Origin of the sequence: Geomonas silvestris, assembly GCF_014193515.1 — a bacterium.
GTDB classification, from domain to species: Bacteria; Desulfobacterota; Desulfuromonadia; order Geobacterales; family Geobacteraceae; genus Geomonas; species Geomonas silvestris.
On record NZ_BLXX01000002.1, the window covers coordinates 1 to 115,343 of the forward strand.

94 protein-coding genes, 1 tRNA gene and 1 other RNA gene (1 of these 96 running past the window's edge) are annotated in these 115,343 nt (G+C 62.6%); 37 read left to right on the forward strand and 59 right to left on the reverse strand.

Annotated elements, in window-relative coordinates:
- Nucleotides 1-348: 348 nt before the first annotated feature.
- The 6 genes from GMST_RS03650 to GMST_RS03675 form a co-directional block, all read right to left on the reverse strand.
- Complete coding sequence (locus GMST_RS03650) at nucleotides 349-783, reverse strand: DUF4431 domain-containing protein (protein WP_183353274.1); 435 nt, start codon at nucleotides 781-783, stop codon at nucleotides 349-351.
- Nucleotides 784-929: 146 nt separating this feature from the next.
- The gene (locus tag GMST_RS03655) at nucleotides 930-1,832 is read right to left on the reverse strand and encodes a replicative DNA helicase (protein WP_183353275.1); all 903 of its coding nucleotides are present in this window, start codon (nucleotides 1,830-1,832) and stop codon (nucleotides 930-932) included.
- Nucleotides 1,833-2,288: 456 nt separating this feature from the next.
- Entirely contained in the window at nucleotides 2,289-3,806 is a 1,518-nt protein-coding gene (locus GMST_RS03660) for a hypothetical protein (RefSeq protein ID WP_183353276.1), read from the reverse strand.
- 157 nt (nucleotides 3,807-3,963) lie between these two features.
- Nucleotides 3,964-4,182 carry an Ada metal-binding domain-containing protein gene (locus GMST_RS03665; RefSeq protein ID WP_183353277.1) on the reverse strand — a complete coding sequence of 73 codons (219 nt, stop codon included), beginning with the start codon at nucleotides 4,180-4,182 and terminating at the stop codon, nucleotides 3,964-3,966.
- 50 nt (nucleotides 4,183-4,232) lie between these two features.
- Nucleotides 4,233-4,925 carry a hypothetical protein gene (locus tag GMST_RS03670; protein ID WP_183353278.1) on the reverse strand — a complete coding sequence of 231 codons (693 nt, stop codon included), beginning with the start codon at nucleotides 4,923-4,925 and terminating at the stop codon, nucleotides 4,233-4,235.
- Nucleotides 4,926-5,107: 182 nt separating this feature from the next.
- A complete protein-coding gene (locus tag GMST_RS03675) occupies nucleotides 5,108-6,208 on the reverse strand; it encodes a dipeptide epimerase (RefSeq protein WP_183353279.1) in 1,101 nt (366 codons plus the stop codon).
- Between the two features lie 805 nt (nucleotides 6,209-7,013).
- Here GMST_RS03675 and GMST_RS03680 point away from each other — a divergent pair.
- The 6 genes from GMST_RS03680 (at nucleotide 7,014) to GMST_RS03705 (ending at nucleotide 11,764) form a co-directional block, all read left to right on the forward strand.
- Nucleotides 7,014-7,775 (forward strand): substrate-binding domain-containing protein, encoded by a 762-nt coding sequence (locus tag GMST_RS03680; RefSeq protein ID WP_183353280.1) that lies wholly within the window; start codon nucleotides 7,014-7,016, stop codon nucleotides 7,773-7,775.
- Between the two features lie 274 nt (nucleotides 7,776-8,049).
- On the forward strand, nucleotides 8,050-8,406 hold the full coding sequence (locus tag GMST_RS03685; protein ID WP_183353281.1) for a PAAR domain-containing protein: 357 nt from the start codon (nucleotides 8,050-8,052) through the stop codon (nucleotides 8,404-8,406).
- A 3-nt stretch (nucleotides 8,407-8,409) separates the two neighbouring features.
- Nucleotides 8,410-8,991 (forward strand): DUF4123 domain-containing protein, encoded by a 582-nt coding sequence (locus tag GMST_RS03690; RefSeq protein WP_183353282.1) that lies wholly within the window; start codon nucleotides 8,410-8,412, stop codon nucleotides 8,989-8,991.
- 67 nt (nucleotides 8,992-9,058) lie between these two features.
- Nucleotides 9,059-9,442 carry a hypothetical protein gene (locus GMST_RS03695; protein WP_183353283.1) on the forward strand — a complete coding sequence of 128 codons (384 nt, stop codon included), beginning with the start codon at nucleotides 9,059-9,061 and terminating at the stop codon, nucleotides 9,440-9,442.
- Nucleotides 9,439-10,743, forward strand: a complete 1,305-nt coding sequence (locus GMST_RS03700) for a phospholipase effector Tle1 domain-containing protein (protein WP_183353284.1) — start codon at nucleotides 9,439-9,441, stop codon at nucleotides 10,741-10,743. The genes GMST_RS03695 and GMST_RS03700 overlap by 4 nt, the downstream gene beginning before the upstream one ends.
- A 73-nt stretch (nucleotides 10,744-10,816) precedes the next feature.
- On the forward strand, nucleotides 10,817-11,764 hold the full coding sequence (locus GMST_RS03705) for a DUF2931 family protein (protein ID WP_281379880.1): 948 nt from the start codon (nucleotides 10,817-10,819) through the stop codon (nucleotides 11,762-11,764).
- A gap of 343 nt (nucleotides 11,765-12,107) precedes the next feature.
- Here GMST_RS03705 and GMST_RS03710 read toward each other — a convergent pair whose 3' ends face one another.
- Nucleotides 12,108-12,509 carry a response regulator gene (locus GMST_RS03710; protein ID WP_183353286.1) on the reverse strand — a complete coding sequence of 134 codons (402 nt, stop codon included), beginning with the start codon at nucleotides 12,507-12,509 and terminating at the stop codon, nucleotides 12,108-12,110.
- A 310-nt stretch (nucleotides 12,510-12,819) separates the two neighbouring features.
- Here GMST_RS03710 and GMST_RS03715 point away from each other — a divergent pair, with 310 nt between their 5' ends.
- Both GMST_RS03715 and GMST_RS03720 read left to right on the forward strand, forming a co-directional pair.
- A complete protein-coding gene (locus tag GMST_RS03715; RefSeq protein WP_198424535.1) occupies nucleotides 12,820-13,596 on the forward strand; it encodes an AzlC family ABC transporter permease in 777 nt (258 codons plus the stop codon).
- On the forward strand, nucleotides 13,583-13,879 hold the full coding sequence (locus GMST_RS03720) for an AzlD family protein (protein WP_183353287.1): 297 nt from the start codon (nucleotides 13,583-13,585) through the stop codon (nucleotides 13,877-13,879). Before GMST_RS03715 ends, GMST_RS03720 begins: the two co-directional genes overlap by 14 nt.
- Before the next feature lie 371 nt (nucleotides 13,880-14,250).
- Here the strand turns inward: GMST_RS03720 and GMST_RS03725 are convergent, their stop codons facing one another.
- From GMST_RS03725 to GMST_RS03780, 12 genes are all read right to left on the reverse strand, one after another.
- Entirely contained in the window at nucleotides 14,251-14,835 is a 585-nt protein-coding gene (locus GMST_RS03725; RefSeq protein ID WP_183353288.1) for a hypothetical protein, read from the reverse strand.
- Between the two features lie 15 nt (nucleotides 14,836-14,850).
- Nucleotides 14,851-15,186 carry a P-II family nitrogen regulator gene (locus tag GMST_RS03730; RefSeq protein WP_183353289.1) on the reverse strand — a complete coding sequence of 112 codons (336 nt, stop codon included), beginning with the start codon at nucleotides 15,184-15,186 and terminating at the stop codon, nucleotides 14,851-14,853.
- A gap of 30 nt (nucleotides 15,187-15,216) precedes the next feature.
- The gene (locus GMST_RS03735; protein WP_183353290.1) at nucleotides 15,217-18,321 is read right to left on the reverse strand and encodes an efflux RND transporter permease subunit; all 3,105 of its coding nucleotides are present in this window, start codon (nucleotides 18,319-18,321) and stop codon (nucleotides 15,217-15,219) included.
- A gap of 10 nt (nucleotides 18,322-18,331) precedes the next feature.
- The gene (locus tag GMST_RS03740) at nucleotides 18,332-19,606 is read right to left on the reverse strand and encodes an efflux RND transporter periplasmic adaptor subunit (protein ID WP_183353291.1); all 1,275 of its coding nucleotides are present in this window, start codon (nucleotides 19,604-19,606) and stop codon (nucleotides 18,332-18,334) included.
- Complete coding sequence (locus GMST_RS03745; RefSeq protein ID WP_183353292.1) at nucleotides 19,603-20,874, reverse strand: TolC family protein; 1,272 nt, start codon at nucleotides 20,872-20,874, stop codon at nucleotides 19,603-19,605. The genes GMST_RS03740 and GMST_RS03745 overlap by 4 nt, the downstream gene beginning before the upstream one ends.
- Nucleotides 20,875-21,040: 166 nt before the next feature.
- A complete protein-coding gene (locus GMST_RS03750) occupies nucleotides 21,041-21,415 on the reverse strand; it encodes a hypothetical protein (RefSeq protein ID WP_183353293.1) in 375 nt (124 codons plus the stop codon).
- Between the two features lie 85 nt (nucleotides 21,416-21,500).
- Complete coding sequence (locus tag GMST_RS03755; RefSeq protein WP_183353294.1) at nucleotides 21,501-22,781, reverse strand: S1C family serine protease; 1,281 nt, start codon at nucleotides 22,779-22,781, stop codon at nucleotides 21,501-21,503.
- Nucleotides 22,782-22,835: 54 nt separating this feature from the next.
- Nucleotides 22,836-24,074 (reverse strand): tetratricopeptide repeat protein, encoded by a 1,239-nt coding sequence (locus tag GMST_RS03760; RefSeq protein ID WP_183353295.1) that lies wholly within the window; start codon nucleotides 24,072-24,074, stop codon nucleotides 22,836-22,838.
- 204 nt (nucleotides 24,075-24,278) lie between these two features.
- On the reverse strand, nucleotides 24,279-25,145 hold the full coding sequence (locus tag GMST_RS03765; protein WP_183353296.1) for a cyclic di-GMP-binding domain-containing protein, MshE-related: 867 nt from the start codon (nucleotides 25,143-25,145) through the stop codon (nucleotides 24,279-24,281).
- A gap of 29 nt (nucleotides 25,146-25,174) precedes the next feature.
- Nucleotides 25,175-25,537 (reverse strand): response regulator, encoded by a 363-nt coding sequence (locus GMST_RS03770; RefSeq protein ID WP_183353297.1) that lies wholly within the window; start codon nucleotides 25,535-25,537, stop codon nucleotides 25,175-25,177.
- A gap of 316 nt (nucleotides 25,538-25,853) precedes the next feature.
- Nucleotides 25,854-26,381 carry a peptide deformylase gene (gene def / locus GMST_RS03775; RefSeq protein ID WP_183353298.1) on the reverse strand — a complete coding sequence of 176 codons (528 nt, stop codon included), beginning with the start codon at nucleotides 26,379-26,381 and terminating at the stop codon, nucleotides 25,854-25,856.
- 104 nt (nucleotides 26,382-26,485) lie between these two features.
- Nucleotides 26,486-29,473: a PAS domain S-box protein gene (locus GMST_RS03780; protein ID WP_183353299.1), complete on the reverse strand. Its 2,988-nt coding sequence runs from the start codon at nucleotides 29,471-29,473 to the stop codon at nucleotides 26,486-26,488.
- A gap of 741 nt (nucleotides 29,474-30,214) precedes the next feature.
- Here GMST_RS03780 and GMST_RS03785 point away from each other — a divergent pair.
- Complete coding sequence (locus GMST_RS03785) at nucleotides 30,215-30,481, forward strand: hypothetical protein (protein ID WP_183353300.1); 267 nt, start codon at nucleotides 30,215-30,217, stop codon at nucleotides 30,479-30,481.
- 377 nt (nucleotides 30,482-30,858) lie between these two features.
- Here GMST_RS03785 and GMST_RS03790 read toward each other — a convergent pair whose 3' ends face one another.
- Nucleotides 30,859-31,593: a response regulator gene (locus GMST_RS03790; protein WP_183353301.1), complete on the reverse strand. Its 735-nt coding sequence runs from the start codon at nucleotides 31,591-31,593 to the stop codon at nucleotides 30,859-30,861.
- 145 nt (nucleotides 31,594-31,738) lie between these two features.
- On the opposite strand from GMST_RS03790, the gene GMST_RS03795 reads away from it, so the two are divergent.
- Nucleotides 31,739-32,845, forward strand: coding sequence for a DUF362 domain-containing protein (locus GMST_RS03795; RefSeq protein ID WP_183353302.1), 1,107 nt, complete (start codon nucleotides 31,739-31,741; stop codon nucleotides 32,843-32,845).
- A gap of 230 nt (nucleotides 32,846-33,075) precedes the next feature.
- Here GMST_RS03795 and GMST_RS03800 read toward each other — a convergent pair whose 3' ends face one another.
- The 10 genes from GMST_RS03800 to GMST_RS03845 form a co-directional block, all read right to left on the reverse strand.
- Nucleotides 33,076-34,449 carry a sigma-54-dependent transcriptional regulator gene (locus GMST_RS03800; RefSeq protein WP_183353303.1) on the reverse strand — a complete coding sequence of 458 codons (1,374 nt, stop codon included), beginning with the start codon at nucleotides 34,447-34,449 and terminating at the stop codon, nucleotides 33,076-33,078.
- Between the two features lie 69 nt (nucleotides 34,450-34,518).
- Nucleotides 34,519-36,018 (reverse strand): two-component system sensor histidine kinase NtrB, encoded by a 1,500-nt coding sequence (locus GMST_RS03805; protein ID WP_183353782.1) that lies wholly within the window; start codon nucleotides 36,016-36,018, stop codon nucleotides 34,519-34,521.
- 119 nt (nucleotides 36,019-36,137) lie between these two features.
- Nucleotides 36,138-36,803, reverse strand: coding sequence for a type II secretion system protein (locus GMST_RS03810; protein ID WP_183353304.1), 666 nt, complete (start codon nucleotides 36,801-36,803; stop codon nucleotides 36,138-36,140).
- Nucleotides 36,800-37,732, reverse strand: coding sequence for a transketolase family protein (locus GMST_RS03815; RefSeq protein WP_183353305.1), 933 nt, complete (start codon nucleotides 37,730-37,732; stop codon nucleotides 36,800-36,802). Before GMST_RS03815 ends, GMST_RS03810 begins: the two co-directional genes overlap by 4 nt.
- A gap of 18 nt (nucleotides 37,733-37,750) precedes the next feature.
- Complete coding sequence (locus GMST_RS03820) at nucleotides 37,751-38,575, reverse strand: transketolase (protein ID WP_183353306.1); 825 nt, start codon at nucleotides 38,573-38,575, stop codon at nucleotides 37,751-37,753.
- 22 nt (nucleotides 38,576-38,597) lie between these two features.
- A complete protein-coding gene (locus GMST_RS03825; RefSeq protein WP_183353307.1) occupies nucleotides 38,598-38,981 on the reverse strand; it encodes a RomY N-terminal domain-containing regulatory protein in 384 nt (127 codons plus the stop codon).
- A gap of 111 nt (nucleotides 38,982-39,092) precedes the next feature.
- Nucleotides 39,093-41,504: a homocysteine S-methyltransferase family protein gene (locus GMST_RS03830; RefSeq protein ID WP_183353308.1), complete on the reverse strand. Its 2,412-nt coding sequence runs from the start codon at nucleotides 41,502-41,504 to the stop codon at nucleotides 39,093-39,095.
- A 305-nt stretch (nucleotides 41,505-41,809) separates the two neighbouring features.
- Entirely contained in the window at nucleotides 41,810-42,487 is a 678-nt protein-coding gene (locus GMST_RS03835) for a GerMN domain-containing protein (RefSeq protein ID WP_183353309.1), read from the reverse strand.
- Nucleotides 42,471-43,310, reverse strand: coding sequence for a glutamate racemase (gene murI / locus GMST_RS03840; protein WP_183353310.1), 840 nt, complete (start codon nucleotides 43,308-43,310; stop codon nucleotides 42,471-42,473). Before murI ends, GMST_RS03835 begins: the two co-directional genes overlap by 17 nt.
- A 363-nt stretch (nucleotides 43,311-43,673) precedes the next feature.
- Nucleotides 43,674-44,348 carry a DUF554 domain-containing protein gene (locus tag GMST_RS03845; protein WP_246399184.1) on the reverse strand — a complete coding sequence of 225 codons (675 nt, stop codon included), beginning with the start codon at nucleotides 44,346-44,348 and terminating at the stop codon, nucleotides 43,674-43,676.
- 260 nt (nucleotides 44,349-44,608) lie between these two features.
- Here GMST_RS03845 and GMST_RS03850 point away from each other — a divergent pair, with 260 nt between their 5' ends.
- Nucleotides 44,609-48,055 (forward strand): pyruvate carboxylase, encoded by a 3,447-nt coding sequence (locus GMST_RS03850; protein WP_183353312.1) that lies wholly within the window; start codon nucleotides 44,609-44,611, stop codon nucleotides 48,053-48,055.
- Nucleotides 48,056-48,605: 550 nt separating this feature from the next.
- On the opposite strand, the gene GMST_RS03855 is transcribed toward GMST_RS03850, so the two are convergent.
- Together GMST_RS03855 and GMST_RS03860 are read right to left on the reverse strand one after the other, a co-directional pair.
- Nucleotides 48,606-48,681: transfer RNA gene (locus GMST_RS03855), tRNA-Lys, on the reverse strand.
- Between the two features lie 126 nt (nucleotides 48,682-48,807).
- The gene (locus GMST_RS03860) at nucleotides 48,808-49,242 is read right to left on the reverse strand and encodes a rhodanese-like domain-containing protein (protein WP_183353313.1); all 435 of its coding nucleotides are present in this window, start codon (nucleotides 49,240-49,242) and stop codon (nucleotides 48,808-48,810) included.
- A 247-nt stretch (nucleotides 49,243-49,489) separates the two neighbouring features.
- On the opposite strand from GMST_RS03860, the gene GMST_RS03865 reads away from it, so the two are divergent.
- Entirely contained in the window at nucleotides 49,490-50,389 is a 900-nt protein-coding gene (locus GMST_RS03865; protein ID WP_183353314.1) for a YceI family protein, read from the forward strand.
- Between the two features lie 150 nt (nucleotides 50,390-50,539).
- Here the strand turns inward: GMST_RS03865 and GMST_RS03870 are convergent, their stop codons facing one another.
- The 3 genes from GMST_RS03870 to GMST_RS03880 form a co-directional block, all read right to left on the reverse strand.
- Nucleotides 50,540-51,841, reverse strand: coding sequence for a nitrite/sulfite reductase (locus GMST_RS03870; RefSeq protein ID WP_183353315.1), 1,302 nt, complete (start codon nucleotides 51,839-51,841; stop codon nucleotides 50,540-50,542).
- A 62-nt stretch (nucleotides 51,842-51,903) separates the two neighbouring features.
- Complete coding sequence (locus GMST_RS03875) at nucleotides 51,904-52,929, reverse strand: alpha/beta fold hydrolase (protein ID WP_183353316.1); 1,026 nt, start codon at nucleotides 52,927-52,929, stop codon at nucleotides 51,904-51,906.
- Nucleotides 52,930-52,938: 9 nt separating this feature from the next.
- Complete coding sequence (locus GMST_RS03880) at nucleotides 52,939-53,817, reverse strand: CopD family protein (protein WP_281379881.1); 879 nt, start codon at nucleotides 53,815-53,817, stop codon at nucleotides 52,939-52,941.
- A gap of 294 nt (nucleotides 53,818-54,111) precedes the next feature.
- On the opposite strand from GMST_RS03880, the gene pepN reads away from it, so the two are divergent.
- A complete protein-coding gene (pepN, locus tag GMST_RS03885) occupies nucleotides 54,112-56,754 on the forward strand; it encodes an aminopeptidase N (protein WP_183353318.1) in 2,643 nt (880 codons plus the stop codon).
- Between the two features lie 42 nt (nucleotides 56,755-56,796).
- The gene (locus tag GMST_RS03890; RefSeq protein ID WP_183353319.1) at nucleotides 56,797-57,705 is read left to right on the forward strand and encodes an AEC family transporter; all 909 of its coding nucleotides are present in this window, start codon (nucleotides 56,797-56,799) and stop codon (nucleotides 57,703-57,705) included.
- Nucleotides 57,706-57,804: 99 nt separating this feature from the next.
- Here the strand turns inward: GMST_RS03890 and corA are convergent, their stop codons facing one another.
- The 3 genes from corA to polX all read right to left on the reverse strand — a co-directional run bounded on the left by corA (nucleotide 57,805) and on the right by polX (nucleotide 61,207).
- Nucleotides 57,805-58,872, reverse strand: coding sequence for a magnesium/cobalt transporter CorA (gene corA / locus GMST_RS03895; RefSeq protein ID WP_183353320.1), 1,068 nt, complete (start codon nucleotides 58,870-58,872; stop codon nucleotides 57,805-57,807).
- Nucleotides 58,873-58,909: 37 nt separating this feature from the next.
- Nucleotides 58,910-59,386, reverse strand: a complete 477-nt coding sequence (locus GMST_RS03900) for an EVE domain-containing protein (protein ID WP_183353321.1) — start codon at nucleotides 59,384-59,386, stop codon at nucleotides 58,910-58,912.
- A gap of 93 nt (nucleotides 59,387-59,479) precedes the next feature.
- On the reverse strand, nucleotides 59,480-61,207 hold the full coding sequence (gene polX / locus GMST_RS03905; RefSeq protein WP_183353322.1) for a DNA polymerase/3'-5' exonuclease PolX: 1,728 nt from the start codon (nucleotides 61,205-61,207) through the stop codon (nucleotides 59,480-59,482).
- Between the two features lie 247 nt (nucleotides 61,208-61,454).
- Here polX and GMST_RS03910 point away from each other — a divergent pair, with 247 nt between their 5' ends.
- On the forward strand, nucleotides 61,455-61,835 hold the full coding sequence (locus GMST_RS03910) for a PilZ domain-containing protein (RefSeq protein ID WP_183353323.1): 381 nt from the start codon (nucleotides 61,455-61,457) through the stop codon (nucleotides 61,833-61,835).
- Between the two features lie 224 nt (nucleotides 61,836-62,059).
- On the opposite strand, the gene msrA is transcribed toward GMST_RS03910, so the two are convergent.
- Nucleotides 62,060-62,689 carry a peptide-methionine (S)-S-oxide reductase MsrA gene (gene msrA / locus GMST_RS03915; RefSeq protein ID WP_183353324.1) on the reverse strand — a complete coding sequence of 210 codons (630 nt, stop codon included), beginning with the start codon at nucleotides 62,687-62,689 and terminating at the stop codon, nucleotides 62,060-62,062.
- 52 nt (nucleotides 62,690-62,741) lie between these two features.
- A complete protein-coding gene (gene msrB, locus GMST_RS03920; RefSeq protein WP_183353325.1) occupies nucleotides 62,742-63,290 on the reverse strand; it encodes a peptide-methionine (R)-S-oxide reductase MsrB in 549 nt (182 codons plus the stop codon).
- 341 nt (nucleotides 63,291-63,631) lie between these two features.
- On the opposite strand from msrB, the gene GMST_RS03925 reads away from it, so the two are divergent.
- From GMST_RS03925 to GMST_RS03940, 4 genes are all read left to right on the forward strand, one after another.
- On the forward strand, nucleotides 63,632-64,669 hold the full coding sequence (locus tag GMST_RS03925) for a GGDEF domain-containing protein (RefSeq protein ID WP_183353326.1): 1,038 nt from the start codon (nucleotides 63,632-63,634) through the stop codon (nucleotides 64,667-64,669).
- Nucleotides 64,670-64,800: 131 nt separating this feature from the next.
- The gene (locus GMST_RS03930) at nucleotides 64,801-65,280 is read left to right on the forward strand and encodes a DUF4124 domain-containing protein (RefSeq protein WP_246399235.1); all 480 of its coding nucleotides are present in this window, start codon (nucleotides 64,801-64,803) and stop codon (nucleotides 65,278-65,280) included.
- A gap of 22 nt (nucleotides 65,281-65,302) precedes the next feature.
- The gene (locus tag GMST_RS03935; protein ID WP_183353328.1) at nucleotides 65,303-65,644 is read left to right on the forward strand and encodes a hypothetical protein; all 342 of its coding nucleotides are present in this window, start codon (nucleotides 65,303-65,305) and stop codon (nucleotides 65,642-65,644) included.
- A 174-nt stretch (nucleotides 65,645-65,818) separates the two neighbouring features.
- On the forward strand, nucleotides 65,819-66,049 hold the full coding sequence (locus GMST_RS03940; RefSeq protein WP_183353329.1) for a hypothetical protein: 231 nt from the start codon (nucleotides 65,819-65,821) through the stop codon (nucleotides 66,047-66,049).
- Between the two features lie 11 nt (nucleotides 66,050-66,060).
- Here GMST_RS03940 and GMST_RS03945 read toward each other — a convergent pair whose 3' ends face one another.
- Nucleotides 66,061-66,495, reverse strand: coding sequence for a hypothetical protein (locus tag GMST_RS03945; RefSeq protein WP_183353330.1), 435 nt, complete (start codon nucleotides 66,493-66,495; stop codon nucleotides 66,061-66,063).
- A 224-nt stretch (nucleotides 66,496-66,719) separates the two neighbouring features.
- On the opposite strand from GMST_RS03945, the gene GMST_RS03950 reads away from it, so the two are divergent.
- From GMST_RS03950 to GMST_RS03995, 10 genes are all read left to right on the forward strand, one after another.
- A complete protein-coding gene (locus GMST_RS03950; RefSeq protein ID WP_246399185.1) occupies nucleotides 66,720-68,597 on the forward strand; it encodes a transporter substrate-binding domain-containing protein in 1,878 nt (625 codons plus the stop codon).
- Nucleotides 68,598-70,001 (forward strand): sigma-54-dependent transcriptional regulator, encoded by a 1,404-nt coding sequence (locus tag GMST_RS03955; RefSeq protein WP_183353331.1) that lies wholly within the window; start codon nucleotides 68,598-68,600, stop codon nucleotides 69,999-70,001. It abuts the gene before it with no gap.
- Nucleotides 70,002-70,477: 476 nt separating this feature from the next.
- Nucleotides 70,478-71,791, forward strand: coding sequence for a dicarboxylate/amino acid:cation symporter (locus tag GMST_RS03960; RefSeq protein ID WP_183353332.1), 1,314 nt, complete (start codon nucleotides 70,478-70,480; stop codon nucleotides 71,789-71,791).
- Nucleotides 71,792-72,418: 627 nt separating this feature from the next.
- Nucleotides 72,419-73,792, forward strand: coding sequence for a C4-dicarboxylate transporter DctA (gene dctA, locus GMST_RS03965; protein WP_183353333.1), 1,374 nt, complete (start codon nucleotides 72,419-72,421; stop codon nucleotides 73,790-73,792).
- A 697-nt stretch (nucleotides 73,793-74,489) separates the two neighbouring features.
- Nucleotides 74,490-75,647: an ADP-forming succinate--CoA ligase subunit beta gene (gene sucC, locus GMST_RS03970; protein WP_183353334.1), complete on the forward strand. Its 1,158-nt coding sequence runs from the start codon at nucleotides 74,490-74,492 to the stop codon at nucleotides 75,645-75,647.
- 40 nt (nucleotides 75,648-75,687) lie between these two features.
- Nucleotides 75,688-76,584: a succinate--CoA ligase subunit alpha gene (sucD, locus tag GMST_RS03975; protein WP_183353335.1), complete on the forward strand. Its 897-nt coding sequence runs from the start codon at nucleotides 75,688-75,690 to the stop codon at nucleotides 76,582-76,584.
- A 386-nt stretch (nucleotides 76,585-76,970) separates the two neighbouring features.
- Complete coding sequence (locus GMST_RS03980; protein ID WP_183353336.1) at nucleotides 76,971-79,223, forward strand: NADP-dependent malic enzyme; 2,253 nt, start codon at nucleotides 76,971-76,973, stop codon at nucleotides 79,221-79,223.
- Nucleotides 79,224-79,495: 272 nt separating this feature from the next.
- Nucleotides 79,496-79,654 carry a ribbon-helix-helix protein, CopG family gene (locus tag GMST_RS03985; protein WP_183353337.1) on the forward strand — a complete coding sequence of 53 codons (159 nt, stop codon included), beginning with the start codon at nucleotides 79,496-79,498 and terminating at the stop codon, nucleotides 79,652-79,654.
- Between the two features lie 28 nt (nucleotides 79,655-79,682).
- Nucleotides 79,683-83,249: a pyruvate:ferredoxin (flavodoxin) oxidoreductase gene (gene nifJ / locus GMST_RS03990; RefSeq protein ID WP_183353338.1), complete on the forward strand. Its 3,567-nt coding sequence runs from the start codon at nucleotides 79,683-79,685 to the stop codon at nucleotides 83,247-83,249.
- A gap of 681 nt (nucleotides 83,250-83,930) precedes the next feature.
- Entirely contained in the window at nucleotides 83,931-86,006 is a 2,076-nt protein-coding gene (locus GMST_RS03995) for a methyl-accepting chemotaxis protein (protein WP_183353339.1), read from the forward strand.
- 100 nt (nucleotides 86,007-86,106) lie between these two features.
- On the opposite strand, the gene GMST_RS04000 is transcribed toward GMST_RS03995, so the two are convergent.
- Nucleotides 86,107-86,337, reverse strand: coding sequence for a hypothetical protein (locus tag GMST_RS04000; protein ID WP_183353340.1), 231 nt, complete (start codon nucleotides 86,335-86,337; stop codon nucleotides 86,107-86,109).
- Between the two features lie 329 nt (nucleotides 86,338-86,666).
- Here GMST_RS04000 and GMST_RS04005 point away from each other — a divergent pair, with 329 nt between their 5' ends.
- Nucleotides 86,667-87,851, forward strand: a complete 1,185-nt coding sequence (locus GMST_RS04005; protein ID WP_183353341.1) for a methyl-accepting chemotaxis protein — start codon at nucleotides 86,667-86,669, stop codon at nucleotides 87,849-87,851.
- 156 nt (nucleotides 87,852-88,007) lie between these two features.
- Here the strand turns inward: GMST_RS04005 and GMST_RS04010 are convergent, their stop codons facing one another.
- The 4 genes from GMST_RS04010 to GMST_RS04025 all read right to left on the reverse strand — a co-directional run bounded on the left by GMST_RS04010 (nucleotide 88,008) and on the right by GMST_RS04025 (nucleotide 95,780).
- Nucleotides 88,008-90,296 (reverse strand): serine protein kinase PrkA, encoded by a 2,289-nt coding sequence (locus GMST_RS04010; RefSeq protein ID WP_183353342.1) that lies wholly within the window; start codon nucleotides 90,294-90,296, stop codon nucleotides 88,008-88,010.
- Nucleotides 90,297-90,311: 15 nt separating this feature from the next.
- The gene (locus GMST_RS04015) at nucleotides 90,312-91,937 is read right to left on the reverse strand and encodes a SpoVR family protein (RefSeq protein ID WP_183353343.1); all 1,626 of its coding nucleotides are present in this window, start codon (nucleotides 91,935-91,937) and stop codon (nucleotides 90,312-90,314) included.
- 199 nt (nucleotides 91,938-92,136) lie between these two features.
- Nucleotides 92,137-93,504: a DUF444 family protein gene (locus GMST_RS04020; protein WP_183353344.1), complete on the reverse strand. Its 1,368-nt coding sequence runs from the start codon at nucleotides 93,502-93,504 to the stop codon at nucleotides 92,137-92,139.
- A gap of 215 nt (nucleotides 93,505-93,719) precedes the next feature.
- Complete coding sequence (locus GMST_RS04025) at nucleotides 93,720-95,780, reverse strand: serine protein kinase PrkA (RefSeq protein WP_183353345.1); 2,061 nt, start codon at nucleotides 95,778-95,780, stop codon at nucleotides 93,720-93,722.
- A gap of 317 nt (nucleotides 95,781-96,097) precedes the next feature.
- On the opposite strand from GMST_RS04025, the gene GMST_RS04030 reads away from it, so the two are divergent.
- Nucleotides 96,098-96,700 (forward strand): hypothetical protein, encoded by a 603-nt coding sequence (locus GMST_RS04030; protein WP_183353346.1) that lies wholly within the window; start codon nucleotides 96,098-96,100, stop codon nucleotides 96,698-96,700.
- Nucleotides 96,701-96,790: 90 nt separating this feature from the next.
- Here the strand turns inward: GMST_RS04030 and GMST_RS04035 are convergent, their stop codons facing one another.
- From GMST_RS04035 to GMST_RS04060, 6 genes are all read right to left on the reverse strand, one after another.
- A complete protein-coding gene (locus GMST_RS04035) occupies nucleotides 96,791-98,218 on the reverse strand; it encodes an HD-GYP domain-containing protein (protein ID WP_183353347.1) in 1,428 nt (475 codons plus the stop codon).
- A gap of 11 nt (nucleotides 98,219-98,229) precedes the next feature.
- On the reverse strand, nucleotides 98,230-99,939 hold the full coding sequence (locus GMST_RS04040) for a HEAT repeat domain-containing protein (RefSeq protein ID WP_183353348.1): 1,710 nt from the start codon (nucleotides 99,937-99,939) through the stop codon (nucleotides 98,230-98,232).
- Between the two features lie 459 nt (nucleotides 99,940-100,398).
- Nucleotides 100,399-102,051, reverse strand: coding sequence for a chaperonin GroEL (gene groL, locus GMST_RS04045; RefSeq protein ID WP_183353349.1), 1,653 nt, complete (start codon nucleotides 102,049-102,051; stop codon nucleotides 100,399-100,401).
- Between the two features lie 68 nt (nucleotides 102,052-102,119).
- Entirely contained in the window at nucleotides 102,120-102,410 is a 291-nt protein-coding gene (gene groES / locus GMST_RS04050) for a co-chaperone GroES (protein WP_183353350.1), read from the reverse strand.
- 260 nt (nucleotides 102,411-102,670) lie between these two features.
- Nucleotides 102,671-102,943 carry a DUF507 family protein gene (locus tag GMST_RS04055; RefSeq protein WP_183353351.1) on the reverse strand — a complete coding sequence of 91 codons (273 nt, stop codon included), beginning with the start codon at nucleotides 102,941-102,943 and terminating at the stop codon, nucleotides 102,671-102,673.
- 61 nt (nucleotides 102,944-103,004) lie between these two features.
- Nucleotides 103,005-103,289, reverse strand: coding sequence for a DUF507 family protein (locus GMST_RS04060; RefSeq protein WP_183353352.1), 285 nt, complete (start codon nucleotides 103,287-103,289; stop codon nucleotides 103,005-103,007).
- Between the two features lie 256 nt (nucleotides 103,290-103,545).
- Here GMST_RS04060 and ssrS point away from each other — a divergent pair.
- The 3 genes from ssrS to GMST_RS04075 all read left to right on the forward strand — a co-directional run bounded on the left by ssrS (nucleotide 103,546) and on the right by GMST_RS04075 (nucleotide 104,822).
- A non-coding RNA gene (gene ssrS / locus GMST_RS04065) (6S RNA) lies at nucleotides 103,546-103,725 on the forward strand.
- 127 nt (nucleotides 103,726-103,852) lie between these two features.
- Nucleotides 103,853-104,215, forward strand: a complete 363-nt coding sequence (locus GMST_RS04070; RefSeq protein WP_183353353.1) for a hypothetical protein — start codon at nucleotides 103,853-103,855, stop codon at nucleotides 104,213-104,215.
- A 31-nt stretch (nucleotides 104,216-104,246) separates the two neighbouring features.
- Nucleotides 104,247-104,822 carry a flavodoxin family protein gene (locus GMST_RS04075; RefSeq protein WP_183353354.1) on the forward strand — a complete coding sequence of 192 codons (576 nt, stop codon included), beginning with the start codon at nucleotides 104,247-104,249 and terminating at the stop codon, nucleotides 104,820-104,822.
- Between the two features lie 74 nt (nucleotides 104,823-104,896).
- Here GMST_RS04075 and GMST_RS04080 read toward each other — a convergent pair whose 3' ends face one another.
- Nucleotides 104,897-106,198: an NCS2 family permease gene (locus tag GMST_RS04080; protein ID WP_183353355.1), complete on the reverse strand. Its 1,302-nt coding sequence runs from the start codon at nucleotides 106,196-106,198 to the stop codon at nucleotides 104,897-104,899.
- A 322-nt stretch (nucleotides 106,199-106,520) separates the two neighbouring features.
- Between GMST_RS04080 and GMST_RS04085 the strand changes: the two genes are divergently transcribed.
- Nucleotides 106,521-107,543, forward strand: a complete 1,023-nt coding sequence (locus GMST_RS04085) for a ribonuclease Z (RefSeq protein ID WP_183353356.1) — start codon at nucleotides 106,521-106,523, stop codon at nucleotides 107,541-107,543.
- Nucleotides 107,544-107,629: 86 nt separating this feature from the next.
- Here the strand turns inward: GMST_RS04085 and GMST_RS04090 are convergent, their stop codons facing one another.
- The 3 genes from GMST_RS04090 to GMST_RS04100 all read right to left on the reverse strand — a co-directional run bounded on the left by GMST_RS04090 (nucleotide 107,630) and on the right by GMST_RS04100 (nucleotide 110,821).
- Nucleotides 107,630-109,021, reverse strand: a complete 1,392-nt coding sequence (locus GMST_RS04090; RefSeq protein WP_183353357.1) for a DegQ family serine endoprotease — start codon at nucleotides 109,019-109,021, stop codon at nucleotides 107,630-107,632.
- A gap of 275 nt (nucleotides 109,022-109,296) precedes the next feature.
- Nucleotides 109,297-109,971, reverse strand: coding sequence for a response regulator transcription factor (locus GMST_RS04095; RefSeq protein WP_183353358.1), 675 nt, complete (start codon nucleotides 109,969-109,971; stop codon nucleotides 109,297-109,299).
- Nucleotides 109,972-110,005: 34 nt separating this feature from the next.
- Nucleotides 110,006-110,821 (reverse strand): pyruvate, water dikinase regulatory protein, encoded by an 816-nt coding sequence (locus GMST_RS04100; protein ID WP_183353359.1) that lies wholly within the window; start codon nucleotides 110,819-110,821, stop codon nucleotides 110,006-110,008.
- Between the two features lie 269 nt (nucleotides 110,822-111,090).
- On the opposite strand from GMST_RS04100, the gene prmA reads away from it, so the two are divergent.
- Together prmA and GMST_RS04110 are read left to right on the forward strand one after the other, a co-directional pair.
- Complete coding sequence (prmA, locus tag GMST_RS04105; protein ID WP_183353360.1) at nucleotides 111,091-112,008, forward strand: 50S ribosomal protein L11 methyltransferase; 918 nt, start codon at nucleotides 111,091-111,093, stop codon at nucleotides 112,006-112,008.
- 3 nt (nucleotides 112,009-112,011) lie between these two features.
- Nucleotides 112,012-112,752 (forward strand): 16S rRNA (uracil(1498)-N(3))-methyltransferase, encoded by a 741-nt coding sequence (locus GMST_RS04110; protein WP_183353361.1) that lies wholly within the window; start codon nucleotides 112,012-112,014, stop codon nucleotides 112,750-112,752.
- A gap of 90 nt (nucleotides 112,753-112,842) precedes the next feature.
- Here the strand turns inward: GMST_RS04110 and GMST_RS04115 are convergent, their stop codons facing one another.
- The 3 genes from GMST_RS04115 to mqnC all read right to left on the reverse strand — a co-directional run.
- The gene (locus GMST_RS04115) at nucleotides 112,843-113,976 is read right to left on the reverse strand and encodes a ribonuclease D (RefSeq protein ID WP_183353362.1); all 1,134 of its coding nucleotides are present in this window, start codon (nucleotides 113,974-113,976) and stop codon (nucleotides 112,843-112,845) included.
- A gap of 144 nt (nucleotides 113,977-114,120) precedes the next feature.
- A complete protein-coding gene (gene hisC, locus GMST_RS04120) occupies nucleotides 114,121-115,164 on the reverse strand; it encodes a histidinol-phosphate transaminase (RefSeq protein ID WP_183353363.1) in 1,044 nt (347 codons plus the stop codon).
- Between the two features lie 88 nt (nucleotides 115,165-115,252).
- A protein-coding gene (mqnC, locus tag GMST_RS04125) for a cyclic dehypoxanthinyl futalosine synthase (protein ID WP_183353364.1) crosses the window boundary here: on the reverse strand, nucleotides 115,253-115,343 show its end. Its footprint extends 974 nt past the window's final position; the window shows 91 of its 1,065 coding nt (coding positions 975-1,065); its start codon lies off the right edge, out of view — the gene reads right to left on this strand; it ends in the stop codon at nucleotides 115,253-115,255.

Genomic DNA, 115,343 nt, shown 5'->3' on the forward strand with positions numbered 1-115,343 from the left:
CTTGCTGGAACTGAAGACGGTTCATTTTCACGGCACACTCCTATGAGGAAAATTGCCGTGATTATGCATGCTACCAATGGCAGAGAATGTCGCACTAGCCGCAGCAGCGGAAGATTCGCGCTAATCAGGAAACCTTATATTTCAAGACCTGGCACCGAGAGGCCTGGATTACAGGGGCGTCCCCCTTGTCTCCTCCTCAGGAGACTTACCGGCAAAAGCACCGCATCTCGCACACCCACGGCCCGATATCTGCTCAACACGCATGCTCCACCTCCCTCAGAGAAGAAATCACATCACCTGCCCTGCCCCCCATCTGCTCGTTGTGGTGCACACCAACGGGAGCATTGCTCACTGTTGCGATTTTGGCACTGGTTTGATTTCCTTAATTGCGATCAATGCCTTAGTGTGGTGGTGCCCAGTGTGAGCGGCAAAAAGCTCTCCCTTCACAATCGCCGAACTCTCCACCAGCCCTTTTTCCTTTGCATAGACTGATTGATCTTCAAAGGCCAGTTGGAACCTAGTAGTGGACTTTGCGACTTCATAGAGGGAACCGTTTTCCATTGATTCTGCGACAACACAACGTGGCTGCTGGATGGTCAAGACCCAGCACGTTTCAGGCTCGTCGCCATCATCAATGCTCTCATAGTTAGGAGGTCCTGGGAACGTCTCTCGTGAGATCTTGCCCGTAAGCGTGATTGAATCACCATCTTTAAGGCACTCGGCCGACACAACCGGCGACGCCAAAAAAGTCAGTAGGCTTAACAAAGCAGCTAAATACCTCATGTGATTCCTTTGCCGCGATACATTTCGCGTGCGGCTGCTGGGGACAAAGCCCCGCATTTTGCAATTATAAAATTGTGGAGGCGGCCAGAGGGACACCTTTGAAATCTTGAGTCGGCAAGAGGACCGCCCCTGCCCCGGATGGTGAATTAATCTTTTGGTAAATTTACAAACAGGCTTGAATCTGGCAGAAACCCAAGGTTCACTAAGCCAGTGTCCCCCTTACGCTGCTTGGCCACAATAATCTCTGCTCTTGATTCGGTATAGTCATTGCTTGGTTCATATACCTCATCTCGATACACAAAAAGAACTATGTCAGCATCCTCTTCAACGCTTCCCGAATCGCGTAGGTCCATAAGTTTAGGACGCTTGTCATTTCGTAGTTCTAGAGACCGGTTAACCTGGCTTAGCAGGAGGACCGATATCCCAAGCTCTAGCGCAAGCCCTTTCAACGATCTAGAGATGTTGCTTATCCCTTGAGTACGACTTTCCTCAACGCTTGGCATGAGCTGAAGATAATCGACGATCACGAGCCGCACATCTTGGTCATTTTTCATGCCTCGGACAAGGTTTATGAGGTTATCCAAGGCAAGATTCGGCGCGCTCTTAACAAAAATTGGGGAGTCGTGCAGACGGCCGGCAGCCTTGGTCAGCTTAGGCCAATCAACCTCGGTCAATCTACCCGATCGAAGCCTATTGATATTGACTCCAGCAAGGGCGCACAGTAGCTTTTCGGTTACTTGCTCCTCAGTCGATTCAAGGGTGATGATCCCTACTGGCCCTACTCCCTCTGCCTCTATCGCGACCGAATTTGCAATATTCAAGGCCAGAGAGGTTTTACCCATGGAAGGCCGCCCAGCAATAACGACGAGATCTCCTGGTTGAAAACCGCCTGTCATTAAATCAAGATCCACATAACCCGAAGGAGCTCCTGTAATATTCTTTGGCGACTCGTACCGTGATTCTATCTTTCTTATTGATTTCTTGAGAACTTCGCTAACTTTATTATAGGGAGGAGCCTGATCCACGTCTTTGTTTAGTTTTCTTTGCATACCTATAGTCCTTTTGGTGAAGCAGCCGTTGAGGTGTCAGGTATGACTTGGACAAAGTTAAGAAACTTTTCCTGTCTCACGGAATCAAAGCCAATGCGGGTGCCCCAATGCGGGTGCCAGGTCTTGAAAAATCAGTTTTCAAAACCTCACATTTCAAGACCTGGCACCGAGAGGGCGGTCGTCATACCTCGGCCAGAACCGGTACTCAGCCGCGTCAAGTTCGGCATCCGTAACCTCAATCTCGATCAATCCCAGCAGTCCCCTGAGGCACCGGTACCGGTTCGCGTACTTAACGAGAAGACGTTTGAGGTGAGGAGATCCTCCGATTCTGCAAGGCGGGACGGCACTTTGCTGTGAATTGTCGCAAGAATCATGAAAGATCTTCCTTTTGCGGTGTTACGCCATCCGAATCAAGATACGACCTGCCCCTCAAGCCCTTATGGGACCCTGGGATCCCTACTCCTCTGAACTTTCGTCGTCTTCAACATCTTTTTCTACTTTTTTCTTTTCTTTCGGTAGTATATTGAGCCCTTCATTGGCCTTGCGCTGTTTTACCTGAAGTTTTTCCCGAGCCTTATCATCAAGTATTTTAGCTAGCTTTGATAGGCCTGGTACTTCTGCAAGTTTATCAACAGCGTTAGCGAGTCGGAAACTTTTGTCTAATGCGTCCATCAATGGGTGATCAGACTTATTATAATCGGTAATAAGTTTTCCAGGATTCTCAGAGTTAACCTCTAATATGTTGTACAAAAGTTTGGTTCTCAGATCAAAAGATATTTCTTTATTTTCAATATTTTCAATCTGACGGGACAAACCTTCAAATGTTTTACTTAATACTTCTTTATGCGTATACTCCTCAATAAGTCGTTTTGATAATTTAAGACTTTTGTTAGCAGAATACGCCAGCCAGAGTACTGGAATATACAATGGCAATATTGCTATCACAAGTCTAGGCATATCGTACACGACTTTTTCAAGTGGCACTTTTTTTAGCCAAAAACTTAGACTGACAGCAAAAGGTATCAAAGAAACACAAACCATCCCGCCGATCGCCCATGCAAATTTAGTATTTAGCGATTTACTCTCCAAAATTTCAGACTCTTTCTTTACCGAATATGCATAACTTAAACCTGCTGTTAACGCATTTGGCAAAAGAGCTTCAATATCGTTTACAATTTTTGCATGACTACTTTTCCACCCGGTTAATGTGCTTTCAAATTCGGATACTGCGTCAGCTTTGACCTTGTCATAGTTATTGATTGCTCTAAGTTTAAAATTTTCAAGTTCTGCCTGTGTTGAGGACAAACCGGATTTTAATTTTTCATAGGCTCCTTCTAATTCATCTTTCAACCCAGGTACATTTGTTTCCTCACCTGTCTCCTCGTCCTTTTCTGAAAAACCAATAATTCCGTAATATAACTCATCAACCTCTTTCTTACGTGCAGAAATTGATTTATATAACCCTTCACTTCTGAGTTGATAATCCTGATTTTTACCCAGTATACTATCTAGCGCATCAATCTTAGCCTCGTATTCGGAAATACCGGCAAATAAAGCATTTAATTCCGCTATTTTTTGTAAAATTGCAGCATTATTTTCTGTAATACTTTCATGGACAGATTCTATTTCTGTATTTTTATCTATTGAGTCATCATGCAAAGTTATGACAGTATTATGCATACCTTCTACTTCGACCAACAGTTGTTTTGAATCTTCAAGCTTTAATTTCACTTCTTCTAAATATCCGAAAGCTGTATTTTTAGCATCTTCGCATCTATTCCTAAATTCAGACGCCTTCTTCGAGGACTGTTTTGCCGAATCTTCATAATCTGAAGTTTTATTTTTAACCTCGACTTCCAAATTTTGGATATCGTTGTCTGAAACGAATTGTTTTTTCTCGATTGCCAGCACTTTGGCCCACAGCTTTTTACGTTCATCGTCCAAATAGTAGACCTTATCTTCAAGCTTACCCATATCCACCCCACGTCAGATTATTTGGCAGTACAATTATTTAGGTTTACACTCGGAGCTTACATATGGGCAGACCATGTTACCAGGTTGCTCGCAATCTCTATTTCTTCTCGCCCCCTTCGTCTTGCCTCTAAGGTGGGGGGACGTTGCTACTCAGTCATCACCTCGGTGGACGACAGACCTTGCACGGCACATAACCGCTCTTTTGCGCATCGCTGGGGCTGCTGAACTTGATCAGGTTGTGGGAACTTATTTTCTGCGCCCACTTGCAGGACGGGAAGTGGTACTTGTTCGATCGGCTCGATCCCCAGAACTCGGCACCCAGGGCAACCGGAACCAGTACAAACAGAAGCAGGAGTATCGTGATCAGCCTTCTCATGCATCCCTCCTTAATTGCACAACCTGACAAGGCCTAGGCAATTGACACAGCTAGTTTTTGCTTCCGGCCATGGTTACGGTGACGCCACTGACCGTTGCGCTCACTTCCATCCCGAGTACGCTACCATTTGAGTCGAGTGTGAAGGTATCTACTTCTGCACCAATGATCGTTGATCCCGATTTTGTTACGGTGGAAAAGGACAGCCTCGAGTTCCCATTCATACCTGGAGCAAGTGACCACGTTCCGGTTTCGGTAGTGCCATCACTACCTGAATACGTGCCGAGATCACCGAAGTCACCGACATTTGCGGTCGCCGGGATGTTGGCAGCTATGGTGGGGATATAGGTGATGCCGGTACTTGTGACGGACTTGTAAGGAAGCCCTGTCGATGCCAGGAAGTAGGCCGTTGTCGTTTCTGTGACGGGTGTTCCACTACCAAGTCGCACCGTAGTCTGGGTGCGCCGCATGGTTACGTTTTGTGCCTCGAAGGTCGTCGGGCCATCGGCAATCACAGCGAAGGAGCCGGACCAGGAACGTCCCTGCGAGTCTGAACCAACGAGAGCGGGAAACGAGTACTGCGTGCCGGTTGCAGCACCGACATACACGCTTTTGAACGCCGCGAGATTAACGGGAGTCCCTGTCGCGGTGAGAGTTCCGCCCCCTCCCCCACCACCGCCACAGCCAAACAGTCCGAGTACCAAAACAACGAGAAGCACCGCTGCGTACCACGCTCTTTTCGGCATAACTCCCCCCTGTGTACCGCTTAGTTGACGATACGTTTCTTTGTTGCGGGCTTCTTAGGCCCACGGCTAGAGGCGAATCCCCACTGTCCCCCCTTTTCCAAAGTGGGGAACGTGTGAGCTCTTCTGCAGGCTAAAGATCGTACGACAACCTGATCGTGCTCGGCCCAAATTCCGGCTATCAGCTAGAACTTAGGCTCGACTCCAATGCCGGGCCCGGCTCCTTTCAACTCGAACTTGCCGGTGTTATCCAGGTACGGCGAGTGCGACAGCTCACCTTTGATGAAGAAGGTGGTGTCGAGGTCGGCGTAGTCGATGCACCCAAGGCCTGCCGCCATGTGCGCGGAGGCGGTTATCGAGAGGGCGCTTTCCATCATGGCACCCAGCATGAGGGGGATGTTGTTCCGGGCGGCTAACCTGGCTATCTCGGCTCCCTCCAACAAGCCGCTCTTCATGGTCTTGATGTTAATGGCGCTGACGGCTCCGGTGTCGATGGCTCGCTTGGCGTCGCTCAGGGAACTTACGCTTTCGTCGGCACAGACCAGGGTCTCGTTCCCCTCCAGGGCCTTGGTTATGGTGGAGAGCCCTTCCCAGTCGTACTTGGGGACGGGCTGCTCGAGGAGGACCGGGCGGGCGCCGTGCTGGTCGAGCTGGTCCAGGAAGGCGAGCATGCGGGCGGCGTTGAAGCCCATGTTGGCGTCGAGGATGAGTTCGCTCTGGGGCGCGATCTCGCGTACGGCCAGGACGCGCTCGAGGTCGATGGCTTCGTCCTTGCCGACCTTGATCTTGAAGGTGGTGAAACCCTGCGCGCTGTACTGGGCGGTGGCGGTGCGCGCTTCTTCGACGCTGCCGATCACGATGGTGATGTCGGTGTTGAAGGTGAGCTTGTTCCCTTTGTCGGTGGCGGGGGAGAAGTACTGGTAGAGGGGAATCCCCTTAATCCGGCAGGTGATGTCGAGGATGGCCGACTCGAGCGCGGCCAGGGCGGCGTGGTTCCCCTTGAGGCTCGGGGCGAACTCGCGGCAGACGGCTTCGGGATCTGCGACGAACCTTCCCTTTAAGGCCGCGGCGACGCGCTCGAGGTTCGCCAGGGTGCCGGGGATGGTTTCGCCGGTGATGTGGGTGGCGACCGCGGCTTCGCCGTAACCGCAGACGCCGTCGCTGGTGCGGAGACAGATAAAGACGTTCTCCAACTCGTCGTGCTGACCGGTGGCTATCCTGAAGGGGGTTACCAGCGGGGAACTGATGACGGATACGAGTGCATCGGCTATGACAAACTGCGGCATGTAAATCCTCCTGCTATTTATAAATCTAGGCTAGCCACGCAAACGCGGAGAACACGGAGAAAGACAAACGGCAATGGCCTTGAACGCGGATTTGACGGATAAACCTGAAAAGACGGGGAGGGGAAAATCTAAAATGATGCTCGTCGAGCACGGGCGGTGTTCTAGCCGCCGAAATCCGCTTAATCAGCACAATTCGCGTGCAAAGCCTTTCAGGTTTTTTGCTTACTGTCATAAAAAAAGCCGCCTCTCAGCTACGCTGACTCAGGCGGCTATCTTTGCAGTTCTACCATGCCCTCCATCCCCTCAATTCACCACAAAATTTCATGCCTCTGACTTACACCCTTTCTCCGACTGAGTCAACTACAATAAACGTAAACTAAGGTAGGTTTACTCCGACTTATAACTTCCCGGTTCATGGAAGAAAAGCCGTTTCGTCTCATCCCGAAGTGATGTTGCCGGAATCATTATCACAAAGAGATACTCACGACTGATGACGGATTGCCGACCTGCATGCTCTGGCCGCAGGCTTTAGCCTTATGTGCAAGCTTAAGCTAATTGAGGTTGATCTAATTCAACGCAGCCGCACCCTTCCATCTCGAGCCACGCGCCTCAGGGGTCGCCGTCGCTGAGCTATCGGCAAAGCACCTAAATCCGGCTTAAATCAATCCGGTAGTGATTGGGTTAAAGCCTTTCTTTTGCTTGCCGATAAAGAACCTACAGGTTTTCTGTCAGATCGTCCCGGAAGGTTACTCGCTTGCGCGGCCAGTGACAGGAAAGATTCCATGTTTTGTCAGGAGGATCTTTTATGAAGCGTCTCATTGCCACGTTTGCCTTGACCGCCCTATGCACCGCAACCTTCTCGCTCGTCGCCTTCGCCGAAGACGTCAAGATAGGAGCGGGAGCCGCACCGAGTGAGAACGTACTGAAGCCGATCGCACAACCGCTCCTGAAGGAGGGGATTTCGCTGTACGTCTCCTCCTCGGGTCCGAAGAACGCCATGATGGACCTGGAGCGCGGAGTGGTCGATGCAGCGGCAGCGGGGCTCACCTTCCAGGACTGGCTTAACCTTATGAAGAAGGAGGGGCACGAGGTGAAAGATCCCGCTTCTCTTCAGTGGACCATGATCGGCAAGGACAAGATCGTCGCCCTGGTGAACAAGGAAAACCCGGTAGCAAAGCTCTCGAAGGAGCAACTGCAGGGGATCTTCTCCGGAAAGGTCGACAGCTGGAAGGAGGTTGGCGGAGCCGATGTTCCTGTCCTGATCGTGTGGGGGAAATTGACTTCCGGCACCAACAGCATGTTCGCGAACAAGATCATGGACGGCAAGGAGGTAACCAAGGAGGTTATTGAAACCATGACCGCCGAGGACATCCGCCAGAACGTCGCCTCGAACCCGTCCGCCATCGGCATAGGCCCGCTGGCGGTGCTCGACGGAACCGTCAAGCAGGTCGAGAGCCCGGAGATCGGACGCGACATCATCCTGGTGACCAAGGGAAAACCTTCCGCCAAGGTGCAAAAGGTGCTCGACTTCATCAAAGGGGAAGGACAGAAGTACATCAAAAAGTAGACTTACAATTGACTAAAAATACCTTCTGGGGCCAGGGTCCGCTTTTTGGGCTCTGGCCCCTTTGCTTAGATTTTTGCAGGAGGTAAGGCAAATCCCCTCTGTCCCCCCTTTTTCACAGTGACGTAAAGCCACCTGTCGCGCTGCGTGGACGCGACAACCGAGCTGACCCGTTCCCCGCCCCCACTCCTAAACTTGACGTGACCACAAGTTGGACTATATTAATTCGGTCCAATCTCGACGAACAAAGCCTTATCATTTCGCACAGGAGGATCGGATGGGAAAACCGGCCGCCAGAGTTGGTGATGCTCACTCGTGTCCTATGAAGGAAATCACCGTAGCGCATGGAGGTGGGCCGATTTTGGAGGGTTCTCCAAACGTTTTTATCGGCGGGATGCCGGCGGCGCGCGTTGGGGACAAGGTGCACTGCAACGGGCCTGTCGACATGATCGTCGAAGGCGAACCTTCGGTTTTCATCAACGGCAGGCCGGCCGCACGAATGGGTGACAAAACCGCTCACGGCGGGGTCATCGTGGCAGGCTGCCCAACGGTCTTCGTCGGGACGAGCGCTCTGGGGCGCTGTGCCGAAGAGGCAGCTGCCGCAGGTAGTCCGTTCATCGTTTCCGAGAAGTAAGAAATGCCCGGCAACGATCCCCTGGACAACGGCTCAGATCTCTCGATGGGTGTCCAGCGGTTCTTCAGCCGCCTCACAACACCGCTCTATGCCGTCATCGACACGGCCCGGGATCGCAGGGCGCTTTCGTTACTGGAAGACGCCGACTGCGATTACCAAATCCTCCACCCTCCGAGATTATCCTTAGCCATGGATCGCCGAGGTCCGCACCTGATTTTACTGCGCCCGGACTCGTTCTTTTTCAACCGACTCATTCATGCCGGTTGGGGAAACAGCTGGGGGATTTTCCTTGCCGGCCCAAGCGACATTGCCACGGTTCGCCGCCACCTGCGAAGGCTGCTATTTGTAACGCTCCAAGATGGGCAGCGATTTATGTTCAGGTTCTATGACCCGCGGGTTTTGCGAGAATTTTTGCCGAATAGCAGCGAGCGCGAACTCCGTCTGTTCTTTGGCCCTCTGACGGCAATTTACCTGGAGTCGCGAGATGGGCGCGAGGTGGCTTGCTACTCCTTGGAGCGATCCCGCGAGACTGAGGAACATCTAAGCTGCGAAGGTCTGAGGGAATACAAGGTAAAGCTCACCTAGCAAGAGACGCGCGGCTCACACGTTGCTGCCACTTAGGTTCGATGAGGAGGACCGGAGGAGACAGACGATGTTGGTAATAAGCGAGAGGCAAATGGAGGCGATGGGTAAGGCGATGATGGATCGTTTTGTCGCTATAACGCTCGACTTCATCAGGATCAACTTCCCCGAGTGGAGCGGCAGCCAGAGCAACGATGCCCTCACCGCGTTTGTGAGGAGCATGATCAAGTTCGCCCAGGAGCACGAGATCCGCCAGGAGATCAGCATTCAGAAGCTGATCGAGTACAAGATTCTGTTCCAGTTCGACACTCCGCTTTCGCCGCAGTTGGTGTCCATTTTGACGAAGGTGGACTTGGCCGAGGACAGCAGGCTGGAATACTTCAAGCGCCAGATTGAGGATCTGTCGCCGCTGATCAAGTTGACGCTGGAAGGCGTCATGGAGAACTGGCCATGACGGGAACGGCTGCGAAGATCAAACATACCGGCAGTTCTAACGAAGCTGGGTCACCGTGCTACCGGTGCCAGGAACAAAAGTCAGCTGCCGGACGAGCGCCTGTGAGGATACGCATCGCCGTCTTCTTCGATGGAACACTCAATAACAGGACAAATACAGGGCTGGGGGAGAAGGGAATCAACCGAGGGGTAAGCTATGAAAATGCGCTTACCAACGTAGCGATACTTGAGCTGTATTACCAGCAGAACCCTGAGTATGACCATAGTCTTTCTATTTACATTGAAGGCATTGGGACCGAGGATGACGAAGCTGATTCTTCAATAACGGCAGGAACCGGCTGGGGTTCGACGGGGATACTGGATAAAGTTGAAACGGGAATGACCAAAGTAATCGGGGAAATCAGTAAACACCTCAAAAGGGATCAAGAGATCGAGTGTCTGCACCTCGATTGTTTTGGCTTCAGTCGCGGCGCAGCTGCAGCCCGAAATTTTATTTACAGCGTCCTCTTTGGACAGCAGAACACGCTAAAACTCAGACTACAATCCAGCACGCATTACGTCGGCGAAATCAAGGTGAAGTTTGTCGGTTTGTATGACACCGTCGCCTCTTACGGATTAAATCACAGGAATGATACAGAAGAACTCCATCTTGATGCCATAAGGTATGCAGAAAATGTTGTTCAACTGGCTGCCGCGGAGGAGCATAGGAAACACTTTCCACTTACAAACATAAATAGTGCGCCTCACGGGGTACAGTTATTCTTGCCAGGTGCTCATTCAGACATTGGTGGCGGGTATCCGGACAACATGGATGAGGTTGATCATCAGATCATGTTCGTGTGCCGGAGACATGGGCTCAAAGCCGCCGACAAAGCAGCACTGGCCAGGGAAAGGGAATGGTTGCTTGCATCGGGTTGGTACTATGAGGATGAGATCCAGAAGGTTGACCAATGGGATGAGGTGAAAGTGACACGGAAGGGGATCAGCAACCACTTTCACCGTATTCCATTAAAGATGATGGCTGAGCTTGCGACAGAAAATGGAGTTCACTTCTCGGCCGGATTGATGAGCGACTTCAGCATACACCATCATCTTAAAGAGATTGAAGCGTTTATTCGAGAATCACCTTTAGACTCACCTGAATACTGGCTCGCATTGAATACCGATATGATCAAAAAATTTAGGCATGATCATCTTCATTTCTCGGCTTGCTTCGGGTCTACACTTGGCTGTAACCAACCGCAATTTACAGATGATGACATAGTGCATGGTCATAGGAAGAGAGAAATAATATATGGTTAGATATTTGACACTATTATTCCTTGTTGTTATCACTGCGTTGCCAGTGAATCTAGAGGCCAGAGGGATACTGCCCATGATCTCGACAGAAAAGTTCGATTGGTTGCCGACCGAGTGCGCTCACAGACGATATCCCATGAGACTAATAGATGGCCATCTAACGCTCAAAAATGGCTCTTCACTCTATGTCCCCGCCAAAGCAATAATCGATAATGGATGGGGAGAGATTGGTTCTACGCACGTAGTGGGAAAAACCATGAAAGCACTGCCTGTGAAACTTACCGTAACTTGGTTCTCTTTTACTGAAAATAGGTTTTTCTCTGGTGAATTTACACTGCCATATCAAAACATACTGGAGTATTTTAGAACGGTAACAAGCAAGTCGCCCAAAGGTTCACCGGTGTTTAACTCGGTTATTGTGGGTTTTGGTCCGGGTGGAGCGGTATCTGTATGGGTTTCATCAATAGGAAGCTCTGTAGAGGTCGGTAATTACAAGGCCAATGAAGTGGCCCTAAACTGGAAGATGGTCACAGAAAGTGAGATGCTCAGGACTGATTACATTGACATGGTATTGAGAGACTCACTTACGCCCTTAGAACTGAGAACGCTTAAGGAGCGCGGCGTGCCTCCGGGGATATCGGATTATTACAGCAAGCAGTACCGTTGGAGCCTCCAGGTAATTGGACAGAAAAATCGTGAGCTGTGGCTGAAGACGTTGAATGGCGAAGAGGAATATTTTGACTTTGCCAAATCTATCAACGCACGGACTTCTCGCGGACTACCGAAAAGCTTGGTAGTGTACTGGGAAGATAACGTCGGGGAGAAGCTCGGGGCCGATGTTCGGTTCGACGAGGCTGAGATCAACGCAGCGTATAAGAAGCTCTCAGCTGAAAAGACGGATCATGCTATGCAGCTTAAGCTGGAGATCAGCGACAATCCGGAAGTCATCCATACTTCTCTCAATGATGGGAAGTACGTCATCCTGCTGAGTAAAACTGTCGTGAAGGCGTATAGCAGGCGTTGAAAACCAGCATGATGTCCCTGCCCAGCAACAATGAGCGCAAATGCCATCCTCAGCAGTGGCACCTTCCCCCTCACCCCAACCCTCTCCCGCAAGGGGAGAGGGGACTAATTCTGGCGAGTCGCGAAGCGTTAGCAGCCTGATACTGACGGGCGCATTTTGTAACGTCTGCGAAGAGCGAATCCCCCCTGGCCCCCCTTTTCCAAAGTGGGGGACGCGAGGCCACCTGTTGCGCTGGGTGGACGCTGGCCGGCTTGATCTACTGACGCAGGTTCAAAGGCGAATCCCCCCCTGCCTCTCTCCTCGCGCCGCATCTTCTTACGCCGGTCCTGCACCGCGCCCGTCGTCAACTGCGCAAGGAATCCAAAACCTTCGACAGGTCCTTCATGGTATAAGGCTTTGCCAGGCATGCGGTGAACCCGTATTCTTTTGGCCTGGCCAATACGGGTTCTGTCGAATACCCACTGGATACGATCAACTTTGCTTCGGGATCGACCCTGAGGATCTCCTTTGCCGCGTCCACCCCTCCCATCCCATCGACGATGAGCAGGTCCAAAATCACTGCATAAAAGGGCCAGCCTGCTTCCATGGCTCTCTTGTAGCGCACGATGGCTTCCTCGCCGCTGGCGCAGGTGATCACGCTGTAGCCTAGATGCTGGAGCATGTTTTTGACCAAGTCCCGAATGAATTCGTCGTCATCCAGGACCAGGACAAGGTCAGATTGCGCATCGTCGATCTTCTCCGTCATCACCGATGTACCCCTCATTCAAGTTCCTCCCTGATGCAATGTGTTCCCTAAAGGGACAGCTGCCGCGCAGCGTTCCTTATTAAGAGCAGACACAATGCCACAATCATCATCACTGAATTTTCAGACAGTTACGAATTCAGGAAGAACTGAGAGTGTCCCTGCAGGGTACAGTTGGGCTCACTGGGGACAGTCCGAACGGCCCATGGACGACTGGCCTTTAGATTCATCAACTGTTACCGGTCGAAAACATTCAGTCTGCACCTGTACCTGAGTGCAAATCTGGTTTACAGTACCGATTCTGGAGGGGCTTATGAGTGAGGATGCGGGGATGGAAGCCGGGACGCTTGCTGCGGAGTTGGAGACGGCTGCGGTTTCAACTAAGTCCGAGTTCCGGCGCGGGCTTTCTGATACGCTGCCGGTACTGTTGGGGGTCATTCCCATGGCGCTGGTTTTGGGGGCGCAGGCGGCGCAGAAGGGGCTTACGGTCGCGGAGGTGCCGCTCATGACGGGATGCAACTTCGCCGGGGGATCTGAGTTCGCCGCGGTGAAGCTTTGGACCTCGCCTCCGCACCTTTTGCTGATCACCGCCATGACGTTTCTGGTGAACAGCCGGCATCTTCTCATGGGCGCCGCGCTGGCTCCCTTCCTGAAGAACCTCCCCAAACGCAAGGCGTTCCCCGCGCTCTTCTTCATGACCGACGAGAGCTGGGCGCTCGCGCTCGCGGACGCCCGCAAGCGCGCCGCGGACGGCATCTCGCAGTGCTTCAGCCTCCCCTACTACGCGGGAACCTGCGTCGGGATGTACCTCATGTGGATATGCTTCACGACGCTGGGCTCGCTGCTCGGCCCGATCATGGGGAACGCGGAAACCTACGGCTTCGACATGGCGTTTCCCGCGGTCTTCCTGGTGCTCTTGAAGGGGATGTGGACGGGGTTTTACAAGGCGCGCCCCTGGATCGTCAGCCTGGTGGTCGCCGGGCTCACCTCGCTGCTCGTTCCGGGCGCCTGGTACGTGCCGGCGGGCGCGGTGTCGGGGATCGTGGCGGCTTCCTTGTGGGCCAGGGAGGACTACGATGCAGCTCGATAATGTCCTCACCATCTTCGGCATGGCAACGGCCACCTATCTCACCCGGATCCTGGGGTTCATCGCGCTGAGAAACCGGAAGCTGAGCCCGCGCGCCATGGCGGTGCTGGAGGCGGTACCGGGGTGCGTGCTCATCTCGGTCATCGCTCCGGCATTCGTCTCGCCGCACCCGGCGGACCTGATCGCGCTGGGGATCACGGTGGTCGCCGCGCTCAGGCTTTCCATGTTCAGTACCGTGGTTGTGGGGGTGGTGAGCGCCGGGGTGCTTAGGCATCTGCTGGGGTGAACAGGGATTAAGCCTCAAACCTGACATAACAGGGATGAAGGGGATGGGATGCACTGTTTCCACGCCTGGCGGCGCGATGGGCGACCACAAAGACGAATCCCCCCTGCCCCCCCTTTTCCAAAGAGGGGAACGCGGGGCCGACTGCAGCGCTTCGTGGCAAGGCATCTGAGATTCGGGAAATACCGGATTATGGCGTTCGCAAGGTGTGAGACAGGGCGGTAAAAAACCGCCGCGGCTCGAGGAGGGTGATGACACCGCGGCGTTAATTGCATATCAACTGTGTCTGTGTCTACGACTGCGGCCGGCTTCGGGTTTTACTCCGGGCCGGCCTTTTTCTTGTCAGCGGCCTGCGACTTGTCGCGCCACTACCCTCAAACTTCCTTCCCGTTCAATATCACCCGGAAACTGCGGATCCCTTCGGTGAAACTCCTGGCCCGGTCGTTCCTCGGGCGCCCGGCGCCGATCTTCTGGCCGTACACGGGCTCGAGCTCCAGGGTGTTCACCTCCGCTTTCAGGTGCAGGTCTTTTGCCACGGCCACCTGGTCGTCGGGAAGCCCAACTACCAGCCGGTGCACGCCGGGCTTCAAGCGCAGGACCTTGGTGAAACGGTAGCGGGTCCCCTCGCCCGCCTCGGGATCGTAGAGGCGCTCGGATTCCTTGTTCTCCTGCCGCATCCCGCCCGCCAGGGTCAGCGCCTGGCCGTCAATGTTGAGCAAGAGCCGGTAGTCGGAGGTGCCGTGGCTGTCTACGGACGCACTCCTCTCGGCGCTGTGGGTCTTGAGGACGCCGTTTATGCGCAGGTCGGCATAGCTCCCCGGCACGGCGGCCGGGTCGGCAACCTCCTGGAACACGTCGCTGCGCACGCTGGCGCGGTTCTCCTTGATGAGGCCGTAACCGTTGGCGCAGCCGGCCAGGAGCGCCAGGGACAACAGGGACATGAGCTTTATCTTCTTCATGGTGGTATCTCCTCGCTAGATGGCCTGGGGGCCGCGTTCGTTGGTGCGGATCTTCACGGTCTGGTCGACGCTGGAGACGAAGATCTTGCCGTCGCCGGTGTTGCCGGTGTGGGACTGGCGCTGGATCGCGTCGACGACCCTATCCACCAGCTCCTCGTTCACCACCACCTCGAGCTTCACCCGGGGACTCAGCTCGAAGATCTCCGAGCCGCCCCGGCTCCCCTTGTTGAGCCCCTTGCCGATCCCCCGGATGTCGGAGACGGTGAGGCCGGGAAGCCCCTCGATCCCCTGCAGTTCCTGGATCACCGCCCACAGGCGCGAGGGGCGGAAAATCGCCTTGATCTCTTTCATGACAGCTCCTTTTGACATTGCATGGATGAACTACATCTCCGCCTCGTCCTGGCGCTTCTCGAACCAGCCGTACACGGACGGGATGATGAGCAGGGTGAGCAGCGTGGAGGTGATGAGCCCCCCCACCACGACGGTGGCCAAAGGCTTCTGGATCTCGGAGCCGGTTCCGGTGGCTAGCAGCATCGGCATCAGGCTGAAGATGGCGATGGAGGCGGTCATCAGGACCGGACGCAGCCTGTCGAGCGCACCCTGGCGCACCGCCTCCTCGAGGCCGAGCCCCTCGTCGCGCAACTGGGCTATCCGCGAGACGAGCACCAGGCCGTTTAACACCGCCACCCCGAAGAGCACGATGAAACCGACCGAGGCGGGGACGGAGAGGTACTGCCCGGAGAGAAACAGCGCGAAGATCCCCCCGATGAGCGCGAAGGGGAGGTTCGAGATGACCAGGAGCGCCAGGCGCAGGGAGCGGAAGGTGACGTAGAGCAAAAGCAGGATGAGCCCTATCGCCACGGGACCTATGAGCGCCAGTTTCTGCATGGCGCGCTGCTGGTTCTCGAACTGCCCGCCCCAGGTGAGGTAGTAACCGGCCGGGAGCTTTACCTCTTTCTGGATCCGCTCTTTCGCCTCGGCGACGAAGCTCCCCATGTCGCGGCCGCTTACGTTCATCTCGATGCCGATGCGGCGCACCCCGTCCTGGCGGCTGATCTGCACCGGCCCCTCGACCATGCGCACGTCGGCCAGCTGCTCGAGCGGGATGTTCATCCCGGTCTTGGTGGTGATGAGGAGGTTCTTGATGGTCTCCGGCGAGTTGCGCCTCTCCTCGGGGAGCCGCACCGTGATGTCGAAGCTGCGGCTCCCCTCGTAGAAGGTGGAGGCGGCCTTGCCGGCCACCGCTATCTCGATCACGTTCTGCACGTCGCTTATGTTGAGCCCGTAGCGGGCGATCTTGTTCCGGTCCACCGTGATGGTGAGGTAGGGCTGGCCGGTGACCTTCTCGACGTTCAGATCGGTCCCGCCGCGCACCTTGGAGAGCACCCGGGCGATCCGGTCCGACTTCTCCTGCAGGACCGCGAGATCCTCGCCGAAGAGCTTCACGATGAGCTGGGCGCGGGTGCCGGCCACCAGCTCGTCGATGCGGCACTGGATCGGCTGGCTGAAGCCGAAGCTGATGCCGGGGACCGTCTCCAGCGCCTCGCGCATCTCGTTGGTGAGCTGCTCCTTGGTGATGTCGCGCTTCCACTCCCCCTTGGGTTTCAGGACGCCGACGTAGCCGGTCTTGTCCGGGCCGCGGGTGTCGAGCGCCACGCCGGTCTGCCCGGTGCGCCCGACCAGCACCTCGAGCTCCTCGAACTTCTTGAGCTTCGCCGAGGCCTGCTGGTTCACCTCGAGCGCCTTGGCGAGCGACACCCCCGGCAGAAGGGCGATGTCCATGTCGAAGGAGCCCTCGTCCATGATCGGGATGAACTCGGTCCCCAGGCGGCTCACCAGGAAGAGCGAGACCACCAGGAGCACGGCGGCAGTGGCCAATACCGCCTTGCGCGCCTTTAGCGCCCACTCGAGAAGCGGCAGGTACTTGGCCTTCGCCCAGAGCATGATCCGGCTCTCCTTCTCCGCGTGCGGCTTCAAGACCAGCGAGCAGAGGACCGGGATGATGAAGATGGAGAGGAGCAGCGAGGAGAGGAGCGCCACCGCCACGGTGAGCGCCAGGGGTCCGAACATCTTTCCCTCGATCCCCTCGAGGGTCAGGATGGGGATGAAGGTGAGCGCTATGATCAGCTCGCCGAAGATGCTCGGTTTGCGCACCTCCATGACCGCGCGGAGCACCGTGCCGAGCCTGGGGCGCTCGCCCCCCTCTTCGCTTAGGTGCCGCTGCACGTTCTCCACCTGGATGATGGTGGTGTCGATGATCATGCCGATGGAGATGGCGAGCCCCCCGAGAGACATCAGGTTCGCGCCGATGCCGGAGAGCTTCATGACGATGAAGGTGGCCAGAAGCGACAGGGGGAGCGCCAGGAGCACCACGATAGAGCCGCGGATGCTGTTTAACAGGAGGTAGAGGACCACGAGGACCAGGAGCGACCCTTCCAGGAGCGCCTTGTTGACGGTGCCGACGCTCGCCTTGACGATGTCGGTGCGGTCGTAGAAGGGGACGATCTTCACGCCGTCGGGCAAAAGGTTGTTCGCGTTCATCTCGCGCACCTTGTCCGCCACCCGGCGCACCACCTCGCGGCTGTTCTCGCCCCTAAGCATCATGACGATGCCGCCGACCGCCTCGTCCTTGCCGTCCTTGATGGCGGCCCCCATGCGCACCGCCTCGCCGATTTTCACCCGGGCCACGTCGCGCACGAAGATCGGGGTCCCCCCCTGGCTTTTCAGGACGATGTTCTCGATGTCGGCGGTGCTCCCGATGAGCCCCACGCCGCGCACGATGTACTGCTCGGCCTCGCGCTCGAGGATGTTGCCGCCGACGTTGCCGTTGTTGGCGCCGATGGCCGCGTAGACGTCGTCCACGGTCACCGCGTACTTCACGAGCTTCTCGGGCTCGACCTCCACCTGGTACTGCTTGAAGTAGCCGCCGAAGGAGTTGATCTCGTTCACCCCGGCGACGCTTTTCAACTGCGGGGTGACCACCCACTCCTGCAGGGTCCGCAGGCTGGTGAGGTAGGCGCGCTTTTGTTCCGGGTCCTGGGGGATCTTCCCCTCCAGGGTGTACTGGTAGATCTCCCCCATGGCGGTGCCGATCGGCCCCATGGCGACCTCGACCCCCTTGGGGACCTTCTCGCGCGCCTCGGCGAGCCGCTCGAAGACGAGCTGGCGCGCGAAGTAGACGTCGACGTTGTCCTTGAAGACCACGGTGACGATGGAGAGGCCGAACTTGGTGACCGAGCGGAGCTGCTCGAGCCCCGGAAGCCCCCGCATGGCGGTCTCGATGGGGTAGGTGACGTTGCGCTCGATCTCGAGGGCCGAGAGGCCGTCGGCGTGGCTGATCACCTCCACCTGGTTGTTGGTGACGTCCGGGAAGGCGTCGATGGGGAGCTTCACGTAGCACCAGGAGCCGAAGAGGACGATCAGCAACGCAAGGAAGATGACCATCCCCCGCTGTCTCAGGGTATAGGCGATAAGTTTCTCTAGCATTGGCGGTCTCCTAGTGGGCGTGCCCCTCGATCTCCCCTTTTTTCAGTTCGCTCTTGAGGACGAAGCCCCCTTTGGCGGCGTAGCGCTCCCCCTCCTTGAGGCCGGAGAGGATCTCGACGAGCCCCGCCGAGGCGCGTCCGGTCTCCACCTGGCGCGGCTCGAACTCGGCCTCGGAGGCCGCGACGAAGACGAGCTTCTTGCCGTCCACCTCCTGGATGGCCGACTCGGGGACCGCGAGGACCGGCGGGGCGTCCGCGGCGAGGGTCACCTCGACGCTTGCGAACATCTCGGGTTTCAACCTGCGTCCGGGGTTCGCCACCTCGATGCGGGCCTTCACGGTGCGGCTCGCCTCGTTCAGCTGGTCGGAGAGGTAGGTGATGCGCCCGCGGAACTTCTCGCCCGGGAAGGCGGTCACCGCGACGCTCGCCTTCTGGCCGCGGCGCACCTTGGCCAGGTCCTTTTCGTGGATGTCCACCACCACCCAGACCGAGGAGAGGTCGGCGATGGTGTAGAGGCTCTTGGCGGGGTCGGAGAGCTCGCCCACGATGGCGTGCTTCTCGGTGATGGTCCCGGCGATGGGGGCGCGCACCGGCAGATGGGCGCGGCCCGCGCCCGAGGCGAGCTCGGAGGCGGAGAGACCGTAGAGGGAGAGGCGCTCCCGGTCGGTGTGCAGCTCGGCCTTGGCGGTCTCGTACTCGCTTTCCGCCTGCTGCACCTCTTTTCTCGGGGCGATCTTCTTCTCGACCAGCGACTTCACCCGGTCCAGGTTGGACTGGGCCAGGGAGAGGCGGGTCTTCGACTGGCGGAAGCGGTTCAGCGCCTCGCCGAGCTCCACCGAGTCGAGGGTGGCGAGCACCTGGCCGGCGCCGACGCCGTCACCCAGGGACGCCTTGACCGAGACGATCTTCCCGGGGATGCGCGGCGAGACGTGGGCGATGCGGTCGGCATTCGCCTCGACCTTGCCGGTCGCCGCGATGCTCCCGGCGAGCGCCTGCTTCCCGGCGGCCGCCACCTCAACGCCGCTTTGTTTCTGCTGCGCTGCCGCCATCTTCACCCGGCGCGGGGCGTGCTCGTCGTGCCCCTTTTCGCCGTGCTCGTCGTGCCCCTTCTCCTCGCCGTGCCCTTTTTCCTCGCCGTGTTCCTTCTCCTCGGCGTGGCCACCCTTTTCGCCGTTGTGGGCGTCCTCCTGGTGTGCCGCGGTGTTCGCCTGGTTCAGCCGGTAGGCGACGCCGCCCGCCAGCAGCAGGGCGCCCAGCACCCCGACAGCTATTGCCTTCTTGTTCACTTGTCACCTCCGATAAGATCTGCGGCCACTGCGGCTTCCAGGCGCCCGAGTGCAACCTGGCGGGCGTGCTGTGCGGCAAGGTAGCCGTCGTTTACTTCGAAAAATTTCTTCTGCTCCTCGATGACCGCAAGGATCCCCAGCTCCCCCAGCCGGTAGGCCTCGCGGCTTAAGGCGAGGTTCTCCTCGAGTTGCGGGATCAGCTCGCCGCGGTAGAGGGCGAGCACCTCCTCGGCGGCCTTGAGGCTCGCGAAGGCACTCTCCACCTCGCGCTCCGCCTCGACGAGGGCCGCGCTGCGCCGGGTCGTCGCGCTTAAGACCCGGGCGCCCGCCTCGGCGATGCCGGCGCGGTTGCGGTCGAATAAGGGGAGTGGCATGGAGAGCCTGAGCCCCACGGTGTACGAGGTGTCCTTCCCCTCGATGCCGCCCACCTCGATGCTGGTCGCGTCGCGGGAAAGGACGAGCCCCAGGTTCAGGTTGGGGACCGCCTCGGCGCGCGCCAGGGCGAGCTCGGCGTCCCCCTTGTCGAGCTCCACGCCCAACACCTTCAGGTCGGGGCGCTGCGAGCGCGCCAGCTCCTTCAGCTCGGCGAGGCTCTTTTGCGGCGCGCCGCCCGGTTCGAGAGAGCCGGCCAGCCGGGAGGAGTCGCCGGCGGGGAGCCCCACGAGGGTGGAGAGACGGCTGCGGTTAAGGGCCAGGGCGCGCTCCCGCTCGACCCGGGAGGCCTGGGTGCGGGCGAGTTCCACCTTGACCAGGTTGAGCTCCAGTTCCGGGATGTCCCCGGCGTTGAGCCGCTCGCGGGCCACCTCGAGGAGCTGGCGGTTCAAGTCACCCACCCGGTTCCCAAGCTCCAGGCGCTTCTCGGCCAGGAGCGTGTCGTAAAAGGCCGTCTTCAGCTCCTCCTTAAGCGAGCGTTCCCGGTCGGCGAGCTGCCAGCGCTGGGCCTCGCGGGCCTTCTCGGCCACGTCGACCCGTTTGGCGCGCTTGCCGGCGGTCTGGAACTCCTGGGTGAGCCCGAGCGAGAGTCGCGACTCGGCGGGACTGCCGGTGAGGGCGCCGGTCGCAGCCTCCAGGTCGAGGACCGGGTTTATCGGCGTTGCGGCTTTCTCGGCCTGGGCCCGGTAGATCCCCTCCTCCTGGCGCAGGGCGGCAAGCGAGCCGTTGTGGGAAAGGGCGTAGTCGACCAGCTGCGCCAGGGTGAGCGGCGCAGTCTGGGCGCCGGCCGGGACGCAGAGCGCAAGGGACAGGATGCCGGGTGCACAAAGGCGCACGGCTTTTCCTAAGAGTGTTGCTCTCAAGGTAAATCCTCCGTTATTCGATTGTTGCAATGTTACGGTGTGCGGGATTGCGGGTACAGGTCGGCCTTAAGCGCACGCGTGAGAGCGCTTACCCGCGGGGGCGCGGGAGCCGGTGCCGGCGCAGGGGCCGAGCTAGGGGTCAGGCTTGGGGAGGTACGAAGAGGGAAAGGTAGACTTCGGGAAGAAAACGGAACGGTTCGCGCCAGCCGGCGATGGTGAGCCAGGGGATGCGGACCGGTAGAAGGTGGGTGTTGAAGACAGAGGCGTGGCAGCCGCAGCTCGCGCAGTTGTCGCAGGTGTCGCCGTCCCCGTCGCCGTCGTGATCGTGGCCGTGGTCGAGGGGGGCGCAGGGGCAGTCCTGAGCCGAGCCGCTCTGTACCTGGACCAGTTTCGCTGCGCCTTCCGAGACGCCGGTGTCGGCGTGGGCGGGACGGCACAGGGTCCCCAGGGCGAGCGAGAGGACCGCCACCAGGAGCAACCAGGTCAGGGATTTGAGCGGGACGAACTTGAGCATGGCGCAAGGCTAAACGAGATGGAGGATTCTTGTCAAGGGAGAACAGGAATAAATGTCTCTTTGGTATCCGCGTTGCCCCGCGCCGCTAGGGCTTTTTGTCCCCCTGCAGCTCTATACCGAGCTTTTCCAGGGCGTCCTGGATCGGGATGAAGAAGTTCATGCCGGCAAGCCCCTTGGCTCCCAGCCCGGCCACGGTGATGCCGAGCACGGATCCCCTTGGGTCGAGGAGCGGACCGCCGCTGTTGCCGGGGAGGATGGAGACGTCGCTTTGCAGGTAGCGGTGATCCTTGAAGCTGCGGTAACCGCTCAGTATCCCCTTGGTGAGGGTCGTGTTGAACTTCTCGCCCAGGGGGGAACCGAGAACGAAGACGTCCTCGCCGATGTTGGACTCGGTGGAACGCACGGCAAGCGGTGTCACCTCGGTCTGCTCGGCCTTCAGCAGCGCCACGTCGAGGGTCTTGTCGCTGCGCAGCACCTCACCCACCAGTTCGCGCCCGGTGGAGAGCTTCAGCTTGAGGAACTTCTGGGAACCCACCACGTGGTAGTTGGTGAGCAGGTGCCCTTCCTTGCTGATGAAGAAACCGCTGCCGCTTCCGGTTTCTCCCGTCACGGTGACCACAGCCGCTCGCAGGCTGGTGATGTTCTTGGCCAGCGGCTCGTCGAGCGGCTTGATGCGCTCCAGCTTCACGATCTTGGGATCGGCCACCTTAGGTTTGAGCACCTCGGTGCTGGTGATGGTGTCGTAGAGCCCCTGCTGGGCCAAAAGGTTCCGGGTCGCGGCCTTGAAGGCGTTGACGAAGAAGTCGTCGGGTAGGGTTTTCACCAGTTCCCCGGGCTGATAGGTCCCCTCGGTGGTCGCCTGGTACACCACCTTCTGCGCCTGGGGCGAGAACACCTGCCAGAATATCTTCAGGTAGACGCCACCCTCGGTCTCGGCGGACTTCACGCAGAAGTTGGCGTTCACCTCCTTGATGAAGATCCCCACCTGGAGATCCTCGGACGGCTGATCGTCCTCGGCGCTGCTCTCGAAGATCGCCTCGGACTTCACCGGAGTCGGGAAGTGGGCGGACTCCAGCTCGTCGCGAAAGGCCTTCGCCAGCTTGCCGCTGAAAATGCTGTAGACCTTCTTGTTCCACACCATGTCGCTGGACTTGCTGCAGAGCCACCCCTTATGCATCTCGCCCATCTTCTGGTTCTCGAAACGCGTCTTGATGGTCTTCAGAAAGAGCGCCTTGGCCTTGGTGCCATCCTTGAACTCAATGACCGGCTTTTCGGGGACCTGCTTGACCTGCGGCACCTCGGCCCAGGCGGAAGTTGCCAACAGTAGCGTTGAAGAAAGTAGCGGTACCAGCAGTTTTCTCGACATTGCACGCTCCGGTTTCGGGGGATCACATCACAGTGCGCCAGGTGGGGGTTGCAGTCAGCCCACGCCCCCCCCGTCCTTTTCGAGCCCGGCGATCGTCTCGATGACCTGGGCGTCGGCGGGGTTCTTCTCGAGGGCGAGCTTCAGCTGCTGCAGGGCCTCTGCGCGCCTGCCGAGCTGCAGGCAGGCGGCGGCGTAGTCGCGGTGCAGATCCCTGAGGTTCGGGTTCAGGGCGAGCGCCTGCTCGAAGTGCTGCAGCGCCTCGGGGTTCGCGGCGGCGGCGTAGATCGTCCCCAGCGCGTGGTGCGCCTCGGCGATCTGCGGGTTGACGGCAAGCACCTTCTGGTAGAGCTCCTGCACGGTCTCCCGCGGGCTCCCCAGGGCCTGCTCTACCGCGGCCAATCCGAAGTAGGCAGCGGGATGCTCGGGGTTCAGCTCGATGGCCTTTAGGAAGTGCTCCCGCCCCTTATCGGGCTCCCGCATCAGGTAGCGGATGTTCCCCAGGTTGATCTGCACGAAGGGGTTTTCGGGCTCCAGCCCGAAGGCGGCGGTGCACTGCTGCAGGGCCTCCTCGAGGCGGTGGGTGCGCATCAGGGCCGAGCCGTAGTTGTTGCGGCAGTTGACGTGGTCGGGGTTGAAGACGGCGGCCTTCTCGTAGTAGGGGAGGGCCTCCTCGTCGCGCCCGAGCTGCTGCAAGAGGAGTGCATAGCTGTAGAGGGAATCCCAGTGGTTGGGGGCGTGCTTGAGGGCTTCCGTGAGCACCGACTCGGCGTACTCGTAGAGACGCAGGTCGTGCAGGGCGTCGCCCAGCCGGTGCAGGACGTTGGCGCGGTCGGGGAGGAGCGCCACGGCAATCTCGTAGAGGACGGCGGCTTCGTACACGAAACCTGCGGCCTTGACGTTATCTCCGAAGGAGACGATGAGCTCGGCGATGCCGGGAATGCGCCCGTGCTGCGAGCTGTCGGAGAGCTGGGCGGCGAGTTCCTGGATGATGGCCTGGGAGATCCCCTGTTCGGCCTCGGAGCAGCGCTGGCTCAAGGAGCGCACGACCGCAACGGCATCCTCGACGCGGCCGCTCCCCGCCTTGATGGCCGCCGCAAAGAAGGGGGCCAGGTTGTCGTCCGGGAAGCGTTCCGTCATCTCCTGGTAGGCAGCGAGCGCCGCGTCGTTCTCGCCGCGCATCTGCATGAGGACCGCTGAGGTGAAGTCGGCGGGGCCTCCCTCAACCGCGACCGCCTCCTGCGGATCGGCCTGCCGTGGCTCTTTGCTCCCGAAGAACTTGCTGAAAAACCCCATGCCCGCACTCCTTGCTGGTTGATGCGCCGGAACCGGACGCCGCCGGCCGCTTGGCGCTGACAAATTAAGCCAGCTTTTCCGGAATGTCTACCACAAATGTCAGGCGCAAGGGTGGCGGAGGCGCTGCGTGGACGAGGTGGAGGACAAGGGAATGGTGGAAGCTAAGGGGACTGGCACCTTGCGGTGCCAGTCCCCCTCGCGCCCCTATTTCGGGAGCACCAGGTAGAGTTCCATCTGGTGGCCATCTTCGAGGTGGATCGGGAAGCACAGGCCCACCTCTCCCGCCGCGAGCGGCAGGCCGGCAGCGGGCGCAGGGACGGTGACCGGCGGGTTGATGGTCAGGGTAAAGCCGTCCTGGGAGGCCTTGGCCGCCACGTTGCCGCAGACCACGTTTATGAACTCGAGGAGGCAGTCCTCCAGGACCTCGACCGGCTCGTGATCGACCACGGCGGCGTGCAACAGGGCCTGCGCCACCTTCTTCTGCACCGGCTCGGAAACGGCGATCAGGTAGCGGGCGCTGGCGTCGCCGGCGAAATCGAGGGCCGCTGTCTGGTGGGAGGCCGGCAGCTGGGAGACGACCTGGCAGGCCCCGGGACGGAAACGCAGCCCGAGCACCCGGGTCACCAGCTTGTAGGTCAGATCGACCGTCATCTCCCACAGGGGCGCATCGGCCACCTTGACCGGGAGCGCGATGCCGTCGGCCACGTAAGGGGCCTGGTCGAGCTTGAAGGCCTCGAGCTGCCGGGCGAGCTTCTCCTGGTCCAGGGCGCCGACCTTTATGAGCGCCTCGCCGATGTAGAGGTGGGTAGCCTGCTGCCGGGCCACCACGTCGGCCAGCTGCCCCTCGGTGAGCGTGCCGGTCGCCACCAGGAGGTCGCCCAGTTTCATGTCCCGGGAGAGCTGGCTTTGGTGCGCACGCTCGATGTCGGCGGAGGTCACAAGCCCCATGGAGACGGCCATCTCGCCCAGCTTCAGGTTCTGCTTTTCCTGCAGGGCGATGGCCTCGACGATAGCCTCGCGGGACACCACCCCCTTTTCCACCAGGTACTGCCCGAAAAATTTCACTGCCATATCAGTTCCCCTTTTTGAAAGGGCCGCGGCTAGAGTGCGCGCAGGGCCCCCAGAATGTCCTCTGCCACGAAGGGCTTGGAGATGACGCACCGGGCGCCCAGTTTCATCGCCTCGTTGAAGTTGTCGCTGACCCCGCCGAGCGAGGTGACCATGACGACCTTGACCTCCTTGTCGAGGGCCACGATGCTGCGCAGCGCAGTGAGGCCGTCCATTCCCGGCATGTTCATGTCCATGCAGATGATGTCGGGGTTGTCCTGCTGGTTCGCCTTGATGGCTTCCGCGCCGTTTCTCACTGAGCCGATGCAGCAGAAGTCACCGGAGCCGCCGATGATCTGTTCCAGCTGGCGAGCCACTACCAGGCTGTCGTCCACTACCAGTACTTTTTTGGGCATGATGCTCTCCTCTTACGGTTATGGCCAATAAGGATGCGTCGCCTTACCGGGAGGGGACGATCCTGACTGAGTAATCGGCGAGTAATGACAGTAGCTTGAGAGATAAATGCAGGGGGTGGGGACTTGGGGCTGGGGGATAACCGGGAAAGGCGTTAAACCGGTTTGCCACGGAGGCCGGAGTACACGGAGAAAGGCCGAAAATGGGTTCGGCCTGGAAACGTTAGCGCTCAAGGCCGAACCGGTTAGCTAAGTTTTCAACGGATTTGGTTTTGGAAGTTCTCCGTGTGCTCCGTGTCTCCGTGGCGCAATTCGGGTTTTAGCCGGAGACGATCCGGATGTACTCCTTCTCGGTCACCAGTTCCTGCGGGCTCTCCATCCGGTCCAGGAAGACGATCCCCTTGAGGTGGTCGAACTCGTGCTGGAAGATGCGGGCCGTGAAGTTGGAAAACTCTTCCTCGCGCAGCTCGCCGCTGCGGGTCAGGTAGCGCACCCCGATCTTGCGGTGCCGCGGGACGATGCCGCGCAGCCCGGGGATGCTCAGACACCCTTCCCACCCCTTCTCCTTCTCGTCCGAGGCCCAGACGAGCTCGGGATTAACGAGCGCAAAGGGGGGGAGATCGGGCGCCTTGGGGTAGCGCGGGTTGGGCTGCGAGGCGATCACGAAGAGCGAGAGCGATTCGAACACCTGCGGCGCGGCGAGGCCGACGCCGTGGGCATCGTCGACGGTGACCAGCATGTCGTCGATGAGGGCCTGCACCTCGGGATGGGCGGGATCTGCGATGTCCCGGGTTACCTTCCTGAGTACCGGCTGGCCAAGCTGTGCTATCTGGCGGATGATCGGCATGGGTTTCCCCCTGAGAAAAGACTGTTGCTCGCTCAGTCATTCTAACACGACCGATGTGGTCCTGAAAGGGGGTGGCGGTTGCGGCTGTCGGGGGGCGGCAGGCCCTAGCCCAGCACCTCGCGCAGCACGCGGCTTAGGTCGTGGGGACGGTAGGGCTTGGCGAGCACGGCGTTGAAACCGTGCTCCCGGAAGTTCGCCATGACGGGGTCGGTGGAGTAGCCGCTGCAGACGATCGCCTTCACCTGGGGATCGTAGCTGCGCAGCATCTTGATGGCCTCTTTGCCACCGACTCCGCCGGGGACCGTGAGATCGAGGATGACGGCGGAAAACGGCTCGCCACTCTCCCTCTCGCGCCGGTAGAGCTCGGCGGCCTGTGTTCCGTTTTCCACGCACTCGGCCCGATACCCCAACTGCTCGAGGATCGCCTTGGCCAGGGTGCGCACGATCTCCTCGTCGTCCATGACGAGGACCCGGCTCGCCCCCCCGGAAACCTCCGCCACGCTGGAACCCGCCGGCACCACGACCTCCCGGGAAGCCGGAAGCAGTACCCGGAAGGTGCTCCCCTTGCCGAGCAGGGATTGGGCGGTGATGGTCCCCAGGTGCCGCTTGATGATCGAGTAGCAGGAGGCAAGGCCGAGGCCGCTCCCCTGTTTCTTGGTGGTGAAATAGGGGTCGAAGATCCGCTCGAGGTGCTGATCGGAGATGCCGATGCCGGTATCCGAGACGCTGATCTGGACGAAGGGGTCCCCGCCGGGAGTGCGATGGTTTTCCGCCGCTACGGTCACCATCCCCCCTTCGGGCATCGCCTGCACCGCGTTGAGCACCAGGTTGTGCACCACCTGGACCAGCTGCCCCTCGGCAGCCTCCAACGGCCAGAGATCCTCGGCGAGCTGCAGCTGGCAGCCGGCCAGGGAGCCGTGCAGCGCGAAGGCGACCGCCTCCTTGAGCAGGCCGGGGAGCTCGATCATCTTCTTCACCGGCTCGCCGCCACGGGCGAAGGTGAGCAACTGCTGGGTGAGGTCGCGGGCCCGCGCCGCGGCGCTCTCCGCCTCCTCCAGGCGCTGGGCCACCTTCTGGGGATCGTCGAGCTGGAATCCGGCCAGGGAGATGTTCCCCAGGACGGCGGTCAGGATGTTGTTGAAGTCGTGGGCGATGCCGCCGGCCAGGACGCCGATCGATTCGAGCTTCTGGGACTTGAGGATCTCCTGGCGGGCCTGGCGCAGCTCGGTTATGTCCTCGACCGTCCCCACGTACCCCACGATGCCGCCCTGCGGGTCCTTGATCGGGTTCACGAGCACCCGCACCCAGACCACCTTTCCCTGAGAGGTCAGCTTGCGGTGCTCGTGCCAGTACCCCTGCCCCTTGGCGGCCGCCTCGTTGCGCACCCGGAGGAGTTCCTCGCGGTCCTCCGGGTGGATGGCGGTGAGCCAGCCGTTGCCGGCCCCCTGGATGGCGAACATCCCGGTGATCTCCTCCCAGCGCGCGTTGCAGTAGATGTTGTTCCACTGGGCGTCGCAGCGGAAGATGCCGATGGGCGCCGAGTCGCACAGGGTGCGGAAGAGTTCGTTGCCGTCCTGCAGCGCGCGCTCGAGACGCTTGCGCTCGCTTATGTCGCGCACGATGCAGCAGTTGAACTCGAGCCCCTCGAGGTTCAGGTAGTTGGCGAGGACCTCGACCGGATAGCGGCGCCCGTCCCGGGTTTGGTGGGTGGTCTCGAACTGCCGGGTCCCCCGCTCCTTGAGCTCGCTCCAAAGCCGCCGGGGCTCCTCGTGATCGAACTCGGGGTCGATCTCGGTGATCGGCCGCCCCACCAGCTCCTCCCGTGCGTAACCGAGCTTCTCGCAGGCGACCCGGTTCAGGTCCATGATCCGCCCCTCGGAGCTGAGCCAGAATACCTCCGCACCCAGGTTCTCGAGGGTGAAGCTTTTGAAGCTGAGCTCCGCTTCGGTCTTTTTGAGGTGGGTGATGTCGCGGATCAGGGCCTGCTTCGAGATGCTGCCGTCGGCGTGGTACACCGGGGTGTTGATGCAGTGGTACCAGCGCCCGTCCTTGGGGCTCTTCACCTCCCAGGCGACCCGCTCCCCCTGGAAGACCCGTTCGTTGACGCACCAGGGGCAGACCTCTTCCAGGCCGTGCAGCGCCTGGTAGCAGTAGCTTCCCACCGCATCGCCGCGCCGCCCGATCAGCTCGTCGTTCATGTAGGTGATGCGGTAGTCCTCGGAACAGGTGTAGATCGAACCGTCGAAAGCGGAAAGGAGCGCACGGCAGCGCTCGTCGGTGGCAGCAAGGCGCTCCTCGAGAGCCTGGCGCTGGGTGACGTCGATAAAGATGCAGGAGAGTCTGCCGGGCTGGGGTGCGTGGATCTCGATCTGGCAGGTGCGCTCCCCAATGGCCTGGCACTCCTCGAGGAGTACGGTCTGGCCGGAAAGCGCCACCTGCCCGTAGGCATGCGCCCAAAGCCCGGCCGATCCCGGCAACACCTCGGGCACCGAATGTCCCACCAGCGAACTGGCCGGACGGCCGACCAGCTGCTCGAAGGCTGGATTGACCTCGAGGAAACGGCAATCGTAGGGGATTCCGGATTCGCTGCTGATGATCTCCAGGAGCGCGATCCCCTTTTCGGTACCGAGGAAGAGGGTACGGTAGCGGCGCTCGCTCTCCCTCAACCGGTCGCGGGCGCCGCGCAGGCTCAAGTACTCTCCGACCCGGTCCAGGAACTCGATCCCCTGGCAGGGCCGCACCAGGAAAGCGTCGGGGCCGCCGCTGCGCCGGCCGGCCGCGAGGGCTCCGTAGCGCTGGCGCTGGGAGGTCATCAGCACCACGAAGACCCCGGCAAGCTGCGGATCAGACGTGATGCAGGCAACGAGCTCCTCGGCAGAGCCGTCGGCCAGTTCATCGTCCAAAAGCAGGAGGTCAGGGCGGTACAGGGAGGTGAGCGAGAGCGCCTGGGCCGCGCTGTCGCCCAAGAGCACGCTGTAGCCGGCCTCCTCGAGGATCCGGCCGGCAGGCTGCAGGGGATCGGTCGTCTTCTCCACGACCAGAATAGTGGCGGGTACGATTATTTCGTGCATGTCAGCGGGAGTGTACGGCATACGTCAGACTCAGACGGTACAGGATAAGGTTTTCCCTCGAAGGGACGAAGAGTGTGCAAATTGAGGATCTCTAGGACTTTCCGGGTCTGCTGCATCGCGTGGCGTAACCGGCGCGCGACACTGCAGCACTTCTGCCTCCTCTTGGCGGCACTCACCCACGGTCCCTTGCCGAGTTAGCTGCGGTTGCCTCGGCAGGTCGGGAAGGTAGAAATAATCCCTTTACGTCAATTATGTCAAGATTTTTAATAAATTAGTTATAAACAGATGCGGCCATACGCCGACGCTACCTGTCGGCATCTGAGGGACAAATCGTACCGTTCGCGGCGCAGGAGAGGGGACGCTTTCGGGCCGGGAGGCAGAGCGCACCCCGGCCGCCTCAGGCGGGACAACTTGCTGAATTATATACACGGTGCTCCTTGCAGCGATGAAGCCCGCTTCAACGGGGAGAGACTCCGCCTACGGAAGGGGTGCTTGCCCGCCGCGGGGCGCTCCGGCAGCTTTCGGCGGCTTCCCCGCTGCGGACCACAAAATTTTTTCACTATTTCGCCTAAACTTTCTACCCCTGGTGCCGAACTAGTTAGAGAAAGCGCCGCCCCCCTTACCGCTGCGCGGCTTCGAACTCCGAAGCCTTCCCGACCACCCATCCCCGACCGCAGCAGTACCGAATACCTGAACCGGCAGGTTCGCACGAGACTGGATGCCAGGCGGCCGGTTCAGCCCGTTTGCGGACTGGAGAGGCATATGACGACAGAAGAAGAGATCACTCCGATAGCCGTCATGGCAACCCATCACGAGATAACCCGACTCTCGGTGTTCACCGAGGAGCTGGTGAAAGGCTGCCTCATGGGCGAGGACGCCAGTGCCCAGCACAAGCTCTCGGCGGTACTACGGGTATTCAGCGAGTTGGGGATCATCTGGCGCATCCTGTCCGAGATCAACGTGCGTGGCGTCATGACCAAGAACCAGCGCCAGTTCCTGCAGGACTTCTACGCGGGGATCACTTACTAGGAAGGGGCGCGGCGCCCAGACTCGCCCCGGTGCTAGCGGCCGCAGGTAGTCATCTTTAAGAGACGAATCCCCCCTGCCCCCCCTTTTTCAAAGGGGGGAACGTGAGTGCGCCAGCTGCGCTTCGTGGATAAGATATCCGTTTCTTGGATCCCGGGTTAGCAGAGACGAATCCCCCCTGCCCCCCCTTTTTCAAAGGGGGGAACGTGAGTGCGCCAGCTGCGCTTCGTGGGTAAGATATCCGTTTCTTGGATCCCGGGTTAGCAGAGACCAAAGCGCCATAAAAAAAGGTGAAAGGAGCCGGCTGCGGCGACCGTTTCTGGTCGTCCTGCCTGCTTCTTTCACCTTTTTCCGTTTGCTGCCTTGCGCTTGGGTGCGCGTTATGCGGACTTCTTGAAGTAGGAGAGGAACTCGTCCCTGGTGAGGTAGTTCTTGCGCACCAGGTGATCGATCGCATGGCTCATGACGCCGCGCTCCCCTTCCTTCAGGACGTCTTTCAACAGCACGAAGAAGGGGATGTTGCGGGTCTGCGGGTAGAGCCGGAAACGCTCCAGAAGGTCGAAGGCGGTCTGGTCCGGGAGCATCAGCGAGCAGAAGATCATGTAGGGGTGCACGATGGTCCCGAGCGCGATCGCCTCCTTGCCGGTGTAGGCGTTGAGCACCTCGAAGCCGAGCTTCACGATGGCGTGCTCGAGGTGCTCCTCCCCTCTGCGGGTGACCACCATGGCCTGCAGGTCGTAGTCGTCGGACTCGTCGGTGAGCCCGAAGCGCTGCAGCTTCTTGGTGAGGTAGCCGTTCTCGAGAGGGAGGGTAATGAACCCGGCCACCGGGAAGACCTCGCCCACCTGCCCCGTTTCGCTCAGGTAGAGCGGCAGGACCGGGATGTCGCGGGTCGCCGGGTCGGCGTTCAAGATCTGCAGGATCCCCCAGCCGTCGTCCGACCAGGGGGAGATGTCCAGGAGGATGGCAAGCGGCGTGCACTTGGCCAAGTCGGCGATGCCGGCCACCTTGCACCGGTAGCCGCCTTCGGCCAGGTAGCTGCAGACCACTGCCCCTCGTTCTATTTTATCGCCAAGCCCCAGGACCCAGAGCTCGCGGTCTTCGCATTCTTTCATTGGCACCCCCGGTTGCCGAACGATTTTTTTAATAAATAACAGATTTTGACGGCAGAGCAAGCGAAACCTTGAGCTTGTTGAAATCACTCCGGATCTGTGGTACCACCAAGCAGCTGTTCTAACACAGATACGACGGGAGTTTCATATGTCCAGCAAGGTATTTTTCGCCGACATGCGGGCGGGTTCGCGCGAGAACCTGTTTGGGAAGATCGGGAGGCTGATGCAGGAGGCGGGCCTTAAGGGGGTCGTCGCCAAGGGGGACCTGACCGCGGTGAAGGTGCACTTCGGGGAGAAAGGGAACCACACCTTCGTGCGTCCCATCTTCGTGCGCCGGGTGGTGGACGAGATCAAGGGGCAAGGCGGCATCCCCTTTCTCACCGACTCTTCGACGCTGTACCCCGGGGAGCGCAAGGAGGCGGCGAGCGCCCTGGTCTGCGCCATCGAGAACGGCTTCGCCTACGCGGTGGTGGGGGCGCCCCTTATCATGAGCGACGGCCTGCGCGGGCACACCGCGGTGGAGGTCCCCATCGAGGGGGAGCTCCTGAAGAGCGTCTCCATCGGCGCGGAGATCGTCGAGGCCCATGCGCTTATCGCGGTCTCCCACTTCAAGTGCCACGAGCTGACCGGCTTCGGCGGGACCCTGAAGAACCTGGGGATGGGGTGCGCGAGCCGCACCGGCAAGATGCAGCAGCACTCGACCGTGGCGCCCAAGGTGGCCGAGAAGTTCTGCAACGGCTGCTCGGTCTGCCTGAAGTCCTGCGCCCACGCGGCGATCAGCATCATGGAGGGGAAGGCGCAGATCGACGCCGCGGCGTGCGTCGGGTGCAGCCGCTGCATCACCGCCTGCCTGCAGAAGGCGATCAACATCCAGTGGAACGAGAGCGCCTCGCTCGTGATGCGCAAGATGGCCGAGTACGCGCTGGGGTCGGTTGCCGGCAAGAGGGAGAAGACCCTGTACCTCAACTTCATCACCCAGGTGTCGCCGGCCTGCGACTGCTACGGGCACGCCGACGCGCCGATCGTGAACGACATCGGCATCTGCGCCTCGACGGACCCGGTGGCGCTGGACCAGGCCTGCGCGGACCTGGTGAACAACGCGCGCGGCAACGAGAACACGGCGCTCTCAAGCGGCCACGAGCCGGGCGGCGACAAGTTCCGCGGGGTGCACCCGGAGATCGACTGGGAGGTGCAGCTGGAGCACGCGGAGAAGATCGGCCTGGGGGTGAGGGAGTACCAGCTGGTGAAGATTTAACGTCCAAAGCTCCGGACGCGGATGAGGCGGATTGGGTGCTCGTGCCGATTTCCGCGGATTAACTGCAACGTCGTTACCTGAAGCAAAAGAAAAGGCCGACCCGGGTGAGCATCCCGGTGTCGGCCTTTTCTTTGTCAGCGTAAGTATCTGCTTTTGACGTCTGTGGTTTATCCGCGGAAAACCCGCGGCATCCACGCCATCCGCGCTCCAGGGTTTTTGAGGTGTTTTCCTTACTTCAAAAACCCGAACTTCTTCATCCGGTACCGGAAGGCGTCGATCCCCAGGTTCAGCTTCTTGGCGGCCTTCGACTGGTTCCAGTCGGTGATCTCCAGGCTCTGCTTGATCAGCTCGCGCTCGACCTCCTCGATGTCGATCCCCTCGGGGGGGAGCTTGAAGGTGGTCATCGACACCGCACCGGACTGGCTCGCCTTGGCCACGATCTCGAGCGGCAGGTTCTCCAAAAGGAGGTTCTCGTCGGTCCCCAGGATGATGGCGCGCTCGATGACGTTCTTGAGCTCACGGATGTTGCCGGGCCAGCTGTACTCGACCAGGAGCTTCTCCGCCATGTTGGAGATCCCCTTCATCGGCTTGTTGAACTCCTTGGAGAAGTTCTCCATGAAGTAGTTCACCAGGGTGATGATGTCCTCCTTGCGCTCCCTCAAGGGGGGGAGGAAGATCGGGATCACCTGGAGCCGGTAGTAGAGGTCGTTTCTGAAGGTCTTATCCTCGATCGCCTTCAAGAGGTCCTTGTTGGTCGCCGAGACGATGCGCACGTCGACCGGCATCGACTTGGTGCCGCCGATCCTCCTGAAGGTGCGGTCTTCGAGGAAACGCAGGAGCTTCGCCTGCATGCCGATCTCCATGTCCCCGATCTCGTCGAGGAACACGGTGCCGCCGTCGGCCAGCTCGAAGAGACCCTTCTTCGAGGCCTTCGCGTCGGTGAAGGCCCCCTTCTCGTGGCCGAAGAGCTCGCTCTCCAAAAGGGTCGCCGGCACCGCGGCGCAGTTGATCGCCACGAACGGCTTCTCGGCGCGCGCCGACTCGTAGTGGATCCACTTGGCCACCAGCTCCTTGCCGGTCCCGGACTCCCCCTGGATGAGCACGGTCGAGGCGTCGCTCTTGGCCACCTTGGCCATCATCTCCAGCACGTTCTTCATGTGCTTGGAGTTCCCGAGGATCGTGGGCGGACCCTGCTTCTTGTGCTCGCTGCGTAACTGCACCACCTCGCGGCGCAGGTCCGAGGTCTCCAGCGCCTTGCGGATCACGATGGAGAGCTCGTCCAGGTTGAACGGCTTGTTGATGTAGTCGTAAGCCCCGTGCCGCATGGTGTTGACCGCGGTCTCCAGCCCCCCTTGGGCCGTTACCATGATGACCACGACGTCCTCGTCGGTCTCCTTGAGCCGCTGCAGCACTTCCAGGCCGTTGATGCCGGGGAGGTGGTAGTCCAAAAGCACCAGGTCGGGCTGCTCCTCGCGGGCGAGCCTGAGCGCGTCCTCGCCGGTCCCCGCGGTGTAGACCTCATACCCCTGTTTCTTGAGGTTCTGCTCCAGGGACCAACGGATCAGGTGCTCGTCGTCCACCACCATTATCTTCGTTCTGCGCATGGCTGCTCCTTAAAGCTGTGATGTACCGCACCAGCAGAATCTGCCGTGCCGGCGCCCCGCCCTCTGGCTTTAGGCTACCGCGTCTGCCAACTTGCACTCCCCGTCGCTGCCGTAGGCCGGGAGCTCCACCGTGAAGGTGGTCCCCTTGCCGCTTTCGCTCACCACGCTCAGGTGTCCTCCGTGCTGCTCGACCAGCCGGTGGCTGATGGCGAGCCCGAGGCCGGTCCCCTGTGCCTTCGTGGTGAAGAACGGGGTGAATATCTTTTCCAGGATGTTGGGGGGGATCCCCTGGCCGGTGTCGGTGACCTTCACCTGCACCAGGTCCTTTCCATCCGTCACGATGCGCCGGCTCTGCACGGTGAGGGTGCCGCCGTTGGCCATCGCCTGCACGGCGTTCAAAAACAGGTTCAAAAACACCTGCTGGATGTGCTTGGGGTCGACGTAGACCGGCGGGAGGTTCTCCTCGAGGTCGAGCTGCTTCTCGATGTTCTTCCCACCCCGGTGCTGCGAGGCGAAGACCAGGATCTTCTTGAGCGCCTGGTTCATGTCGGTGCAGGCCGGCTCCGAGATGGTCGGCTTGCCGAAGAAGAGCAGGTCGTTCACCGTCTTGTCCAGCCGGGAGATCTGCTCGAGCACCTCGTTGATGATGCTGATGCGCGGGTCCCCCTCGGTGAAGTCGTCCTTGATGACGGTCATCGCTGCGGCGATGCCGGTCAGCGGGTTCTTGATCTCGTGGGCGATGCCGGCCGCCATCTCACCCACCGAGGCGAGCCGGTCGGCACGCTCCATCTGCTGGAAGTGATAGGCCTCGAGTTCCTTCTTGGCCTTGTCCAGCCGGTCCACCATGGAGTCGAAGGAGAGGATCAGCCTGCCGATCTCGTCCTTGCCGTGCGTGGTCATGCGCACCGAGAGGTCCCCCGCCTCGACCTTGGCCATGTTCTCGGCCACCCGGGAGAGCGGCTTCTTGACGAACCTGACCATGACGATGGAGATCGCCGCGGAGAGGAAGAAGATGATGGCAAAGGTGGAGGCGGCGAAGAGCTTGGTGAGCTCGACGATCTTGCTCCTGGTCTCCACGAGCGAATAGTTCACGTTCAAAAGGCCGATGATCCGGCTCTTGGAGCCGTGGCAGAGGTTGCACTGCCTATCGTTGTAGATCGGCTTCACCATACCCAGCACCTCGCCGTGGCCGGGGAGGTTGAAGACGCCTTCGCGCTTGTTGTCCAGGTAGAGCTTGAAGTCGCGCTCGTCGACGGGACGGCCGACTTCGCCGGGCTGGGAGGACTTGAGGATGACGCCGTGCGGGTGGAAGATGCGCACGCCGACCAGCTTCTCGTTCTGGCCGACCATCTCCAGGATGACCTGGACATCCTCGGTGTTGCCGATGCGCATGGAGTTGTAGACGCTGCGCTCGATGGTGTTCAGCAAGAGGTCGCTGCTCTCGCGGGCGGAGTTGATGAGCTGCTGCTGCTCGCGGCGCAGGGTCAGGCCGGCAAAGGTTCCGATGCCGAAGATGAGCAGCGCGATCGTAAGGACGATGACCCTCGTTGTCAGACTCTTGAATATCAGAGTGCCTCCGCGTTAGGCGTTCAGGGGGTCGGGAGCCCGCAAGGCCCCAGGTGACAAGCGTACTGCCGAAAAACGCCCGGCCAAAGCCGGGCGCACAGATCGTTCAGGTACTGCAGCTGCTAGGGAGCGCCCGCCCCCGGCTGGTTGGTGCCGGTAGGAGGTCCGGAACTGCCGGGAGAGGGGGTGGCCGAGCCTTTCCCCCCGTCGGGGCCGGTGGTCGGCAACCCCTTGACCCCGCCGGCGGCGCCGGGTTTCGGGTAGTGGTTGTAGATGAACTGCCACTCGCTGTACTTCTTCTTCCCCTCGAAATCCTGCGGGTCGAGGTCCAGCGGGAAGTTGGCCTGTTTCAAGGGCGGCTTCTCGCTGGTGCTGGCCACCCCGACGATGCGCTGCGAGGCGTCCTTCACCACCGCCCACTCCTTGCCGGTGATGGGATCCACCAGGTTCGAGGGGCGCAGGAGGCGGACCCGCCCCGCCTGGCTCGGGTCGCTCAAGAGTGTCTTCAGGTCCGGCAGCGGGGGGCGCTTTACCGCGCCGGTCAGCGACCCGTCGCTCGCCGGGGTCTGCCTCCCGTTCGAGTCGGTGGAAGGCGGCCTGAAGCCGTACCAGCGCCTCAGGGCGTCGCGTATCTGGGTGCCGCGGAAGATGAGTTCCACCTCGCGCTCGCGCTGCATCCGGGTGCTCCAGTACTGCGCCCCCTGGGAGAGCATGATCCCCAGGATCACCACCATGACGATGGTGGCGAGGTAGGTGAGGCCTGCCTGCGAGCGGAGCGGGTGGCTCATTTCTTCCTCGAGAGGATCTCCCTGGCTTCTTCGATGAGGGTCTCGGCGTTGAGGCCGAAGTACTTCAGGAGCTCGTCGGCCTTGCCCGAGGTGCCGAAGCGGTCGTAGACGCCGACCCGCTTCATGAGGGTCGGGCAGTTCTCCGCGAGGAACTCGGCGACCGCGCCGCCCAGGCCGCCCACCACGGAGTGCTCCTCGGCGGTGATGATGGCGCCGGTCTCCTCGGCTGCCTGCAGAACCAGCTCCTTGTCGAGCGGCTTGATGGTCCCCAGGTGCACCACGCGTGCGGAGATCCCTTCCGCCTTGAGCTTCTCGGCGGCGGTCACGGCGGCGGCGGTCATGAGGCCGGTGGTGATGAAGGTGAGGTCGGTGCCGTCCACTACCTGGTTACCCTTGCCGATCTCGAAGGTGTGCCCGGCCGGGAAGACGTTGGGGACCTTGTTGCGCCCCAGGCGCACGTAGACCGGCCCCTTGTAGGCGGCAACCGCGCGGATGGCGGCCTTGGTCTCCTCGCCGTCGGCCGGGACGATCACGGTCATGTTCGGGATGGCGCGCATGATCGCCACGTCCTCGACGGACTGGTGGGAGCCGCCGTCCTCGCCGACGGTGACCCCGCCGTGGGTGGCGACGATCTTCACGTTGGCCTTGGGGTAGGCGACCGACTGGCGGATCTGCTCCCAGCCGCGGCCTGCGGCGAAGATGGCGAAGGTGGAGAGGAAGGGGATCTTCCCGACGGCTGCAAGGCCGGCGGCGGTACCCACCATGTTGGCCTCGGCGATGCCGCAGTTGAAGAAGCGCTCCGGGAATTTCTTGGCGAACACCCCGGTCTTGGTGGAACCGGACAGGTCGGCGTCCAGGGCCACGATCTTATCGTTTTCGGCGCCCAGCTCAGCCAGGGTCTCGCCGTAGGCGTCTCTCGTTGCAATCATAGTCGGATCCTTTCCTGTCTAGTCAAAGCAGCCCAGGCACTTGAGCGCCTCGGGAAGCTCCTGGTCGTTGGGGGTGACGCCGTGGTAGGCGGCCTTGTTCTCGAAGAGGTGCACGCCCTTCCCTTTCACGGTGGCGGCCACGATGGCGGTCGGCGCACCCTTGTGGGACTCGGCGGCGTCGAGGGCTGCGACGATGGCGCCCATGTCGTGCCCGTCGATCTCGATCACGTTCCAGCCGAAGGCGCGGAACTTGGCAGCGATGTCCCCCACGTTCATGACCTTCTCGACGAAGCCGTCGATCTGCAGGCGGTTCGAGTCGATGAGGGCGCAGAGGTTGTCGCTCTTGTAGTGGGCGGCGGCCATGGCGGCCTCCCATACCTGCCCTTCCTGGAGCTCGCCGTCGCCTAAGACCGCGTAGACCCGGTTCGGCTTACCTTCCAGCTTCAAGCCGAGCGCCATGCCGTTGGCCATGGAGAGACCCTGGCCGAGGCTCCCGGTGCAGACGTCCACCCCCGGGGTCCCCTTGGAGTCCGGGTGACCCTGCAGATGGCTCCCCAGGCGGCGCAGCATCATGAGGTCTTCGGCCGGGAAGTAGCCGGCCTCGGCGAGCGTCACGTAGAGCGCGGGGGCCGCGTGCCCCTTGCTGAGCACGAAACGGTCGCGGCCGTCCCAGGCGGGGTCCTGCGGGTTGTGGCGCATCTTGTGGAAGTACAGCGCACAGACCATGTCGATGGCGGAGAGCGAGCCGCCGGTGTGCCCGGACTGCGACTTGTGCAGCGTCTTCACGATGGCGACGCGCAGCCGCCTCGCCTTTTCCTCAAGCTCTGCAATCTTTTCTTTCACGAAGGTTCCTTTCAGGCTGGCGTTATTTTTCCTCGCCCGTAATCAGGTAATCGAGGATCACCTCATCCAGGCTGCGTGTGGGTTTGGCTGGGGCCGGTTCGGCGGGGGGGCTGGGGGGAGCCGGCGCTTGGTTGGGGGTGGCGTTGGGGAAGATGCGGGCGTCGAATTCGCCCCCCTTGAGGCGGCGCATCATCTCCTTGTGCTGCTCTTTCATGATGGATTCCACCACCTGCTCCAGCTGCTCCGCCTTGATGATGTCGGCGTAGCTGGTCTTTTTGGAGCAGAGGATGGTCCCGCCCAGGTAGAGCAGGGTGATGATGTGGGGATTTGCCAGACCGCTGTCCTCGGTCTGCACGTGGAATAACTCCCCTTTATACCGTATGTTGTGATTGAATCCGAGCACCATGACCGTCATCCTCTACGCCAAATGGCGTACCTGCGCAAATTAGCACAGCGCCGTCGGCGTTGCAAGCTAATTACGCAGGTCTCCCATGAGAAGGCATCCGGGTAAAACCGCTTATTTTGCCAGCAGTTTCTTGATGCGTTCCACAGCCTCCATGGCGTCCTTGGCGTAGAGGTCGGCGCCGATCTCGTCGGCGTACTGCTGGGTGACCACGGCGCCCCCCACCATGGTGAAGGTCTTCACCCCTTCGCGCTTCAAAAGCGCGACCACCTCTTCCATCTGGGCCATGGTGGTGGTCATGAGGGCCGAGAGCCCGACGGCGTCGACCTTGTGGGCCTGCGCCTCGTAGAGGATCCGGTCCGCCGGGACGTTCTTACCCAGGTCGATCACCTCGAAGCCGTGGTTCTCCAGAAGCGTCACCACGATGTTCTTGCCGATGTCGTGGATATCCCCCTCGACGGTCGCCATGAGGATGCACCCGAGGGAGGCGAGCCCGCCGCCGGAGAGTTCCTGCTTCAGGCGGGTGAAGGCGGCCTTCATGGTGTCGGCGGAGAGCATCACCTGCGGCAGGAAAAACGCCCCCTTGTCAAAGCGCCTTCCTACCTCCTCGAGCCCCTTCAAAAGCGCCTCGGAGCTCACCTCCATGGGGGTGAGCCCTTCGGCGAGCGCGATCTCCACCAGGCCGACCACGTTCTCCAGGTCGCCGTCGATGACCGCCTTGGCCAGGCGCCCGCGGATCCCTTCCGGCTCGGCAGCAGGTGCGGTCGGGGCGGCCTCGGCGACCACATTCTTGTAGGCCTCGATGTAGCCGGCGGCGTTGGGGTCGCGCCCCAAAAGCACCATGGCCGAGCGCCAGGCGGCGAGCATCGGGGCCTCCTTCACGTTGACGATGGCGGCGGAAAGCCCCGCTTCCATTGCCATGGCGAAGAAGGTGGAGGAGATGAGCGGCCGCGAGGGGAGGCCGAAGGAGATGTTGCTGACGCCGAGCACGGTGTTGAGCTTGAGCTCGCAGGTCACCTTGCGGATCGCCTCGAGCGCCACCAGGGCACCCTTGGGCTCCGCGCTCACGGTGAGGGTGAGGCAGTCGACCACCAGCTGGTCGCGGGAGATCCCCGCTTTTGCGGCGGCCCGGGCGACCTTCTCGGCGATGGCGACGCGACCGGCGGCCTGCGCCGGGATCCCGGCCTCGTCGAGGGTGAGGCAGACAAGCGCCGCGCCGTACTTCTTGGCGAGCGGCAGCACCGCGGCGAGGCTCTTCTCTTCGCCGTTCACCGAGTTGATGAGGACCTTGCCGTCGGCCGCCTTAAGGCCCGCCTCGAGCGCGGCCGGCGAGGAGGAATCGAGCACCAGCGGGGTCTGCACCGCCCCCTGCACGCAGAAGACCGCGCGCTCCATGGCCGCCGGCTCGTCGATGCCGGGGGTGCCGACGTTCACGTCGAGAAGCGTCGCCCCCAACTCGGTCTGCTCCATCGCCTCGCGGCGGATGTAGCTCACCTTCCCCTCCCTCAACTCCTGGGAGTAGAGCTTCTTGCCGGTCGGGTTGATCCGTTCCCCGATGAGCGCCGTTTTCTGGCCGGCGCCGATGGCTGCGAAGGAGCCGCGGCTGGAGAGCCAGGTGACGCCGGTCTCGGGGGCGCGGCTGAAGGGCTTCTGCTTCCCGGCAAGCGCCGTTTGCATGACGGAGATGTGCGCCGGCGTCGTGCCGCAGCAGCCGCCGATGATGCGCACGCCGAGTTCGATGAGCCGGTCGTGGTAGGCGGCCATCTCGTCGGGGGTGCCGGGGAAGACGGTCTTGCCGTCTTTCAGGACCGGGAGCCCCGCGTTCGCCTGGCAGATGAGCGGCAGACGGGTCACGCGGCGCATGGCGGAGAGGATCTCGTAGATGCCGTCCACCCCCAGGCCGCAGTTGGAGCCGACGATGCTCGCGCCCACCGCTTCGAGGGTGATGGCTGCCGATTCCGGCGGGGTGCCCAGCACGCTTCTCCCCTTCTCCTCGAAGGTGAGCATGGCGATGACCGGGATCTCCTGGGAGATCTCGCGGATGGCGATCACCGCGGCGCGGATCTCCTTGATGTCCAGGAAGGTCTCCAGGGTGAGCAGGTCGCAGCCGGCGTCGATGAGGGCGGCCGCCTGGGCCTTGAACATCTCGCGCATCTCGTCGAAGGAGAGATCCCCCACCGGTTCGACGAAGCGCCCCGTGGGGCCCATGGAGCCGGCCACGTAGGCCTTGTCGCCGGCCACCTGCTTGGCGATCTCCACCGCCTTCTGGTTGATCTCCACCAGCCGGTCGGCAAGCCCGTAGTGGGAGAGCTTTTCGGCGGTACCGCCGAAGGTGTTGGTGACGATGATGTTCGCGCCGGCGTCCAGGTAGGCCTGGTGCACCCCGGCGACGATTTCGGGGGCGGTGAGGTTCAGCTCTTCCGGCGACTGCCCGGGCTTCAGGCCGCGCTCCTGCAGCATGGTCCCCATGGCGCCGTCCAGGATCAGTACCCGCTCTTCGATCGCCTGCATAAACGGCTTCTTCATCGTTACCCCCTCCAAAAGCAAGTTCTACGTTCTAGGTTCTAGGTTGAAAGTTCGGTGTTCAGGAAAAGAAAATGGCGTCGATTACGGCGCCGGGTGGTTCGTGGTTCCTGCTTGTGCCGGGGGACTGGTTCCGCCAGGTGCCTGTCCCCTTAGGTTTAGACCTCATACGGCTTTCCGCCGACTCTCCCTCCCCGAGGGCCAGGGTGAGGGGGAAGCCGAAATAACTGGCCATGCCCCTGCGTGACAGCCTCACCCACCCCCCTGCCCCTCCCGTCAAGGGCGGGGGTGAGGTCGGGTTCCCGGCACTATTTACCCGGCTTTGCAGCCTTCTCGCCCTTTGCTGCTTTCCCGGGCATTCCGCCCTTGTTGGCCTTCTCGCCCTGCGGCTCCACGCCTACCGGCGCGCCCTCCGCTGCCGGCTGCTCCAGCGAGAGGTCCGGGGCGAGCGGGGATCTCAGGTCGAGGTGCCCCTTCAGGGTCTCCGGCGCTACCCCGTTCACCAGGATCTGCACCTTCTTCACCTGCGGGAAGTTCGCGGTCACGGTATCGACGATGGAATAGGCGGCGACCAGCTCGGCGGAACTCCCCTCGGGAAGCCCTTGCTGCAGCTCGGGCCCGAAGTCGATGAGCGCCAGGTCCCCCTTGAGCTGCACCCCCAGGATCCGGGTGTTGGACGGCAGGGTCGGGCCGAGTTCGCCCAACGGGCCGCGCACCAGTTCGTCCACCACGCCCTCTATGTCGGCCTCGGTCTCGTCCTCTATCTCGACCTCGCGCCCCTCGCGCGCCAGGCGGTCGCCATCGGAGGAGGCGAAGAACAGGTTGACCACGCGGGTGGCAGCCGGCGCGGGCTCACTCTGCTGGGGCTGCTCCGCCTTGCGGTGCGCAGTCTGGTACTTCTTCACTACCAGCGCGCCCACCACGAAGGCGAAGACCACGAAGGCCAGTACCAGTATTCCCTTTGCCCTGCTAGGCTTCTTCCTCACCGACCCCTCCGTCTTGCAGTTCCTGCTCCAGGTTCACCTGGTAGACATCGCCCAGCCGCCCGCCCAGGAACCGGTTGCCGACCCGGATGAAGCCGGCGGGGATGTCGGATACGTAGTAGTGGTGGTTCCCCTGCTCCCCGTCGGGACGCAGCAGGTGCGATTCCGAGAGGATCCGGGCCACGGTGATGGCGGTCTGTTCCGCCGAATCGACCAGGGCCACGTCGGGCCCCATCACCTCGGCGATCACATCCTTGAGGATCGGGTAGTGGGTGCAGCCGAGCACCAGGGTGTCCACGTTCTGGTCCTTCAGCTCCTCGAGGTAGATGCGCGCGGCGAGCCTCGCCACCTCGTTGTCCACCCACCCTTCCTCGGCGAGCGGCACGAAGAGCGGGCAGGCCTTGGTGACCACCTCGATATCCGGGTTGATGCGCTTGATCGCCTTGGTGTAGGCGCTGGAGCCGATGGTCCCGGCGGTACCGATAACCCCGACCTTGCCGCTGCGGGTGACCTGGCAGGCGGCGCGGGCCCCCGGCTCGATGACGCCGACCACGGGGATGGGGAGCTCCCTCTGCAGCTGGGAGAGCGCGACCGCCGAGGCGGTGTTGCAGGCCACCACCAGGAGCTTGATGTCCCGGCTCAAGAGGTAATTGGCGATCTGGCGCGAGTAGCGGATCACGGTCTCGGGGGACTTGGTGCCGTAGGGGACGCGCGCGGTATCTCCGAAGTAGATGGTGTCTTCCTGGGGGAGCGAGCGGACCACTTCCTTGAGGACCGTAAGGCCGCCCACACCCGAATCAAATATGCCTATTGCTTTCCACGCCACAAAACTCTCCAAACACGCAAGCTTTAACCACGGAGGGCACAGAGGCACTCAGAGGAAAACCCTTAACCTTTAACTTTCAACCTTTAAACCCTTAAAAGCCGACCACAGAGTAACACAGGGGGAACTGCGAGAGGTACACCGGGTAAACCCTAAAGTCTTTGGGTCTCGACGTCCTGTTTTTGCCTTCCTCTGTGTTCCTCTGTGCGCTCTGTGGTTCATGCTCTGTGGTTCATGCTTTGGGAACAGCGAGAGAATCGCACAGGCTAAACCCTTAAATCTTTAAGTCTTTAAACCCGTTTTTGCCTTTCCCTGTGTTCCTCGGTTTTCCCTCAGTGTCCTCTGTGGTGAGCTTTTCGCCTTTGTTTAACAGAAGAGCTGGACGAGCGGCACAGCCAGGAACACTGCGGGGAGCAGGTTCCCGACCGGCAAGCGCTTCAGCCCCAAGAGGTCGAGCCCGATAGCCACGATCAGGAGCCCCCCCACCGCGTTCATCTCGCGCACCACCGCCGGGGTCAGAAGCTGCTGCGCCGCCGTGGCGCCCAGGGTGATGCTCCCCTGGTAGAGCAGAAGCGGCCCCGCCGAGAAGAGCACCCCCGCCCCCAGGGTAGAGGCGAGCGCCACGGAGGCGACGCCGTCCAGGGCCGCCTTGGCGTAGAGGATCTCGGGGCGCTGCCCCAGCCCGTCCTGCAGGGCTCCCATGATCGCCATGGCACCCACGCAGTAGAGCAGGCTCGCCGTCACGAACCCCTCGGCGATCTTGCCGCTCCCCTTGAAACGGCGCTGCAAAAGCGACCCGAAGTCCTCAAGGCGCGCCTCGATGCCGACCAGCTCGCCCAGAAGACCGCCGCCGATCAGGCTGCCGATCACGATCATCGGCTCCTGGCTTTTGAGCGCAAGCTGCGCCCCGATCAACAGCACCGCAAGGCCCAAGCCCGCCATGATGGTGCCGCGCACCCGCTCAGACAAAAGATGCCCGGCCTTGAGGCCCAGGCAACTTCCCAGCACGATTGCCGACGCATTTACCGTCGTTCCCAGCATAATCATCCAGCAAAGATAGTGAGTTGACCGGGGAAAGGCAAGGAAAAACCGACCCTCGCCGGCACCGCTACGGGTAGGGGGATTTTAACGTCGTATAACAGCATTCCATGTTGACAATTATATGCGAAAATGCTTCTATGGCGGCTCTCCCGTAAAAATGCCTAAGTATTTAATAAACAGTAAGAATTGGTCTTACCAGCTGTTTTATTTGGCCATACTTTGTTCTACTCTATTCAACCAGAACAGCAAAAGGAGAGTCAATGGAAGCACGGAAATTCAAGAAGGTCATGGCTGCCAACCGCGGGGAGATCGCCATCCGCATCTTCCGGGCCTGCACCGAACTGGGCATCAGCACCGTAGCAATCTATTCGGAGGAGGACAAACTCTCGCTCCACCGCTACAAAGCTGACGAGGCCTACCAGGTCGGCAAAGGGAAGAAGCCGATCGACGCCTACCTGGGGATCGACGAGATCATCGCGCTCGCCAAGAAGCGCGAGGTGGACGCCATCCACCCGGGATACGGGTTCTTGGCCGAGAACGCCGAGTTCGCCGAGAAGTGCGAGGCAAACGGCATCGCCTTCATCGGGCCCACCGCCGAAATGCAGCGCGCCCTGGGCGACAAGGTGGCCGCGCGCAAGGTGGCCAAGGCCGCCGGCGTCCCGACCGTGCCGGGGACCGAAGAGCCGATCCAGCACGAGGAAGACGCCCTCATCTTCGCCAAGAACTACGGCTATCCGATCATCATCAAGGCGGCCGCGGGAGGGGGCGGGCGCGGCATGCGCGTTGCGCACGACAAGAAGGAACTCCTCGAGGGGCTGCAATCCGCCTCCAGCGAGGCCAAGGCCGCCTTCGGCGACGCGTCGGTCTTCCTCGAGCGCTACCTGAAAAACCCCAAACACATCGAGGTCCAGGTGCTGGGGGACTCCTTCGGAAACCTGGTGCATTTCTACGAGCGCGACTGCTCCATCCAGCGCCGCCACCAGAAGGTGGTCGAGTTCGCGCCGTCTTTGGCCCTGCACGGCGACACCCGCCGCGCCCTGTGCGCCGATGCGCTCAAGATCGCCAAGCAGGTCGCCTACCGTAACGCCGGCACCGTCGAGTTCCTCTTGGACGAGGAGGGGCGCTACTACTTCATCGAGATGAACCCGCGCATCCAGGTCGAGCACACGGTGACCGAGATGATCACCGGCCGCAACCTGGTGCAGGCCCAGATCCTGATCGCCGAGGGGAAGAGACTCTCCCACCCGGAGATCAACATCCCGAACCAGGGTTCCATCGAGATGCGCGGCTACGCCATCCAGTGCCGCATCACCACCGAGGACCCGGCCAACAATTTCGCCCCGGACTTCGGGACGCTCACCACCTACCGCTCCTCGGCCGGTTGCGGCGTGCGCCTCGACGCCGGGAACGCCTTCACCGGCGCCCAGATCACCCCGCACTACGACTCACTCCTGGTCAAGGTCTCCGCCTGGGGACTCACCTTCCAGGCGGCCTCCCGGGTCATGGACCGCTGCCTGCAGGAGTTCCGGGTGCGCGGCGTGAAGACCAACATCGGCTTTTTGGAGAACGTGATCACCCACCCGGTGTTCCTGGCCGGCGAGTGCAACACCTCGTTCATTGACCAGCACCCCGAACTGCTGCACCTCAAGGAGAAGCAGGACCGCGCCAACAAGGTGCTGCGCTTTTTGGGCGACGTCATCGTAAACGGCTCTCCGGGTGTGGCTGCGCCGCAGCGCTCCGCCGAGATGATCGAACCGGTCGTCCCCGAGGTGGACCTCTTGGCCGCGCCCCCCAAGGGGACCCGCGACATCCTGCGCGAGCGCGGCGCCGAGGGGCTCTCGGCCTGGGTCCTGGAGCAGAAAGGGCTCCTCATCACCGACACCACCATGCGCGACGCGCACCAGTCGCTTTTGGCCACCCGGGTGCGCACCCACGACCTCCTGCAGATCGCACCCGCCACTGCGCGCCTGGGAGGCAACCTCTTCTCCCTGGAGAACTGGGGCGGCGCCACCTTCGACGTCACCATGCGCTTTTTGAGGGAGTGCCCCTGGCATCGGCTGCACGCGCTCTCCGAGGCGATCCCCAACGTGATGTTCCAGATGCTTCTGCGCGGCGCGAACGCGGTCGGCTACACCAACTACCCGGACAACGTGGTGCAGCGCTTCATCGAGGAGGCGGCCGAGGCGGGGATCGACGTCTTCCGGGTCTTCGACTCGCTCAACTGGACGCCGGGGATGGCGGTCGCTATGGAGGCGGTGAGAAAGAGCGGCAAGGTCTGCGAGGCAGCCATCTGCTACACCGGCGACATCTCGGACCCGACCCGCACCAAGTACCCGCTCTCCTACTACGTGAACATGGCGAAAGAGCTGGAGAAGATGGGCGCCCACATCCTCGCCATCAAGGACATGGCGGGGCTCTTGAAGCCCTACGCCGGCTACCAGCTGGTGAAGGCGCTGAAAGAAGAGATCGGCATCCCGATCCACCTGCACACCCACGACACCTCCGGAAACGGCGGCGCGCTGCTCTTGATGGCGGCCCAGGCCGGGGTAGACATCGTGGACGCGGCGCTCTCCTCGATCTCGGGGCTCACCTCGCAGCCCAACCTGAACGCCCTGGTGGCGGCCATGAAGGGGACCGAGCGCGACCCGCAGGTGAACGAGCGCGGCCTGCAGCAGCTCGCCAACTACTGGGAGACGGTGCGCGACTACTACGTGCCGTTTGAGAGCGAACTGAAAAGCTCCACCGCCGAGGTCTACCACCACGAGATCCCCGGCGGGCAGTACTCGAACTACAAGCCGCAGGTGGCGGGCCTGGGTCTCATCGACCGCTGGGAAGAGTGCAAGGAGATGTACCACAAGGTGAACCACATGTTCGGCGACCTGGTGAAGGTGACCCCCTCCTCCAAGATCGTCGGCGACATGGCGATGTTCCTGGTGAAGAACAACCTGCAGCCTGAGGACATCTACGCCGACGGGGCGGACCACGCCTTCCCCGAGTCGGTGGTCGGCTTCTTCAAGGGGATGATCGGCCAGCCCTACCTGGGTTTCCCCAAGGAGCTGCAGAAGATCATCCTGAAGGGACAGGAGCCGATCACCTGCCGCCCGGGCGACCTCCTCGAGCCGATCGACTTCGAGGCCGAGCGCGAGAAGGCGGCTGCCAAGGTCGGGCACCCGGTGAACGACAAGGACCTGATGTCCTTCCTCATGTACCCCAACGTCTACGTGGAGTTCGACCGGCAGCGCCAGGAGTACTCGGACACCTCGGTGATCCCGACCCCGATCTTCTTCTACGGCCTCGAGCCGGGACAGGAGACCTCGATCGAGATCCAGCCGGGCAAGACGCTGATCGTCAAGCTGAACGCGGTAGGGAAGACGCAGGCCGACGGCACCCGGCAGATCTACTTCGAGCTGAACGGCAACGCCCGCAGCGTGATGGTGCGCGACAATTCGGTGCAGAGCGAGGAGGCCTCCCACGAGAAGGCCGACAAGCACAACCCGAAACAGATCGGCGCCCCGATGCCGGGGAAGGTGCTCAAGGTGAACGTGAAGCCCGGCGACGCGATCAAGGCCGGCGACATCCTGGTGGTCACCGAGGCGATGAAGATGGAGACCAACGTGAAGGCCAAGGAGGACGGCATCATCGCCGAGGTGCGCTGCAAGGAAGGTGGCAACGTGGAAAAAGAGGAGCTGATCGTCGTATTGGCCTAGACAGTTTCACCACCACAGACGGGGTTATGACACATACAAAAGGAGGGCTTCGGCCCTCCTATTCTTGTCAGCATCCTCCTACGTCAAGCAGGTGACGCAGAAGATCCTGGAACCGGAGGATTGCCTGTTTCTTGGGCATTTTGCTGGAAATCAGCAAAAGTCGTCAAAATGAGACGTCGGGTGCTCCGTTTGTCCACATAGTTTTCCACAGGTGCGGTGGATAGCGGAGCATTCACTGGCAATCATCTACGCGCAAGGCTGGCTAACCTGCTGAAAGTTGTCCACTTTAAGGCGAACCAGGAGCGACCCGACAGATAATTGACGCCGCAGTAGCAGCTAGGTGACGCTTTTTCGCGCCGGCGGTAAGGATGGACTACAAGATTTCGGCAAAGCGCGCAGGGTCCTACACTGGGTGCTGCAGCGGGATCCGGAGAGGACACGGCGTGGGGATTGGGGCGCAGGCGGAGGAAGCACGGCAGGAAACCGAGGACGCAAGAAAGGCCTTAGAAGGAACACAAAAGGGGCGGCGAAAAATCGCCGCCCCTGGATCTGGTGGGCCGCCGCGGGATCGAACCGCGGACCTGATGATTAAGAGTCACCTGCTCTGCCAACTGAGCTAGCGGCCCAGAACGGAAATCTCAGCAGCCGGACTGCCGGCTGACCTGAACATACCGCAACTCAGGCTCCCTCGCAAGACTTATTTTGACATTTACGATACAGTCAATCGCAAACGCCAATGCAGCCGGATATCTCTACTTCTGCGCGGCAGCACCGGAGACCGTCAGTTCCTGGTGCGGCCACCCCTGCATGCCCCCCTCAAGGATGCGCATCCGCTTTTCGGCGACCCCCTTGCTCTTCAGGTAGTCCCAGGCGTTCTTGGCGCCGCCACCGCCGCGCGGGCAGACGATGACTACCTCGTGCTGGCTGGCGGCAATGACCGGGAGCACCTTGTCCAGCTTGGCGCGCTCGGCATCGCTTTTGGCGGGGAAGGCGTCGGTCTCCAGCGCGTTCTTGAAGTGGCGCTTGGCGAATTCTGCCGGGACCTGGATGTCGACGATGATCATCGGTTTGGCCTTTTCCAGAGACGCCTTGAACTCCTTGGTTCCGGTGTAGGTGTAACCGGAGGCGCAGGCGATGCCCCCCAGGAGCAGGGAGCCCAGCAGGGTAAACAGTAACGACTTCTTCATGGTGAAACTCCTTGTGGTTTGGCGTGCCGAACTCCAGCTCGGACCGCGATAATCCAATAGGACGCAGCGGCTTTTTCAGGCCATTTGATCGTCGAGCCCGATACGAGTGAATCCCCCTGAGGAAGGAGCAGTTGACGCAGCGAACGCGCAAATTGTCCGGCCGCCCGACGAAAGAGAAGGTTACCTCCCCGGCGATGCGGTACAATGTGAGCTGCTGGCAAATTAATTAACACAGGAGGTGTCTCACATGACCTGCACCATCGACCCGGCGGGGTTGATACGCACACTGGAGACGTCCACCGGTACTGTCCTGCTCGACGTGATGCTCCCCGAGCACTACCAGGCTCACCATATCCCCGGCGCCCTGAACGTCTGCGTCTACGAAGTGGTCTTCATGGAGACCGTGCGGCGGCTCATCCCGAATCCGGATACCCCTATCATCGTCTACGACACCAGCAGCCGCTCGCAGGCCTCCGAGTGTGCCGTGCAAAAGTTGACGGCGGGCGGCTACCGCAACGTCTGTGAATTGAGCGGCGGCCTCGAGGCCTGGCTCGCAGCAGGTCGGCCGCTGGAACCCGCGGGGGCCGCGCTGCAGGGAGATCCGGGGATCCAGGAGGGCAGCTACCGGATCGACCCGGAGAAAAGCCAGGTAGTCTGGACCGGGCGCAACCTGAACGGCAGGCACACCGGCACGCTCGCCATCTCGAGCGGCGAGATCACCATCGCCCAAGGGCAACTCACCGGCCGGATCGCCCTCGACATGAAGAGCCTCACCAACTCCGACCTGCAGCAGGCCGACTACCGCGACATGCTGATCAACCACCTGCTCTCCGAGGACTTCTTCGAGGTGGAGAAATACCCCCAGGCCGAGGCGCTGCTGAAGAGCTGGAGCCCGATCCCCGGCGCCACCCCGGGCCGGGCCAACTACCTCATCGAGGCGGATCTCACCATCAAGGGGGTCACCCACCCGGTGCAGCTTCCCGCACTGATCGCCCCCGACGCCGACGGGATCAAGGCCCAGGCGACCCTGGAGATCGACCGCACCCAGTGGAACGTCCGCTACGGCTCGGGAAGGCTCTTCGAAAAACTCGGCATGCACCTGGTGAACGATATGGTGACGCTGGATTTCTTCCTGCTGGCGGTGTAGCAAAGGCGCCTTCAATAGAAGGCGGATGACGCGGATCTTGCGGATCGGCGCGGGTAAAGCAATGATCGGCGTCGAGGCAAAACAAAAGGGCAACCATTAGCTGGTTGCCCTTTTGTTCGTATCTCAGGTTTTTACTGCGGACGAACGCTCTTACCCCAGCTGGCGCACCGCCTCGACCAGCTCCTCTCGGGTGAGCCCCTGCTTGACGGCTTCCGCGAAGGGGCCGCTGTCGGCCTGGTAGAGGTCGTAGCGCGGGGTACGCTCCTCGCTCCCCTCCTCTTTCACCAGGCGGTTCGCCACCACGCCGGCCTTCGAGAGCTGCGGTTGGGCGCAGCAGTTGGGGCAGCCGGAGATGGCCCAGGTCATCCCCTGCGCCGCCGGCCCCATGGCGTCGAGGAGCTCGCCGGAGATCTCGCGGGTCGGCGCGAGCCCCATGATGCACTCGTGGTTCCCCGGGCAGACCCGGAAGGTCACCCGCTCGCGCGGGGATTCGGCGGCAAAACCGGCCTCGCCCAAAAGCTGCAGGGCCAGGGTGCGCTGCTCCGCCGAGACGAGGTGCATCTCGATGTTCTGGTCGCCGGTTACCATGAGCTGGCCGCCGCAGTAGTCGCGCGCGATGCCGGCCAGGGTGGCCAGGGTATGGCAGCTCAGCTCTCCGGCAAATACGCGCGCCACCAGCCGCGCCTCCTCCTGGGGCACCGGGACGAGGCGCGCGGAGAGCGTCGGGGCGATGGGGAGCTCGTCAAACACGCCCGGCTGAGCGAAGACCATCTCCCTGAAGGCCTGCTCGCCGATCTGGCGCACAAAGTACTTAAGGCGTTTGGGCGGCGGGGTGTTCTCCCGGTAGAGCCGCGCGATGGTCTCGATGAGCGGCAAGAGGCTCTCCTCGGCCACGCCTTCGGCCAGGAGGAACCCCGGCTGCGGCTCGCGCCCCAGGCCGCCGGCGCAGTAAACGTCGAAGCGGTTTTTCCCCTCCTCTGATCCGGCGATGACCAGCCCCACGTCCTGGATCAGGTGCCGGCCGCTGGCGGTGTCCGCCTCGATCCCGACCTTGAACTTCTTGGGGAGGTTTTCGAAGCGGGGGTTCCCCGTGAAGTGGCGATGGATGCGCCGCGCCAGTGCCTCGAGCTCGGGCGCCGCTACGTTGGAAAGGGAGCCGCAGACCACGCCGCGCACGGCGCCGCCGCAGGCACCGCGGTTCACCAGGCCGACCGAGGCAAGCTGCGCCGCCACCGGCGCCAGGTCCTCCAGGGTAAGCCAGTGCAGCTCGATGCTGCCGCGGGTGGTGAGGTGCACCAGGCCGCGCGCGTAACGCTCGGAGATCTGCGCCACCTTGAGCGCCTGGTCCGAGCTGATGATGCCGGCGGCAAGCTTCACCCGCTGCATGTGGAATTCCTTTTGGCGCTGAGGGTAGATCCCCTCGAGGCGCAGTTTCTGGATGTCGATGGTCATCTGGTTTGCTATCTCCTGTATGCCGCCGTTTTTTTGTTATGCAGGGGGCGTTGCTGCGTGGGTTATTTCAGGAAGTCGAGGAGCTCCGCGATGAAGCGCTCCTTCGCCTCCAGGTGCGGGATGTGCCCCACGTTGGGGAGCTCGACGAGCTTCGCACCGGGTATCTGGGCGGCGGTCCTGCGGCCGAGTTCGGGGTACTGGCCGGCCTTGGAAAGCAGCTCCTTGGGGAGCCGGGCCTTCCCTACCACGGTCCGGTCCGACTGGCCGATCACCAACAGCGTCCGGGCCTTCACCTGGTTGAACTCGTGGCAGACCGGCTGTTCGTAGATCATCTGGTAGGTGAGCGCCGCCGAGAGCGCCAGGCGCGGGTACTCGCCGCTCAGGCGCTGGCGCAGCGCCGGCATGGCGAAGTACTGCTCGTACTCGGGCTGCCACTTCACGAAGTAGTTCTTGTTGTAGTTGCGGATCCCCTGCTCGGTCGCGCTCAGCTCAGCCTGGTAGGCGGCCTCCAGGGTCTGGTAGGGAACCAGGGCGCGGTAGTCCTCGAGCCCGATCGGGTCCTCCAGCACCAGCCTGGTCGCGGTCTGCGGGTACATGAGGGCGAACCGGGTAGCCAGCATGCCGCCCATCGAGTGCCCCACGACCGTCACCTCGTGCACCCCGAGCTGGTCCAGCACCTTCTTCGTGTTGGCCGCCAGGAGGTGGAAGCTGTAGTGGATGTCGGGCTTGGAGGACTTGCCGAAGCCGATCTGGTCCGGCACCACCACCCGGTAGCCCCGGGCCGAAAGCGCCGCTATGGTGTCCTTCCAGTAGGCCCCGAAGAAGTTCTTGCCGTGCAGAAGCAGCACCGTCTTGCCGTCGTCCTTGCCGGCTGCGGGCTTCACGTCCATGAACGCCATCCTCAAGTCCTGCCCCTCGATGCTGATCGGCAGGAACTGTACCGGGTAAGGGTAGTCGTACCCTTCGAGGGTGATGGAAAGCGGCTGGAGCTCCTCCGCCGCGGCAGGCGCCGGAAGTGCCGCACCGGCTACGGCCAGCGCCGCGGCCAGAAACACGGGGAACACGAGGTTAGCTTTCAAAGAGTTCATACAGTCTCCTTACCACCAGCGCCAAAGCGCCAGCACGAGGACGATCAAAAAGACGATAGTCAGGTTCATGTAGGCCATGAAGAAGAACACCCGCTCGTGCAGCGGGGCCTTGCGCTCCCCCTCGGCGACCAGGGTCCCGACCTCGGGGAGCCCCAGCACCTTGTCCTCTCCGTGCGGCGCCAGGTCCAGGGCCTGGGTCAGATCCATCCCCGCGTTGTGCCGCCCCATGTGCGCCCCCTGCTTCCAGAGCCGGCTCGCGGTGGCGTCGTAGATCTTCCCGTGGTAGGCGAAGTAGGCGGGGCGCCCTTCCTTGCCGTCGTAGCTCGCCAACTGCTCGGCGCTGAGCTCTCCCCCCGCGGGGAGATCCGCATCACCGCTGCGTTTCTTCGCCTTCAGCTTGGGGCCGATCACCGCCACCACGTAGGCCGCGGTGAGCACCATGACCAGGTAGAGGGAGACCTTCACCAGAAGCAGGATCCCGAAGCGGGTGTGCAGGAGGGTGTCCAGGGAATCGACCCGGAACCAGGTGAGCACCGCGCCGGTCAGCGCCATGACCGCCATCGACAGTACGCCGACGCGCACCTCGCCGCGCGGCAGTCCGCCCGCCGCGTAGGCCGGCTTTAAGACCAGGTGCACGTAGAGGATGGTGCCGAACCAGAGGATGGCGGTCAAAAGGTGCAGGTACCCCGCGACGAAGCGGATGCCCTTGGTAACCGGCGACGCCTGGTCCGGTGCGGCCTTGGCGCTGAGCGTCGCGGCAAACTCTTTGCCGGCAGCGGTCAGTTCGCCACCGCCACCCGGGTCGAGGTGGCAGGCGGCGCAGGCCTTGCCGGTCTGTTTGGCGTAGGCTTCGGTGGCGTGAGCGGCCAGGGGGTGGCAGTACAGCACAAGAAGGAATAAAGCACAAGTCCATAGAGTTTTCATGGGGGAAGATATACCGTTTACGGATCCGAAAGTCAAACGTGTCGCGGTCTGGATGGAGCGGCCGCCATTGAGCAAAGAACGGGAGGTTCACTGTCTCCAGGTAGTGCCAGATTCTGTAGCCCTGCAGCCTACACCATTGAAAACAGTATGCATACCCGGTACAATGTCTTTTTTGTCGCATCGGCTGCCTTCCCAGATTGCAGCGACCTGCTGCGCCGATGCGCTTCTCCACACCAGATACCTGACGAGGACCCTGCCATGCACGATATCCAGCACCGGACCATTCACCAGAAAGATTACAGCGTCCCCGATTACCTGATCGACACCGTAGAGCTGGACTTCGACCTGGCGCCCGAGTGCACCCGGGTGGTCTCGCGCCTGACCCTGCACCTGAACCACGACACCTGCGCGGGGCAGCACCCGCTTGTCCTGGACGGCGACGACCTGAAACTCACGAGCCTCAAGCTGGACGGGGTGGAACTCCCCCCGGAGCACTACCGGCTCGGCGAGAAGCAGCTCGTTATCCCCGACCTCCCCGAGCGCTGCACCCTGGAGATCGGTACCGAGATCAACCCGGCGGCCAACAGCGCCCTCTCCGGCCTCTACGCCTCGGGCCCCATGCTCTGCACCCAGTGCGAGGCCGAAGGGTTCCGGCGCATCACCTACTTCCTGGACCGCCCCGACGTGATGGCGGTCTACACCGTGACGCTCAAGGCGGATAAGGCGAGCTGCCCGGTCCTTTTGGCCAACGGCAACCGCACCGCGCACGGGGAGCTCCCCGACGGGCGGCACTTCGCCACCTGGCACGACCCCTTCAAGAAGCCGAGCTACCTCTTCGCGCTGGTGGCGGGGGACCTGGTGCACAAGGCCGGGACCTTCACCACCTGCTCCGGCCGCACCGTGAACCTGGAGATCTACGTCGAGGAGAAGAACCGGGACAAGTGCGACCACGCCCTCATCTCCCTGAAGCGCGCCATGCAGTGGGACGAGGAGGAGTTCGGCCGCGAGTACGACCTGGACACCTACATGGTCGTCGCCGTGGACGACTTCAACATGGGGGCCATGGAGAACAAGGGGCTCAACATCTTCAACTCGCGCTACGTGCTGGCGAGCCCGGAAAGCGCCACCGACCTCGACTACCAGGCTATCGAGGAGGTGATCGGCCACGAGTACTTCCACAACTGGACCGGCAACCGGATCACCTGCCGCGACTGGTTCCAGCTCTCCCTCAAGGAGGGGCTCACCATCTACCGTGACCAGGAGTTCTCCGCCGACATGCAGTCGCGCCCGGTGAAGCGGATCGAGGACGTGAAGCTTCTGAGGAGCTCGCAGTTCGCCGAGGATGCCGGTCCGCTCGCCCACCCGGTGCGCCCGGAGAGTTACGTGGAGATCAACAACTTCTACAGCATGACCGTCTACCACAAGGGGGGCGAGGTGATCCGCATGCTGCGCACCCTTTTGGGGAAGGAGGGGTTCCGCCGCGGGATGGACCTCTACTTCGAGCGCCACGACGGGCAGGCGGTCCGGGTCGACGAGTTCGTCCAGGCGATGGCCGACGCCGGCGGGCGCGACCTCACCCAGTTCATGCGCTGGTACGACCAGGCCGGCACCCCGGTTCTGACCGTCTCCGACAGCTACGACGAGGCGGCCCGAAGCTACACCCTGACCGTCAGCCAGAGCTGCCCCGCCACACCCGGCCAGCCCGAGAAACTCCCCTTCCACCTCCCCTTGGCCCTGGGCCTTTTGGAGCGCGACGGCCGCGAGATCCCGCTGCGCCTTGACGGCGAGGCGGCCCCCGTCGGCACCAGCCGCGTGCTGGAGGTGACCGAGGCTACCCAGAGCTTCCGCTTCCTCGAGGTCCCCTCCCGGCCGGTCCCCTCGCTGTTGCGCAACTTCTCGGCCCCGGTCAAGGTGCAGTACCCCTACGCGGACGAGGACCTGATGCTCCTCATGGCGCAGGACATCGACCCCTTCCAGCGCTGGGAGGCCGGGCAGATCCAGGCGGTGAAGCTCATCTGCGGGCTGGTAGCCGACATCCAGACGGGGCGCCCGCTTGCCGTGAGCGAACCGTTTGTCGCCGCCTTCGGGAAGCTTTTGGCCGACCTGGACCAGGACAGCGCGTTTCTTGCCGAGGCGCTCACCCTTCCGGCGGAGAGCTACCTGGCCGAGCAGCTGGAGGTGATCGATCCCGAGGCGATCCACCAGGCCCGCGAGTTCGTGCGCGTAACCCTGGGCGAGCGGCATTGGGACCTCTTCCTGGCCGCCCGCGCGAAGTGCGCGCCGCGGGAGCCCTACCACCCCGACGACGGACTCTCCGGGTGCCGGAAGCTCAAGAACCTCTGCCTCGCCTACCTGATGGCAACCGGGAAAAAGGAGGCGATCGAACTGGGGATGCAGCAGTTCGAAGGCGCCGACAACATGACCGACAGCCTGGGCGCGCTCTCGCCGCTTACCAACTGCGACTGCCCGGAGCGCGACCAGGCGCTCGCTGCCTTCTACCAGTGCTGGCATGGGGACCGCGGGGTGATCGACAAGTGGTTCACCCTGCAGGCGACCTCCCGGCTCCCCGGCACGCTTTCCGAGGTGCTCGCGCTCCTCGAGCATCCCGATTTCGACCTGCGCAACCCGAACCGGGCCCGCTCGCTGATCGGGGCCTTCAGCCAGTCGAACCAGGTCCGCTTCCACGAGAAAAGCGGGGCGGGCTACCGCTTCCTCGCCGACCAGATCCTCAGGTTGAACAGCATCAACCCGCAGATCGCGGCGCGCCTGCTCACCCCCTTCAGCCGCTGGCGGCGCTTCGACCCGGTCCGGCAGGAGCTCATGAAACAGGAGCTTACGCGCATCCTCGCGGAGCCGGGACTGGCGCGCGACGTGTACGAGCTGGCGGCAAAGAGTCTTTAAACGGTGGCCTTAGGCGTGAGCTAGCGGCGGGAAAGAAGGAGCATGGAGAATTTCGTACTGATCGGCGTGTTTGTCCTGCTGGGGATGCTGTTCCAGCGCCTGGAGGCGTTTCCCAAGGACACCCCGCAGGTCCTGAACATGTTTGCCATCTACGTGTCGATGCCGGCGCTCATCCTGCTCAAGGTGCCGGAGATCGTCCTGAGCCCTGCGGCCTTGGTGCCGCTTCTGGTGCCGTGGGGGATGCTGGCATTCTCGGCGGGGCTCGTGCTCCTGGCGGCGCGCATCTGGGGCTGGCCGCGCGAAATGGTGGGGGTGCTGCTGCTCGCCGTCCCGATGGGGAACACGGCATTTCTCGGGATCCCGATGGTGCAGGCCTTCTTCGGGCCGGCGGGATTGCCGCATCTCATCATCTACGACGAACTGGGGACCATGCTCATCTTCACGAGCTACGGCTCGGTGATCCTCACCCTTTTCGGCAAGGAGGGGAAGCTCGACGTCGGGGGGATCGTGCGCCGCCTGGTGCTGTTCCCGCCCGCCATCGCCCTGGTGCTCGGCTTTGCCGTACGCTGCTGGCCCTACCCGCCGGCGCTCTCCCGGGGGCTGCACAACGTCTCGCTCTCGCTGGTCCCCCTGGTGATGACGGCGATCGGCTTCCAGCTCCGCTTCAGGCTGCGCCCCAAGGTCTTCGCCCCGCTCTGCGCCGGGCTCGCCATCAAGCTCCTCATCGCCCCCCTTACCGCCCTCGCGCTGGGCCGCATCCTGGGTGCCGCCGGGCCGGCCTTCGAGGTCTCGGTGCTGGAGGCGGGGATGCCCCCCATGGTTACCGCCGCGGCGCTGGCCGTCGTTGCCGGCATGGACGCCGAACTTTCGGTCGCCCTGGTGGGAGCCGGCATCCTGCTCGCCTTCGGCACCGTCCCGCTGGTCTACACCCTCATCCACCTCACCCGCTGAGCGGCTTAGCCCCCCCGCCCCTCTCCCTCGCCCCTAGGGAGAGGGGCGGGGTGAGGGAGGCCGGTTCCCCTGTGCATCCCCGACCGGCGCGACGTCCCGTCAAAACCAGCGCTTTTTCCTGAAGTAGTAAAGCATCCCCGCCACCACGACCGCCATGAAGATCAGCACCGCCGGGTAGCCGTAGCGCCACTCCAGTTCGGGCATGTGCTTGAAGTTCATCCCGTAGAGACCGACGATGAAGGAGAGCGGCATGAAGATGGTGGCGATGATGGTGAGGACCTTCATCACCTGATTGAGCCGGTTACTGACGCTGGTCAGGTAGATGTCGAGCATCCCCGAGAGCATGTCGCGCAGGGTCTCCATGGTGTCGACCACCTGGACCGTGTGGTCGTAGAGGTCCCTCAGGTAGATGATGTTCTCTTCCAGGATGAGCGGTGACTCGCGGCGCTGCAGGCGCCCCACCACCTCCCTGAGCGGCCAGACCGCCTTGTGCAGAAAGAGCATCTCGCGCTTCATCTGGTAGATCGCCTGGACCGTCCCCTCGTCGGGGTTGGCGATCAGTTCGTCCTCGAGGGTCTCCATGCGCTCGGCGATCTTCTCCAGGATCAGGAAGTAGTTGTCCACGATGAGGTCCAAAAGGGCGTGCAGCAGGTAGTCCGGGCCGGTTTGGCGCAGCCTCCCCTTGTCGTTTTTCAGGCGCAGCCTCACCGGCTCGAAGACGTCCCCCTCGAGCCCCTCCTGGAAGGAGATCAGGAAGTTTTCCCCCAGGACGATGCTCATCTGCTCGGCCTGCAGCTGCCCGCTCGCCTCGTTGAGGCGCAGCATCTTCAAGACCACGTACAGGTACTCCCCGTAGTCCTCCGCCTTGGGGCGCTGGTCGGTGGCCAGGATGTCCTCCAGGACCAGCGGATGGATCTTGAAGCACTCCCCGAAATGCTGCAGCACCTCGACCTGCGAGACCCCCTCCACGTTGATCCAGGTGACGCTCGGGGCGGGTTTGGGAAGGGAGCACTGGAGCAGCGAGTCGAGCTTGCGCTGTTCGAGGTGGTCGGCACCGTACTCGATGAGCTCCACCGCAGTGCTCCCCGGTCGGGGGGTGCCGAGGTGCACCAGGGTTCCCGGCGCCAGACCGATCTTTTTGGAGCGTTTCTTCACCAGGCGCGACATGCGTCCCCTCCCGTGCGGCGGTTCTCTTGCCGCGGGGTCACCCCTGCACCCCGGCGAGCCTCAGGATCAGGTCCCAGGCCTCCGCGCTCACCGGCTGGATGGAGAGCCGGCTGCGGTTTAAAAGCGGCAGCTGGGCCAGTTCCGGGATCTCCTTCAGCTCGTTCAAGGTCACTGGGCGCGGGAGCTCGCTCACGAAACGGACATCCACCATGAACCAGACCGGCTTTTCCGGCGTGGAGCGCGGATCGAAGTAGTTACTCTGCGGGTCCCAGGCGACGAAGTCCGGGTACCCTTCCCGCACCACTTGGGCGATCCCGACGATGGCGGGCTCCGGGATGTTGCTGTGGTAGAAGAAGACCAGGTCGCCCACCTTGATCTCGTCGCGCAGGAAGTTGCGCGCCTGGAAGTTGCGCACCCCGTCCCAGTGCTCGGTGGCATCGGGGCGGTTTTTCAGGTCACTGAGGGAAAAGCTGGATGGTTCGGATTTGAAGAGCCAGTAGCGCGGTGCGGACATGAGACCTCCTTGGAAAGGGCTGCACTTCCTGCAGCAGTTCATAGCAGCTTTAGGGAAAAAGTTGAACCGTTTTCCTGCGGCTAGCGAGGGCGCTCATTTCCTCTTCCGCTTGTCCTTCACCCAGCTGAGCAGTTCCGGCAACTCCATGGTATTCAGCACGTCCCCCTTCTCGAGCCAGCCGCGCTGGGCCACCGAGATGCCGTAGGGGAAGCTGTCGAACTGGCTCACGCTGTGCAGATCGGTGCTGATGGCGAGCTTCACCCCCAGCTCCTTCCCCCGTTTCACCGCCAGGTCGTTCAGGTCCAGACGCATCGGGTAGCAGTTGATCTCGAGCGCAGTCCCGGTGTCGGCGGCCGCCCGCAGCACCGCCTCGAGGTCGAGCGGATACGCCTCGCGCTCCCCGATGACCCGGCCGGTGGGGTGGGCGATAATCGAGACGAAAGGGTTCTGCATGGCCGCAATGAGCCGCGCGGTGAGCTGTTCGCGGGTCTGGGTGAAGCCGGAGTGGATCGCCGCCACCACGATGTCGAGCCGCTTCAGGACCTCGTCGGGGAAATCGAGGCTCCCGTCGAGGGCGATGTCCATCTCGGTGCTGCGCAGCACCCGGAAGTCGGTGAGCTCGCGGTTCAGCGCCGCGATCTCCTCCCCTTGCTCCATGAGCCGCTCGAGGCTGAGCCCACGGGCGACACCGAGCGACTTGGAGTGATCGGTGAGGGCCAGGTAGCTTAGGCCGTGCGCCCTCGCGGCATCGACCAGGTCGGCGAGCTGATGGCCGCCGTCGCTCCACTTGGAGTGCACGTGCAAATCTCCGCGCAGATCGCCAAGCTGCACGAGCGTAGGCAAGTTCCCCGCGAGTGCCGCCTCGATCTCGCCGCGGTCCTCGCGCAGCTCGGGCACGATGTAGGGGAGCTCCAAGAGCCGGTACACCTCCTCTTCCTCGCCCCCGCCCAGCCGCTCGTCGTCCTCGACCCGGAAGATCCCGTACTCGTTCAGCTTCAGGCCGCGCTTCACCGCCATCTCCCTCAGGCGCACGTTGTGGTCCTTGCTTCCGGTGAGATAGGCGAGCGCCGCGCCGAAGGAGTCCGGCTCCACCACGCGCAGGTCCACCTGCACCCCGGGCCTGATGACGATGCTGGAACGGGTCACCCCGTGCATGGTCACCGCCTCCACCTGCGGCAGGCTCACGAAGGCCGCCATGACGCTTTTCGGGTCGGGGGAGGTCGCCACCAGGTCGATGTCCTTGATGCTCTCCCTGCGGCGCCTGATGCTCCCGGCGACCTCGATGCGGCCCACGGGGGCCCGCTCCTTGAGCGCCGCCACCAGGTCCCAGGCCGCCGGCAGCATGCGCCCCAAAGGCTGCCGCTCGCGCCCCCGCTTCACCGCGGCTATTCCCTTGAGGATGTTCTCCTCGGTCTTCTCCTGGATGCCGCGGATCCCTGCCAGCCGGTGCTCGACAGCCGCGAGTTCCAGCTCCTCCAGGCTCGCCACCCCCAGTTGCTGGTAGATCGCCTTGGCGGTCTTGGGGCCCAGCCCCGGCACCGCCATGAGCGCGAAGACCCCGGCCGGCACCAGCTGCTTCATCTGCTCGTAGAGCTCCATGTTACCCGTCGCCAGGTACTCCTCGATGCGCGCCGCGAGGTCCGCCCCGATCCCCGGGATCTCGCGCAGCTCCTTGTGGGAGAACTCGGCCAGGTCCCGGCTCAGCCCTTCCAGGTTCAAGGCGGCCCTGCGGTAGGCCCTTATCTTGAAGGGGTTCTCTTCCTTTATCTCCATGATGTCTGCCATCTCGCCGAAAATCCTGGCAATCTCCCTGTTCTTCATGGTCGCCTCCCGCCGCTCCGTGGCCTCCGGTCTCACCCCAGTATAGCAATTTTCACCGGGGTTCCGGTACCTTCCCAACCTGTCGCACAGTCACCAGACCCAGAAAATGCTGTGTTCCGGAGGCAAAAGAAGGTATAAGGGGAACTCGTCTCTTCTTCACTAAAGTTCCCGACAGCTTAGCCCGATGAGGTCTACTGGCAGCCGTCTCCCCGGTTGTACTATCAAGGAAGGTCGGTCAAGGCGAGTCATGAACGAACAACGGAAGTTCCACCGGGTGCGCATGACAGAGACCTGCTCTCTTAGCTACCAGAGCACCCTCTATCATGGCCAGCTTGACAACATCTCTCTTAACGGCGCGGTGGTGAGCTTCACCGAACCCGTCAGTGTCCCGGTGGGCGCCATCTGCCTCTTGACCGTCTACCTCAAGGAGACCGCGCCGCTCAGGCTCAACATCGAGGTGATCCACAGCAACAACGCCATGATCGGCATGCGCTTCGTCCCCCTGGACGAGGCCGGCCAGCACCAGCTGGTGGACCTGGTGCAGCGCTTCAGCACCGAGCCCGAGAAGCTCGCCTCGGAACTCGACATCCTCAAGTGGCAGATCGCCAACTACCTGCGCGCCTCCTGACCGGGGACCGGTCGGGGACTGGCTCCGCAGGTGCTTGTCCCCTTTCCCTGTGCTGTCCGCTTTTCCCTGTGGATAACCGGCGGTAAAAACTGTGCAAGAGCTGTCGACGAGATGTGGATCCCGCAGGAAGGGGCCGTCCTAAAACCGTCAGCCGCAATAAAAAAGGGTCGTGTCCCGCCTGCTCGGCGGTGACACGACCTTTTCTGTTGATAACTCCCCTAAACCTAGTGCCCGGCCTGCTCCCCCCAGAGCTCTTTCAGCCGGTGATCCCGCCCGCAGCTGGTACGGTAGTAACGGTAGCGCAGCGGGTTTTTCTTGTAGTAGTGCTGGTGGTACTCCTCGGCCGGATAGAAGGTGCTTGCCGGCACGATCTCGGTCTGTATCGCTCCCGGCAGGCGCCGGCTCTGCTCCAGGGCCTCCTTGGACTGGAGCGCCAGGCGCCGCTGCTCCTCGTTGTGGTAGAAGATGGCGGTCCGGTACTGGTGCCCCACGTCGCAGAACTGGCGGTCCTTCACGGTGGGGTCCACGTTGTGCCAGTAGCGCTCCAAGAGCTTCTTATAGCCGATCCGCGACGGGTCGTAGAGTACCTGGACCGATTCGGCGTGCCCGGTCCCTCCCGCCGAGACCTCCTCGTAGGTCGGGTTCTTCTTCTGCCCCCCCGTGTAGCCGGAGGTCACCGAAACCACCCCCGGGAGCTCGTCGAACGGGTGTTCCATGCACCAGAAGCACCCGCCGGCGAAGGTTGCCAACTGCAGGAGGGAAGCGGGCCCCTGCTTCCCACCTGCAGCGGCGCCGGCCGGCTGGACGGTGCACAGGCTCGCCAGGATGACCCCCAGCAGTGCGATCGTTTTCATGTTTCCCCCTCGGCAGGTCCTCCTGCCCCGGGTCTCTAAACCTCCCGCGCCGCTACTTCGCCGTCGGCACGAAGCTGAGCGCCGCCGAGTTCATGCAGTAGCGCAGCCCGGTCGGTTTGGGCCCGTCGTCGAACACGTGGCCCAGGTGACCGCCGCAACGCCGGCAGAGCACCTCGGTCCTGGTCGAAAAGAAGCTGCGATCGGTCTCGGTCTTGACGTTCTCCGGGGCGATCGGTCTGGTAAAGCTGGGCCAGCCGGTGCCGGATTCGAACTTGTCCTCGGAGCGGTACAGGTCAAGGCCGCACCCGGCGCAGCGGTAGACGCCGTGTTCGTGGTTGTTCACGTACTTGTTGCTGAAAGGACGCTCCGTCCCCTTCTCACGCAGCACGTGGTACTGCTCGGGGGAAAGTATCTTCTTCCATTCTTCCTTCGTTTTTACCACCTCGTCACTCATGACGTAGCTTCCTTTTTCTGCCGAGTAGACTCTGATCCGCGCCGCGGCGTCGGCGCTGCTGGTCATGAGGGCGCCGTTTTCTGAAACAAGAACCAGCGCGGTAATGCCCAGCAACAGCAGCCCGCTTAAAAGTCCCACGTATCTCATGACCCGCCTCCTTTGTTCTGCCGGCTGATTCCAGCAGCGGGTAGCACATGCAGGTACAAGAATATCACACCGGCCTAAAATCTTCACGGCCCTGTCAGGCACCGCGGGGAGCCCTGCAACTGAGTGTTTCGCTCTCAGCAATCGAGGGATGGCTAACGCGTTCACCGGCACACCTTGAACCACGGCGGCACCCGACTCGATTCGGTCGCACCTTCCCTGCTGACAGAGCAAATATCGTGTAGATGCTTGTGCACGCCCGGCGGATGGTTATAATGCTTTAATCTTTGTCAGTATCGCCAACCAGCTAACCGTGCCGAGCCGCGCAGCAAAGAGGTGGCCCCGTGAGTTCCCTGACGCAACTCCTCGTTTTCCTGGCCGGGCTCGTCATCGGCCTGGCACTTCTCCCCGCCCTGCGGCACGCCCTGAAGCGCGCGCGGTGGCCGCAGTTGCACGAGGCCCTCGAGCGCCTCTTCCCGGTCGCCCAGCTGGGGACGGTACCCCCCTTCGCCAAGAAGGAAGCGGTTGCCGAGCTCCTCCCCCCTCCCGACCCCGCCAGCCACCCGGTGGACCCGCGCGAGCAGCAGATCAACGACTCGGCACAGGCGGTGCGCAGCATCCTGCTCATCCTGACCGCGGTCATCGAGCGGACCGAGCAGGCGGCCAGCGAGTCATCCCTGGCGCTCAAAAAGCTGAGGGAGAGCTTCGAACGGGCCGGGCTCCCCGCCGAAGTGGCCGCCGCCACGTCCCGGCTCACCGAGCAGATCGACCGGATGGTCTCCAACAACGCAAGCCTCCGGGAGAAGCTCGCCAGCTCGCAGAAGATCCTCTCTGCACAGCAGCGCCAGATCGAGATGCTGCGCACCGCGGTCCTGGTGGACGGCATGACCCGGCTCGCCAACCGCAGCTACTTCGACGACAAGCTGGCCGAGATGCTCCGGTTGCGCCAACGCTACGACGAGACCTTTTTCCTGATCATCCTGGACGTGGATCACTTCAAGTCCATCAACGACACCCACGGCCACCAGGCGGGCGACCTGATCCTGAAGGGGGTGGCGCAGCAGCTCCGCACCACGCTGAGAGAGAGCGATTTCGTGGCCCGCTTCGGGGGGGACGAATTCGCGGTGATCCTCATCAAGTCGACGCCGCAGGCAGCCGAGGCAGTGGCGCGCAAGCTCTGCAACAGCGTGCGCGAGCGCCGCTTCACCTTCGAAAATGTCGGCATCACGGTGACGCTCTCCGTCGGCGCCGCGGAGGCGACCGAGTTCGATACCGCCGAAAGCCTGGTGGAGCGCGCCGACGCCGCGCTGTACCGGGTCAAAGAAGGAGGCCGAAACGGGGTCTTCTTCGCCGAGAACCCAGTTTCCGGACTCCTCTCCTGAGCCGCCCCAGGCCTCCCCCGGGGCCCCGCCACCGCCACGGTTAAAGTCCCTCCCCATTTTTCCGATTGAATAGCGTGCCGTTATCCTCAATAATGGCGCGTCTGTCGCTACGTTTCGGGAGGGTTTCCTCGATGAAGAAAGTGCTTTTGTTCCTGCTGCTCTGCGCCTCCAGCGCCTCGGCCGAGTTCTACACCTGGAAGGACCGGGCAGGGACGGTCTTTTACACCAACAGCCTGCACGAGATCCCGGCCCGCTACCGCTCGCGCGCCATGCAGCTCGACGTCGCCACCGGGAAGAAGTTCCCCATCTCGGCAGCCGGCCAACCCGCCGGCACAGCCGCTCCGACGGCTACCGGAGCGCCCCCGGCTCCGCTTACGGTTGCCACTCCGGTACCCCTACCGACTCCCCCCCCGGCACCGACTCCCGCCGCCGGGCAGCCGGGGTCGGTCCAGCAGCTGCGGGCGTCGCAACCAGGTGCCGAGCAGCGCCCCGGTTTCACCATCGCCCCCAACAACCCGGCCCCCACCCCGGCGGTGAGCTCGACGCCCCGGATGCCGGCGCCGAAGCCGCGCACCCGGCCAGCTCGGGTGAGGAACCCGGAAGACGAGTAGCGCGAGCGCCAAGGAGTCTGCCATGGCTTACATCGTGAAAAGGATCGCAATCGCGGGGGCCGCCCTGCTCATTACCGGCGGCGCGGCGCAGGCGCAGGACCAGATGCTCTGCCGGGGAACCATCACCAGCAAGCAGGGGAGCGGCTTGGTCGTAAAGACCTTTCGTTTCGAGGTGAGCGAGGTTTCCGGCAGGGAGGTGGGCGAGGTGCTCGAGAACTGCAAGAAGATCGCCCAGCAGCGGCAGAACAAGGCGGCGCGCTCGGCTCCGGGGATCCCCTTCCAGAAGTTTTCCGAGGTGGAGCTGCGCTGCAGCCGGGGGAGCGAGCAGCAGACCGTGAAGCGGCTTTTACAGACCGCACCCTAGCAGTCAGGGCGGGGAGAGTGGCCGGTTCCTGCCCCGCCGGGCCTTCTGACAGCACGCGGGTCGGGCGCCCCGGCACCCCGATTAATTGTGTTTACAAATGTCGCAAACTGGTTATTCTTTCGCGGCAGGCAAACCAACCAGGGCGAGGGAGGTCGGACGCCCGGAGGACGCGCCATGGCGACTGGCTGGTCGAACTACCAAGTCACCCAGGGTTACCTGGAATGGTTTTACTACGTGAAGTTCGCCGCGGTCAGCGCCATCGCCGTCGGCTTTGCCTGTTTTTCCCTCTCCCGGGTCAGGACAGCGCTGAAAGGCTCGGCGCGGCGCACGGCACCCGGAAAAGCGCGCCCCGCAACCGACAGCTCTCCGCCAACCGGCTCAAACCGGCACCCCAGCTCGTCCTAAGCTCCCGCCCGTCAGTCCCTGCGCACCGCGTAGTCCGCCAAGGCAACCGTTTCGGCGCTCGCCGACGCGCTCGCGTCCCCCCCCACCTGCCGCCGGGCAAAACCGTCGTCGCTTACGATCACCACCCCCAACGCCGCACAGAAGATGATGGCTACCCCGACCGCACGCACCAAGAGGTAGGTGTTGTGCTTGAGGATACGGTCGAGGTACCAGCTCACCAAGAGAACCGCGAGGCTCCCCGAAAGCAGTTTGCAGAGCGGGACCACCCGCAGCGCCATGAGGTACTTGACCAGCAGCGCCAGCGAACCGGACATGATGGCGGGCCAGAAGACCAGGTGGATACCAAGTCCCCAGGTCATGCCGGAGAAGAGGGCCTGAACGACCTCCTCGGAAAGCACGCGGCACAGTGACACGAACACACAGAGCGTTGCCAAGAACTGTTCCATTGCGAGTACCTCCTCTGTTAGAGGCTTACCTAGATGATAGCCGGCTGCAGTCGTTTGTACAGTGAGGCCGAGACTGGCTCTGTATCTGCCTCCTCCCGACGGCAGCAAGATCAGCATGCTTTCCGGGCTGATACTGTCCGGCGCCTTGCGGGTGCGAATTCCTGAGTCAAGAGTTGCCGGCGCGGCCTGTTGATAATTACGTTTTTTTTTGCCGTCGATGTGCTATGGTAAACGCCAGTTTTTCCAGCAACCCCTTACGGACCCGCACCCGTGCTTTTATCGGTATCGACATGACCCGGCGCTTCAGGCAACACGACGCGCCACCGGCAACAGCCCCCATCCTCAGGCGCTTCCCCACTCTCACGCAGTTGAGGGGCCTTCTCCTCGCCTGGCTCCTGGTGTCGCTCGGTCTTCTGGCTGCTGCGGCGGCCCGGGCCGAGACCCCTGCCACCGGCGAGAGCCGTACCGTGATCGTCGGCGGCAACCGGGCCTACCCCCCCTACGAGTTTCTCGACGCCGACGGCAAGCCCGCCGGCTACAACGTGGACCTCACCCGCGCCATCGCCGACGTGATGGGGATGAAGGTGGAGTTCCGCTTCGGAGCCTGGTCCACCCTGCGCAACGACCTCACCGAAGGGACCATCGACATCCTGCAGGGGATCTCCTACTCCGAGGAGCGCACCCGGACGCTCGACTTCTCGCCGCCGCACACCATCGTGCACCACGCCATCTTCGCCCGGCGCGGCACCAAGCCGGTCGACAATCTGGAGGAGCTGCGCGGCAGGAAGGTGGTGGTCTTCCGCGACGGGATCATGCACGACTCGCTGGTGCACCTAGGCTTTGGCCCGGAACTGCTACTCACCGACTCCCCCGCCGAGGCGCTGCGGCTATTGGCCGCGGGGCGCTGCGACTACGCGGCGCTGGCGAGCCTCCCCGGGATGTTCCTGATCCAGCAGCTGCACCTGACCAACGTCGTCCCGGTCGCGAAGAACGTCGCCGCCGAGAAGTACGGCTACGCCGTCGCCAAGGGTAACCACGAACTTTTGACCCGCTTCAGCGAAGGGCTCGCCATCCTGCAGCAGACCGGGCAGTACCAGGCGATCTACGACCGCTGGCTCGGCCCCCACGAGCAGCAGCGCTTCCCCCGCGAGAAGGTGATCAAGTACGGCTCGATGGTGCTGTTGCCGCTTTTGGTGATCCTCATCGCCACCGCGGCCTGGTCGCACACCTTGAAGCGCCGGGTCGAAGAGCGCACCGAGGAGCTGGCCCGCCAGGTCGCCGAGCGCAACCGCGCCTACGAGGAGCTGAGGCTGCACCAGGACAAACTGATCCAGGCCGACAAGATGGCGACCCTGGGGGTGCTGGTCGCCGGGGTGGCCCACGAGGTGAACAACCCCAACGGGCTCATCCTCTTGAACCTCCCCATCCTCAAAGACGTCTACCAGGACGCCCTGGAGACCCTGGAGGCGCGCTACCGCGAACAGGGGGACTTCCTGGTGGCCGGGCTTCCCTACTCGCGCATGCGTGACGAGGTCCCCCAGATGCTCGCCGATATGTCCGACGGGGCCGCGCGCATCAAGCGCATCGTCGAGGACCTGAAGGACTACGCCCGCCAGGATTCCGTGGTGCGCCGGGAGCCCTTCGACCTGAACGCCGTGGCCCAGGCCGCGGTGCGCCTGGTGGATACCTCGCTCAGGCGCGCCACCACCCGCTTCGAGACGATCTACTGCACGCCGCTTCCCCAGGTAAGCGGCAACGCGCTGCGCATCGAACAGGTGGTGGTGAACCTCTTGATCAACGCCTGCCAGGCACTCCCCTCAAACGAACGCGGCATCTTCCTCGCCACCGGCTACGACCTCGAGGCGGGCGAGGTGCGGCTGACCATACGGGACGAAGGGATCGGGATCCCCCAGGAATCGCTGGGGCGGCTCACCGACCCGTTTTTCACCACCAAGCGCGAAAGCGGCGGCACCGGCCTGGGGCTCTCCATCTCGGCCGGGATCGTCCAGGAGCACGGCGGGAGCCTGAGCTTCGACTCCCCCCCCGGCCAGGGGACCACGGCTACCCTCACGCTCCCCCTATTTAACGAGGAGAACGCCTAGATGACCGAAGCACTGGTACCTCATTTCTCCATCTTGCTGGTCGACGACGAACCGGCCTGGCTCCGCTCGGTGAGCCTCACCCTGGCGCGCGCCGGCATCAACAACATCCTCACCGCCTCCGACAGCCGGGAGGTCCCCGAGATCCTCTCGCGCGGCCAGGTGAGGCTCGTGCTCCTGGACCTTACCATGCCGCACCTCCCCGGCGAGGCACTGCTCACCATGATCTCCGAGCAACATCCCGAGATCCTCACCATCGTGGTGAGCGGCATGAACCAGATCGAGACTGCGGTGCGCTGCATGAGGCTTGGGGCCTTCGACTACTTCGTGAAGACCGTCGAGGAAGACCGCCTGGTGACCGGCGTCCTGCGCGCCATCCGGATGCTCGAACTGGAGCGCGAGAACCAGGCGATCTCGGACCGCATCCTCTCGAACCAACTGCGCCACCCCGAGGCCTTCGTGAACATCGTCACGGCCGACCGCACCATGCTCGGGATCTTCGGCTACATCGAGGCGGTGGCGGTGAGCCGGCAGCCGCTTTTGATCACCGGCGAAAGCGGGGTGGGGAAGGAGCTGGTGGCGCGCGCGGTGCACACCCTCTCCGGCGCCTCCGGCCCGCTCGTCGCGGTGAACGTGGCGGGGCTCGACGACACCGTCTTCGCCGATACCCTGTTCGGCCACGTGCGCGGCGCCTACACCGGCGCCGAACAGGCCCGGCGCGGCATGATCGAGGAGGCGACCGACGGGACCCTGTTCCTCGACGAGATCGGCGACCTCTCCATCCCGAGCCAGGTGAAGCTCTTGCGCCTGTTGCAGGAGGGTGAGTACTTCCCGCTGGGAAGCGACCGCCCCAAGAGACTCAAGGCGCGGGTCATCGTGGCGACCCACCGCGACCTGAAGGCCAAGGAGGAGCAGGGGGCCTTCCGGCGCGACCTCTTCTACCGCCTGCGCACCCACCAGATCCTTTTGCCGCCCCTGCGCGAGCGCCCCGGCGACATCCCGCTCCTTCTCGACTACTTCCTGGCCGAGGCCGCCGAGTCGCTGGGGAAGAAGAAGCCGACCCCCCCCAAGGAGCTCGCCCAGCTGCTTGCCACCTACAGCTTCCCCGGCAACATACGGGAGCTGCGGGCCATGGTCTACGACGCGGTGAGCGTGCACCGCGAGCGCATCCTCTCGCTCGACACCTTCATCAAGGCGATCGGCCCGGCCAAAGAGCAGCCGCCGCCCGCCGCGGCCCAGGACCACAACCTGTTCTCCGGGCTGGAACGCCTCCCCACCTTCGGCGAGGCAGCCGACCTCCTGGTCACCGAGGCCCTGGCCCGCTCCGGCGGCAACCAGACCATCGCTGCCCGCCTCCTGGGGATCTCCCAACCCGCCCTCAGCAAGCGTCTCTCGGCGCGCGGCTAGCCCGCGCCCGGGGGCTCGCCCCCTTCTTTGCAGAGCCCTACTCCCCTCTTACCAAACGTCAGTTGGTTTTTACCCCTCGGAAAGCGGCGCAAAAATCAACCGGCGTCTCTCTTAATGAGGGGCATTCCCGTCACAAAGCACCGGTCCAAAGCAATAGTCATAACCCAGGTTATAGCCATAACGTGGGTTATATCGGCGCAACCAGCCGCAAGTAAAGCTATTTTTTCGACCAGCTCTACCAGCCTCCGGTATACGGTTATACCCTTTACCCTCCAAGACCCAATGGTACGTATACGGCGAAATCGCGCTCCTAACTGAGAACCACGCAGGTTATACCCCTTGGTACGCTAGTTGCTAACATCGTTTTAAATTCTGCCGCGGCGGGTTGCCACCAAAAGCACAAATCGGCGGCCGGCAACGGTCCTACAGACGGGAAAAACAAAAGAAGTTCACTTTTTGGCATAAAGGAGAAGGACATGAACGGGAAAAAGTTTTACCAGCATCTGTACGTACAGGTACTGACGGCCATCGCCATCGGCATCGCCCTCGGCTACTACTCCCCGGCGACCGGCGTCGCCATGAAACCGTTCGGCGACGGCTTCATCAAGCTCATCAAGATGATCATCACCCCGGTCATCTTCTGCACCGTGGTGACCGGCATCGCCGGCATGGACGACATGAAGAAGGTGGGACGCGTGGGCGCCAAGGCCCTCTTGTACTTCGAGGTGGTCTCCACCCTGGCGCTGGCCATCGGTCTCACCGTGATCACCTTCCTGCAGCCGGGGGTCGGCTTCAACGCCGACGTCACCAAGATCGACACCAAGGCACTTACCGCCATCACCACCCAGGCCAAGTCCACCAGCACCGTCGACTTCCTGATGAACATCATCCCCACCTCGGTGGTGGACGCCTTCGCCAAGGGCGACATCCTCCAGGTGCTCCTCTTCGCCCTCATGTTCGGCTTCGCGCTCTCCGCCATGGGCGAGAAGGGGAAGCCGGTGTACCGCTTCATCGACAAGACCTCGCACGCCTTCTTCGGCGTGGTGGGGATCATCATGAAGGCCGCACCGCTCGGCGCCTTCGGCGCGATGGCCTTCACCATCGGCAAGTTCGGGGTGGGCTCGCTCTCCAAGCTGGGCGCCTTCATGGGGTGCTTCTACCTGACCTGCCTGCTCTTCGTCTTCGTGGTGCTGGGGATCATCGCCAAACTGGCGGGCTTCAACATCTTCAGATTCGTCTCCTACATCAAGGAAGAGCTCCTCATCGTCCTTGGCACCTCCTCCTCGGAGAGCGCCCTGCCGCGCATGATGGCGAAACTCGAGAACCTGGGCTGCACCAAGTCGGTGGTCGGCCTGGTTATCCCGACCGGCTACTCCTTCAACCTGGACGGGACCTCGATCTACCTGACCATGGCAGCCGTGTTCGTGGCCCAGGCAACCAACACCCCGCTCACCATGACCCAGACGCTCACCATCCTCGCCATCCTGATGCTGACCTCCAAGGGTGCTGCCGGCGTCACCGGCTCGGGCTTCGTAACCCTGGCCGCGACCTTCGCCGCCATCCCGTCCATCCCGGTTGCCGGCCTCGCCCTCATCCTGGGGATTGACCGCTTCATGTCCGAAGCCCGCGCCCTCACCAACCTGGTCGGCAACGGCGTGGCCACCGTGGTGGTCTCCCGCTGGGAGAACGAGCTTGACATGAACCGGATGAACGCCGTTCTGAGCAACCAGGCGGTCGCCTCGCTCGACGAACCGGAACTGGGCCTCGACCCGCTCTCCGACGAGATCTAAGCGCGGCGTTTCCAGGCTTTGCCAAGGAGGGTGCCGCCACGGCACCCTCTTTTTTTGCATCCACAACCAACGACGTCTCGCCGGCGCACCACCGCTCCCCCGCGCAAACGCCCTCCAGCACCTCCGCCGAATCGCGGCCAAGCCGCGCCCAGCCTGCCACCTCCCCACACCCAGCTTGCAGCCAACCGCTGTCTCGCAGCTGCGGAACCCCCGCCCTCGCACTCGAGGCGCCGGCCGACAATGGGTATAACTAGAGTTATCCGCATAACCAGGGTTATACCCGCCATAACCTGCGGAATAAGCGCCGCCCGCACCGGCAGTCCCGCCTCGGCGCCGGCCAAAGGTTATAACCATTCGCGCGCCTCTCCACCCTGCAACACCCCCTACTCGTATACGATATCGAGGGGTTAGCCGCGGGAGCCCCCCTTTGGTACAACCATTGCTAACATAGTTTTATAAACGCGCGGGGCGCAGCGGGAAAAGCGCCGCCTGGAAATCGGGACCCGACCGGGCGCAGCGCACGATTGACAAACAAAGGTTTGATTGGGGCAAACGCACGGCTCCGGCAGCTCCGGCACCGGCACTGCCCCGTTTTTATTACGGGATTCACCTTTGAGGAGGCCGAAGATGGCGAGCAGCACCGCAGTTGAAGTGGCACAACCGACCAGCAAGAAGCGCGCGTTTTTCAGTTCACTGCTGTTCCGGGTGACCATCGGCATCATAATCGGCGTGGCGCTGGGGCTCATGTCCCCGGAACTCGCCAAGACGCTGAGACCGTTGGGTATGGGCTTCATCAAGATGATCCGCTTCGTGATCGCACCAATCATCTTCGGCACCGTCGTGGTCGGGATCGCCAAGATGGGGGACATGAAGAAGGTGGGGCGCGTCGGCGTGAAGGCGCTCATCTACTTCGAGGTGCTCACCACCTTTGCCATGGTGATCGGCCTGGCCATGGTGAACTGGCTGAGGCCGGGTGCCGGGATCAACGCCGACCCCAAAGCCCTGGACGTCGGGCAGATCGCCAAGTTCACCGAGGGGGCGAAGCACTTAAGCACCGCCGACTTCCTGATGAACGTGATCCCGGACACCGTGGTGGACGCGTTTGCCAAGGGCGACATCCTGCAGGTGCTCTTCTTCGCCGTGATGTTCGGCATGGCCATGGCAGCCCTGGGCGAGAAGGGGAAGCGCGTGGTCGACATCATCGACGAGGTGACCCACGGCTTCTTCAAGTGCATCCACTACATCATGCAGCTCGCCCCGATCGGCGCCGGCGCAGCCATCGCCTTCGCGGTCGCCAAGTTCGGCACCGGTACGCTTGCCGGCCTCGGCCAGCTGCTCCTCGGGGTCTGGGGGACCGCACTCCTCTTCGTCGTCGTGGTGCTCGGCATGGTCTGCCGTCTGGCCGGCGTGAGCCTCTGGAAGCTCTTCAAGTACATCAGCGAAGAGTTCTTCATCGTCCTGGGAACCTCCTCCTCCGAAACGGTGCTCCCGCGCCTGATGAGCAAACTGGAGAATCTGGGGATCGAGTCCGGCGTGGTGGGCCTCGTTATCCCGACCGGCTACAGCTTCAACCTGGACGGCACCTCCATCTACCTCACCATGGCGGCGGTCTTCATCGCCCAGGCCTTCAACATCGACCTCTCCTTGGGCGAGCAGCTCACCATCCTCCTGGTGCTGCTCCTGACCTCGAAAGGCGCGGCTGCCGTGGCCGGCGGCGGCTTCATCTGCCTGGCCGCCACCCTGGCCTCGCTGCACACCCTGCCGGTCTCCGGCCTGGTGCTCCTCTTGGGGGTCGACTGGTTCATGGCCACCTGCCGCGCCCTCACCAACATGATCGGCAATGCCGTGGCCTGCATCGTGGTCGCCAAGTGGGAGAACTCGGTCGACACCGACCGCCTCTACGCGGTCCTGGACGGCGACTACGCCCTGGCCCAGGAGCTTGAAGCGGTGCTGAGCGAAGAGGACGCCGACCCGGCCCTCGAGGACGCCAGCGCGGCCTAAACGCGCCGACGACCTACCCGAACCACGACACCCCGGTTTCCGACGCCTTTCCGGCTCGGTACCGGGGTGTTTTATTTCCGCTTCCCACCCTGCCGCCACCGCCCCGTCAATCCGCTCCAGTCTTCGTTTTCCCATGTTTTATTCTCTCCAGACGCATATCATTCACCCCGCCGTAAAACAGCAAAAACCCCGCAAAATCGGCACTATTTCCTACTGCCGTTAGAAAGAAATAGAACAGACCCGGCCCTACGCTGCCAAAAAAACAGCATCATCAGCAAAAAAGCTTGATTTATCACACCCTTTCAAGTATACGTGTTTTTAAAACAACGACCGCATTTCCGAAAAGAGACCACACTAACCGCTTTTAGCGTGTTTTCAACCAGTTACAATCGACAGCATCTGTCACAAGGTTGCCCGGTGGCAGTAAAATCAATAAAACACTTCCGCTGCCGAAGAAGAAAGAAGCCGCTTCTTTCCTCTCTGGTTCACCTTCTACAGGCATAGCAGCAAGGGAGCGAATGCGTTGACAGTGTGACAATCAGCAGTAGTGTTACTATCTGGAAAACTCCGCCCTCAATAAGCCGGCCCCGTGACAGTGGGCAGTGACGCCGTGAGTATTCCAACCGAGCAGCAGCGAATCAGCATCAGCGATCTGCAGCATGAGTACAAATCCCAGTACCGGAAACAGGAGATCACGATGAACATCCATGAGTACCAGGCCAAGGAGATCCTGAATGCTTACGGCATTCCCATCCCGCGCGGCCGCGTGGCACTGACGGCCGACCAGGTGGAGCGCGCGGCCAAGGAGATGGGCGGGCGTTGCGTGGTGAAGGCCCAGATCTACGCGGGGGGGCGCGGCAAGGCAGGAGGGGTGAAGCTGGTGCACCACCCCGAGCAGGCGCAGACCCTCGCCAAGGAGCTGTTCGGCAAGTCGCTGGTCACCCCGCAGACCGGTCCGGAGGGGCTCCGCGTCAGGCGCATCCTGGTCGAGGAGGCGGTGGATATCGCCCGCGAGTTCTACCTCTCCATCACCCTGGACCGCGGCACTTCGCGCTACGTCCTGATCGCCAGCGCCGAGGGGGGGATGGACATCGAGGAGGTGGCCGCCAAGAGCCCGGAGAAGATCCAGACCCTGACCATCGACCCCTTCACCGGACTGCGCCCCTTCCAGGCCCGCCACATCGCCCTGCAGCTGGGGCTTACCGGCAGCGTCTGCGAGGACTGCGTCACGCTCATCCTGAACCTGTACAAGGTCTGCCTCGAGAAGGACTGCGCGCTCGTCGAGATCAACCCCCTGGTGGTGACCCAGGCCGGCTGGCTCATGGCGATGGACGCCAAGATCACCTTCGACGATAACGCGATCTTCAGGCACCGCGAGTACCCGGACATGATGGACTACTCCCAGCTCGATCCCCTCGAGATCACCGCCGGGAAGTACGACCTGGCCTACATCAAGCTCACCGGTTCCATCGGCTGCCTGGTGAACGGCGCGGGGCTCGCCATGGCGACCCTGGACGTCCTTAAGGAGTTCGGCGGCGAGCCTGCCAACTTCCTCGACGTCGGGGGCGGGGCGACCCGCGAAAAGGTGGCCGAGGCTTTCAAGATCATCCTGCAGGACAAGGACGTGAAGGGGATTTTCGTCAACATCTTCGGCGGTATCATGCGCTGCGACATCATCGCGCACGGCATCATCGAGGCGGCCAGCGAGGTGAACTGCACCCTCCCCATCGTGGTGCGCATGGACGGCAGCCAGGTCGAGGAAGGTAAACGCCTTCTGACCGAGAGCGGGCTCAACGTGCAGTGCGGCGACAACCTGGGCGACGCGGCGGGCAAGATCGTCCGCATGCTCGGCTAGGGCCAGACGGAAAACCGACCAAGCGAACAGGAGACCTTTCATGTCCATTCTGATCAACAAGAGTTCCAAAATAGTCGTCCAGGGGATCACCGGCCGCAGCGGCCTGTTCCATACCCAGCAGTGCCGCGAGTACGGCAGCCAGATCGTCGCGGGGGTCACCCCGGGCAAGGGGGGGATCCACATCGAGGGGATCCCGGTCTTCAACACGGTTGCCGAGGCGGTGAAGTACACCGAGGCCAACGTCTCCATGATCTTCGTCCCCCCCCCGGGTGCGGCCGACGCCATCCTCGAGGCGGCCGACGCCGGGCTCGAGCTTGCCGTCTGCATCACCGAGGGGATCCCGGTCCGCGACATGGTGCCGGTGAAGGCGATGATCAACCAGTCCAAGATGCGCCTGGTCGGCCCCAACTGCCCCGGCGTGATCACCCCGGGCGAGTGCAAGATCGGCATCATGCCCGGCCACATCCACAAGCCCGGCAAGATCGGGGTGGTTTCGCGCTCCGGCACCCTCACCTACGAGGCGGTGAAGCAGCTCACCGACAACGGCCTGGGGCAGTCGACCTGCGTCGGCATCGGCGGCGACCCGATCATCGGGATGAACTTCATCGATGTCTTAAGGCTCTTCAACGAGGATCCCCAGACCGAGGGGGTCTTCATGATCGGCGAGATCGGCGGCGCCGCCGAGGAAGAGGCCGCGCGCTGGATCAAGGAGAACATGAAGAAGCCGGTCGGCGCCTTCATCGCCGGGGTCACCGCACCTCCGGGTAAGCGCATGGGTCACGCCGGCGCCATCATCACCGGCGGCAAGGGGAAGGCCGAGGACAAGATCCGTACCCTCTCCGAGTGCGGCGTCGTCGTGGCAGCGAGCCCCACCAAGATGGGTGACGCCATGCAGGAAGCCATGGCCTCCGGCGGCACCAAGAAGAAGTCCAAGTAGTTCGCCCGAGTGAGGCGGAGCCGGGAGCCCTGCGCTTCCGGCTCCGCTGGCGGCCAAGCTTGGGGTTCCGGCCGCGGAGCCCCGCTTTTCCCGCCGACACGCCCTGCCCTCCCTTCCACCAGCCGGGCGCCCGTTCCACCGCACCACAATCCAAGAAGGACCACCTTCAGCCGGCCGCAGCACGTTTGGCACGGCAGCAGCCCGATGCCCGGCAGCGGGCTGCGCTCGAGGTGCATCCAGGCCCCGGAGTGGTCTTCCCGGGAGAGTTTACCGTGGGAGCGGCTTTGGCCGCGGCGCCGGCGTCACGGCCCAGGCCCCTCCCACGGTGCCCGCCTGGGAGTACCAGACTGCCTGCGATTCTTATGCATAAGGAGGATTTACCCGCCATGAGCAAGAAAACGGACGCGCTTACGTACCACTCCACCGGCCGCAAGGGGAAGATCGAGGTCGTTCCCACCAAGCCGTGCCGGACCGCCCAGGACCTCTCGCTCGCCTACTCCCCCGGGGTTGCCGAGCCCTGCCTCGCCATCGAGGAGAACCCCGAGGACGCCTACCAGTACACCGCCAAGGGGAACCTGGTGGCGGTGGTATCGAACGGCACCGCGGTCCTTGGGCTCGGTAACATCGGGGCCCTGGCCGGCAAGCCGGTCATGGAGGGGAAAGGGATCCTCTTCAAGCGCTTCGCCGACGTCGACGTCTTCGACATCGAGCTCGATAGCGAGGACCCGGACGAGATCATCCGCGCCGTGCAGATGCTCGAGCCAACCTTCGGCGGGATCAACCTGGAGGACATCAAGGCCCCCGAGTGCTTCTACATCGAGGAAGAGCTGAAAAAAACCATGAAGATCCCGGTCTTCCACGACGACCAGCACGGCACCGCCATCATCTCGGCCGCGGGGCTCATAAACGCCCTCGAGCTGGTGGGGAAGAAGATCGAGGACGTGCGCCTGGTGTTAAACGGCGCCGGCGCCGCCTCCATCTCCTGCGCGAACCTCGCCATCTCGCTCGGGCTTAGGCGCGAAAACCTGATCATGTGCGACACCAAGGGGGTCATCTACAAGGGGCGCACCGAGGGGATGAACAAGTACAAGGAACTCTTCGCCCAGGATACGCCGCTTAGGACCCTGGAGGAGGCGGTGAACGGCGCCGACGTCCTCTACGGGCTCTCCGTGAAGGGGGCCTTCACCCCCGAGATGGTGCGCTCCATGGCGGCGAACCCGATCATCTTCGCCATGGCGAATCCGGACCCCGAGATCACCCCGGAGCAGGCCCACGCGGTGCGCGGCGACGTGCTCATGGCGACGGGCCGCTCCGATTACCCGAACCAGGTGAACAACGTGCTCGGCTTCCCCTTCATCTTCCGCGGGGCGCTCGACGTGCGCGCCACCGGGATCAACGAGGCGATGAAGCTCGCCGCCACCCGGGCGCTCGCCGAGCTGACCCGCGAGGAGGTCCCCGACTCGGTGGCGAAGGCCTACGGCAACGTGAAGTTCAGCTTCGGGCGCGACTACATCATCCCGAAGCCGTTCGACCCGCGCGTCCTTTTGAAGGTGGCCCCCGCGGTCGCCAAGGCCGCCATGGAAACCGGCGTGGCGCGCCAGCAGATCGACCTCGACAAGTACGTCGAGCAGCTCGAGGCTTTGCAGGGACGCTCCAAGGAGACCATGCGCCTCATCATCAACAAGGCGAAGAGCGATCCCAAGCGCATCGTCTTTCCCGAAGGGGAGCACCCGAAGATCCAGCGCGCCGCCCAGACCGTGCTGGAGGAGGGTATCGGCCATCCGATCCTTCTGGGGAACGCCGCGAAGATCACGGACGACCTGCACGAGATGGGGATCGACCCGAGCCTGATCGCCATCATCGACCCGGCGAGCCATCCCAAGTCCGAGGAGTACGCCCAGAAACTCTTCGAGCTGAGGCAGAGAAAGGGGCTCACCCTTTCCGAGGCGAGGCGCCTCATCACCCGGAAGTCGCGGGTGCACTTTGGCTGCATGATGGTGCGCGAGGGGGACGCCGATACCCTTTTGGCCGGCATCGACGCCCACTACCCGGACACCATCCGCCCCGCGCTCGAGGTGATCGGGAAGAAACAGGGACTCTCCAGCGTGCACGGTCTCTACATGATGGTCCTCAAGAAGGGGATCTTCCTCTTGGCCGACACCACGGTCTGCATCGATCCGACCTCGCAGGAACTCGCCGAGACCGCCATCCTGGCGGCCCAGACCGCGCGGATCCTGGAAATCGACCCGCAGGTCGCCATGCTCTCCTTCGCGAACTTCGGCTCGGTGAAGCACCCGCTGGCCGCCAAGGTGCGCGAGGCGGTGCAGCTTGTGAAGGAGCAGGAGCCGGGGCTGGTCATCGACGGCGAGATGCAGGCGGACACCGCGGTGGTGGAGGAGATCCTGCAGCAGAGCTACCCGTTCTCCGCGCTTAAGAGCGCGGCCAACGTGCTGATCTTCCCGGACCTCACCTCGGGGAACATCTGCTACAAGCTCTTGAGCCACCTGGGGAACGCCGACGCCATCGGGCCGATCCTCATGGGGATGAACAAGCCGGTGCACGTGCTGCAATACGGCGACGACGTCTCCGATGTCGTCAACATGGCCGCCATCGCGGTGGTCGACGCCCAGACCAGGTAGCCCGGCTAGGGAGGGGGACTGGCTCCGCCAGGTGCCTGTCCCCTTAGCCTCCAAGCGTGACCAAGCCCCCCTCGCCCTCCGGGAGAGGGGCGGGGGTGAGGGGGCGGCCGGCCCAGAACCTGCCGCCAGCAAAGGACACAGCAGAAAAACCAGAAAAGCCCGGCAAGACCTGCGGCTCCCTCACCCCTACCCTCTCCCAGGGGGCGAGGGAGCGAGCGCAGGAGCTCGAACACGACAACGGCAGACCAGACCAACTTCGGGAGAATGCAAGGATGGGGAAGACCAAGGAACACGCCAAGCACACCGTCGTCTCGCTCAGGATCAGCGAGGACGAGAAACGCGAGCTCGAGGAGATCTCGCGCCAGAGCCGGACCTCCATCTCGGAGCTGATGCGCGAGGCGATGCAGCTTTACACCGACACCACCAAGTAGGCCGTCAACCGGATACAGGAGAAGCCCGATGCCCAGAAAAATGGTAACCATCGACGGCAATACCGCCGCCGCCCACGTGGCCCACGCCACCAACGAAGTCATCGCCATCTACCCGATTACCCCTTCCTCCGTCATGGGCGAGATCTCCGACGAGAAGAGCGCCCGCGGCGAGAAGAACATCTGGGGGACCGTCCCCCTGGTGGCCGAGCTGCAGTCCGAAGGGGGCGCCTCGGGCGCGGTGCACGGCGCGCTGCAGGCCGGCGCCCTCACCACTACCTTCACGGCAAGCCAGGGTCTCTTGCTGATGATCCCCAACATGTACAAGATCGCCGGCGAGCTCACCTCTACGGTGTTCCACGTCTCGGCGCGCGCCGTGGCGACCCAGGCGCTCTCCATCTTCGGGGACCACTCCGACGTCATGTCCTGCCGCTCCACCGGCTGGGCCATGCTCTGCTCCAACAACGTCCAGGAGGTTATGGACTTCGCGCTCATCTCCCAGGCCGCGACGCTCAGGTGCCGGCTCCCCTTCCTGCACTTCTTCGACGGTTTCCGCACCTCGCACGAAGTCCAGAAGGTCGAGGAGCTCTCCTTCGACGACATGCGCCAGATGATCGACGACAACCTGGTGAACGAGCACCGCGCCCGCGCCCTCTCCCCGGACCGCCCGGTACTGCGCGGCACCGCCCAGAACCCGGACGTCTACTTCCAGGCCCGCGAGACCGTGAACCCGAGCTACCCTGAGTGCCTCAAGGTGGTGCAGCAGGAGATGGACAAGTTCGCGAAGCTCACCGGCCGCAAGTACAAGCCGGTGCAGTACGTGGGGGCGAAGGACGCAGACCGGGTCATTGTCATCATGGGAAGCGGGGCCGATACCGTCGAAGAGACGGTGCAGACGCTCATCGGCAAGGGCGAGAAGGTGGGGCTTATCAAGGTACGCCTCTACCGCCCCTTCCCGCTCGAGGCGTTCGTGAAGGCGCTTCCGGCCACCGTGCAGAGAATCGCGGTGCTGGACCGCACCAAGGAGCCGGGCTCTTTGGGCGAGCCGCTCTATCTCGACGTGCGCACCGCGATCGGCGAGGCGATGGCCGCCGGGAAGTACCCCGGCGCCGGCTACCCCGTCATCGTCGGGGGGCGCTACGGCCTGGGCTCCAAGGAGTTCACCCCGGCCATGGCCAAGGCGGCCTTCGACAACCTGAAAGCCAAGAAGCCGAAGAACCACTTCGTGGTCGGGATCAACGAGGACCTGACCCGCTCGAGCCTCGATTACAACCCGAGCTTCCGCACCCCGATGACCGGCACCTACGAGGCGATGTTCTACGGCCTCGGCTCCGACGGCACCGTGGGCGCCAACAAGAACTCCATCAAGATCATCGGCGAGACCACCAAGAACTTCGCCCAGGCCTACTTCGTCTACGACTCCAAGAAGGCCGGCACCATCACCACCTCGCACCTGAGGTTCGGCAAAAAGCCGATCAACTCGCCGTACCTCATCGACAACGCCGACTTCATCGCCTGCCACAACTTCACCTTCCTGGAGAAGTACGACATGCTCTCCAAGGCGAAGCCCGGCGGCACCTTCCTTTTGTGCGCCCCGTTTGCCAAGGAAGAGGTCTGGGACCGCATGCCGGCCGAGGTGCAAAAGCAGATCATCGACAAGAAGCTCAAGTTCTACGTGATCGACGCCATCAAGCTCGCCGAGGAGCTGGGGCTGGGCGCGCGCATCAACGTGATCATGCAGACCGCCTTCTTCAAGATTTCCGGGATTCTGCCGCTCGCCACGGCGCTCAAGGAGATCAAGGGGGCCATCAAGAAGAGCTACGGCAAGGCCGGCGACAAGGTGGTCGAGATGAACAACCGCGCCGTGGACGAGGCGCTCGAGAACATCCACGAGGTTGCCGTACCGAAAGCTGTCAGCAGCAAGCTGGTCATGCCCCCGGCGGTCTCGGGCCAGGCGCCGCACTTCGTGCAGGAGGTAACCGCACCGATCATCGCCGGCCGCGGCGACCAGCTCCCGGTCTCGCTCATCCCGCGTGACGGCACCTTCCCGACCGCCACCTCGCAGTACGAGAAGCGCAACATCGCGGTGGAGATCCCGGTCTGGGACGAGGCGCTCTGCATCCAGTGCGGCATCTGCGCCTTCGTCTGCCCGCACGCCGCGATCCGCATGAAGGCCTACCCGGGCGAACTTTTGGCCAAGAAGCCGGCGACCTTCAAGTCCTGCGACGCGAAGATCCCCGAGGTGAAGGGGATGCAGCTTACCCTGCAGGTGGCGCCAGAGGACTGCACCGGCTGCGGCGCCTGCGCCTACAACTGCCCGGCCAAGGACAAGGCGAACCCCGAGCACAAGGCGCTGGACATGAAGTTCCAGCCCCCGCTGCGCGCCCCGGAGGCGGCAAACTTCGACTTCTTCCTGGCGCTTCCCGACCTCGACCCGGCGACCCTCAAGCTGGACACCCTGCGCGGCAGCCAGCTGGTGCGCCCGATCTTCGAGTTCTCGGGAGCCTGCGCCGGCTGCGGCGAGACCCCGTACCTGAAGCTCCTCTCCCAGCTTTTCGGGGACCGCGCGCTCATCGCCAACGCCACCGGCTGCACCTCGATCTACGGCGGCAACCTCCCCACCACCCCGTGGGCCAAACGCGCCGACGGGCGCGGCCCGGCCTGGTCCAACTCGCTCTTTGAGGACAACGCCGAGTTCGGCTACGGGATGCGCCTCGCGGTCGACAAGTTCACCATGTTCGGGCGCGAGCTGGTGAACCAGCTCATCGAGGAGCCCTCCTTCAAAGGGAGCCGCGAGCTGCTGGCCGCGATCAACGGCGCCGACCAGTCGAGCCAGGCCGGCATCGAGGCCCAGCGCGCCCGGGTAGAGAAGCTGCGGGCCCTCATCGGGAAGTCTCCGGTCGAGGCGGCGCAGAAGCTCCTGCCGTTGGTTGATTACCTGGTGGAAAAATCGGTCTGGTGCGTGGGTGGCGACGGCTGGGCCTACGACATCGGCTACGGCGGCCTGGACCACGTGATCGCCTCGGGCAAGAACGTGAACCTTTTGGTGCTCGACACCGAGGTGTACTCCAACACCGGCGGTCAGGCCTCCAAGTCGACCCCGCTCGGCGCCGTGGCCCAGTTCGCCGCGGGGGGCAAGACCATGCCCAAGAAGGACCTGGGGCTCATGGCCATGTCCTACGGCAACGTCTACGTGGCGAGCGTTTCGCTCTCCAACCCGGCCCAGGTGGTGAAGGCGTTCCTGGAGGCCGAGGCGTTCGACGGGCCGTCCCTCATCATCGCCTACGCCCACTGCATCGCCCACGGCATCAACATGACCCGCGGCATGGACGAGCAGAAAAAGGCGGTCGCCTCGGGGCACTGGCCGCTCTACCGCTACAACCCGGCGCTCACCGCAGAGGGGAAGAACCCGCTGCAGCTGGACAGCAAGGCGCCCAGTATCGGTTTCGAGGAGTACGCCTACGGCGAGAACCGCTATAAGTCGATCAAGAAGGTGAACCCGGAAGTTGCCGACCGCCTGATGCAGCAGGCAAGCAAGGTGGCCAAGGCGCGCTTCGACTACTACCAGAAGCTCGCGGGACTCGATTTCGAGTCCTAAGCGGGTGTGACGCAGCAAGGAGTACCGGAAAAGCCCTCCCCCAACGGGAGGGCTTTTTTTTGGTGCGGCGGATTACCGGGGAAGCGCGATCTACAGTCGGCACCGGCTTCCAGGTTTCCCCTTTGGGAAAGGTTCTTCCGGGAATTCCGGGGGGAAGGGTTTGGTAGGGGCGAATCATCATTCGCCCGGCGCGCCGGCAGGCGCGTAACACACGCCAGTACAACCTGACACCTGCTTTGGCCTTCGGCCGCCTCTCCGGTTGGGAGAGAAGGGCGAATGATTATTCGCCCCTACAACGTCAAAAACGCCTGCCGAGGGGGGGCACGTTAAGCTGCCAGCTGTGGTTATTAGCAACCATGTCCGCGCTTCTCGGAATTCCCGAGCCTTTGGGAAACGAGGGAAACGTGAGGTCACCTGCGGTGCAATTTGAACTACGTCTTCTCGGTCCTCCCGACCCAATAATGAGGAGTTTTGTACTGTTTTGCATGAGTACGTTAAAGGGTGAAAGTTGAGGTAAATGCCTCATCAAACAGCAGCTATCGCGCATTAGTTGCAACTATTTGATATTCGATGGCAAATATGCCATAATCCCGTGTCCCTCTAGGGGTATTGCCTAGGCAGAGCACTGGGTAGCTGCCACCCCTGGGATTGCCTGCCATCTTCCCGCAGCACAAGGACGCCATGTTCACCAGCATCAAAGCGAAGCTTGCCCTCCTCTCCGCCCTGGGTTTTCTGGCCGTTGCCCTCAGCGTGTCGCTCTCCTATTTCCTTGCCGTCAATGAAATCAAGACGATCATGAAAACGGACGTCGCCGCGGTGGCCGATGCGCTTGAGAAGAGCGTCAGCTATGTCGCCTCGATCAAGCCGGACGCGCTGAACGACCCGGGCTTCAAGAAGTCCATCTACCAGGTGAAGATCGGCAAGAGCGGCTACCCCTTCCTGCTCGATGAGAGCGGTACGCTGGTGGTGCACTACAAGGAGGAAGGGAGGAACCTGGCGGGCCAGCCGCACATCGACTACATCCGCAAGCACCGCGGCAGCGGCTTTTACGAGTACACGGCGCGGACCACGGGGCAGGACAAGATCGTGGCTTACCGCTACGTTCCGGCCTGGAACGTCTGGGTGGTGCCGGGGGTGAACAAGGCCGACTACTTCGACCAGTTGAAGGCGAGCTTTCTGAAGTGGAACGTGGGGTGCGGGGCCGTCATCATCCTCTCCCTCTCGGTCGCCAGCCTGATCATCAGCAGGAAGATCGCCCGACCGGTCGAGCAGGCGGCGGCGCTGGCGGACCGGCTTGCCACCGGCGACCTCACCCTGGAGGATGCACGGGGGCAGCAGGTAAGCCGCGGCGAGTTGGGGAAACTGCTGACCGCCCAGCAGGCCATGGTCACCGGGCTCAACAGCATGGTGCGCCACATCAACGCGAGCTGCCACTCGCTCTCCGATATCTCCGAGACCGTCTCCGCCTCAGCGCTCCAGGTGAGCGAAGGTGCCGGCACCCAGTCCCGCGCCGTCGCCCAGGCCTCCCAGGCGGTGGAGGACATCCTCGCCTCGGTGCAGCTGGTCAGCCAGGGGATCGAGGTCCTGGCCGGCTCCGCAGCCGAAACCTCGTCGTCGACCCTCGAGATGCGGGCCAGCGTCGAAGAGGTCACTCTCAACATGGAAAACCTGGCAGCCGCGGTCGAGGAGGTGAGCTCGTCGGTCACCGAGATGAGCGCCGCCGTGAAGCAGATCGCCATGAGCGTGCAGGGGCTTATGGACGTCTCCTCCACCACCGGTTCGTCCATCATGGAGATGGACTACTCCATCCGCCAGGTCGGGGAAAATGCCGAGACCACTGCGCGCATCTCCCAGGAGGTCCTGGTCGAGGCGGAGGCCGGCCGCAACTCGGTGCAGGCGACCATCTCCGGCATCGAGGCGATGCGCAGCGCCTCGCAGAACACCGCCCAGGTGATCGAGGCGCTGGCCTCAAGCGCCGCCGGCATCAGCGCCATCCTGGGGGTCATCGACGGGATCACCTCGCAGACCAACCTGCTCGCGCTGAACGCCGCCATCATCGCCGCCCAGGCGGGCGAGCACGGCAAAGGTTTCTCGGTGGTTGCCGGGGAGATCAAACAGCTCGCCGACCAGACCAAATCCTCCACCGTCGAGATCGGCAAAGTAATCAACGACGTGCTCGAGAAGACCGCGACCGCCGTGCAGACCATCCACGAGGCGCAGGCGAGCATCGACTCGGGAGCGGCACTGTCACGCACCTCGGGGGTGGCACTGGAGCGGATCGTGGAGCGGGTGAAGTTCTCGGCCGATCACGCGGCGGGTATCGCACGCGCCACCGTCGAGCAGGGGAAGGGCGGCCAGATGATCATGAAGGCCATGGAGGACATGTCGGACATGGTGCTGCAGATCAGGAACGCGACCCGCGAGCAGGAGAAGGGGGGCGAACTGATCGTCGCCACGGTGGAGCGCATGAAGAGCCTGAACCACCAGGTGCGCAACTCGACCCGGGAGCACAACAGCGCCAGCGCGGACATCGCCCAGGCTACCGAGCGGGTCACCGCGATGGTGGAGCGGATCAAGGAGGCCTGCGTGGCCCAGCGCGGATTCGGGGTACGGATCGCCAGCGAGATGGAGACCATCACCCATTCAGCCGACGGCAACCTGGCCGCCAGCAACGGCCTGAGCGAGGCGGTCCAGGGGCTCGCCGCGCAGGTGGACCTGCTGCAGCAGGAGATGGCCGCCTTCAGGACCGGGGAGTAAAGGCAGGGGCCAGGGACTGGGGACTAGGGGCTGGCAAAACCTGAACGTCCCTGCCCCCCCCAGTTCAGCAGCTGCCGTCTTCCTGACTTCGCCTCATTACTTACCTCATGCGGATCCTCTGCTGCGCGGCGTGTTGCACGGCAGAGCTGTAGGAAAGCGGGGCCGTGGTACGTGCGTACCGGTAGCTGACCAGCTGCCGCGGCGGTGCCAGCCAACCCAAGAAGTCCTGCCCCGCATGGACCACCTTGGTTCTGAGCCTTTTCCCGTAGCCAGCCAGGATGCTACTCACCCGGATACCTTCCCCTCCCAGATCGCGCGTCAGATCGCGCAAGGTAACCAACCCTCCGTATATCACCACTGCCAGAGCGCATATCAGTATCGGTTCCATCAGGTACCTCCCTTTGCCCCCGCTAACAGGACCATGTCGGTCTTTTTTATCCTTATAACAGATTAGCAAATGCATGCAAGCGTTTTTTATGAGAATGGGATCGGCGTGCCCTCCCTGACGAAACCGTGTAAGCCTGCAGATTCCACTTACTTTTTCCTGCACGCGCTGGGTACCGTTTAAGTCGGGACAGCTGCTGCCGATAAGTTCATGAGAGAACCGCGGTCCGCACCGGAGCACTCCCGCCCGAGGTCCGCGCCCAAGGAGGCCGCAACATGAAGGAACTCGTTAACTTCTACCTCAACATGAGCATCAGATTCCGGCTCACTCTGCTGTGCGTCTGCTACAGCTTCTGCATCATAGCGGCGGCCCTGGCAGCGGAATTCGGTTCCGGTTTCTTGCGCTACGGGTCTAGCGTCATCTTCATCCTTTTGGGCGCGGTGTTCGGGGGACTCAACATCTGGTCGATCCGCTCGCCGCTGATCCGCACGGTGGGGTACCTGGAAACCATGGCCAACGGTGACCTCACCCAGCGCATCGTCATCAACCGCGACAACGAGATCAGCAAGATGCTCCGCTCCCTGCAGCACCTGCAGGAATCGATGCGCAGCATCATTTCCGGCATCCAGACCACGGCAACCCAGCTGACCAGCGCCTCCGGCGAGTTGAGTGCCACCTCCAGCAAGATAGCCGAGGGGACCGGGCGCGCCTCGCAGCAGTCGGACTCGGTGTCGACCGCCGTCGTGGAGATGGCGACGGTAAGCAGCGACATCGCGCTCAGCTGCCAGCGGATGGCCGAGCGCGCCGGCAGCACCGAGAGCGCCACTCGCAAGGGTGACGAGACCATCGCACACATGGCGGCCATGATGGGTGCCATCGAGAAAAGCGTCGTGGATACCATGGACGACGTGAAGGCGCTGGGGACCAACTCCGAGCGTATCGGGGACATCGTGGTAGCCATCCAGGACATCGCCGACCAGACCAACCTCTTGGCGCTGAACGCTGCCATCGAGGCGGCCCGTGCCGGCGAACAGGGACGCGGCTTCGCGGTAGTGGCAGACGAGGTGCGCCGGCTTGCCGAGCGTACCACCGCGGCGACCCGCGAGATCCAGTCCATCATCGGGGCGCTGCAGGGGGACGTGAAGAAGGTGGTCGACTCGATGGAGCGCAGTGCGGAGAGTGTGCGGACCGGCAGCGAGGACGTACAGCACTCCAACCAGGCCATAACCTTCATCAAGGAGCAGATTGCACCGCTTTTGGAATACGTCGACCAGGTGGCAACCGCGGTGGAGCAGCAGTCCGCGACCAGCGCGACCATAACCGAGAGCATGCATCAGATCACCGGCGTGGTGCACGATGCTGCCCAGGGTGCGCACCAGTCCGAGCAGGCCGCGGCCAACCTGGCGCACTCGGCCCGCGAACTGAACACCGTGGTGAACCGGTTCAAGCTGGTGGGGTGAGCCCAAGGGCGACCTATTACCAGCACCGACCGTCAAACAAAAAAGGGCAGGCGCCATTTCGGCGACCTGCCCGTTTTACTTCCCGCTTTTGCCTCTCCCTAGTCCCAGATCTCCGGTCCCCAGCCCCTGCCTTTCAGCCCCTAGTCCCTGCCTTTCTCACACATGGAACTTCCGCGCCAGGTCGTTGTCGATCACGTAGACGCAGATCTCCTTGGCCGCCTGCTTGGTGTACTTAAACTTGTCGGAACTCAGGTTGTTGATCAGGAAGCTTACGTCGTCGCGGATCCGCTTGTCGTAGGTCTTGAAGGCCTCGGTATCGTAATCCTTGATGGCGCGCCTGAAGTTGGCGTTCTCCAGAAACGGCTCCAGCACCTTTTCCTTCAGGTTGTACACGTAACGGTCGTGCAGGTCCTGGTACAGCGCAGTTTCCTGCGGCTTTTTCCCCTCTACCAGGATCTCCTGGGTGAGCGCCCGGCCGGTGTACTCCTTCTGGGTCTCCCTTCTGAAGCGCTGCCGGCTCTCCTCGTCCGCCTTCTGCCCCAAAAGCCTCCCCTCGATGGCCGAAAGGAACTCCTCGGTGATCTCCAGCCGCTCGCCGGTGAACCGGCAGATCTCTACGGAACCGGGTTCGAAGTTGACCGCGAACATGTAGTGCAGGGTGTCGCGCTCGATCTGCGCCTCGTTGTAGTAGTAGAGCGCCTCCTTCACCTCCTGGAGCACCACGAAATCGTAGTTGTGCACCAGGCTCTCCATGAACCCCTCGGGGATCAGCTCCTTGAGCTCCTTTCTCCAGCGCAGGAAGAAGGTGGAGAGGTGGCTCATGTTGATCATCTTGTCCTTGCGCGCATAGGCCGCGTAGAAATCTGAGAAGATCTTGATCGACTCGCGCCCGGAGAAGCCGTGGTCCCCCTCGTGCTCGCTCTCGGCGATGATTTTTTTGCGCCGCTTGGCGGTGAGCCTTTTCCGGTCCTCCTCGGTGAGCCACTCCGGGATGTGCCCGGTGTAGATCTCCATCTTGAGGATCTGAAGGTGCTCGTCGCAGTAGAGCCGGTACTTCTCGGGGTCCCCGATCCACTCGAGGAGCGCATCCGACTTGATGTTCATGCGGGTGGAGATGATCACCCGGGCGAAGTTGTGCAACACGCGCGGCAGGAAGCCTCCGTCGATATGCTTGCCGAAGATGTTCCGGTAGATCTCCACCTCGGTATTGAGGTCCATTACGTAGGGGATGTTGATGAACTCGATGCGGTCGGTGAAGGACTGCACCCCTTCGATGGAACGCTCGTCCTCGGGGTTCATGAGCGCGATGAAGAGCGAGCGGACGTTCTCCTCGATGTCCTCGACCTTGTGGATCCCCTCGGAGATGATGTTGTGCAGCTCCAAAAGCCTTTCCGCGTTGTGCGACTTCACGTCCATGAGGGCATAGATGCCGTTGTTGGTCCGGGCGAAGTTGGAGAAGAGGTACTTCACCTCGTTGGAGTCGCCCAGGAGATGGTCGATCCGCTTCTGCAAAAGCTCGTTGGTGAGCACGTTCATCCGCATCGGCTTGTCGCCGGGGTTGAATACGGTGATCCCCTCCCCCAGCCGCCGGTTGAACCGGTAGGGGCGGACCTGGATCATCTTGAAGAGATCGGCCGGATCCTCGAGCCGCGCCGAAAGGGCCTGGAAGAGCGAGCTGCAGATAGTGCAGGGGGAGTCGCGGAAGACCCAGTCGTACTCTTTCTCGGTGAAGAGCTGCCACTTGAAGGAATCGTTGTTGAACAGGTCGTCGAAGAAGGCGCGGCGCTGCCCCTTGTCGATCATGAGGAGCGGGCTGTCGTGCGACGGACAGGGGATCTCCACCACGTCGTTTCGGTGCAGCGAACCCTTGGCCTCGCTCAAGTCCTGCGGGTCGAGCTCGTACTCGTCCAAAAGGTGCGAGAGCTTCTCCATGAAGGCGCCGACCTGGTGCTCCTTGAAGCGCCCCAGGATGCGCCGATCCAGGTGCCAGACCACCTCGTAGGTGCGCCCGGCCTCGGTGTTGGCGTACTCCTCGAACTTCATCAACAGGTTGTTGAGGAAGGTACTCTTGCCGGAGCCCGGCGGCCCCTCGAAGATGTAGATCTTGTTCTGGCGCGCCCCGCTCTTCATGGCGGCAACATGGTTCATGAGCCGGTTCGCGAAGAGGCGGTCGGCGAAGAAGGGACGGTCCGAGTTCTCCACGAAGAGCCGCCTGGTGTCGAAGCTGGCGAAGTTGATCGACTCGGGGTCATCCGGGTACTCGTCGATCCCCTGGCTCACGTAGGTCTTCACCATGTCGTGGAACAGCTGGAAAACGTTGCGCATCATCTGCGCCGGGTGCTCGGCCACCAGCTTGATGTACTCCTGGTAGGAGATCGCGCCCCCTTTTTCCCGTTCCACGATGGTGCGGCTTAGCTGTTTGAGTACGGTTTCGATATCTGGCATGGCTTGTCCCGCCTGTCACAGGGTCTTACGGTTCAAAGTCTTGTTCTTCATGGTGTAGAGCACCCGCTGCCAGGTGATCTGCGGCTCTTCGGCCCCCTCCCGGCCCGCGCCGCGCGGCGCGTCCACCACCGCCTCGCTGGTCTCCAACTGGACCTCGTTCCCCCAGAGGAACTCGATACCCACCAGCGTGTTGGCGATGTACTCCTGCACCAGCTGTTTCCCCTCGAAGTGGTGCACCAGGTACAGCGTCCCGTTCTCCCCGCGCTCCGGAGCGATCTCGATGTAGGGGGGATGGTACAAAGAGGCCAGCACCATGTCGCGGTAATCCTCGGCCTTGCGGCTCTTCACGTAGTACTGCCAGACCATGCGCTGGGGGTCCAGGCGCTTGCCGGTAACGAAAAGGTTGTGCCGGTCGGTGAACTCCTGGTCCACGAAGTACTTGATGAACAGGAAGTCGGAGAGCTCGGAGCGCACCTTGAAGATCATCTGGTCGCCGAGGCCTGCGTCCATCTTGTAGTTCTTGCGCGCCTCGACGTCGGTGAGCCGGTGGAAATCGTACCCCACCCGACCGGCGTCTCCCGCTTCCTTCAAAAACTGCATGAGCCGCATCCCCAGCGCGTAGGGGTTCATGCCGACCCGCGGCAGGGAGGTGACGCCGGCGTGCACCCTGGCGAAGTCGACCTCGTGCCCCTTGATCCGGTCGTCCTCCAAAAAGAGCTTCTCGTGCCAGTAGCTCGCCCACCCCTCGTTCATGATCTTGGTGCGGATCTGGGGCTGGAAGAAGATCGAGGTTTTGCGCACCACCTCGAGCACCGAGCGCATCCACTGGTTCTCCTCGCGCGCCAGGAACTCGGAGTTCTCGATCAAAAAGCGCAGGAGGTCGTGGCGCTCGCGGTGCTGCACCCCGGCGTTCTTGGCGAAGTGGGCGTCCAGCTCGGGGTACTTGGCGACCACATCGGCGAAGAAGAGCTGCTCGCCGCGCTCGGAACCGTGCGCCTGCACCAGCTCGTTGAAGTGCGCAACCTCTTTCAGGTAATCGCCGATGGGGACCTTTTTGACCGCCTGCAGGAAAACGTCGAAGTAGTAGTTGAGGCGTGCCGAGCACTCCGCGTCGCTCGGCGCCAGAAGCGGCGAGAGTTCCTCGTGGTAGCCCACCAGGTTGTCGATGGAGCGGGCGAACTCAAGGATGTAGTCGACCCAGCGCCCCTTTTCGGCGCGCAGCTTGGCGATCACCCGTTTGTCCGAGAGCGCCTCGCCGGTGAAGTCGTACTCCCAGGTGTGCCGGAAGCAGTGGTTGTTCTGGAAGAAGTCGATGTGCCCCAGCACGTGGTAGAAGATCATCACGTTCAGCCAGTCCGGGTTGTTGTCGTTGTAGAAAGAGATGGCCGGGCGGGTGTTGATCACCGTCTCGTAGGGGTTGTGCGGGTAGAGCTCGTACTCCCCCTTGCCGCGCAGCACCTCGACGTCGTGCACCCAGTAGTCGTAGAGCGTGGGGATCATCACCTTGGGGGAGAGTTCGATCAGGTCCCGGTTGGTGACGATGTACTCCAGGGTCTCGTCGGTGAAGGAGAGCCCCGCCTCGCGGGCCCGCACCTTGCACCCTTCCATGATCTCTTTGGTATGTTGGTTGATCAGTTCCATAACAGCCTCTGGATGATCTTGTTTCCATTCAATTTCGGCATTCCCGGTGAGGCAACAGCCCCGGGCGAATGATCATTCGCCCCTACCGTCCTCCCTCTCCCCTGGCGGGAGAGGGTCGGGGTGAGGGGGAAGCCGCCCTGACGCCGCTGCTGACCTCGCGTCCCCCCTTTGAAAAAGGGGAGACAGGGGGGATTCGCCCCTACGAAATCAGCTTTCTGATCCCGTCGATGACCCGGGCCTCTTCGGCGTCCTCGGTCATCACGTCCATGCGCAGCAGGTCCGCCTTGTCGCGCAAAAGCCCCGAGGATTCCAGGTAGCGCGCCACCTCGGTCCACTGGGTGCCGCTGTGCTCGGCGATGGTCACCCCCATGCGGCTTACGTAGCTGAGCATCTTCACCAGCTCGGGGATCGACTTGTCGCCGCCGGTGTCCCAGTCGTCGCCGTCGGTGCCGTGGAACACGTAGATGTTGTAGTCGGCCGCCAGGTTCTCCTTGGCGACGATCTCGTTCACCAGCTTGTAGGCGCTGGCCACCTCGGTACCGCCGGCCACCCGCGAGTTGTAGTAGGTGTTGAAGTCCGGGACTTCCTTCGCCTCGGTGTCGTGCAGGATGAAACGCGACTCCACCTGCCCCGCGTACTGGTACAGAAGCCAGCTGTAGATCATGACATGCTGGGTGCAGACCAGCTCGGTCACCTTGCCGGCCATAGAACCGGAGTAGTCGCGCAGGAAGAAGACCATGGCCTGCGGCTCGTAGTCCTTCTCCATGGAGAAGATCCGGTACACCTTGTCGCGCGGCGAGATCAGAAACCGGCTGGGGTCGATGTCCCCCACGTCCGGGAGGTTCCCCAGCGCGATGTTGGTCTCGACGAGCTTTCTTAAGGTCGCCTTCTTGTCCAGCACCTGCCCCGAGCCGCGGTTGCGGTCGGTAAGGTCGTAGACGTAACGGGTGAAGGAGCGTTTTTTTCCTTTCTCGCGCAGGTTGGGGAGCTGGAACTGCTCGGTGAGCACCCGTCCCAGTTCGTAGGCCGAGGTGTCCAGTTCGTGGGCCTCCCCTTCGCCCTGGCCCGGCCCCTGCCCCGAGTCCTCGCCGCTTTCCCGCACCTTCTGTTCGCCGATGACCTCCCCTTCCTCGCCCTTGCCGGCCCCGCCGGTCGATCCCCCTTCGCCGGGGGGGCGGAGGGTCGGGTCGTGGACCAACTTCTCCTCCTCGGTCGAGGGGACCACCACGATCTTCCCTTTCCCCCCTTTACCCGGTTTCACCAGGCGCCCGACCTTGATCTTGCGGGGGAAGCCGTCCTTCTCGCGCTGCCGGTCCCGCTCCAAGAGCTCGTCAAGCGCCTTCATCTGCATGGTGAAGGGGTTCGCCACCCGCTCCTGCTCCTGCAGGACAGCCAAGTCCTGCCAGGTGTAGAGCCCGCGGGAGAAGAGAGGGAACGGTCCGCCGCGGTCACCGGTGTAGATCTCACGGTGTTCCGGCAGGACCAGCTCCCGCGCGAACCGCTCGGCGCGTTCCGGGTCCAGCCCCTTGGCTTTCAGCTCTTCCAGGTATTTTTCCGGATCTTTCATGGCGTCCATCCGCCCTCGTTGACAATTGCCCTACTCAAAGTGGACCTTTGACTTCTCAGGGCTCCAGTAACCTCTGACCAACTCTCCTTCCCCCCTGGCGGGGGGGCGGGGTGAGGGGGAGCGGCCCCAAGGTGAGTGTCACTCCGTGGCAACCTCCCCCATCCCCCGGCCCCCTCCCGCAAGTGGAGGGGGCTTCGAGCCCCTAGCCCCTGCCTCTAGCTCTCATCCTCCTGGGTGCAGAAGTACTCGATGGTCTTCTGCGCGCAGGTGCGGCAGTAGCCGAGTTTGCCGAGCATGGTCACGATCATCCGGTCGTAGAGCTTCTGGTTCTCCTCGTTGGTCCGGTTGGCCAGGGCGCCGATCAGGCTCCCCGCACCGGCGATGTCCGACTTGAGCCGCACGTCGGTGACCGCCTTCACCAGTTCGAGGTTGTCCATGAAGTCGTAGTTGGGATCGACCGAGATCTTCTGGCCGTAGATCTTGCGGATCGAGGTCCTGAAGGAGGCGCGTTGCTCCTCGGTCTTCAAGCCGATGCGCTCCTCGACGCTCTTCACGTAACGCTCGTCGATCTTAAGCGCCCTCAGCTCGCCGGTCTGGGGATCCTTGTACTTCCACATCCGGTCCGGCCCCAGGTTCTCGGCGTCGATGCCGATGATCATGTTCACGTAGTTCTGCACGTCCTTGCGGATGGCCATCGGTTCGTCCATGTAGGCGTTGAACATCTCGGTCATGATCCGCTCGCGGTAGAGCTTCTTGCCGGTCTTCAGGTCCTCCAGGTACTTGGCCCGCTCGTTGGTGTCCACCACGTAGTCGAGCACCACCCGCTCCAGCGCCTTGAAGATGTCATAGGCGACCATGCAGCGCCCCTCGTTGGTGTCCGAGCTCTCCTTGAGAATCTGGATGCTGCGCCCCAAGGAGCGGTGCCCCAACCCGCGCTGCCCGAAGCGCTTGGTGATGTCGGGCTCCTGTCCCAGGGCGTCGATCACCTCGGCGAGCGCCTTGATGCTCTTCTCGCCGGCCACCTCTCCGGCCGCGAGCTTCATGGTCTCGATGGGGGTCAGCTTCTCGCTCCTGGGGAGCCGGGTCAATACCACGCCGACCGACGCCGCGTAGTTCAGGTTCGGGTCCTGGTGCAGGGTCTCCTTGGTCAGCGTGGTCTTCGAGTCGGAGCCGATCGCGTAGGAGGTGAGCCCTTCCTGCATCCGGTAGTTCGTGTTGTGCGACACGTAGCAGATGCGGCAGCGGTCCACGATCGGCGCCTCTTCCTTCTCGGCCAGGAACCGGTTGAACTCGGAGTTGTTGCTGGTGGCGATGATCATCGAGTCGATGGGCCACTTGTAGCCGTCGATCTCGATGGCGCGGTTCTGGATGACACCGAGGTAGACCTGGACCAGGTCCTTCTTGTTCTTGAAGATCTCGTCCGAGAAGTGGATGCCGCCGCCCGCCACCCGCGCCAGCGCGCCGCGCCTTAAGTCGAAGCGGTACGGGTTGTTGGTGTCGGTGATGTGCAACAGCCGCTGGATCGACTCCTCACCCAGGAGGTCCACCGCCGAGGAGGTGATCTTGTCCTTGGCCGGATACTTGCCGGTCAGGGTCCCCAGGCTCTCGCTCATCGGCACCGGGATCACCGCGAGTTGGTCCAGCATCGTCTCCAGGTTGTCGTCGGCGTGCTGCCGGATGTCGTTCCAGATGTAGCCGCTGCAGGCCCCCAGGGGACGGTAGTTCCGGTACAAGAGGTCCAGTTCGTCCTCGGTGAAGCCCCCCTGCTCGGTGAGGAAGCGCCGGTTTTCCTCGACGCTGTCGTAGAAGTTCATGGCCAGGATCATGGGGTCCTCGTAGGTCTGCGAGTCGATCTCGCGGATCTTCCCGTAGGTCCCCAGTTTGTCCATGTCGAGGAAGCGGAAGCTGTATTTGCGGTTTCGCTCGCGGGCCAGGAAGTTGCGGTACTGGGCGCAGAGGAACTCCACGAAGAAGGTCTTGCCGTTGCCCGGCTCACCGACCAGCACGAAGGCCATCTCCTTGCTGGAGCCCCCCTCGGCCGCATCTTTGACGAACGAGACGAAGCTGTTGATTTCGTCGTACATCCCGATGGTGTGTTTGCGTCCGGTGCGAAAGATGTTGAAGTCGTAGGTGGTCTTAGCGTTCACCACGACCTTCTCGAAACCCTGCTCCAGGATCATGCGGCTGATGCCTTGGAACGCGTTCTCAAAGACCCTTTCCCCTGCCTTGACGGCGGTAAGGTGCTGCCGGAGCGAGTTGTTCTTCTGCGCAGTCATGGTTTTCCTCCGCGTCATACTGCTCAAGGTGTCTCTCTCATTGATTTCCAAGCTCTCGAAAAAATGATACGCCTTTCCCTATTTTTATGCCGTTTTTTTTCGCCGCTGCGACTGGACTTAGCCTTCATGAGAAACTAGAGAACCCCTCTAATCGGACCACTAATGAACTAGGTTCCTATTGTATCCCTCATGGCACGCAGTGCAACAAGGTGACGGCGAGATGGCAAGAAAGCACGAAAAACCGCTTTCGTTTTAACCAGTGTTTGTTACTATTCAGACAGTGTCGGCATCATGAGAAATAAGGGATGGAGGGAATCATGTGGAAAAAACTTTCGGCGGTCTTTGCTGTCCTACTCGCCGTGACCCTCACGGGGTGCGGCAGCAGTAACAACGGCCCAACGGTATTCACCACCCAGATTACGAGCAGCGCCACTGTCGATGGTTACATCGTCAACGGGACCCCACCCTTCCTCGGGACAGCCAGTGTGTTCGCCGGCATCGATCCGATAGGGGGCGCTACGGAGACACGAGCCTTCCTCGATTTCGACCTTACCAGCCTTCCCCCGAACGCGGCCATCGACTTTGCCGCGCTGCGGCTCTACATCAACAGCATCCAGCCGGGCGGGGCGTCGGTCCCCATCCGCATAGAGCTGGTGGAGTTCCCTCCCCCGTTGATCACCTCCGACTTCAACACCCCGGCAATCGGAACTGCCGTGGTACTCGACACGATCAGGCCGATCGACCTGGGCATCAACGGCGGCTACATCGACATCCCGGTTACGCCGCTGGTCAGGACGGCATGGAGCCGGGGCAACTTCTTCCAGGTGCGTATCATGGAAGATCTCGGCCCCGTCCTCCCTGGCATCATCGAGATCAACGAGACCAACTTCCCGCCCAAGCTGAGGGTCGACTTCTTCTAGCTGCCTGCCAAACAGCCCGGCCGCGAGGGCCGGAAACAGAAAAGGGGAACCAGAATCGGTTCCCCTTTTTCGTTGTTCAAGCCGTCTCCCCTACCCCGCCAGCAGGTACCGGCTCACGTCGATCTGGTGCCGGTTCGGGTCCAGGGTCCCGACGATCCTGCGCCCCACCGCCGGGTCCGCCAGGTCCAGCACCGCCCCGTCCACCTCCCGCCCCTGCGGGTCGGCGATCACCTTCACCCGCGGGGAACCCAGGCGGTCCGGGTCGCGGTGGTTCCCCACCACCACCGCCAGTTCTCCGCTATCCAGCTGCAACAGCGAGCCGACGGGGTGCAGCCCCAGGCAGCCGATGAACAGCTTCACCAGCCCCCAGTCGTAGGCCTTGCCGGCCTGGGTCAGGAGGTAGCGCAGCGCCGTCTCCGGCGGGAAGGGAACCCCGTTGGCCTGCGGGAGCGTGGTGAGCAGGTCGAAGCGGTCGGCGATGCTGATGATCCTGCCGAACAGCCCGAGCCGCTTGTAAGGGTACCGGGGATAGCCGGAGAAGTCGGCCAAGAGGTGGTGCTCGAAGGCGCCGGTGACGATGCGCGAGGTGAGGCTGTCGATCCCGCGGGAGCGCATCACGTTGCGCACCCCGGCCAGGGGATGGCTCTCCAACTGCTGCCGCTGTTCGCCGGTCAGCAGCGCCGGCTCGCGCTCCGAGAGCTCCTCGGGGAATCCGGCCCGGCCGATATCGTGGAACAGCGCCGCCATCCCCAACTCGGAGAGGGTGAACTTGGATATCCCCAGGCGCCGCCCCACGGCAAGCGACAGGATGCAGACGTTGGTGGCGTGACTGCGGGTGGCCCAGTCGCGGTTCGGCGTGCAGGTCCCCAGCAGGCTCGCCTCGTCGCGCACCATGAGGTCGATCATCTGCTGCACCACCCGCTTGGCCGAGCGCAGGCGCAGCTGCTTTCCCGCCGCGGCATTGGCCATCTCCCCGGAGATGGCCTCGGCAGCCCGCTGATACAAAAGCCGCGCCTTCAGCCCCTCCAGGCGCAGGTGCAGCTGGTCCACCGGCACCTTGGGCGTCTCTTCGGGCTGCGCCTCCAGCTCGATCCCGACGATGCCGAGCTGCTGCATCCGGTCCAGGATCCGGCTGTAGCGGTCGTTCCCCCCGCCCTCTAACTCCCTTAAGATGTAGACGAACCTCTGCAGGCCTCGCGCCGTCAGCTCCTCGCCGAAGCCAACTCCCCCTACCCCCTGCCGGGCGAACTCCTCCAGGATGAAGCCGAAGCTGGTGAAGGCGCCGCTGTCGGGCTTGAGGCGGACGTCTCCCAGGTACAGGGTGTGCCCCTTGACCCGGATCAGCGGTTCTTCGTTCCGGCGCCGGATCTCCCCCGCCACCTTGAGCAGGTCCTCCACCGGCGACTCCAGCGCCGCGTGCCCCGGGGGGTAGTTCTGCGAGGTCTTCACCAGGACAAAGAGCCTGCCGATCAGCCCTTTGCCCAGATGCACCAGTTCGTCGCGTCTGTTTGCCACCATCCCGGTTCCCCTCAGGCCGCGCTGGTTCCGGCGTCGTCGTGCCGCGCCTGGAGCGCCTGGTCTATGACGCTCCGCAACTCGGAGCCGCCCTGCCGGCGCAGCTCCTCGAGAAGCTGGCGGGCCGAGTCGTGGTGGACCTTCAAAAGCCCGGCGACGGCGCACTGCGCGCTCTCCTTGGACACCGAACGCTTGAACCAGCTTTTTTTCACCAGCATCTCCTTAAACAGCGGCACCATCTGCACCGAGCCCAGCTCCCCCAGCGTCTCGAACAGCACCAGCCGCTCCTCCATCCCGCGGTTTTTGAGCTCCTCGCTCGCGGCCAGGGCGAGCAGCGGTTTGAGGGCGAAGGTGAGCCGCTGCTGGGCGATGATCTTCAGCACCCTCACGCGCAAGGCACTTGCGTCGTCGCGCAGGAACTTCAACAGGTAGGGGCGAGCCTTGGGGTCCGGCGACTGGGCCAGAAAGTTCAAGACCTCCCGGCGTATGCGCACCTCGCGGTGCGAGATCAGCCCGACGATCATCTTAAGCGCCGTCGGCCCTCCGATCAGGGCGAGCACCAGGGCCACGTTGCGCACCAGGTACCAGCGCGGGTCGGCCAGGAACGGGGCAAAGAGCTCGGGGCGCTGGCCGCCCAGCTCGATGAGTACCTCGATGACCACCTTGCGCATCTTCAACTTTTCGAGGCGCCCCAAAAGCTCGCAGATGGCGCCCAGCGAGGGAACCCCGAACACCATGAGGAGCTCGCGCAGCTCCTCGCGGCTCAAACTCTCGGTCTCGTTGATGGTCTTCGCCAGCGCCTGCAGCACCTCCTCGCAGAGGATCCCCTCCAGCACGTCAGCCACCTTCTGGCGCCTTTCGGCGGGCAGGCTCCCCAGCCCCATGAGCTGACCCAGGAAGCGGACCAGGCGCTGCGCGTGGGGGATCTGGCGGGCCCGGAACAGGTCGATCACCAGTTTCCCGGTGATGGAGGTGAACTCCTCGAAGCTCGCCGGATCCTGCACCCCCGCCAGCGTGGCCGCCAAAATGGTGATCACGTCGTCCACGGCGTTGCGGCGGGCATCGGTCTGTACCGCCTTGCGCAGCCACCCCGCATCCTCCGCGGTCAGCATGAGCAGGTGCTTCGGTATCATCTGCTGGGGGGGCGCCGGCCGCTTCGCGAGTGACGCGGTGATCTCGTCAAGGGCCTCCTGCTGGGATGCCACCGCCTCGCTTTCGATCTCCAGGGCGTCGATACCCACCAGGTCCTCTTCGAGCAGGTAGCTTACATGGGGAAGATGCTCCGCCCAGAGCCGGGTCACCACGTCATCGTCGTCCCGGTCCGGGCGCTCGAAGCCGGCGACTTCCAGGAAGGTGGCGAGTTCTGCCGGCTCGATGCCGCGGACAAACTGCACCAGCCGGATCCCGTCGGCATGCAGGCGCAAGGCTAAGTTGTCGCGCCGGTCTTCGCTGCGGTAGAGCTCGCTCCCCTTGTAGTTCAGGGAAAACGGTTCCACCTCGAGAGGGTAGGAGCCGTAACGGTCCAGGTGGGCTCCCAGCTTCTCCTGGAGTTCCTCGAGGTACTTGACCAACATCGGGTTGTTGGCCAGGTACATGCGCACCCCCTTGGCGCTGCGCAGCAAGGCGACCATGACTTCAGTCGCCGAGCGGAGCTCTTCCTGGGGTGCGACGGGGCGCTTCCCCGGCGTCTGTGCGGTCTGTGCTGGGAGTTCCTGGTGATCCATGCGCTGCCGGCTCCTTCCTGGGGGTCGGTTTTCTCTCGTAACCACGGGGCCCGTGCCCCTGGCGCGTCGGGGGGGGTGAAAGCTCGCGCTCTTCGCATCTATCTTCGGCTCATTTACCGGAAAACTGAAGCGAATTCATGAGGGGCTCAGGATAGGCCCTTCTAGATGAGCCTGTCGAACGGCCTGCGGCGGGTTGCCGTCCGGCGCCGGGCTGCGAAGGCAAATCCCCCCTGAAATTCCGGGAGAACCGTCCGCGTGGGTCCCCTCTCCCCTCGCGGGACAGGGTGAGGGGAAGGCGCCACATCATTGCAGATACCAGCTTCACCCACCCCCTGGCCCCCTCCCGTCAAGGGAGGGGGGAATGTGCTTCCCAGAAATCCCGAGTGAACCCAAAAAAAAGGGGAACCGGCTGCGAGCCGATTCCCCTTTTCCTGGTACTGGTGCTGTCTGGGCTGCAAATTACATCATGCCGCCCATGCCGCCCATGCCACCCATGCCGCCCATACCGCCCGGCATTGCCGGCATGCCGCCATCTTCTTTCGGCTTGTCGGCGATCATCGCCTCGGTGGTCATCATGAGACCGGCGACGGAAGCCGCGTTCTGCAGCGCGTAGCGGGATACCTTGGTCGGGTCGATGATGCCGGCCTCGAGCATGTCGACGTAGCTGTCGTCGGCTGCGTTGTAGCCGAAGGAGCCCTGGCCATTCTTCACCTTGTCGACCACGATCGAGCCGTCCACGCCGGCGTTCTGGGCGATCTGGCGGATCGGCTCCTCGATGGCGCGCTTGATGACGTTGACGCCGAACTGCTGCTCGGTGGAGAGCTGCAGCTTCTCGAGGGAAGCCATGGCGCGCAGGTAGGCCACGCCGCCGCCGGGGACGATCCCCTCGTCGACCGCAGCGCGGGTTGCGTGCAGTGCGTCTTCCACGCGGGCCTTCTTCTCTTTCATCTCGACTTCGGTAGCTGCACCGACCTTGATCACGGCGACGCCGCCCACCAGTTTCGCCAGACGCTCCTGGAGCTTCTCGCGGTCGTAGTCGGAGGAGGTCTCCTCGATCTGGGCCCGGATCATCTTGACGCGGCCCTGGATGTCGGCCTCGGCACCGTAGCCGTCGATGATGGTGGTGTTGTCCTTGTCGATGGTGATCTTCTTCGCGTTACCGAGCATGTCCATGGTGGTGTTCTCGAGTTTGAAGCCGACTTCCTCGGAGATCACCTTGCCGCCGGTCAGGATGGCGATGTCTTCCAGCATCGCCTTGCGGCGGTCGCCGAAGCCCGGGGCCTTGACGGCGCAGACGTTCAGGACGCCGCGCAGCTTGTTCACTACCAGGGTAGCCAGGGCCTCGCCCTCGATGTCCTCGGCGATGATTAAAAGCGGACGGCCGCTCTTCGCGGTCTGCTCGAGCACCGGGAGGAGGTCCTTCATGTTGGAGATCTTCTTGTCGTGGATCAGGATCGAGACGTTCTCGAGGTTCGCCTCCATGCGCTCCGGATCGGTCACGAAGTACGGGGAGAGGTAGCCGCGGTCGAACTGCATGCCTTCCACGGTCTCCAGGGTGGTCTCCATCGCCTTGGCTTCCTCGACGGTGATGACCCCTTCCTTGCCGACCTTCTCCATCGCCTGGGCGATGATGTCGCCGATGGTCTTGTCGTTGTTGGCGGAGATGGTGCCGACCTGGGCGATCTCCTTGTGGTCCTTGATCGGCTTGGAGATGGACTTCAGTTCAGCGACCAGGGTCTCCACAGCCTGGTCCAGGCCGCGCTTGATCTCCATCGGGTTGTGACCTGCGGCGACCAGCTTGGAGCCCTGGCGGTAGATCGCCTGGGCCAGGACGGTTGCGGTGGTGGTGCCGTCACCGGCCACGTCGGAGGTCTTCGATGCCACTTCCTTGACGAGCTGCGCGCCCATGTTCTCGAACTTGTCTTCCAGCTCGATTTCCTTGGCGACGGTTACGCCGTCCTTGGTGATGAGCGGTGCGCCGTAGGACTTCTCGATGACCACGTTGCGCCCTTTGGGGCCCAGGGTCACTTTCACGGCGTCGGCCAGGGTATTGACACCTTTAAGGATGCTGTTGCGGGCATCCTGGTCGAATTTGATGATCTTTGCAGCCATGGTTTGATATCCTCCTTGGGATGTTGTGCGATGTTAGAGGGAAAGCATCGGGGTGGCCCCGAAAAGGATTACTTCTCGACAACGCCGAGGATGTCGTCCTCGCGCATGATCAGGAAGTCCTCACCTTCGAGTTTCACTTCGGTCCCTGCGTACTTGCCGAACAGTACCTTGTCGCCCACCTTCAGGTCGATCGGGAATACCTTGCCGTCCTCGCCCCTCTTCCCGTTGCCAACCGCGACGACTTCGCCCTGCTGGGGCTTCTCTTTTGCGGTCTCCGGGATGTACAGCCCGCCGGCGGTCATGGTTGCTTCCTCAACCCTCTTCACGATGATACGGTCCTGCAGCGGTCTCAGATTCATGCCTTACTCTCCTTTCGTTGAGATCCGTGATCTCTCGTAGTAGAAAAAGTATTAGCACTCCAAACTGCCGAGTGCTAATCGCCTGCTAAATATAAACAGCATGCCTTTAAAAATCAAGGGGCCGGTAAAATTAAATTTACCGGCCCTTCATGATGCATAACTTACCGTTTTTCCGCCAGATAACCAGCATGAACCCAGGCCGCGGCTAAAAAATCCGCACGGGCCCGACAGGGAGCGCAAGTTTCCCCGCGCCGGGGGCGTTACCACTTCCTCTTGGCCAACTCCTCCTGGTAGAACTTCTGGTAGAGGATCTCCCACTCCCGGCTGCCGGGGACCTTGGCCTGGCTGTAGGAGGCAAGCTTGTCCCGGACCGCCTGGTCCACCTGCCCCATCACGGAGAAGAACCCCTCGACGGACCCCTTGATGCAGTCGAGCGCGCGCCGCTCGTCGGGGAAGTCGGCCAGGTCGTCGTTGTAGAGCTTGTCGTAGATCTTGTGAGCGATGTGCGAGATGCGGTCTTCGGTAATCTGCATGACGGACTCCTGGTGGTGGACGCGGCACCGCCGGGGTGCGCGGTGGCCGCCGGTTGACGGGTTAAAGGACGATCTTCCTCTCCTTGGCGAGCTTGTCCTTGATCATCTTGAGCATCTTGTGCCGGTCGATGCCGGCGCCGCCCCCCATGGCCCGCAGCGACTGCTCCAAAAGCTCTTCGGCGTCACGCTCCAGCGCCTGTTCCGCCTTCAGGTCCGCGTCGATCGCCCCCCGGATCCCCGCCAGAAGCGCCGGACGCCCCTGTTTCTCGTCGATCAGCGCGGTGCGCTCCAGGTCTCCCAGCACTCTCTCAGCCAAGCGCGCGATCTGTTCGTCTCTAAGCCGCATCGGTACCCCCCAATAAAGTGTTGGCGTATTCTACGGCAAACGTGCAAAATAGCAATCTGATTTCCCGCTGCCGCTGGCGCGCAAACGGCCGGCGCGGTGCTTAGTTTCCTCATAATCCCCCCCTGCTCCTCAGTTGCCGGAGCCGCTCCGACACAGGCTCAAGCGGGCTCTCAACCAGGAGCAGGGCGGCAAGATTCTGCACTTAAAAATTCTTGCTTTCTCTCTGTAGCAAAGCTATCATACGCCCAGGAATTAGCTCTCTCTACCTTGCCCGTTAGGTTACTAACGCCCCTGCGGAATAATTAATTGAACGGGCAACTGTTACGATCGTGGTGTGCTGCCCCATTGCGCGGGAATTGCCTAAAGCGATCTACAGGAGCCCACCTGATAGGGAACTCGCTGTGAGGCCCCGAACCAACGACATGGTGGAGAGAGCAGTATGAAATGAGGGACCGTCGCCGCGGTCCCTTTTTTTATTCTTGCGCTTTATCATTTTAACAGTATATAGGGAGCTGGTTGACAGTACCGGGATGTGTCCATCCCGCAAAAGTACGAGGTGATCGGTGAAACACCAGCTCGAAAAGCTCCCGTCCTGGCTCATGCTGGCTATCGGCCTCCTGCTGGTCGCAGGCCTCGGGGTTCTCGACTACCTCACCGGCGACTATTCGCTGCTCATCTTCTACGCCATTCCCGTCGCCCTGGAGGCCTGGTTCCTCGGGCGCGCCGGCACGGCGGCCATCTCGCTCGCCTCCGGGCTGGCCCGGCTCACCTCCGACTACCTAAGCTACACCGGGAGCCGTTTCAGCTACTGGAACTCGCTGCAGGACACCGCCTTTTTGCTCATGATGGGGCTTTTTATCGCCTGGGTGCGCCAGCTCTTGCGGGAGGAGGGCCCCGCGCCGGAGCAGCGGCACAAGGAACGGTGATCGCCCCCTATTTCCACCGGGGAGGGTTGTGATGAAGGTAATCGCATTCAACGGCAGCGCGCGCAAGGGGGGCAACAGCACCCTGCTCATCAACCGGGTCTTCTCCGAACTGCACCGGGAGGGGATTGAAACCGAGCTGGTGGAACTGGCGGGCTCCACGATCCGCGGCTGCACCGCCTGCTATGGCTGTTTCAAAAACCGCGACCGGCGCTGCACCATCAAGAACGACCCGGTGAACGACGCCATCGAGAAGATGGCAGCCTCGGACGGGATACTGATCGCCTCGCCCACCTACTTCGCCGATATCACGAGCGAAACCAAGGCGCTCATCGACCGCGCCGGGATGGTGGGGCGCGCCAACAACTACCTGTACCGGCGCAAGGCGGGTGCCGCGGTGGTGGCGGTCCGGCGCGGCGGCGCCATCCACGCCTTCGACAGCATCAACCACTTTTTCCTGATCTCCGAGATGGTGGTCCCCGGCTCGAGCTACTGGAACATCGGGATCGGCCGGGAAATCGGCGAGGTCGAAGCGGATGCCGAGGGGATGGCGACCATGGAGACCCTGGGGCGCAACATGGCCTGGCTCTTGAAAAAGCTTAAGGACTAAACCGACGGCCGGCCAAACGCAAAAAAGGGCGGAGTCCGCAGACTCCGCCCTTTTTTGTCTCTTGGAAACCGCGCTTACTTGTGCGGGTAGAAGATGTAGAGGGTGAGCGACAGGGCCGCCAGCACCCACATGCCCGCCTTCACGTCCTTACCTTTGCCGGTCAGCACCTTCAGAAGCGGGTAGGTGAGCAGACCAGAGGTCATGCCTACGCCGATGTTGTAGGTGAAGATCATCAGGGTGACGGTCAGGAAGGCCGGGATCAGCTCGGTGAAGTCGTCAAAGTTCACCTTGGTGATCGGCTGGATCATGAAGGAGCCGATTACGATGAGGGCGATGCCGTAGGCGTGCGCCGGGACGATGGTGAAGAGCGGTGCGAAGAAGAGCGAAAGCAGGAAGAGCACGGCGACCACCAGGGCGGTGAAGCCAGTGCGGCCACCTTCCTCGATGCCGGCTGCGGACTCGATGTAGGCGCCGGTGGTGGTGGTCCCGAGCAGCGGTGCCACGGTGGTGGCCAGCGCGTCGGCCATCATCGGCTTCTCGATCTCCGGCAGGTTGCCGCTCTCGTCCAGGAGGTCGGCACGCATGGAGAGGCCGATCAGGGTACCCACGGTATCGACGAAGGCCATGATGAAGATGATGAGCACGATCGGGAAGAACTTCACGTCGAGCGCGCCCTTGAGGTCGAGCTGCATCAGGATCGGGGTCACGTCCGGCGGCATGGAGACGAAGTGCTCCGGCATCGGGGTGACCTTGAAGAGGATGGAAAGGACGGTGGTGGTCACGATGCCGATCACGATGGCACCCTTGACCCTCCAGGCCATGAGCACCACGACCATCAGGAAGCCGAAGATGCCCAGCAGCACCGACGGCGAGGTGAAGTCACCCAGTTTCACCGGCGCGCCCGGGACGCCCAGGGCGACCAAGCCAACTTCGTTCAGGCCGATAAAGGTGAGGAACAGGCCGATACCGACCGAGAAGCTGCACTTGAGCGAGAAGGGAATCGCCTCGGCCAGCCAGGAGCGGACCTTGAACACGGTCAGCAGGGTGAAGAGCACGCCGGCGATGAACACCGCGCCCAGCGCAACCTGCCAGGTGTAACCCAGCATCTTCACCACGGTGAAGGCGATGAAGGCGTTCTCGCTCATGTAAGGTGCTATGGCGAAGGGACGCTTGGCGTAGAGCGCCATGATGATGGTGCCGAACGCCGCAGCCAGGATGGTCGCGGTCACCGAGGGCTCGCGCGGGATCCCCGCCGCCTCCAGGATTGCCGGGTTCACGATGATGATGTAGGCCATCGTGAGGAAGGTGGTGATACCGGCGATGGTCTCCTGCCGGTAGCTCGTCTTGTGACGTGCAAACTCGAAAAAGTTCTGCATGCTGGCTCCGTCTCCTTGTATATACACCCGGGTTCCGGGCGGTTGTGGCGGCGGCGTATCTAATGAAAAGATCGACTCTCCCTTGTACCCCATTCCTTCGTTAAAGGCAACCGCAAACGCCAAACTAGTGTATACTCAGCCCAAACAGAAAATGCCGCGCCCCTGCCGGCGTCCGCCCCTATAATGAAGACACGTAGCTCCTACAAAACCACGGGCCGCCGGCACCCGGACGGGTCGTCCGATTCCCGGCTCCCGTGCCCCCCAGCTGGCCCACGCAAGGGGCGGACCCCGGGCCCCTGCCGGGCGGGCGCAACGAGGAACCATGACCCCGCACTTTCTCCCCAACCTGGTTAACCGCTCCTTCGGCGACCCCGGCGTCTACCTCGACTTTCTCTTCGAACGCCGCGCCATCCTCTTCGACCTGGGCGATCTCGCGCCACTTGCTCCGCGCAAGCTGTTAAGGATCAGCGACGTACTGATCTCCCACACCCACATCGACCACTTCATCGGGTTCGACACGCTTTTGAGGATCCTTTTGGGGCGCGAGAAGTCCCTGCGCCTGTTCGGCCCCCCGGGGTTTTTGCGTCAGCTGGAGAGCCGGCTTGCCAGCTACAGCTGGAACCTGGTCGGGAGCTACCCCTGCGAGTTCCGGGTCGTCGGCCACGAACTGCACCCAGACGGCCGGGTACTTGCTGCCGGGTTCAGCTCCCGGCGCGCCTTCGCCCGCGAAGACGACAGCGAGGGGGCCTTCGAGGACGGCCTCATCCTTAACGAGGCGGACTTCCAGCTGCGGGTCGCCTTTTTGGAGCACAGCCTTCCCTGCCTCGCCTTCGCCTTCCAGGAGAAGCGCCACGTGAACTTCATGAAGAACCGGCTGGAGGAGCTGGGAGCGCCGGTGGGGCCCTGGCTTTCCGAGGTGAAGGGCGCGGTTTTGCGCGACGCGCCGGACCACACCCTGATCCGGGTGGCGCCGGGGGGGAAGGGGCTCCCCGAGGAGATGGTGTTCACCCTGGGGGAACTCAAAGAGCGGGTGCTCGAGCTGGTCCCCGGCGAGAAGGTGGCCTACGTGACCGACACCGCCTACACCCCCGAGAACTGCCGGCGCATCGTCGAGCTCGCCCAAGGGGCGGACTACTTCTTCATCGAGGCGACCTTCCTGGACGCCGACCGGGAGCGCGCCGCCGACCGCGCCCACCTGACCGCGCGCCAGGCAGGCGAGCTGGCACGGGCCGCCGGGGCCGCGCGTGTGATCCCCTTCCACTTCTCCCCCCGTTACCTGGGGCGCGAGCACGAGTTGCGCCGCGAGGTTCAGGAAGCCTTCCAGGGCGACCCGGCCGAGCGGTGAACTCGGCACGAGCCCCCGGATGAACAAAAAAAGGGCGCCGCCGGACCCCTTCCGGCGACGCCCCTTTGTTTCCTGCCTGCGACCCGCTATTCCACGCCAATCGCCACGTAGAGCGAGGCCCGGCCGCGCTGCAGCCGCACCTTCAGGTAGCTCCCCTTCTTGATCGCCGCCACCGCCTTGTGGTAATCCGCCAGGGTCGTGATGCGCACCCCGTTGATCTCGCGGATCAGGTCCCCTTCCTGAATCCCGGCGCGGTCGGCGAGGCCCTCGTTTTGCACCTCGGTCACCACGACCCCCTTATCGACCTGCAGCCGCATCTGCTGGGCCTTCTCCGGGGTGAGTTCCATCACCTTGAGGCCGAGCCGGTCGCCGTCGATCGTCGCGCTGTCCTCGCCGCTGTCGCTGCCGTCACCCTCTTTCAGCTTCTCCACCACGACCGAGACGGTCTGTTGGCGGTTGTCACGCTGCACCAGCACGGAGACCTTCTTCCCGACCGGGGTCACCGCAACGATGCGCGGCAGCTCTGCCATCTCCTTGATGGGGTGCCCGTCGAACTCCAGGATGATGTCCCCATCCTTGAGGCCGCTCTTCTCGGCGGGGCTGTTGGGGAGCACCTCGGCCACCAGCGCGCCGCGCTCGCCCTCAAGGCCGAAGGATCTGGCGAGTTCCTGGGTCACCGGCTGCACCGAGACCCCGAGCCAGCCGCGCACCACCTTGCCGGTCTCCTTGAGCTGCGGCAGGATCGCCTTCGCCATGTTGATCGGGATCGCAAAGCCGATCCCCTGCCCGCCGGCCAGGATTGCGGTGTTGATACCGATCACCTCCCCCCTGGTGTTGAAGAGCGGTCCCCCCGAGTTCCCCGGGTTGATCGAGGCGTCGGTCTGGATGTAATCGTCGTAGGGGCCGGAGCCGATCACCCGCCCCTGGGCGCTCACGATACCGGCGGTCACCGTCTGGGCCAGGCCGAAGGGGTTGCCGATCGCCATCACCCACTCGCCGACCTCGGTCTTGTCGCTGTCCCCCAAGGGAGCCACCGGGAGGCTCCCCTTGGCGTCGACCCGCACCAGGGCGATATCGAGCTTCTCGTCGCGCCCCTTCACCTCGCCCTTGAACTCCCGGCCGTCGGAGAGCTTCACCTTGATCTCGTCGGCACCGTTTACCACGTGGTTGTTGGTGATGATGAAACCGTCCTCGCTGATGATGAAGCCCGAACCGAGGTTGCGCTGCTTCTGCGGGTGCTGCCGGGGAGCCTCGAAGAACTTCTCGAAGTACTCCTGGAACGGGTCGGTCCCCGGGTGGCGCCTTTGCGGCGCGATGTTCTTCGAGGCGCTGATGTTGACTACGGCAGGCTTCAACTTCTTGGCCAGCAGGGCAAAGTCGGGAAGTACGGCCGCGGCCTGCGCTGCGCCGGAAAAGAGTGCACCGAACAGCAGGGTGAGAACTAGTGATTTTGCCAGAACTGCAACGCGCGTCTGCATGGTTACCTCCTCCTGGAAAATGTTCGCTAAAGCTAATACTGCACCTGCGGTTTGTCAAGGCGCCAACGCACCGAAATGACAGCTCAAAGAGGCGATCAGACTCCTTTTCGCGGCCGGCGCAGCGCGCGTGCCGCACGCCTCGTACCAAGGCTCACCGGCGGCGCTTCGGGAAACGTGCTCAAAAAAAAACGGACGACCTCGCCGACTGCCAAAGCAGCGGGAAAAGTCGTCCGTCTTTTCAAGGTCCGGTTGCGCGGGCCAGTGCCGCGCCGGAATTACTCTTCTTCTTTAAGGATGTAGCCCACGCCGCGCACGGTGTGGATCAGCTTCTTGTCGGCATCGCGGTCGATCTTCTTCCTGAGGTAGTTCACGTAGACGTCGATGATGTTGGTGAAGCTGTCGAAGGTGTAGTCCCAGACGTGCTCCGCGATCATGGTACGGGTCAGCACCTGGTGCGGGTTGCGCATGAAGTACTCGAGCAGGCCGTACTCCTTGGCGGTGAGGTCGATCTCCTTGTCCTTGCGCCACACCTTGTGGGTCACCGGGTCGAGCCGCAGGTCCGCGAAACGGATCTCGGCGCCACGGTCCAGCTCGCTCCTGCGCATCAGGGCCCGGACGCGGGCCAAAAGCTCGGCGAAGGCAAACGGCTTGGTGAGGTAGTCGTCGGAGCCCGAATCGAGGCCGGCTACGATGTCCTCCACGGAATCCTTGGCAGTCAGCATCAGGATCGGGGTGACGTTCTTGCGCTCCCGCAACTCCTTCAGCACGGACAGGCCGTCTTTTTTCGGGAGCATCCAGTCAAGCACGATCAGGTCGAAGGCCTTCTCAAGCGCGAGCTTCAGTCCCTCCTCGCCGTCCGCCGCGGTGTGGACCTCGTACTGCTCTTCTTCAAGACCGCGCTTGATGAAGCTGGCAACCTTCTTTTCATCTTCAACTACCAGAATTCTCATGTCGTTTACCTCTCTGTTTTGATTATTTCGAACGCTAATCGTGCCGTATCTCGCCATGGAGCCTGCTTAAGATCTCGGCGGCAGACTCCTCTACCGACTTGTTGGTTACGTCGATCACAATCCACTTGGGGTGGGCCCGGTAGTACCTGCGGCAGTGGGCCAGCTCCTCCTCGACCTCCCGGTAATCCGCGTAGCTGCCGCGCGGGCTCTGCCGCAGGTTGCGCAGCCGGGCGCAACGGATATCCACCAGCCGCTGGGTCTCGATGATGAGCCCGACCACCCGCTCCGGCTCCACCTCCTCCAGCTCGGAAGGGGGATCGATCCCCTGCACCAGGGGGACGTTGGCCACCTTGTACCCCTTGTGGGCCAGGTACATGGAGAGCGGGGTCTTCGAGGAGCGCGAGACCCCGACCAGGACGATGTCGGCCTTGTGCAGGTTGCGTGGCTCCTGGCCGTCGTCCTGCTTCACGGTGAAGTCCACCGCCTCCATACGCCGGTAGTACTCCGAGTTCATCTCGTACTGAAGACCCGGGAGCTTCTGGGGTCGGGTCTCCAGGAACTCGGCCAGCTTGAACAGAAGCGGTGTGATCAGGTCGACCGCCTCCAGCTGCCGCACCTCGGTCTCGTTGCGCACCAGTTGGGCGAGCTCGGAGTTGACCAGGGTGTAGAAGATGATGCTCGGCTCCCCGGTGTTTACCTCGTCCAGGGCGCGGATCACGTCCTCGCGGTTGCGGATCTGCCCGGTGCGGTGCAGCCGGACGTCCACGTCCCTGAACTGGGTGAGAGCGGCGCGGGCGACCCGCTCGACCGTCTCTCCGGTGGCGTCGGAGAGGAGATACACATGATTCATCTATTCGTCCTGTGATTATCGGCACTTGAGCAAAAAAATGAAGGCTGGGCCGCCATGCTCATTAGATATATACCATTTTTTTTCATTTTAGGCAAAACGAAAATTTAATGGGAAAAACCTCGGAATAAAATTCCCGAGTGCCGCCCATGATTTTTTTTCATTATAATTACACCCGCACTTTTTACGCTTGTCAAGGTTTTCATTGCTATGGCTTCTAATTTTCTGATAGGTTAGCCAAGAACGCACTAACAAAGGAGAAAACGCGCACCATGCAAACAGATTGGGCTGAAATCGCCTGCGAAGTCCCCGCCGAGATGGTCGACATCCTCGCCGAGTTCCTGGTGGAACTGACCGGCAACGGTGTCGGGATCGAAAACCTGCACCTGGATACCTTCTCCCTCGACTCCCTCGAGGACACCCCGGTGAAGACCGTGAAGGGGTACCTTCCGCTGGACGACTCACTGGAGGAGCTGCGCAGCCGGGTGGAGCGCTTTCTTGCCGAGCGCGGCCCCGCATTCGCTGGCTTCGTGTACACCCCGCCCGTCGTGAGCGTGGTGCGCCACGAGGACTGGGCCAACAACTGGAAGGTCCACTTCAAGCCGGTGCGCCTGGGCGAGCGCCTGGTGATCAAGCCGACCTGGGAAGAGTACCAGCCCAAGGCAGGCGACCTGGTGATCCAGATCGATCCCGGCATGGCGTTTGGCACCGGCGCCCACCCCACCACCCGTATGTGCCTGGAATCGCTGGAGCGCATCTGCTTCGACGCCTCGGGCGGCACGCTTTCCGGCCCGGTTCTCGACGTCGGAACCGGCTCGGGGGTCTTGAGCATCGCCGCGGCCCTCATGGGCGCTGCGCGCATCGTGGCCATCGACATCGATCCGGAGGCGGTCGAGGTGACCCGGGAGAACCTGGAGTTGAACGGGGTGGCCGAGCGGGTGGAGGCCTCCACCACGGATCTGGGCGACCTGACCGGGGAGTTCCAGGTGGTGCTCGCCAACATCCTCGCCGAGGAGCTGGTGCGCCTCGCGGGACAGCTCACCGCGCGGCTCGCGCCGGGAGGGTGGCTCATCCTCTCGGGGATCCTCACCGAGAAGGTCCCCATGGTGCTCGCCGGGTTCCCCGGGCTCACCCTGGTGGAATCCCCGGAAGAGGCGGAGTGGAGCTGCCTCACCCTCAGAAAACCCTAGGCCATGCGCGGTTTTTTCCTAGGAGACAACCCGGTCGAAGGGGACCTCGCCACCGTCTCGGGGGAGCTCTACCGGCACATGGCGCGGGTCCTGCGCCTGAAGGCTGGTGCCGAGGTGCAGCTCACCGGCCCGGCAGGCGCGCAGTTCGACGGGGTGATCGAGGAGGTGGGCGCCAAGACGCTCACGGTGCGCCTCAAGGTGCGCGAGAGTGCCCCTGAGCCGGAAGCGGGGCTTCAGGTGACCCTCTACCAGGGGCTCCCCAAGGGCGAGAAGTTCGACCTGATCCTGCAGAAGTGCACCGAACTCGGGGCCAGCGAGATCGTCGCTTTCGCTGCGGCGCGCTCGGTGGTGAAGCTTTCCGCCGAGCGGGGCGCGGGGCGGCAGGAGCGCTGCGAGCGGATCGTCGCCGAGGCGGCGCGCCAGTGCGGCTGGCGCCTTCCCCCCCGGGTGCAGCTCGGCGGAGAGCTCGCCCAGGTGCTCAGGGAGAGCGCACACCAGGTGAAGCTCCTGCTCTGGGAGGACGAGACGACCACCCGACTCTCCCAGGTGTTCGCCGCACACCCGCAAGCCCAAAGCGTCGCCGTGGTGGTCGGCCCCGAGGGGGGACTCACCCCAGAAGAGGTCGCCGCGGCGCGCAGCCAGGGGTTCGTCCCGGTCTCCCTGGGGCGGCGCATCCTGCGCACCGAGACCGCGGGGCTCGCCATCATGGCGATTTTACAGTTTCATTGGGGCGACCTGGGTTGAGGCCCTAAAAAACTAATGAACAAAACGACGAAAGGCGGGACACCTCCTCATGAGGGTCCCGCCTTTCATTATGTTTTTCAGGTGGAAAGTCTAGGCGAGCAGCCCGGCCAGCTCGTCGCCGAAGGCCTCGCGTTGCCAGCGCTTCAAGAGGGCGAGCTGCGCGGAGTCCGGCTCGGCCAGGGCTTCGAGGAGCGCGTTGTTGGCGACCAGGCCGACCCCGAGTCCCAGTTGAGCCGCCTTCCCTTCGCGCCAGACTTTGAGCTTCTTCACCCGGTCCTCCAGGGAGCGGTCCAGCATCGGCCGGCGTCCCGGCTGGGCCTGGGGGAGCTTGTCCGAGGGGAGCGCCAGGCCGCTGGCCACCGCCTGCAGGATGCCGCGCCCCAGCCGCTCGATGAGCTTCGAGGACATGGTGTGGATCCCCACCAGCTCGAAGTTGGAGCGGGGCTGCTTCTCGGCGAGTTCGCGCAAGAGGTCGTTGCTTAAGATCCGGAAGGGGGGGACGTCGGCGCTTTTCGCCTTCTCGTCCCTGAAGCGCAAGAGCTCCTCGAGGACCGCGAGTTCGCGCGGCTTCATCTTGTTGGCCCCCTTAAAGCGCAGGCACATAAGCTCGCCCTCGCGGGAGGCGTAGCGCACCTTGGCGACCAGCTCGGACTCCTCCTCGACCCAGGAGAGGCGCCCCTTGGCGACCAGTTCCGCCTCGAGCTGGCGGTAGAGGTCGATGAGGAGCGAGGTGTCCTTCATGGCGTACTCCATCATCTCGGTGGAGAGCGGGCGCTTGCTCCAGTCCGCCTTCTGGTAGCGCTTGTCGAGCTCGACGCCGAAGCGCTTCTTCAAAAGCGCGGCGAGGCCGAACTCGCTCTCGCCCAGGAACTGGCTGGCGATCATGGTGTCGAACAGGTTCACCACCTCGATGCCGAAGTCGCGGTAGAGCGAGCGCATATCGTAGTCGGCGCCGTGGAACACCTTCTTGATCTCGGGATTGGCGAAGATGGGGGCCAGGACCCTGACGTCCAAGGACGCCAGCGGGTCGATGAGCCGGGTCTCCGAGGGGGAGGATACCTGGATCAGGCAGACCTTCTCCGTGTAGTGGTGCAGGGAGTCCGCTTCCAGGTCGAAGGCGAGAACGCTCTCCGTAGCGAGACGCTCCACCAGGAGGTTCAGGGTGTGCTGGTCGGTGACGAGATGTGCCGCCGTGGGGTGCTGTCCTTCAGTTTGTTTCAGCAAATGGTGCCGTCCGTTTCCGCATCGTGCATGCTTTCAGTGATTTTTTGGGGCGCGGGATCGGGGAGCTGGCGCCCCGCGACCCGGTTAGAACCTTACAACCTTTTCGTGACATCTTCAAGAAAAACTAACAAAGCCGGTGCCGTTTCAGGCTCCGATCTCGGCCAGGGCCTCTACGGTGCGCGCCATCTCCTCGGGGGTGCCGATCGTGATGCGCAGGCCGTGCGAGAGAGCCGGGTCGGTGAAGTGGCGCACCAGGATGCGCCTCTCGTAGAGGGCCTGGTAGACCCGGGTGCCGTCGCGGTCGGGGGGGGTGGCGAAGACGTAGTTCCCGGAGGAGGGGATCACCTGGTAGCCGAGCTTCACGAGCTCCGCCGTGAACCAGGTGCGGGTCTCCCGGATCTTCGCCACGCACGCCCTGAAGTACTCCTGGTCCTTGAGGGCGGCGGCCGCCGCGGCCTGGGCCAGCCGGTCCAGGTTGTAGTGGTCGCGGATCTTGTTGAGCGCGGCGATCGTCTCGGGGCGGGCGATGGCGAGCCCGAGCCGCATCCCGGCGAGCGAGTAGCTCTTCGAGAAGGTGCGGGTCACCACCACGTTCTCCAGGGAGCGCACCAGGTCGAGCGAGTCCTCATCGGCAAAGTCGGCGTAGGCCTCGTCCACCACCAGTACCCCGGAGAGCCGCTCGGCCAGGTCGGCGATGTAGCGCTGCGAGTAGCAAAAGCCCAAGGGGGCGTTTGGGTTGGTGAGGAAGAAGAGCTTCGCCTGGTAATTCTCCGGAATCCCCTGCGGCTCGAAGTTCTCGGAGAGCCCGAAGGTGCGCACCTTCGCCCCCTGGATCTCGGCCAGCGTGCCGTAGTAGGAGTAGGAGGGGTGCACGTAGGCGATCTCCTCCCCCTCGCCGGCGAAGGCGCGGATCAGGTTGTTCAGAACCTCGTCCGAGCCGTTGGCCATGATGATCCAGGAGGGGTCGAAGCCGTAGAGCCGGCCGGCCTCCTCGCGGGCGGCGCGGCTTGCGGCGTCCGGGTAGCGGCGCAGCCCCTCGCCCACCTCGGAAAGGATCGCCTCGATGACCCGCGGAGAGGGGGGGTACGGGTTCTCGTTGGTGTTCAGCTTGATGTAGCTGGCGGCGTCGTCGGGCTGGTAACCCGGGACGTAGCCGGCCATTTGGGCGATGTTGGGGCGCAGGGTCATGGGGTGCTCCTTTTGTATCGGTCCGATCGGTCCGATCCGCCTGATCGGTCCGATGAAAAAACTCAGCTGGCGCTTTTGGCCGCAGCCGCTAGTACCGCTCCAGCACCTTGTACAGCGTGGTGCGCCTGACCGGGGTGAACCCGGCGCCGCGGATCAGCTCGATCATCTCCTCGCGGGAC

Bases quoted from the DNA above. Each gene is read 5' to 3' on its own strand.
- GMST_RS03650 (WP_183353274.1), bottom strand. From the start codon at position 783: ATGAGGTATTTAGCTGCTTTGTTAAGCCTACTGACTTTTTTGGCGTCG.
- GMST_RS03655 (WP_183353275.1), bottom strand. From the start codon at position 1,832: ATGCAAAGAAAACTAAACAAAGACGTGGATCAGGCTCCTCCCTATAAT.
- GMST_RS03660 (WP_183353276.1), bottom strand. From the start codon at position 3,806: ATGGGTAAGCTTGAAGATAAGGTCTACTATTTGGACGATGAACGTAAA.
- GMST_RS03665 (WP_183353277.1), bottom strand. From the start codon at position 4,182: ATGAGAAGGCTGATCACGATACTCCTGCTTCTGTTTGTACTGGTTCCG.
- GMST_RS03670 (WP_183353278.1), bottom strand. From the start codon at position 4,925: ATGCCGAAAAGAGCGTGGTACGCAGCGGTGCTTCTCGTTGTTTTGGTA.
- GMST_RS03675 (WP_183353279.1), bottom strand. From the start codon at position 6,208: ATGCCGCAGTTTGTCATAGCCGATGCACTCGTATCCGTCATCAGTTCC.
- GMST_RS03680 (WP_183353280.1), top strand. From the start codon at position 7,014: ATGAAGCGTCTCATTGCCACGTTTGCCTTGACCGCCCTATGCACCGCA.
- GMST_RS03685 (WP_183353281.1), top strand. From the start codon at position 8,050: ATGGGAAAACCGGCCGCCAGAGTTGGTGATGCTCACTCGTGTCCTATG.
- GMST_RS03690 (WP_183353282.1), top strand. From the start codon at position 8,410: ATGCCCGGCAACGATCCCCTGGACAACGGCTCAGATCTCTCGATGGGT.
- GMST_RS03695 (WP_183353283.1), top strand. From the start codon at position 9,059: ATGTTGGTAATAAGCGAGAGGCAAATGGAGGCGATGGGTAAGGCGATG.
- GMST_RS03700 (WP_183353284.1), top strand. From the start codon at position 9,439: ATGACGGGAACGGCTGCGAAGATCAAACATACCGGCAGTTCTAACGAA.
- GMST_RS03705 (WP_281379880.1), top strand. From the start codon at position 10,817: ATGATCTCGACAGAAAAGTTCGATTGGTTGCCGACCGAGTGCGCTCAC.
- GMST_RS03710 (WP_183353286.1), bottom strand. From the start codon at position 12,509: ATGACGGAGAAGATCGACGATGCGCAATCTGACCTTGTCCTGGTCCTG.
- GMST_RS03715 (WP_198424535.1), top strand. From the start codon at position 12,820: ATGAGTGAGGATGCGGGGATGGAAGCCGGGACGCTTGCTGCGGAGTTG.
- GMST_RS03720 (WP_183353287.1), top strand. From the start codon at position 13,583: ATGCAGCTCGATAATGTCCTCACCATCTTCGGCATGGCAACGGCCACC.
- GMST_RS03725 (WP_183353288.1), bottom strand. From the start codon at position 14,835: ATGAAGAAGATAAAGCTCATGTCCCTGTTGTCCCTGGCGCTCCTGGCC.
- GMST_RS03730 (WP_183353289.1), bottom strand. From the start codon at position 15,186: ATGAAAGAGATCAAGGCGATTTTCCGCCCCTCGCGCCTGTGGGCGGTG.
- GMST_RS03735 (WP_183353290.1), bottom strand. From the start codon at position 18,321: ATGCTAGAGAAACTTATCGCCTATACCCTGAGACAGCGGGGGATGGTC.
- GMST_RS03750 (WP_183353293.1), bottom strand. From the start codon at position 21,415: ATGCTCAAGTTCGTCCCGCTCAAATCCCTGACCTGGTTGCTCCTGGTG.
- GMST_RS03755 (WP_183353294.1), bottom strand. From the start codon at position 22,781: ATGTCGAGAAAACTGCTGGTACCGCTACTTTCTTCAACGCTACTGTTG.
- GMST_RS03760 (WP_183353295.1), bottom strand. From the start codon at position 24,074: ATGGGGTTTTTCAGCAAGTTCTTCGGGAGCAAAGAGCCACGGCAGGCC.
- GMST_RS03765 (WP_183353296.1), bottom strand. From the start codon at position 25,145: ATGGCAGTGAAATTTTTCGGGCAGTACCTGGTGGAAAAGGGGGTGGTG.
- GMST_RS03770 (WP_183353297.1), bottom strand. From the start codon at position 25,537: ATGCCCAAAAAAGTACTGGTAGTGGACGACAGCCTGGTAGTGGCTCGC.
- def (WP_183353298.1), bottom strand. From the start codon at position 26,381: ATGCCGATCATCCGCCAGATAGCACAGCTTGGCCAGCCGGTACTCAGG.
- GMST_RS03780 (WP_183353299.1), bottom strand. From the start codon at position 29,473: ATGCCGTACACTCCCGCTGACATGCACGAAATAATCGTACCCGCCACT.
- GMST_RS03785 (WP_183353300.1), top strand. From the start codon at position 30,215: ATGACGACAGAAGAAGAGATCACTCCGATAGCCGTCATGGCAACCCAT.
- GMST_RS03790 (WP_183353301.1), bottom strand. From the start codon at position 31,593: ATGAAAGAATGCGAAGACCGCGAGCTCTGGGTCCTGGGGCTTGGCGAT.
- GMST_RS03795 (WP_183353302.1), top strand. From the start codon at position 31,739: ATGTCCAGCAAGGTATTTTTCGCCGACATGCGGGCGGGTTCGCGCGAG.
- GMST_RS03800 (WP_183353303.1), bottom strand. From the start codon at position 34,449: ATGCGCAGAACGAAGATAATGGTGGTGGACGACGAGCACCTGATCCGT.
- GMST_RS03810 (WP_183353304.1), bottom strand. From the start codon at position 36,803: ATGAGCCACCCGCTCCGCTCGCAGGCAGGCCTCACCTACCTCGCCACC.
- GMST_RS03815 (WP_183353305.1), bottom strand. From the start codon at position 37,732: ATGATTGCAACGAGAGACGCCTACGGCGAGACCCTGGCTGAGCTGGGC.
- GMST_RS03825 (WP_183353307.1), bottom strand. From the start codon at position 38,981: ATGGTGCTCGGATTCAATCACAACATACGGTATAAAGGGGAGTTATTC.
- GMST_RS03830 (WP_183353308.1), bottom strand. From the start codon at position 41,504: ATGAAGAAGCCGTTTATGCAGGCGATCGAAGAGCGGGTACTGATCCTG.
- GMST_RS03845 (WP_246399184.1), bottom strand. From the start codon at position 44,348: ATGCTGGGAACGACGGTAAATGCGTCGGCAATCGTGCTGGGAAGTTGC.
- GMST_RS03850 (WP_183353312.1), top strand. From the start codon at position 44,609: ATGGAAGCACGGAAATTCAAGAAGGTCATGGCTGCCAACCGCGGGGAG.
- GMST_RS03860 (WP_183353313.1), bottom strand. From the start codon at position 49,242: ATGAAGAAGTCGTTACTGTTTACCCTGCTGGGCTCCCTGCTCCTGGGG.
- GMST_RS03865 (WP_183353314.1), top strand. From the start codon at position 49,490: ATGACCTGCACCATCGACCCGGCGGGGTTGATACGCACACTGGAGACG.
- GMST_RS03870 (WP_183353315.1), bottom strand. From the start codon at position 51,841: ATGACCATCGACATCCAGAAACTGCGCCTCGAGGGGATCTACCCTCAG.
- GMST_RS03875 (WP_183353316.1), bottom strand. From the start codon at position 52,929: ATGAACTCTTTGAAAGCTAACCTCGTGTTCCCCGTGTTTCTGGCCGCG.
- pepN (WP_183353318.1), top strand. From the start codon at position 54,112: ATGCACGATATCCAGCACCGGACCATTCACCAGAAAGATTACAGCGTC.
- GMST_RS03890 (WP_183353319.1), top strand. From the start codon at position 56,797: ATGGAGAATTTCGTACTGATCGGCGTGTTTGTCCTGCTGGGGATGCTG.
- corA (WP_183353320.1), bottom strand. From the start codon at position 58,872: ATGTCGCGCCTGGTGAAGAAACGCTCCAAAAAGATCGGTCTGGCGCCG.
- GMST_RS03900 (WP_183353321.1), bottom strand. From the start codon at position 59,386: ATGTCCGCACCGCGCTACTGGCTCTTCAAATCCGAACCATCCAGCTTT.
- polX (WP_183353322.1), bottom strand. From the start codon at position 61,207: ATGAAGAACAGGGAGATTGCCAGGATTTTCGGCGAGATGGCAGACATC.
- GMST_RS03910 (WP_183353323.1), top strand. From the start codon at position 61,455: ATGAACGAACAACGGAAGTTCCACCGGGTGCGCATGACAGAGACCTGC.
- msrA (WP_183353324.1), bottom strand. From the start codon at position 62,689: ATGAAAACGATCGCACTGCTGGGGGTCATCCTGGCGAGCCTGTGCACC.
- msrB (WP_183353325.1), bottom strand. From the start codon at position 63,290: ATGAGATACGTGGGACTTTTAAGCGGGCTGCTGTTGCTGGGCATTACC.
- GMST_RS03930 (WP_246399235.1), top strand. From the start codon at position 64,801: ATGAAGAAAGTGCTTTTGTTCCTGCTGCTCTGCGCCTCCAGCGCCTCG.
- GMST_RS03935 (WP_183353328.1), top strand. From the start codon at position 65,303: ATGGCTTACATCGTGAAAAGGATCGCAATCGCGGGGGCCGCCCTGCTC.
- GMST_RS03940 (WP_183353329.1), top strand. From the start codon at position 65,819: ATGGCGACTGGCTGGTCGAACTACCAAGTCACCCAGGGTTACCTGGAA.
- GMST_RS03945 (WP_183353330.1), bottom strand. From the start codon at position 66,495: ATGGAACAGTTCTTGGCAACGCTCTGTGTGTTCGTGTCACTGTGCCGC.
- GMST_RS03950 (WP_246399185.1), top strand. From the start codon at position 66,720: ATGGTAAACGCCAGTTTTTCCAGCAACCCCTTACGGACCCGCACCCGT.
- GMST_RS03955 (WP_183353331.1), top strand. From the start codon at position 68,598: ATGACCGAAGCACTGGTACCTCATTTCTCCATCTTGCTGGTCGACGAC.
- GMST_RS03960 (WP_183353332.1), top strand. From the start codon at position 70,478: ATGAACGGGAAAAAGTTTTACCAGCATCTGTACGTACAGGTACTGACG.
- dctA (WP_183353333.1), top strand. From the start codon at position 72,419: ATGGCGAGCAGCACCGCAGTTGAAGTGGCACAACCGACCAGCAAGAAG.
- sucC (WP_183353334.1), top strand. From the start codon at position 74,490: ATGAACATCCATGAGTACCAGGCCAAGGAGATCCTGAATGCTTACGGC.
- sucD (WP_183353335.1), top strand. From the start codon at position 75,688: ATGTCCATTCTGATCAACAAGAGTTCCAAAATAGTCGTCCAGGGGATC.
- GMST_RS03980 (WP_183353336.1), top strand. From the start codon at position 76,971: ATGAGCAAGAAAACGGACGCGCTTACGTACCACTCCACCGGCCGCAAG.
- GMST_RS03985 (WP_183353337.1), top strand. From the start codon at position 79,496: ATGGGGAAGACCAAGGAACACGCCAAGCACACCGTCGTCTCGCTCAGG.
- nifJ (WP_183353338.1), top strand. From the start codon at position 79,683: ATGCCCAGAAAAATGGTAACCATCGACGGCAATACCGCCGCCGCCCAC.
- GMST_RS03995 (WP_183353339.1), top strand. From the start codon at position 83,931: ATGTTCACCAGCATCAAAGCGAAGCTTGCCCTCCTCTCCGCCCTGGGT.
- GMST_RS04005 (WP_183353341.1), top strand. From the start codon at position 86,667: ATGAAGGAACTCGTTAACTTCTACCTCAACATGAGCATCAGATTCCGG.
- GMST_RS04010 (WP_183353342.1), bottom strand. From the start codon at position 90,296: ATGCCAGATATCGAAACCGTACTCAAACAGCTAAGCCGCACCATCGTG.
- GMST_RS04015 (WP_183353343.1), bottom strand. From the start codon at position 91,937: ATGGAACTGATCAACCAACATACCAAAGAGATCATGGAAGGGTGCAAG.
- GMST_RS04020 (WP_183353344.1), bottom strand. From the start codon at position 93,504: ATGAAAGATCCGGAAAAATACCTGGAAGAGCTGAAAGCCAAGGGGCTG.
- GMST_RS04025 (WP_183353345.1), bottom strand. From the start codon at position 95,780: ATGACTGCGCAGAAGAACAACTCGCTCCGGCAGCACCTTACCGCCGTC.
- GMST_RS04030 (WP_183353346.1), top strand. From the start codon at position 96,098: ATGTGGAAAAAACTTTCGGCGGTCTTTGCTGTCCTACTCGCCGTGACC.
- GMST_RS04035 (WP_183353347.1), bottom strand. From the start codon at position 98,218: ATGGTGGCAAACAGACGCGACGAACTGGTGCATCTGGGCAAAGGGCTG.
- GMST_RS04040 (WP_183353348.1), bottom strand. From the start codon at position 99,939: ATGGATCACCAGGAACTCCCAGCACAGACCGCACAGACGCCGGGGAAG.
- groL (WP_183353349.1), bottom strand. From the start codon at position 102,051: ATGGCTGCAAAGATCATCAAATTCGACCAGGATGCCCGCAACAGCATC.
- groES (WP_183353350.1), bottom strand. From the start codon at position 102,410: ATGAATCTGAGACCGCTGCAGGACCGTATCATCGTGAAGAGGGTTGAG.
- GMST_RS04055 (WP_183353351.1), bottom strand. From the start codon at position 102,943: ATGCAGATTACCGAAGACCGCATCTCGCACATCGCTCACAAGATCTAC.
- GMST_RS04060 (WP_183353352.1), bottom strand. From the start codon at position 103,289: ATGCGGCTTAGAGACGAACAGATCGCGCGCTTGGCTGAGAGAGTGCTG.
- GMST_RS04075 (WP_183353354.1), top strand. From the start codon at position 104,247: ATGAAGGTAATCGCATTCAACGGCAGCGCGCGCAAGGGGGGCAACAGC.
- GMST_RS04080 (WP_183353355.1), bottom strand. From the start codon at position 106,198: ATGCAGAACTTTTTCGAGTTTGCACGTCACAAGACGAGCTACCGGCAG.
- GMST_RS04085 (WP_183353356.1), top strand. From the start codon at position 106,521: ATGACCCCGCACTTTCTCCCCAACCTGGTTAACCGCTCCTTCGGCGAC.
- GMST_RS04090 (WP_183353357.1), bottom strand. From the start codon at position 109,021: ATGCAGACGCGCGTTGCAGTTCTGGCAAAATCACTAGTTCTCACCCTG.
- GMST_RS04095 (WP_183353358.1), bottom strand. From the start codon at position 109,971: ATGAGAATTCTGGTAGTTGAAGATGAAAAGAAGGTTGCCAGCTTCATC.
- GMST_RS04100 (WP_183353359.1), bottom strand. From the start codon at position 110,821: ATGAATCATGTGTATCTCCTCTCCGACGCCACCGGAGAGACGGTCGAG.
- prmA (WP_183353360.1), top strand. From the start codon at position 111,091: ATGCAAACAGATTGGGCTGAAATCGCCTGCGAAGTCCCCGCCGAGATG.
- GMST_RS04110 (WP_183353361.1), top strand. From the start codon at position 112,012: ATGCGCGGTTTTTTCCTAGGAGACAACCCGGTCGAAGGGGACCTCGCC.
- hisC (WP_183353363.1), bottom strand. From the start codon at position 115,164: ATGACCCTGCGCCCCAACATCGCCCAAATGGCCGGCTACGTCCCGGGT.